This window comes from Streptococcus sp. Marseille-Q5619 (assembly GCF_946901205.1).
Lineage (GTDB): Bacteria > Bacillota > Bacilli > Lactobacillales > Streptococcaceae > Streptococcus.
Map to the genome: position 1 here is coordinate 115,343 of NZ_CAMPPO010000001.1, position 115,343 is coordinate 230,685.

At 38.9% G+C, this 115,343-nt stretch carries 101 protein-coding genes, 1 tRNA gene, 3 pseudogenes, 1 riboswitch and 2 other annotated features (1 of these 108 cut by a window edge); of the genes and pseudogenes, 22 read left to right on the forward strand and 83 right to left on the reverse strand.

Annotated features, from left to right (window positions below; genetic code table 11):
* The 6 genes from OC530_RS00545 to OC530_RS00570 all read right to left on the reverse strand — a co-directional run.
* A protein-coding gene (locus OC530_RS00545; protein WP_262078593.1) for a ZmpA/ZmpB/ZmpC family metallo-endopeptidase crosses the window boundary here: on the reverse strand, positions 1-5,522 show its 5' portion. 1,069 nt of this gene lie to the left of the window's left edge; 5,522 of the gene's 6,591 nt are visible here — the first part of the coding sequence; the start codon lies at positions 5,520-5,522; its stop codon lies beyond the left edge, outside the window.
* Between the two features lie 200 nt (positions 5,523-5,722).
* Positions 5,723-6,901: a hypothetical protein gene (locus OC530_RS00550; RefSeq protein WP_262078595.1), complete on the reverse strand. Its 1,179-nt coding sequence runs from the start codon at positions 6,899-6,901 to the stop codon at positions 5,723-5,725.
* Positions 6,902-6,918: 17 nt separating this feature from the next.
* Positions 6,919-10,569 carry a helicase-exonuclease AddAB subunit AddA gene (gene addA, locus OC530_RS00555; RefSeq protein ID WP_262078597.1) on the reverse strand — a complete coding sequence of 1,217 codons (3,651 nt, stop codon included), beginning with the start codon at positions 10,567-10,569 and terminating at the stop codon, positions 6,919-6,921.
* Complete coding sequence (gene rexB, locus OC530_RS00560; RefSeq protein WP_262078599.1) at positions 10,566-13,841, reverse strand: ATP-dependent nuclease subunit B; 3,276 nt, start codon at positions 13,839-13,841, stop codon at positions 10,566-10,568. Before rexB ends, addA begins: the two co-directional genes overlap by 4 nt.
* Positions 13,842-14,038: 197 nt before the next feature.
* Positions 14,039-14,926 carry a diacylglycerol kinase family protein gene (locus tag OC530_RS00565; RefSeq protein WP_262078601.1) on the reverse strand — a complete coding sequence of 296 codons (888 nt, stop codon included), beginning with the start codon at positions 14,924-14,926 and terminating at the stop codon, positions 14,039-14,041.
* 804 nt (positions 14,927-15,730) lie between these two features.
* Entirely contained in the window at positions 15,731-16,996 is a 1,266-nt protein-coding gene (locus OC530_RS00570; protein WP_262078603.1) for a hypothetical protein, read from the reverse strand.
* Between the two features lie 357 nt (positions 16,997-17,353).
* Between OC530_RS00570 and OC530_RS00575 the strand changes: the two are divergent.
* Positions 17,354-17,695, forward strand: a pseudogene (locus OC530_RS00575) (tyrosine-type recombinase/integrase); the annotation flags it as partial.
* A 90-nt stretch (positions 17,696-17,785) separates the two neighbouring features.
* On the opposite strand, the gene eno reads toward OC530_RS00575, so the two are convergent.
* Positions 17,786-19,090: a surface-displayed alpha-enolase gene (gene eno / locus OC530_RS00580; protein WP_050200935.1), complete on the reverse strand. Its 1,305-nt coding sequence runs from the start codon at positions 19,088-19,090 to the stop codon at positions 17,786-17,788.
* A gap of 163 nt (positions 19,091-19,253) precedes the next feature.
* On the opposite strand from eno, the gene OC530_RS00585 reads away from it, so the two are divergent.
* Positions 19,254-19,700: a DUF1694 domain-containing protein gene (locus OC530_RS00585; RefSeq protein ID WP_173278689.1), complete on the forward strand. Its 447-nt coding sequence runs from the start codon at positions 19,254-19,256 to the stop codon at positions 19,698-19,700.
* Here the strand turns inward: OC530_RS00585 and OC530_RS00590 are convergent.
* The 13 genes from OC530_RS00590 to OC530_RS00650 all read right to left on the reverse strand — a co-directional run bounded on the left by OC530_RS00590 (position 19,697) and on the right by OC530_RS00650 (position 37,639).
* Positions 19,697-20,812 (reverse strand): glycerate kinase, encoded by a 1,116-nt coding sequence (locus OC530_RS00590; protein WP_173278690.1) that lies wholly within the window; start codon positions 20,810-20,812, stop codon positions 19,697-19,699. The genes OC530_RS00585 and OC530_RS00590 overlap by 4 nt on opposite strands.
* Before the next feature lie 8 nt (positions 20,813-20,820).
* Entirely contained in the window at positions 20,821-21,465 is a 645-nt protein-coding gene (serB, locus tag OC530_RS00595) for a phosphoserine phosphatase SerB (protein WP_023936809.1), read from the reverse strand.
* 58 nt (positions 21,466-21,523) lie between these two features.
* The gene (glgA, locus tag OC530_RS00600; RefSeq protein ID WP_262078608.1) at positions 21,524-22,957 is read right to left on the reverse strand and encodes a glycogen synthase GlgA; all 1,434 of its coding nucleotides are present in this window, start codon (positions 22,955-22,957) and stop codon (positions 21,524-21,526) included.
* Positions 22,954-24,093, reverse strand: a complete 1,140-nt coding sequence (gene glgD / locus OC530_RS00605; protein ID WP_261085783.1) for a glucose-1-phosphate adenylyltransferase subunit GlgD — start codon at positions 24,091-24,093, stop codon at positions 22,954-22,956. The genes glgA and glgD overlap by 4 nt, the downstream gene beginning before the upstream one ends.
* Positions 24,083-25,225 (reverse strand): glucose-1-phosphate adenylyltransferase, encoded by a 1,143-nt coding sequence (locus OC530_RS00610; protein ID WP_023936814.1) that lies wholly within the window; start codon positions 25,223-25,225, stop codon positions 24,083-24,085. Before OC530_RS00610 ends, glgD begins: the two co-directional genes overlap by 11 nt.
* On the reverse strand, positions 25,215-27,143 hold the full coding sequence (gene glgB, locus OC530_RS00615; protein ID WP_262078611.1) for a 1,4-alpha-glucan branching protein GlgB: 1,929 nt from the start codon (positions 27,141-27,143) through the stop codon (positions 25,215-25,217). The genes OC530_RS00610 and glgB overlap by 11 nt, the downstream gene beginning before the upstream one ends.
* Positions 27,144-27,525: 382 nt before the next feature.
* Positions 27,526-29,805 carry a type I pullulanase gene (gene pulA, locus OC530_RS00620; protein WP_050971579.1) on the reverse strand — a complete coding sequence of 760 codons (2,280 nt, stop codon included), beginning with the start codon at positions 29,803-29,805 and terminating at the stop codon, positions 27,526-27,528.
* A gap of 115 nt (positions 29,806-29,920) precedes the next feature.
* Positions 29,921-31,879 (reverse strand): NAD-dependent DNA ligase LigA, encoded by a 1,959-nt coding sequence (gene ligA / locus OC530_RS00625; protein WP_262078614.1) that lies wholly within the window; start codon positions 31,877-31,879, stop codon positions 29,921-29,923.
* 92 nt (positions 31,880-31,971) lie between these two features.
* Entirely contained in the window at positions 31,972-33,150 is a 1,179-nt protein-coding gene (locus OC530_RS00630; protein ID WP_262078616.1) for an MFS transporter, read from the reverse strand.
* Positions 33,151-33,229: 79 nt separating this feature from the next.
* Positions 33,230-34,093 (reverse strand): MutR family transcriptional regulator, encoded by an 864-nt coding sequence (locus OC530_RS00635; protein WP_262078618.1) that lies wholly within the window; start codon positions 34,091-34,093, stop codon positions 33,230-33,232.
* A gap of 1 nt (position 34,094) precedes the next feature.
* Positions 34,095-35,996: an ABC-F family ATP-binding cassette domain-containing protein gene (locus OC530_RS00640; RefSeq protein WP_262078621.1), complete on the reverse strand. Its 1,902-nt coding sequence runs from the start codon at positions 35,994-35,996 to the stop codon at positions 34,095-34,097.
* Between the two features lie 421 nt (positions 35,997-36,417).
* On the reverse strand, positions 36,418-36,693 hold the full coding sequence (locus tag OC530_RS00645) for an HU family DNA-binding protein (RefSeq protein ID WP_001284639.1): 276 nt from the start codon (positions 36,691-36,693) through the stop codon (positions 36,418-36,420).
* 106 nt (positions 36,694-36,799) lie between these two features.
* Complete coding sequence (locus OC530_RS00650) at positions 36,800-37,639, reverse strand: DegV family protein (protein WP_173234047.1); 840 nt, start codon at positions 37,637-37,639, stop codon at positions 36,800-36,802.
* A gap of 141 nt (positions 37,640-37,780) precedes the next feature.
* Between OC530_RS00650 and OC530_RS00655 the strand changes: the two genes are divergently transcribed.
* Entirely contained in the window at positions 37,781-38,629 is an 849-nt protein-coding gene (locus OC530_RS00655; RefSeq protein ID WP_050243034.1) for a YitT family protein, read from the forward strand.
* 87 nt (positions 38,630-38,716) lie between these two features.
* Here the strand turns inward: OC530_RS00655 and OC530_RS00660 are convergent, their stop codons facing one another.
* Complete coding sequence (locus OC530_RS00660) at positions 38,717-39,634, reverse strand: bifunctional riboflavin kinase/FAD synthetase (protein WP_000587434.1); 918 nt, start codon at positions 39,632-39,634, stop codon at positions 38,717-38,719.
* Between the two features lie 307 nt (positions 39,635-39,941).
* Here OC530_RS00660 and OC530_RS00665 point away from each other — a divergent pair, with 307 nt between their 5' ends.
* Together OC530_RS00665 and OC530_RS10190 are read left to right on the forward strand one after the other, a co-directional pair.
* Positions 39,942-40,079 carry an SPJ_0845 family protein gene (locus tag OC530_RS00665; RefSeq protein WP_000268693.1) on the forward strand — a complete coding sequence of 46 codons (138 nt, stop codon included), beginning with the start codon at positions 39,942-39,944 and terminating at the stop codon, positions 40,077-40,079.
* Positions 40,080-40,129: 50 nt separating this feature from the next.
* A pseudogene (locus tag OC530_RS10190) lies at positions 40,130-40,219 on the forward strand (TIGR03943 family protein); the annotation flags it as partial.
* 266 nt (positions 40,220-40,485) lie between these two features.
* On the opposite strand, the gene rpmA reads toward OC530_RS10190, so the two are convergent.
* The 4 genes from rpmA to OC530_RS00685 all read right to left on the reverse strand — a co-directional run bounded on the left by rpmA (position 40,486) and on the right by OC530_RS00685 (position 42,357).
* Positions 40,486-40,779, reverse strand: a complete 294-nt coding sequence (gene rpmA, locus OC530_RS00670; RefSeq protein WP_000916509.1) for a 50S ribosomal protein L27 — start codon at positions 40,777-40,779, stop codon at positions 40,486-40,488.
* A gap of 16 nt (positions 40,780-40,795) precedes the next feature.
* Positions 40,796-41,140, reverse strand: a complete 345-nt coding sequence (locus OC530_RS00675; protein ID WP_000613699.1) for a ribosomal-processing cysteine protease Prp — start codon at positions 41,138-41,140, stop codon at positions 40,796-40,798.
* 15 nt (positions 41,141-41,155) lie between these two features.
* On the reverse strand, positions 41,156-41,470 hold the full coding sequence (gene rplU / locus OC530_RS00680) for a 50S ribosomal protein L21 (RefSeq protein ID WP_000109141.1): 315 nt from the start codon (positions 41,468-41,470) through the stop codon (positions 41,156-41,158).
* 36 nt (positions 41,471-41,506) lie between these two features.
* Positions 41,507-41,594, reverse strand: a sequence feature (ribosomal protein L21 leader region).
* A gap of 58 nt (positions 41,595-41,652) precedes the next feature.
* On the reverse strand, positions 41,653-42,357 hold the full coding sequence (locus tag OC530_RS00685; RefSeq protein ID WP_218764752.1) for a YoaK family protein: 705 nt from the start codon (positions 42,355-42,357) through the stop codon (positions 41,653-41,655).
* 395 nt (positions 42,358-42,752) lie between these two features.
* On the opposite strand from OC530_RS00685, the gene OC530_RS00690 reads away from it, so the two are divergent.
* Complete coding sequence (locus tag OC530_RS00690; protein ID WP_057488267.1) at positions 42,753-43,052, forward strand: YbaB/EbfC family nucleoid-associated protein; 300 nt, start codon at positions 42,753-42,755, stop codon at positions 43,050-43,052.
* Between the two features lie 148 nt (positions 43,053-43,200).
* Here OC530_RS00690 and OC530_RS00695 read toward each other — a convergent pair whose 3' ends face one another.
* Genes OC530_RS00695 through OC530_RS00715 form a run of 5 tightly spaced genes read right to left on the reverse strand, consistent with a single transcriptional unit; the run spans position 43,201 to position 46,764 of the window.
* Positions 43,201-43,338: a hypothetical protein gene (locus tag OC530_RS00695; RefSeq protein WP_218764737.1), complete on the reverse strand. Its 138-nt coding sequence runs from the start codon at positions 43,336-43,338 to the stop codon at positions 43,201-43,203.
* Positions 43,339-43,380: 42 nt separating this feature from the next.
* Positions 43,381-44,355, reverse strand: coding sequence for a phosphate acetyltransferase (gene pta, locus OC530_RS00700; RefSeq protein WP_173217834.1), 975 nt, complete (start codon positions 44,353-44,355; stop codon positions 43,381-43,383).
* A gap of 42 nt (positions 44,356-44,397) precedes the next feature.
* Entirely contained in the window at positions 44,398-45,294 is an 897-nt protein-coding gene (locus OC530_RS00705) for an RluA family pseudouridine synthase (protein ID WP_173234045.1), read from the reverse strand.
* Positions 45,291-46,109: an NAD kinase gene (locus OC530_RS00710; protein WP_000799049.1), complete on the reverse strand. Its 819-nt coding sequence runs from the start codon at positions 46,107-46,109 to the stop codon at positions 45,291-45,293. The genes OC530_RS00705 and OC530_RS00710 overlap by 4 nt, the downstream gene beginning before the upstream one ends.
* A complete protein-coding gene (locus OC530_RS00715) occupies positions 46,093-46,764 on the reverse strand; it encodes a GTP pyrophosphokinase family protein (protein WP_173261746.1) in 672 nt (223 codons plus the stop codon). Before OC530_RS00715 ends, OC530_RS00710 begins: the two co-directional genes overlap by 17 nt.
* A gap of 127 nt (positions 46,765-46,891) precedes the next feature.
* On the opposite strand from OC530_RS00715, the gene OC530_RS00720 reads away from it, so the two are divergent.
* The 7 genes from OC530_RS00720 (at position 46,892) to OC530_RS00750 (ending at position 51,664) form a co-directional block, all read left to right on the forward strand.
* On the forward strand, positions 46,892-47,461 hold the full coding sequence (locus OC530_RS00720) for a CYTH domain-containing protein (protein WP_173212809.1): 570 nt from the start codon (positions 46,892-46,894) through the stop codon (positions 47,459-47,461).
* 112 nt (positions 47,462-47,573) lie between these two features.
* Positions 47,574-48,533 (forward strand): ribose-phosphate diphosphokinase, encoded by a 960-nt coding sequence (locus OC530_RS00725; protein ID WP_049524085.1) that lies wholly within the window; start codon positions 47,574-47,576, stop codon positions 48,531-48,533.
* Between the two features lie 9 nt (positions 48,534-48,542).
* The gene (locus OC530_RS00730; RefSeq protein WP_173212811.1) at positions 48,543-49,658 is read left to right on the forward strand and encodes a cysteine desulfurase family protein; all 1,116 of its coding nucleotides are present in this window, start codon (positions 48,543-48,545) and stop codon (positions 49,656-49,658) included.
* 4 nt (positions 49,659-49,662) lie between these two features.
* Entirely contained in the window at positions 49,663-50,010 is a 348-nt protein-coding gene (locus OC530_RS00735) for a DUF1831 domain-containing protein (RefSeq protein ID WP_000863540.1), read from the forward strand.
* A gap of 7 nt (positions 50,011-50,017) precedes the next feature.
* Positions 50,018-50,233 carry a DUF4649 family protein gene (locus OC530_RS00740; protein ID WP_173276443.1) on the forward strand — a complete coding sequence of 72 codons (216 nt, stop codon included), beginning with the start codon at positions 50,018-50,020 and terminating at the stop codon, positions 50,231-50,233.
* A gap of 82 nt (positions 50,234-50,315) precedes the next feature.
* On the forward strand, positions 50,316-50,957 hold the full coding sequence (locus OC530_RS00745) for a redox-sensing transcriptional repressor Rex (protein ID WP_000653417.1): 642 nt from the start codon (positions 50,316-50,318) through the stop codon (positions 50,955-50,957).
* 17 nt (positions 50,958-50,974) lie between these two features.
* On the forward strand, positions 50,975-51,664 hold the full coding sequence (locus OC530_RS00750) for a gamma-glutamyl-gamma-aminobutyrate hydrolase family protein (RefSeq protein ID WP_262078671.1): 690 nt from the start codon (positions 50,975-50,977) through the stop codon (positions 51,662-51,664).
* Here OC530_RS00750 and radC read toward each other — a convergent pair.
* The 31 genes and pseudogenes from radC to OC530_RS00905 form a co-directional block, all read right to left on the reverse strand.
* Complete coding sequence (gene radC / locus OC530_RS00755) at positions 51,661-52,341, reverse strand: DNA repair protein RadC (protein WP_262078672.1); 681 nt, start codon at positions 52,339-52,341, stop codon at positions 51,661-51,663. The two genes, OC530_RS00750 and radC, sit on opposite strands and share 4 nt — an antisense overlap.
* Positions 52,342-52,383: 42 nt before the next feature.
* The gene (gene pcrA, locus OC530_RS00760; RefSeq protein WP_173225869.1) at positions 52,384-54,675 is read right to left on the reverse strand and encodes a DNA helicase PcrA; all 2,292 of its coding nucleotides are present in this window, start codon (positions 54,673-54,675) and stop codon (positions 52,384-52,386) included.
* A 517-nt stretch (positions 54,676-55,192) separates the two neighbouring features.
* Entirely contained in the window at positions 55,193-56,053 is an 861-nt protein-coding gene (locus OC530_RS00765) for a methionyl aminopeptidase (protein ID WP_262078673.1), read from the reverse strand.
* A 15-nt stretch (positions 56,054-56,068) separates the two neighbouring features.
* Positions 56,069-57,346, reverse strand: coding sequence for a CBS-HotDog domain-containing transcription factor SpxR (gene spxR / locus OC530_RS00770; protein WP_262078674.1), 1,278 nt, complete (start codon positions 57,344-57,346; stop codon positions 56,069-56,071).
* The gene (locus OC530_RS00775; RefSeq protein ID WP_262078675.1) at positions 57,339-57,890 is read right to left on the reverse strand and encodes a GNAT family N-acetyltransferase; all 552 of its coding nucleotides are present in this window, start codon (positions 57,888-57,890) and stop codon (positions 57,339-57,341) included. The genes spxR and OC530_RS00775 overlap by 8 nt, the downstream gene beginning before the upstream one ends.
* Positions 57,891-57,905: 15 nt before the next feature.
* A complete protein-coding gene (locus tag OC530_RS00780; protein ID WP_262078676.1) occupies positions 57,906-59,165 on the reverse strand; it encodes a UDP-N-acetylglucosamine 1-carboxyvinyltransferase in 1,260 nt (419 codons plus the stop codon).
* Positions 59,166-60,228: 1,063 nt separating this feature from the next.
* A complete protein-coding gene (locus tag OC530_RS00785) occupies positions 60,229-60,387 on the reverse strand; it encodes a hypothetical protein (protein WP_007284777.1) in 159 nt (52 codons plus the stop codon).
* Between the two features lie 9 nt (positions 60,388-60,396).
* Positions 60,397-61,707, reverse strand: coding sequence for a GTPase ObgE (obgE, locus tag OC530_RS00790; RefSeq protein ID WP_000061642.1), 1,311 nt, complete (start codon positions 61,705-61,707; stop codon positions 60,397-60,399).
* A 63-nt stretch (positions 61,708-61,770) separates the two neighbouring features.
* Positions 61,771-61,905: a DUF4044 domain-containing protein gene (locus OC530_RS00795; RefSeq protein ID WP_000863859.1), complete on the reverse strand. Its 135-nt coding sequence runs from the start codon at positions 61,903-61,905 to the stop codon at positions 61,771-61,773.
* Between the two features lie 58 nt (positions 61,906-61,963).
* Positions 61,964-62,140: a PspC domain-containing protein gene (locus OC530_RS00800; RefSeq protein WP_173218387.1), complete on the reverse strand. Its 177-nt coding sequence runs from the start codon at positions 62,138-62,140 to the stop codon at positions 61,964-61,966.
* Positions 62,141-62,169: 29 nt separating this feature from the next.
* Positions 62,170-63,495: a glycosyltransferase family 4 protein gene (locus tag OC530_RS00805; RefSeq protein ID WP_262078683.1), complete on the reverse strand. Its 1,326-nt coding sequence runs from the start codon at positions 63,493-63,495 to the stop codon at positions 62,170-62,172.
* A gap of 15 nt (positions 63,496-63,510) precedes the next feature.
* Positions 63,511-64,554 carry an alpha-galactosylglucosyldiacylglycerol synthase gene (cpoA, locus tag OC530_RS00810; RefSeq protein ID WP_173218383.1) on the reverse strand — a complete coding sequence of 348 codons (1,044 nt, stop codon included), beginning with the start codon at positions 64,552-64,554 and terminating at the stop codon, positions 63,511-63,513.
* 115 nt (positions 64,555-64,669) lie between these two features.
* Complete coding sequence (locus OC530_RS00815; RefSeq protein ID WP_000331929.1) at positions 64,670-64,999, reverse strand: metal-sulfur cluster assembly factor; 330 nt, start codon at positions 64,997-64,999, stop codon at positions 64,670-64,672.
* A gap of 14 nt (positions 65,000-65,013) precedes the next feature.
* Positions 65,014-66,123 (reverse strand): RNA polymerase sigma factor RpoD, encoded by a 1,110-nt coding sequence (gene rpoD, locus OC530_RS00820; protein WP_000201906.1) that lies wholly within the window; start codon positions 66,121-66,123, stop codon positions 65,014-65,016.
* A 2-nt stretch (positions 66,124-66,125) separates the two neighbouring features.
* Complete coding sequence (gene dnaG, locus OC530_RS00825; protein ID WP_164226978.1) at positions 66,126-67,886, reverse strand: DNA primase; 1,761 nt, start codon at positions 67,884-67,886, stop codon at positions 66,126-66,128.
* An 89-nt stretch (positions 67,887-67,975) separates the two neighbouring features.
* A complete protein-coding gene (locus OC530_RS00830) occupies positions 67,976-68,734 on the reverse strand; it encodes an ABC transporter ATP-binding protein (protein ID WP_120770133.1) in 759 nt (252 codons plus the stop codon).
* Positions 68,731-69,597, reverse strand: a complete 867-nt coding sequence (locus OC530_RS00835) for an ABC transporter permease (RefSeq protein WP_025171903.1) — start codon at positions 69,595-69,597, stop codon at positions 68,731-68,733. The genes OC530_RS00830 and OC530_RS00835 overlap by 4 nt, the downstream gene beginning before the upstream one ends.
* A 75-nt stretch (positions 69,598-69,672) precedes the next feature.
* Positions 69,673-70,677 (reverse strand): tryptophan ABC transporter substrate-binding protein, encoded by a 1,005-nt coding sequence (gene trpX, locus OC530_RS00840; RefSeq protein ID WP_262078697.1) that lies wholly within the window; start codon positions 70,675-70,677, stop codon positions 69,673-69,675.
* 39 nt (positions 70,678-70,716) lie between these two features.
* Positions 70,717-70,863 carry a hypothetical protein gene (locus OC530_RS00845; RefSeq protein ID WP_000694301.1) on the reverse strand — a complete coding sequence of 49 codons (147 nt, stop codon included), beginning with the start codon at positions 70,861-70,863 and terminating at the stop codon, positions 70,717-70,719.
* Between the two features lie 76 nt (positions 70,864-70,939).
* Positions 70,940-71,157, reverse strand: a binding site (T-box leader).
* Between the two features lie 69 nt (positions 71,158-71,226).
* On the reverse strand, positions 71,227-73,923 hold the full coding sequence (gene ppc, locus OC530_RS00850) for a phosphoenolpyruvate carboxylase (protein ID WP_262078700.1): 2,697 nt from the start codon (positions 73,921-73,923) through the stop codon (positions 71,227-71,229).
* 24 nt (positions 73,924-73,947) lie between these two features.
* Positions 73,948-75,171 (reverse strand): cell division peptidoglycan polymerase FtsW, encoded by a 1,224-nt coding sequence (ftsW, locus tag OC530_RS00855; RefSeq protein ID WP_061439109.1) that lies wholly within the window; start codon positions 75,169-75,171, stop codon positions 73,948-73,950.
* A 143-nt stretch (positions 75,172-75,314) separates the two neighbouring features.
* Positions 75,315-75,629 (reverse strand): annotated as a pseudogene (locus OC530_RS00860) (transposase family protein); the annotation flags it as partial.
* 182 nt (positions 75,630-75,811) lie between these two features.
* Positions 75,812-76,981, reverse strand: a complete 1,170-nt coding sequence (locus OC530_RS00865; RefSeq protein ID WP_173218370.1) for a hypothetical protein — start codon at positions 76,979-76,981, stop codon at positions 75,812-75,814.
* A 23-nt stretch (positions 76,982-77,004) separates the two neighbouring features.
* Positions 77,005-78,075: a hypothetical protein gene (locus OC530_RS00870; RefSeq protein WP_262078705.1), complete on the reverse strand. Its 1,071-nt coding sequence runs from the start codon at positions 78,073-78,075 to the stop codon at positions 77,005-77,007.
* A 346-nt stretch (positions 78,076-78,421) separates the two neighbouring features.
* Positions 78,422-79,705 (reverse strand): cellulose synthase, encoded by a 1,284-nt coding sequence (locus OC530_RS00875; protein ID WP_262078707.1) that lies wholly within the window; start codon positions 79,703-79,705, stop codon positions 78,422-78,424.
* A 75-nt stretch (positions 79,706-79,780) separates the two neighbouring features.
* On the reverse strand, positions 79,781-80,125 hold the full coding sequence (locus OC530_RS00880; RefSeq protein WP_001127480.1) for a hypothetical protein: 345 nt from the start codon (positions 80,123-80,125) through the stop codon (positions 79,781-79,783).
* Between the two features lie 186 nt (positions 80,126-80,311).
* Complete coding sequence (locus tag OC530_RS00885) at positions 80,312-81,076, reverse strand: ATP-grasp domain-containing protein (protein ID WP_261032919.1); 765 nt, start codon at positions 81,074-81,076, stop codon at positions 80,312-80,314.
* 62 nt (positions 81,077-81,138) lie between these two features.
* On the reverse strand, positions 81,139-81,327 hold the full coding sequence (locus OC530_RS00890) for a hypothetical protein (protein WP_000179769.1): 189 nt from the start codon (positions 81,325-81,327) through the stop codon (positions 81,139-81,141).
* A gap of 321 nt (positions 81,328-81,648) precedes the next feature.
* Entirely contained in the window at positions 81,649-82,215 is a 567-nt protein-coding gene (locus OC530_RS00895; protein WP_262078718.1) for a hypothetical protein, read from the reverse strand.
* Positions 82,216-82,767: 552 nt separating this feature from the next.
* Complete coding sequence (locus tag OC530_RS00900) at positions 82,768-83,259, reverse strand: phosphoribosylanthranilate isomerase (RefSeq protein ID WP_262078720.1); 492 nt, start codon at positions 83,257-83,259, stop codon at positions 82,768-82,770.
* Between the two features lie 93 nt (positions 83,260-83,352).
* A complete protein-coding gene (locus tag OC530_RS00905) occupies positions 83,353-84,105 on the reverse strand; it encodes a CPBP family intramembrane glutamic endopeptidase (RefSeq protein WP_262078722.1) in 753 nt (250 codons plus the stop codon).
* Between the two features lie 422 nt (positions 84,106-84,527).
* Between OC530_RS00905 and OC530_RS00910 the strand changes: the two genes are divergently transcribed.
* Genes OC530_RS00910 through OC530_RS00925 form a run of 4 tightly spaced genes read left to right on the forward strand, consistent with a single transcriptional unit; the run spans position 84,528 to position 85,772 of the window.
* Entirely contained in the window at positions 84,528-84,773 is a 246-nt protein-coding gene (locus OC530_RS00910) for a hypothetical protein (protein ID WP_001813542.1), read from the forward strand.
* The gene (locus tag OC530_RS00915) at positions 84,770-85,105 is read left to right on the forward strand and encodes a hypothetical protein (RefSeq protein ID WP_000806926.1); all 336 of its coding nucleotides are present in this window, start codon (positions 84,770-84,772) and stop codon (positions 85,103-85,105) included. Before OC530_RS00910 ends, OC530_RS00915 begins: the two co-directional genes overlap by 4 nt.
* 12 nt (positions 85,106-85,117) lie before the next feature.
* Entirely contained in the window at positions 85,118-85,486 is a 369-nt protein-coding gene (locus OC530_RS00920; protein ID WP_262078725.1) for a hypothetical protein, read from the forward strand.
* Positions 85,473-85,772: a DUF5960 family protein gene (locus OC530_RS00925; protein WP_070697132.1), complete on the forward strand. Its 300-nt coding sequence runs from the start codon at positions 85,473-85,475 to the stop codon at positions 85,770-85,772. Before OC530_RS00920 ends, OC530_RS00925 begins: the two co-directional genes overlap by 14 nt.
* A 117-nt stretch (positions 85,773-85,889) precedes the next feature.
* On the opposite strand, the gene msr(D) is transcribed toward OC530_RS00925, so the two are convergent.
* The 13 genes from msr(D) to OC530_RS00990 all read right to left on the reverse strand — a co-directional run bounded on the left by msr(D) (position 85,890) and on the right by OC530_RS00990 (position 98,675).
* A complete protein-coding gene (gene msr(D) / locus OC530_RS00930; protein WP_000420313.1) occupies positions 85,890-87,353 on the reverse strand; it encodes an ABC-F type ribosomal protection protein Msr(D) in 1,464 nt (487 codons plus the stop codon).
* 119 nt (positions 87,354-87,472) lie between these two features.
* Positions 87,473-88,690, reverse strand: a complete 1,218-nt coding sequence (mef(A), locus tag OC530_RS00935; RefSeq protein WP_000417519.1) for a macrolide efflux MFS transporter Mef(A) — start codon at positions 88,688-88,690, stop codon at positions 87,473-87,475.
* 385 nt (positions 88,691-89,075) lie between these two features.
* On the reverse strand, positions 89,076-89,246 hold the full coding sequence (locus tag OC530_RS00940) for a hypothetical protein (RefSeq protein WP_000873143.1): 171 nt from the start codon (positions 89,244-89,246) through the stop codon (positions 89,076-89,078).
* Between the two features lie 515 nt (positions 89,247-89,761).
* On the reverse strand, positions 89,762-91,117 hold the full coding sequence (rlmD, locus tag OC530_RS00945; protein ID WP_262078733.1) for a 23S rRNA (uracil(1939)-C(5))-methyltransferase RlmD: 1,356 nt from the start codon (positions 91,115-91,117) through the stop codon (positions 89,762-89,764).
* Positions 91,118-91,190: 73 nt separating this feature from the next.
* Entirely contained in the window at positions 91,191-92,165 is a 975-nt protein-coding gene (locus OC530_RS00950; RefSeq protein ID WP_262078735.1) for a DUF1002 domain-containing protein, read from the reverse strand.
* A gap of 73 nt (positions 92,166-92,238) precedes the next feature.
* Complete coding sequence (gene pmp23, locus OC530_RS00955; protein ID WP_262078737.1) at positions 92,239-92,853, reverse strand: cell wall hydrolase Pmp23; 615 nt, start codon at positions 92,851-92,853, stop codon at positions 92,239-92,241.
* Complete coding sequence (locus OC530_RS00960; protein WP_185755675.1) at positions 92,853-93,827, reverse strand: nucleoid-associated protein; 975 nt, start codon at positions 93,825-93,827, stop codon at positions 92,853-92,855. The genes pmp23 and OC530_RS00960 overlap by 1 nt, the downstream gene beginning before the upstream one ends.
* A 7-nt stretch (positions 93,828-93,834) precedes the next feature.
* Entirely contained in the window at positions 93,835-95,091 is a 1,257-nt protein-coding gene (gene glyA, locus OC530_RS00965) for a serine hydroxymethyltransferase (RefSeq protein WP_125456459.1), read from the reverse strand.
* A 62-nt stretch (positions 95,092-95,153) separates the two neighbouring features.
* Positions 95,154-95,585 (reverse strand): GNAT family N-acetyltransferase, encoded by a 432-nt coding sequence (locus OC530_RS00970; RefSeq protein ID WP_262078741.1) that lies wholly within the window; start codon positions 95,583-95,585, stop codon positions 95,154-95,156.
* Position 95,586: 1 nt separating this feature from the next.
* Entirely contained in the window at positions 95,587-96,189 is a 603-nt protein-coding gene (locus OC530_RS00975) for an L-threonylcarbamoyladenylate synthase (RefSeq protein ID WP_262078743.1), read from the reverse strand.
* The gene (prmC, locus tag OC530_RS00980) at positions 96,173-97,009 is read right to left on the reverse strand and encodes a peptide chain release factor N(5)-glutamine methyltransferase (RefSeq protein ID WP_050974111.1); all 837 of its coding nucleotides are present in this window, start codon (positions 97,007-97,009) and stop codon (positions 96,173-96,175) included. Before prmC ends, OC530_RS00975 begins: the two co-directional genes overlap by 17 nt.
* On the reverse strand, positions 97,009-98,088 hold the full coding sequence (gene prfA / locus OC530_RS00985; RefSeq protein WP_262078746.1) for a peptide chain release factor 1: 1,080 nt from the start codon (positions 98,086-98,088) through the stop codon (positions 97,009-97,011). Before prfA ends, prmC begins: the two co-directional genes overlap by 1 nt.
* The gene (locus tag OC530_RS00990) at positions 98,085-98,675 is read right to left on the reverse strand and encodes a thymidine kinase (RefSeq protein WP_262078748.1); all 591 of its coding nucleotides are present in this window, start codon (positions 98,673-98,675) and stop codon (positions 98,085-98,087) included. Before OC530_RS00990 ends, prfA begins: the two co-directional genes overlap by 4 nt.
* A gap of 123 nt (positions 98,676-98,798) precedes the next feature.
* Between OC530_RS00990 and OC530_RS00995 the strand changes: the two genes are divergently transcribed.
* Together OC530_RS00995 and mnmE are read left to right on the forward strand one after the other, a co-directional pair.
* Entirely contained in the window at positions 98,799-98,981 is a 183-nt protein-coding gene (locus tag OC530_RS00995) for a 4-oxalocrotonate tautomerase (protein WP_001117395.1), read from the forward strand.
* 137 nt (positions 98,982-99,118) lie between these two features.
* Positions 99,119-100,492, forward strand: a complete 1,374-nt coding sequence (mnmE, locus tag OC530_RS01000; protein ID WP_173254359.1) for a tRNA uridine-5-carboxymethylaminomethyl(34) synthesis GTPase MnmE — start codon at positions 99,119-99,121, stop codon at positions 100,490-100,492.
* Positions 100,493-100,537: 45 nt separating this feature from the next.
* On the opposite strand, the gene dapA is transcribed toward mnmE, so the two are convergent.
* The 5 genes from dapA to OC530_RS01025 form a co-directional block, all read right to left on the reverse strand.
* Positions 100,538-101,473 (reverse strand): 4-hydroxy-tetrahydrodipicolinate synthase, encoded by a 936-nt coding sequence (gene dapA, locus OC530_RS01005; RefSeq protein WP_000121606.1) that lies wholly within the window; start codon positions 101,471-101,473, stop codon positions 100,538-100,540.
* A gap of 55 nt (positions 101,474-101,528) precedes the next feature.
* A complete protein-coding gene (locus tag OC530_RS01010; protein ID WP_262078752.1) occupies positions 101,529-102,605 on the reverse strand; it encodes an aspartate-semialdehyde dehydrogenase in 1,077 nt (358 codons plus the stop codon).
* A gap of 225 nt (positions 102,606-102,830) precedes the next feature.
* Positions 102,831-103,085, reverse strand: a complete 255-nt coding sequence (locus tag OC530_RS01015; RefSeq protein ID WP_262078754.1) for a hypothetical protein — start codon at positions 103,083-103,085, stop codon at positions 102,831-102,833.
* A 105-nt stretch (positions 103,086-103,190) separates the two neighbouring features.
* A tRNA-Thr gene (locus tag OC530_RS01020) sits at positions 103,191-103,263 on the reverse strand.
* Between the two features lie 99 nt (positions 103,264-103,362).
* The gene (locus OC530_RS01025; protein WP_000737071.1) at positions 103,363-103,872 is read right to left on the reverse strand and encodes a QueT transporter family protein; all 510 of its coding nucleotides are present in this window, start codon (positions 103,870-103,872) and stop codon (positions 103,363-103,365) included.
* Positions 103,870-103,966, reverse strand: a riboswitch (PreQ1 riboswitch). (Overlaps the previous gene by 3 nt.)
* A 28-nt stretch (positions 103,967-103,994) precedes the next feature.
* Between OC530_RS01025 and OC530_RS01030 the strand changes: the two genes are divergently transcribed.
* Both OC530_RS01030 and mscL read left to right on the forward strand, forming a co-directional pair.
* Positions 103,995-104,426 carry a GtrA family protein gene (locus tag OC530_RS01030; protein WP_262078757.1) on the forward strand — a complete coding sequence of 144 codons (432 nt, stop codon included), beginning with the start codon at positions 103,995-103,997 and terminating at the stop codon, positions 104,424-104,426.
* 81 nt (positions 104,427-104,507) lie between these two features.
* Positions 104,508-104,885, forward strand: a complete 378-nt coding sequence (gene mscL / locus OC530_RS01035) for a large conductance mechanosensitive channel protein MscL (RefSeq protein WP_000916792.1) — start codon at positions 104,508-104,510, stop codon at positions 104,883-104,885.
* A gap of 40 nt (positions 104,886-104,925) precedes the next feature.
* Here the strand turns inward: mscL and hemH are convergent, their stop codons facing one another.
* Complete coding sequence (hemH, locus tag OC530_RS01040; protein WP_262078759.1) at positions 104,926-106,020, reverse strand: ferrochelatase; 1,095 nt, start codon at positions 106,018-106,020, stop codon at positions 104,926-104,928.
* 153 nt (positions 106,021-106,173) lie between these two features.
* Between hemH and pepT the strand changes: the two genes are divergently transcribed.
* Positions 106,174-107,397, forward strand: coding sequence for a peptidase T (pepT, locus tag OC530_RS01045; RefSeq protein WP_262078761.1), 1,224 nt, complete (start codon positions 106,174-106,176; stop codon positions 107,395-107,397).
* Positions 107,398-107,435: 38 nt separating this feature from the next.
* On the opposite strand, the gene OC530_RS01050 is transcribed toward pepT, so the two are convergent.
* The 3 genes from OC530_RS01050 to adcAII form a co-directional block, all read right to left on the reverse strand.
* Entirely contained in the window at positions 107,436-111,002 is a 3,567-nt protein-coding gene (locus OC530_RS01050; protein WP_262078764.1) for a pneumococcal-type histidine triad protein, read from the reverse strand.
* Positions 111,003-111,213: 211 nt separating this feature from the next.
* Positions 111,214-114,306 carry a pneumococcal-type histidine triad protein gene (locus OC530_RS01055; RefSeq protein WP_262078766.1) on the reverse strand — a complete coding sequence of 1,031 codons (3,093 nt, stop codon included), beginning with the start codon at positions 114,304-114,306 and terminating at the stop codon, positions 111,214-111,216.
* A gap of 7 nt (positions 114,307-114,313) precedes the next feature.
* Positions 114,314-115,231 (reverse strand): zinc-binding lipoprotein AdcAII, encoded by a 918-nt coding sequence (adcAII, locus tag OC530_RS01060; RefSeq protein WP_173252964.1) that lies wholly within the window; start codon positions 115,229-115,231, stop codon positions 114,314-114,316.
* Between the last annotated feature and the right edge of the window lie 112 nt (positions 115,232-115,343).

Here is a 115,343-nt window from a genome sequence, read left to right on the forward strand (position 1 = left end):
TCATGTGTATAAGTTACCGCACCATCTTTATCAAGCATACGATAAGCCATATAATAGAATGCATCCCCTGTAGCGTATGCTCCATTAGAATTATGAACAACATTATTTCCTGCCGGACCGAAGAAATGTTTTATTGCTGGATGATTAGTTTCAAAAGTTGCTTGGTATGTATCTTTTTCGCCTTTATCATCTGTACCAAATCTAAATGCATCATAAACTAGAACACTTCTATATAATTTTTCTTTATTTTCATTATCTAGAATTTTATACCAATAATCATAGTGATCTCTAAATCTAGCAGCCGCTTCTCTTGCTTTTGTTTCAACATAGTCATTTAAATTAGTTCCTGCTGGATGTTCTTTACTTCTATATCTATCATAAGCACCGAAACCTATAGTCGAAATGTTCGCTATGATAAACACAGATTTTTCAGGTAATGTTAATAGCGGCAATACCATACTTGGATATTTCCATGATGGGCTAGTTAATCTGTCATATACTCCAATTGAATATGGACTACCAGCTATTGATTGCTTATCACTTACCTCTTTAATTGCAGATTTTTCTTCTACTATATAAGCTTTAGTTTGTTCTTTAAACCACTCATTATTTGTTTTATCTGGTACAAAAGCTTTTCTATATTTTTCTAATGCATCAAATAAATTATTAGTTTTATAATTTTTTGCTAATAAAACGTTATAAGTTATAACATTATTTTTCGCTAGTAAATTATTAAATCCAGATTTACCTAATTCGATAACATTATCTAACGCTGAACTATTTGATTTACCAAAGAAATCCAAGTGGTACATAACTAAATCTTTCGCTTTTGTTTCACCATATTTGAAATTGTACCAACGCACTAAGTATGTTAATCCTAGAAGTAGAGCTTCTTTATTATTTTTAATTTTTTCAATTACATAATTATCTATTACCTTATTGTTATTTTCTGCTATTGCAGCATCTGCAGTAAGAAGTTTCGTCAAACTATCTTTCAAATTAGTTTTTGTAGTATTGAATTGATCTTCTAAATATAACTCCGTTAAGCTAACATCATTAGAAACATCTAATACTTTTCTAATTGCGTCTGATTTGTATTCTACACTATTTAATGCTGGTAAAACTTCTCCTAAAATATTATTATAATTGCGAAGTAATGTATTCGGTGTGTAAATTAAATTTGTACCGCCTATTCTATACTCTGCTACACTTGAAAAATCACTTTGATATTCTATATTTTTTGTCTCTGATGTATTGTCCGTGTAATATAGTAACAGTTTATTTATACTTTCTTTGTTTTTGTTAATATCACTAATTACTTCATTATCTTTCATAGGAATCACTGACAATAATTCTTTATTATAAAGATTACTACTTGTCTCTACTAAATTCCCGTACTTAACTATCGTTTCTCTATTATAGAATGGTAATAGTTTTTCTATATTTTTATATACTTTTTCTTTTGATGAATCAGCATTCTCAAGACTTCTATAGTCAGTTACATATCTAGAAGAGAAGTTAAAATCTTCTGTTTTAGTAGTATTTTTAGATACAAAAGCAGCTTTTTTCTCTCTAATTTGTGCGTCTTCTAATACTTCTCCTCTTTGAACATCAGAATCCTTAGTTAAGATTTCATCATCTTCTTGTACTACGTTTACAACCTTATTATTTTTGTTGCTATATACATGATTTGCTTTCATGTTAGTGAAATCTTTTCCAGTTATAGCATTACCGTTTGTAACATTAACGTCGCTTAGTACATTAGAAAGTCGACCAGATTTTTCTAATCCTCCAGCTGGATCCCAAAGATTACCAACTACTCCACCAACGTTTGCAAAACGTTGAACATTATTAAGATTTCCTTCAGCATAACTATTACTAATTAGTGCACTATCTTCTACTGCACCAACTATTCCACCAATAGATTGATCACCTTTAGTTGCGTTTGATGCTAAATCAATTGATGCGAACGACTTATCTATTAATCCCCTCGAACCAGAAAGTTTACCTACTAAACCTCCGATTTGATAACTAGCAACTGTTTTATATGTATTAGTTATTCTACCTGTATAGCTACTGTTAGAAATAGTAGAATTATTAACTTGTGATACTAATCCTCCAATTCCATGTTCCCCAGCTATTGCTCCATCAGCATGAACATTATCAATATGGGTATTGCTATTCGCTTCTTTTGCAAGTGTTGCAGCATCTTCTTTTGCTGAAATATTGACATCTTTTAGTGAAAGTTTTTCTACTGTAGCACCATTTAATCCCCCAAATAATGGTTTTTTCAAATTATAAATAGCGTAATATTTCTCATTATTTGTTCCTACTAATGTTCCATGGAATACATTATTCACATAACTTTCTTGACCATCTGGAAGTTCAACTTCACGAGCATCCATAGTTGCACCTAAACGAAACGTACCACGTGGATCATTATTCATGGCATCTACTAGATTTTTAAATGATGTATAGACGCCAGTTTCACTTTGCTGAGTTTTTGGTAAATAGTATGTATAATTTTCTAGTACATTATTATTTTCATGTTGTATCAGATTATTTACACTTGCTACTATTTTATAAACATCTCTATTATCTTTATTATCATTAGTAATGCTTGTAACTGGTAGCATCACATCTTTAAAGTTCTCTGATTTAACTTTCATAAAGTAATTTTCTGCATTACTTGGTAAAGAAGCAAGTGAAGTTACATGTCGATACTTATTACCATCTTTTGAATATAGTTCTACAGAAGATATATTTCTAAGTTCTAATTTCTTAATAACTTCTTTTTCATCTTTAGCGTCATCTTTTTTCTCATCTTTATGACGATAAAGTTTATCGTATACTGGGGTAATCTCATTACCTGCTATAATGCTCTTAATCCAAGCTAATTGTGTAGGAGATAAAATCAATCCGCCTGAGCGATTTTGTGCTCCATTTTGGTGGACACCAATGACTTCACCATTAGCATTAAATATTCCTCCACCACTCATACCAGGATTTCCACCTTGATATTGAACACCGTAGGTGTTATTCGCGTATTCTTGTTCCATTTCTACCGTAGCATCTTTTAAGTGCGTATATTTCCCAGCTGGATATCCATGAACATTTAGTTTGTCATTAAGGTTTACTTTCGAATAATTTTTAACTAATTCTACATGTTCTCTGCCAGTTGTTTCAGGTAGCTTAATCACTGCTAAATCATAGATAAATCCTTTTGGATAATCTTTTTTATTATAAAAATGAATATTGTTAGCAGTAAATGTTCCTTTTTGTCCATCAGGAGTCACCCACTCATATACGTTTTTAGATTTATCACCTCTAAATTCGCCCGTAGTATTATCAGTAGAATTATTAATGAAATTATGTGCTACTGTTAAAAGTACATTTGGTGCAATAAAAGTAGCTGATCCTACTCCAGTAACCTTCGACGAATCTGTAATAAAGTTCATATTAATTAATGCACTAGATTTTTTCTGAATACTCATTTCTTCTGGTGTATTAGTATTTTCATTATTTGGTTTAGTATCTTCTGCACTAGGTTGTTCGATTTTACCAGTATATTCTTTCGGTGCTTCTACTTTCTCTGGCTCGACTATCGCTCCAGACTGTGGACCTGTGTATTCTGGTAGTGGTGCTACCTGCTCTGGTTCAACAATAGCTCCGGCTTGTGGTTCTTTATATTCTGGAAGCGGTGCTACTTGTTCTGGTTCTACTATAGCTCCGGCCTGAACTCCTGTATATTCAGGTAGCGGTGCTATCTGCTCTGGCTCGACTATCGCTCCAGCCTGTGGACCTGTGTATTCTGGTAGTGGTGCCACTTGCTCAGGTTCGACTACAGCTCCAGCCTGTACCCCTGTGTATTCTGGTAGTGGTGCTACTTGCTCTGGTTCAACGATAGCGCCAGCCTGTACTCCTGTGTATTCTGGTAGTGGTGCTACCTGCTCTGGTTCAACAATAGCTCCGGCTTGTGGTCCTTTATATTCTGGAAGCGGTGCCACCTGTTCAGGTTCTCTTTTATCACTTACCACAGTATCTGGCGACTCTGGTTGAACCTCAGTCTCACCTTTGTCGGTCACAACCGCTTCCGGTAGCTCTGGTTGGACTGCTGGTTCGCCTTTTTCAGTTACAACTGCTTCGGGTAACGCTGGTTGGACTTCTGGTACACCTTTATCTGTTACAACTGCTTCTGGCAACTCTGGTTGGACTGCTGGCTCACCTTTGTCGGTTACTACAGCTGCTGGTAGTTCAGGCTGAATTGCGGGTTCAACAATAGCTCCAGACTGTACTTCCTTATGTTCTGCACCAGTCTCAGGTTGTTCCTTTATAACTTGAGCTTTTTTAGTACCTTTTTCGACTATTCTTGTAACAGGCGCACTCATTGAAGTTGAAACAATTTCTCGTGAAACCTCTTCCTTGTTTACAGAGAATATTCTGACGATTTCAACTTTCTTACCTAATTTACCTTCTTGTTTTACTCTTACAGTTCCTTCAGCTAAATCAGGATTTTCTTGAATTTCTTCTTGAAAATCTATTTTTGTCTCTATAGTTTCCTCACGATATAAGAGTTCAGGTTTATTCAACTGGCCTGATAGAACTTCATCCTGTGGATTTAATGTATTTACCCCAGTCTTTTCTTTTGGAGAAACCTTCTCGTCTTTTTTCGTTTCTAGATTCTTATGTTCTGCTAATTGTTCTTGCGAATCTGAAGATTGTTTCTCTTCTTTTCTTGGATTCGTTAATTCTGTAGAAAGAGGTTTTTCAACTACTTGAACTTCTGTCGGCTTAGTTGAAGAAACAGGTGTTTGTTCCTGAATAGCTTGTACTGTTGATGGATTCTCTACAAAATTCGGTGTAACATTATAATCCACCTTTTGTTGTTTTGTAGGAGTGGCAACTGAACTCTTTTGATTACTTACTTCAGAATCAGAAGTAGTTTTTCCCTCTTTGATATATCCAATATATGTGTAACCTGAAATGTCTTTAGGAAGAGGCAATTTTTCTCCAGAGGTCAATTCATAGTCCGTATTGTAATTTAGCAAAAGATGATTTTCTAAAGCATGAGCCGATACAAGAACACCGTTTCCTATTCCTGCAACCAATACTAAATGTAATACCGTTTTATTCTTAACTTTTTTCTTGGAAACAGCAAAAATTAAAATCCCCAGAGCCGCTAAGCTAGCACCAGCAACTAAGGCTTGCACCTCATTCTTGCTTCCAGTATTTGGCAATTCCGCCAGTTGATTTTGAGAATTTAACTTATAAACAAGATAATAAGTCTCATCATCATTCTCCACGTATGTCGGAATATCATAAACGAGCTGATTCTTTTCTTCTGATGATAGCTCTGAATCTGTTACATATTTATAGTGAACACCTTTAGTTTCTTGAGCATCCACAGATGAACTAGCTAATACAGACATAAAAAATAAACTTGAAATCGTTGCAGATACAAGTCCTACTGATAATTTTCTAAATGAAAAACGTTCTTGTTTTTCACCAAAATACTTTCCCATGATTCCTCCTTGAAATACAATTTATAAATGTTACAAAGACCTTTATTATATTAGTGTATTATCTATAAAAAAGGCAGTATACCTTAATTATACTCTTTATTTACCGAAAAGTCTTAAAATTTAGTAGCGTTTTCATACTTTGTTTTATATTTTTTTGGATAAAATAACACCTACCATGAAACTTCCACGGTAGGTGTTACTTATATCACTAATCGTTCTAAAAATGGTTTGAGGCAGTTGAAGAGAATTCCTTCTATCCAGCTTTCCTGTGCTGAGGAGAGATGCTCTGTCTGAAGGCTTTCTTTTAAAAAGTCTCGGACTTGTTCTGGTGCGATTTCAAACTCAAAGGCTTTCATTTTATAGAAAAAGTCTAGCAGATAGTCTGATAAGTATTCAGTTGAAAAAGGCACTTCTCCACTTTTTCGATATTCTAATAAGAGCCGAGCAAATCGGGCTTTTTCTTCAGGAAGCTCACGAAAATAGGAATTGAGGAGCCAGGTCTGCTTCTGCTTTCTTTCAATTGGATCCTGACTAGCAATTCGTTGGTCTTTTTCCAGCTCTTTTTGGTATTGTTTGGCCTTGATAGCCCGTTCTGTCCGATTTTTACCAAAAAGAATTTTCTCCCACTTTCGTTCTTCTTGAGTCAGGGTCTCTGTAAAGCCAAAGTAATCTTGATAGGCACGCTCTGCTGGGCCCATAGCTAGAACCAGATTGTCTGCATATTGCTTGGCGATTTTATCCCTCTTCTTGCGCTCTTTCTCTGCCTGAATACGGAGTTCTTGTTCGTAGTCAATTTTCTCCTTACCTAGCTTGACAAGGTAGAGTTGGTCATCTGGTTTTCCAAGTAAAAAGGGTTTGATATACTTTTCTAGGACTTCTTCCATCCGAGCCTTTTTCTTTGGTTCCGCCTTGGTCCAACTTCCTCCTTGAAAGACTTCTAGGAAGAGCTGGTAGTCTCTATCAGGGGAGAACTGATTGCCACGATTAGGTTTAAAAACACCTTTTTCCCAGAGCCACTTTAGAAGACGCTCGTCAAAGTCACTTTTATTGACCTTGATTTTCTCCTTTTTCTGGGCTTTTCTGGTCAGATTTTCAACCTTTCTGAGCAGTTTTTCTTCCTCTTCCAATTGCTGGTCAAGGGACAATCGATGAAAATGACGAACACAGTCGCTACCAATTGGAAAGAGGCGTTGGCCTGTGACACCGTTAAAGAGTTCATAAGCGTATTTGATGGCATTTCCACAGACACAATTGCTACGGCCAATACCGTTAAAAATCAAGGAAACTTCATTCCATTCCTTGGTAGCTTGTTCCCAAGTATCCGCTTTTGAAGCCTGTAAAACCGCATCATGCAGGGATTTTCTAACTGGAAGTGTCATGAGGTCTCCTTTCTATATTATACTTTTACAACTTGAACATCGTCTTTACCTAGTAAAATCAAGTATTTTTCAATATTTTCAATCGAATAGGCTCGAGATAAAGCCTCTCCGTATAGGGCTAGCTGACCACGATAGCGGTCTATGAGTTGACTTGGTTCATCATAGCGGTCTGTCTTGTAGTCGAACAGAACGATTCTATCCTCATAAAGCAGATAGCCATCAAGGATACCACGGACAACGAAATCTTCCTGACTCTTTTGGTCTCGTTTGAGCATGGAGAAGGGTTGCTCGCGGTATAGATGGTTGGTATGAGCGAGAATTTCCTGACCGAGTGCTGTGTCAAAGAATGCAAGAATTTTAGCAAGATTGATCTTGTCCCTAACAGCTGGGCTGGTTTGAACTTGTTTGAGAGTTTCTGTCAGGCTAGCAAGTGTTGGTCGCTGACTGAGGTCCATTCTCTGCATCAGTTCGTGGGTGGCACTACCAATCTCAGCTCCTGTTACCTTTTCTTTGGTTGAAAAATCTGGCAAATCAAAGCTAATTTTCTTGTCTACTGATTGGCCTTGACCAGCAATCTCGACACCTTCCATATCCATAACTGGTTCGTAGAATTTCTTGATTTGACTTGGGGTTTGAACACTAGGAAGTTCAATGGCTACGCGGTGAAGAGTATTATAAACTTCCACCTCTTTCAGCATTTCAAGGGCTTCTTTGATGGTTTCTGACTGACGGTTATCTGCTTGAGAGCTATCTTGGAGAGGGCTTTTGTTTTCCAACTCTCCGATAGCTTCTCTAGTCAACTGATCTTCACCAACAAAACGATAGCTAAAGTTGAGATGATCCTTGGCAAAAACTTTGCTGATAGCCCAAAGCCAATCTTGGAAATTCCGTGCTTGCAGTCTAGTGTTGCTATTTAGTTTCCCATTTTTAGTTGCTGGGTATTCCTTGGCTTCCAGCTTTTCACGCGAACCCTTGCCGACAAGATAAAGCTTTTTCTCAGCCCGTGTCATGGCAACATACAGCAGACGCATCTGCTCTGAATAGCTTGCCAGCTGCAATTCTTCTTCATTCTGCCTATAGGTCAGGCTAGGAATGGAGAGTTTGATGGTTTTAGGATAGTGATCTTCCACTGCTCCTGTCTCCATTTTGGCAATATATTTGACACCAAGTCCATTTTTACGGCTGAGAATGACCTCTGACATAGAGTCTTGCTTGTTGAAATCTTGATCCATATTGAGGATAAAGACGTAAGGAAACTCCAGTCCTTTACTCTTGTGGATGGTCATGAGTTCTACAGCATCCTTGGGCGGTGCGACTGCCACACTTGCAAGATCGTGCTGGGCTTCTAGGACCTTGTCAATCATGCTAATAAAACGTGACAAGCCCTTGAAATTGCTCTTTTCAAACTGGTCAGCTCGCAGTGCTAGGGCATAGAGATTAGCTTGTCTAGCAGGCCCATTTGGCAAAGCCCCAACGTAATCATAATAAAAACGGTCGTTATAAATTTTCCAAATCAAGTCATAGAGAGAGTGCGTTTTGGCATACAGGCGCCAAGAAGCCAAGATTTCCATGAATTGGTTTAGTTTCTCAGCTAGAGCTGTGTGGATCAATTTTTTCTGGCTTGTTACCATTTTTTGAGCATTGACCAGTTTCTCATAGAGATTTTCTTGGATTTTATCCTCTGCTTTCTGAAGGGACAAACGTGCTAACTCATCCTCATCAAAACCAAACATTGGAGACTTCATAAGGGCAACCAAAGCGTAGTCTTGCAGGGGATTGTGAATGACACGAAGGGTGTCTAGCATGACTTGTACTTCTAGGGATTGGAGATAATTGTTTTGCTCTCCGTCAGTTTTAACAGGAATCCCGTACTCAGACAGGGCGAGAAGAATCTGGTCATTACGACTGCGGCTGGAGGTCAAAAGGGCAATTTCTTTAAAGGAAACACCTTTCTCCTGATGAAGTTTCAGAATCTCCTTGATAACTAAGCGCATTTCACCTGTTAGTTTCGTTCCTGCCGGGCTTTCTTCTTCCTCATTTGTGTCGTCCTTGTCGTAGAGGAGAAATTCTGCCTTGTTCTCAGGGTTAGGAGTTAGTTTGGTATTGGCAAAAACAAGCTGGTGCATGTTATCATAGTTGATTTCACCGACCTCTTGATCCATAAGGCATTCAAAAACATCATTGGTTGCTGATAGCACTTCGGAACTACTACGGAAATTTTCCTTGAGGAGAATGAGCTTGCCCTCTTTTGGATTTTGCGCATAGCGTTGGAACTTTTCATTGAAAATCTGCGGGTCTGCCTGACGGAAACGATAGATAGATTGCTTGATATCTCCCACCATAAAGCGGTTGTGGCCATTAGAAAGTAATTCCAGCATCCGTTCTTGAATATGGTTGGTATCTTGATACTCGTCTACCATGACTTCATGGAAGCGCTCCTGATAAGCCTCACGGACTTGCGGAAAATTCTCCAAAATCTCAATGGTATAATGGCTAATATCAGCGAATTCAAAGGCGTTTTCCTGGCGCTTACGCTGACGATAAGCTTCCACAAAATCACTCATGAAAGTTTGGAAAGTCTTAGCTAGTTCCCAGGTCTCTCCATGATAACGTTCTTGATAGTCGAGAATGGTTATCTGGTCTGACAGTTGTCCTAGTTTAGCAAACTGGGTCTTTCTCTCTTCGTTGTAGGCATCGGCCAGTGGCTTCAGATCAGTCTTACGACTCGCATTGGTCAGAGCTCGGCCGTTTTTCTCTTTCGAAATTGCGACAACACGCGAAAGCACCGCTTGATAATCCTGACTATCGGACTCCTGATTCAAGGAACCAATTTCATCCAGAATAAACTGGACATTTTCTAAATAGGCAGCCTTTGCAAATTCCTTGGCATCATTATCCAGATGATAACGGAAAAAGCTTTCCAAATCCCAAAGGGCTTGCTGGATTTGTGTGGTCAGTTTTTCTTTTTCACTGCTAAAATCAGCTTTTTCAAAGCCTTTTAAGAAAGATTCACTCAGCCACCTTTGAGGATTACTGGTGGATTGGAGGAAGTCATAAATTTTATAGACTTGCTGGCGCAGTCCCCGTTCATCTTTTCCACGTCCAGCAAAGTTTTTCAGCAAATGACTAAAGGTCTCTTTCTGTTTACCTTGGTAATGGGCTTCAAAGACCTCATGAAAGACTTCGTTTTTTAGAAGGAGTTGCTCGCTTTGGTTTTGTAAAATACGGAAATTAGGCGCAATATCAAGTAGATAACCGTGTTTGCCAAGGAACTTTTGTGTGAAAGAGTCCATGGTTCCGATGGCAGCGTTGGGTAGGTCTGCCAACTGGCGGCCCAAGTGTTGTTTGAGGTTAACATCACTACTTTTTTGAATTTGTTGGCTGATTTTTTTCTCCAAACGTTCCTTAAGCTCTGTAGCAGCCTTGACGGTAAAGGTTGAGATAAAGAGTTGAGAAATTTCCACACCACGCGCTAATTGATCCAGAATACGCTCGGCCATGACAAAGGTCTTCCCAGAACCAGCCGATGCTGAGACTAGAATATTCTGGCCAGAAGTGTAGATGGCTTCAATTTGCTCGGCAGTTTTCTTCTGTTCCTTGCTCGAATGCGCTTCTGCTTCTTGCAATTTTTGAATTTCTTTCTCAGTTAAAAAGGGAATGGGCTTCATCGATTCAACTCCTCTCTAATTTTTTCAAACCAAGGTTGCTTGAGCTTTTCTCCGACCAGACGCTTACCGTCAGCCAAGTCCAACTTCTCTAGGAAACGGGCTTGACCTAAGTGGTAATTGGCTTCAAATCCTGTGATGGCTTGATGTTGCTGAACGTATGGGGCAATGCTTCTGCCATTTTCAGTATAAGGATTGATGGCGAATTGGCCTTCTAAAATCTTCTCAGCTGCTTTCTTGTAAAGATGGGCATTGTAGTCCAGTAGGAGCTGGAATTCCTCATCTGTCAGTTGATTGGCCTTGTTTTTGTTATAAAATTCGCCCAAATGACTGCTTTCTTTTTCCAAAAAGAGGCCTTGGTATTTCATAGATTTGCTGGCTTCTACCACTGCTCCTGCTAGACTTTTAACGGCCACCAGAGATTGGACTGGTTCAGCCATTTCCAAGTACATGGCACCGAAAAAGTTCTGCTCCCCTTCTCTTTTTAGGGAAGCTAAGTAGGTTGGCAGTTGGGAATTGAGGCCATTAAAGAAATGAGGAAACTGGAACTGAGTTAGACTCGACTTGTAGTCTACTACTCCTATCGCTCCATCAGCTTTCAATCGGTCAATGCGGTCAACCTTGCCTCGCACAAAGAGACTGCGACCATTATCCAATTGAATAAAGGCCTGCTCTTTCCCACCAAAATTTGCCTCTTCTTTAATAGTCTCGATGGCTGGATTGTGACGAAGAATGTGGCCAGTCGTCCGTGCAACATCAAGCAGAACTTCCTTGGTGAACTGGGCTTCCAAACTTTCTTGATAAATTGCTTCAAATTCCCGTTCCTGACTGGTTTCTTGAATAGCTTGTTCCAAACGTTGGTCAAAGGAATCTTCGTCAGGCAACTGCAAGGCACGTTCAAAGATACGGTGCAAGAAATTTCCGTGACTGCGGGCATCAGGACGCAGACGTAATTCTTCTTGCAAGCCTAGAACATAACGGAGGAAATAACTGTATTGGTTACGGTAAAATTCCGTCAAACCAGAGGTAGACAGGAAAAACTCCTGATCAGCAGGATAGAGCGCTTGTAAGGTGTCCTTAGCCAACTGCTTACTGCTTGGACTGGTTGGGAGGGCTGGATTTTCCAGACCTTGCTGGTCTAGTTTTTTACCTATCACACGCGCCAATACCTTGACAAAGGTCAAATCTTGCTCCCTATCACTCGTCTCGCCCTGCTGGTGATAGGCAACCAGACTGGACAAAAGACTGTGATATGACCCCATATCCTCCTTAGACAGCACTTTGTGATTCATCCTCTTCTCTCTCCGACTAAATCCAAAATGGACCAGCTCTTGAAGATAGGTAGATTCCTTACTTTCACTTTCGTTAAAAAGACTTGGAGCCGACAAGACCAACTGCTTACGGGCAGAATTGACCAAGGAAAGCATAGTGTAGCGATTTTTCTTGAGGTTCTCACTGCTGGCAATCAGTAATTGCGCTCCCTCTTCAGTCGATTGGTTTAAGTTTTGTCTTTCTTCGTCTGTCAATAGACTAGTGTTTTGCGCAATTTTTGGTAAATTGTCTTGAGTTAGCCCAATAGCATAGACAAAGTCAGCTGTAAGTGGCGCAATCAAATCATAGCTTTGCACCAGAACGGTATCTACGGTTGCTGGAATAGTACGGTACTGAGATAGGCTCATCCCAGAATGGAGCAAGGCTAGGAAATCCTCCAGACTAACCTGTGAACCAGCAAAAACAGTCGCAAATTGTTCTAAAATATGGCAGAAGGCTTTCCAAACTTCGGCTTGCCTTTCCTGTTCAAAAGCTTCCATAGTGGCTGTCAAATCTTGCAACTGCTTGGTCACCGCTCCTTCTTTTAGAAAGCTATTCCACTTTTGCAAGAGATTTTCAGCCTTCTGTTTTCGACTGGCAAACAAGGCCTCAAGAGGTCCTAAAATACGTAGACGAAGAGCATTTAATCGCTCTAAATCAAATTTTCCATGGTGGGATTTGGTGAAGGTTTGCTGAAAGGCTGGCAAGCCATTGATACCAAGATAGCGGATATATTGCTCAAATGCGTCAATATCAGCCTGACTAAGGTTGGTATACAGACCAGTTCTGAGGATATTAATTAAATCCTCCTGACGGAAACGATAGCGTTTTAAAGCTAAAATAGACTCGACAAACTGTGTCAAGGGATGATGTGCCATAGCTTCGCTTCTACCAAGATAAAAAGGAATCTGGTACTGGTCAAAAATGGTTTTTAGAGATAACTGGTAAGAAGCCACATCACCTAAGAGAATACGAAAATGCTTGTAGCTCAGGTCTGAGTTCTCATGTAATTTCTGACGAATGCTACGGGCTACTAGCTCCAACTCCTCCTTTTGCGTCAAGCAAGACCAGATTTGTAAGTTTTCACGGTCTTTCTCATCGACATCCAAAGCGAGTTCTGAAAAGTCATAAGAAGACTCCAGTAAACGAGAGGCCTTGTCAAAACTATCCATCTGCTCATGAGTTTGAGAACAATCCAGAGCAGGAGTTTGGTATTTAGAGGCTAGATGATGGAGAAACTCCACACTAGCTTGATAAAGATTACCTTCGCTAAAAGGGCTGGTATAGGCTTTTTTACTAGCATAAGCCCCAATAACAATATCAACACCATTGCCGTGAAGTAAGTCCACAATTCGTTCTTCCTCAGCAGAAAAACGAGTAAATCCATCAATGACCAAGGCGATTTGAGTAAAATCACTACTTACCTTATTATTCTCAATAGCTTCAATCAAATGGGACAACTGACTTCCCTGAGCTAACTGGCCTTGATTGAGATAGGCCGTTACTTTCTCAAAAATCAAGAGTAAATCGGCTCTCTTGTCCTCATCCGTCAAACTTTCCAAGTCCAAAAAACTCATCTGAGCAGTCGTCATCTCGTGATAAAGCTCAATCAACTGCTGTATAAAGTGAGGATCCTGCTTAATCGCACCATAAACACGTAAGTCCTTAGGATCGAGTTCTGCAAGGCACTTATAAAAGGCCATCCCAAGACCGATGTCATCAAGACTGGTTTTAGCAGGCAAATCGTTCAAAACCAGATAACGAGCCATCTGAGCAAAGCGCGTGACGGTAATCGCAAAAGAAGCCTGCTGGGACAAGCATTCCAGCACGGCGCGTTCTTTTTCAAAAGAAAGAGAGTTAGGAGCGATATAGAAGACTCGCTTGCCAGCAGCAACTAACTCCTCCGCCTCTCTGGTTAGAATTTCTGTCAAAGAAGTCCGAATATCAGTATAAAGTAATTTCATCTCAGCCTCGTTGGAATTTTTCATTACCTTTTATTATACCATTATTAGCCTCGTAAATCTGTTAAAATATTTAGGCCATCCTTTCTTTTCTTCATCATCTGCTAAATATTAAATACTTAGCTTTACTTGTATATAGAATAAATCTGGCTACTGAAAATCACATAATAAAAAAAGCCTCGGTAACAAGGCTTTGAGTTTTATGATTGTTTCTTAGGTCCAGAGTAGACTTCAATGTGTTGTCCTAGTACCTTGATGTCGACTGGTAGATTATCTGATTTATCACCATCGACATCGGACTCTAATTCGATATCAGAAGAAATTTTAATAGTACGCGCTTTTATATATTCAATATTTTCATTCTCTACAAGATCTCCTTTTAACAAATCCGGAATCAGAGATAATTTAGAGAATATAGAAGCATCTTTCAAAATTAGAATATTTGCATACCCATCCTTGTTTTCTTCAAAGATTTTTTTATCGGCAAAATAATTTGTTAGAAGTACTAAAACATGACTTGCTTCCCCAAGGTAATTTCCATTTTCGGTTTCGACTTTAATGTCAAAGACTTGATCTGTCATGACAGACTTCATGGTATTAACTGCATAAGCCAAGATACCAAATTTTGTTTTATCTTCAATTTCAACATTATGAATGGCTTCAGGGAGAGACCCGATACTAAAAATATATCCAAAATAGTGACCATTTGCTTTTCCGATATCAATCTTATCAGTTAAATTGAAATCTAGCTCTTCAATAGCTCCGTCAATATCTTGATTGATTTCTAAAAGTTTTGTAATAAGGTTACCAGTACCACCTGGTATAATTCCCAGTTTAGGAATATAGTCCCTTTCAGCAATCCCTGAAATAACTTCATTGACTGTACCATCTCCACCAAAAACTAGAATTGATTCATATCTTTCTCTAGCAGCTTCTTCTGCGAAATTTGTCGCATCTTTGGCTTTTTGAGTAATTTTAGTTTCCACATCATCAAAATACTCTCTTGCTTTATTCTCCAGCTTCTCTTTGTAATCTAAAGCTTTTTCTCCTCCAGAAGTTGGATTGATAATTAGCATTATTTTTTTCACTCTGTATTTTCTCCTTAAAATTGAAATATAAAGGTTATTCTCGATGAAAATCAAAGCGTAAACTAGGGAACTAGCCGTAGGCTACTCACGACACTGTTTTGAGTCTGTATATTAGCCTGACGTGATTTAAAAAGATTTTCTAAGAGTATTAACCTGATGACACATGATATTTGCGTATATTGCTATTATACAATGAAATGTTAAAAAATAGAAATAAATTGCTTTTAATATCGGTTTTTATCTCATATTAAAAAATGATCTATTTTTTACTAGTAGGTTGTTCTTAATCATCCAAATTAGTCTCTCTCCTCCACACGATGGAATATAGTTCGTAGATATAATTGCTATTTTCTAGTTCCGGATAAAGATAAAACTCACTTGAAAGAGGATTTCCCTCATATATAAGTCTATAAGTCAGTCTTTGTCTGACTAGCTACTAGCAAATAGATGAGTTAATGTTTATTGTCTATTTATGAAGATGAAAATACTTCAGAGGCAGGCACAGCTAAGGATGGAAAAAACTCAATTTTTAAGAGAATATGAAATAATACTCAATCAAAATCAAATAGCAAACTAAAAAGCTAGCCACAGCTTGCTTAAAGCAGGACTTTGAGGTTACAGATCAAACTAACGCGGTCAGCTCAAGACACTGTTTTGAATTTGTAGATTAGACTGACATGGTTTGAAGAAATTTTTGAAGAAGATGAATATCTCTATAATAAAAGGCATCTTATCAAGTGTTTGGAGTACTTGATAAGATGCGCTTTCCTCTTTGTTAAGATTTTTCTCCAACTTTATTATCATTTAAGATAAGACGCTTCCATCATGTTTTGTATCATCATCAACAAACTGTTCTTTTACCAAATCCTTGATATCACTTTTGATACTTTTAGTATCTATAATAGAATCTTCACCGAGTTGGTGAAATGTCGCTTTATCTCTAATAGTATATTCTTGGTCATCGTCATATTTTTTGGTTATCAATCGAATCATCTTTCGTCGTAAAGATTTTTCCCCTTTGATGTTTCCTCTTTCTTTTATCCATGCCACTGCTAAAATGACCAGCATTAGACAACCGACATAACCTAAAAGAGGATACATAATAGATACCAATTCTTTAAACCCCATAAAAGATAAACCATATCCTATAGCGACCGTAGCGATTAGAATAGGGTAAAATCGCTTAGGTTTGTTTGAAGAGAAACGTTTTGCCAAGGCATAAAATAAACTGAAAGCTGTATTAAAAATAAGTCCAAAAATAATTAGAGCATACAGCAAAGAAAATAGAGGATGAATCTGCTCCGCAATTGTTAACATAGGAATATCAACAGTTGAAACAAGTTTTATATTGGCGTATAAAATACCAGTTGCTACGGTAATAATCAAACTAACTACAAGTCCACCTAAGAGACCACTTTTTTCCGCAACACCAATTCTCATGACAGAACCTCCTAGGACAAATGCCATGGATACACCAGTCATAACAGTTAGTGCGAAATAATTTAGTAAAGAAACCCATACATTGGGCATTGGAGAAGAAAGTGTAGCTGTGATTGCTTCTAACTCTTCAAAATCAAAACTTTTCCCTACGAACGTATGGACTGCCATAATGATAATCATGACAAAGACCAAAGGAGTAAATATCCCAAGAACGCTGGTAATCTTTTCAAAATTAAGAAAACTGACAATAATGACCAAGATAGCACAAATCAATCCTCCCAACCAAAATGGCAAACCAAATTGTTGGTTAAGATTTGAACCAGCCCCAGCAATCATAACAAAACCAATTACAAAGCAGGAAACAATTAAAGCAAAATCAAGAATCTTATTAGTAATAGGCCCGGCAATTTGGGAAAGAACTTCAAAATGATCATTTGAACGGAAATAACTTCCTAAAGTAATGATAATTTTACCAAAAATAATACTTATGATTCCAAGAACAATCGTTCCAATGATACCCCATTTACCAAAACTAACAAAGTATTGCATTAAATCTTGGCCTGAAGATAGTCCAGCACCAATAACAACACCGACATAAGCTAATGCTATATTTAAAATACGTTTTAACACTATTTTCTCCTAACCGTTATCACTACAATAAATGACTGTCTATTTAGTATACTATTTTCTTATATTATTGTCAAAAATATAGGTATTAGAACCCTGTACATAGAAATATTTCTGCACGATATAGCAAGATAACACAAGGACTAGTCAGCTACTAATTAAAATTCTATCCTCCTCAATTGTTTGGAGATATTGGCTAGTCTTATGTTAGATAAATATCACAAAGATAGGCAGACATTGGATATCCATACTACATTCAATCGATACATTCCAGATGATGACGGTACTAAGACTTTTGCAAGCTTTCGAACTACCCACTTAACTAAAAGAGAAATTGAGATACTAGACAAAATGATTGAACTGAACCAGCTCAGTGAAAATACTGACCCAAATTGGTACAAGAGCACTCGTATATTCGTCACAAACATTGGTAGGCCAATCCATAGTTCTATTCTAAGTAAATCTCTCCATCAAACAAACGAACGCCTTAAAAAACCAATCCCCAAACATCTGTCCCCTCACATCTTCAGACATACAACTATTAGCATTTTAGCTGAAAATAAAATTCCGCTAAAAACAATCATGGACAGGGTTGGTCATTCCGACTCTGAAGTCACTACTTCCATCTACACCCACGTCACAAAGAACATGAAAGATGAAGCAATCAATGTACTACTGGATAAAGTTATGAAAAAGATTTTTTCAAAAGTTTTGCCCCTTTTTTGCCCCCTAAATACAAAAATAGCCCTTCGGATAAATTCCGAGGGGCTAGAAACGTTGTTAAATCAACGATTATTTCTTAAGATTGTAGAATGATTTCAATCCACGGTATTCAGCTACTTCACCAAGTTGGTCTTCGATGCGAAGCAATTGGTTGTATTTAGCGATACGGTCTGTACGTGAAAGTGAACCAGTTTTGATTTGTCCTGCGTTAGTTGCAACTGCGATGTCAGCGATTGTTGAATCTTCAGTTTCACCTGAACGGTGTGATACAACGGCAGTGTAACCAGCTTCTTTAGCCATTTCGATAGCTTCAAAAGTTTCAGTAAGAGTACCGATTTGGTTAACTTTGATAAGGATTGAGTTAGCAGCACCTTCTTGGATACCACGTGCAAGGTAGTCAGTGTTTGTTACGAAGAAGTCGTCACCAACAAGTTGTACTTTCTTACCAAGACGTTCAGTAAGAGCTTTCCAACCATCCCAGTCATTTTCATCCATACCATCTTCGATAGTGATGATTGGGTATTTGTTTACCAATTCTTCAAGGTAGTCGATTTGTTCTGCAGCAGTACGTACAGCTGCTCCTTCACCTTCGAATTTAGTGTAGTCGTAAACTTTACGTTCTTTATCGTAGAATTCTGATGAAGCACAGTCAAATCCGATAAATACGTCTTTACCAGGAACATATCCAGCAGCTTCGATAGCAGCAAGGATAGTTTCAACTCCGTCTTCAGTTCCTTCGAAACGAGGAGCGAATCCACCTTCGTCACCTACGGCTGTTTCCAAACCACGAGATTTAAGGATTTTCTTAAGAGCATGGAAGATTTCAGCACCCCAACGAAGAGCTTCTTTGAATGATGGCGCACCAGCAGGTACAATCATGAATTCTTGGAAAGCGATTGGAGCGTCAGAGTGAGAACCACCGTTGATGATGTTCATCATTGGAGTTGGAAGAACTTTAGTGTTGAATCCACCAAGGTAGCTGTAAAGTGGGATTTCAAGGTAGTCAGCGGCAGCACGAGCTACAGCGATAGACACACCAAGGATTGCATTCGCACCCAATTTACCTTTGTTAGGAGTACCGTCAAGAGCGATCATAGCACGGTCGATAGCTTGTTGATCACGTACATCGTAGCCAATAATAGCTTCAGCAATGATGTTGTTTACGTTGTCAACAGCTTTTTGTGTACCAAGACCACCGTAACGAGATTTGTCACCGTCGCGAAGTTCAACTGCTTCGTGTTCACCAGTAGAAGCTCCTGATGGAACCATACCACGTCCGAAAGCACCTGATTCAGTGTAAACTTCTACTTCAAGTGTTGGGTTACCGCGTGAGTCTAGGACTTCGCGAGCGTAAACATCAGTAATAATTGACATTTTTTACTCTCCTTATGAGTTAAATTTTTTACACCTCTATAATACCTTAAAAGCCCTCCTTTTTCAAGAAAAAACGTTATCTTTGTGCAAATTTTCCTTAACTTTATAAAGTAATCGCTTTCTTTTGTCTGTTTTATTCTAACTTTTATGATATACTGTTTTCATGACAGATTTATCAAAACAATTACTTGAAAAAGCTCATGGTGGGCCAAAACTAAATCCTGATGAGCAAAGACGCTATCTTGGTACCTTTGAGGAAAGAGTTCTTGGATATGCAGATATTGACACAGCAAATAGCCCTCAGTTAGAAAAAGGTTTTTTATCTATTTTAGAAAATCTTCAGGAAAAAGCAGAGCCACTATTTATAAAGATTTCACCAACTATCGAATTTGACAAACAAGTTTTCTACTTGAAAGAAGCAAAAGAAACTGATAGTCAAGCCACCATAGTATCTGAGGAACATACTTCTTCTCCTTTCGGTCTGATTATCCATAGCAATGCACCAGTACAAGTAGAAGAAAAGAACCTTCGACTTGCTTTTCCAAAGCTTTGGGAAGTTAAAAAGGAAGAACCAACCAAAACATCCTTCTGGAAGAAATGGTTTGGCTAAATCTTGTGCATATTTAATAAGTACCCGATATTGGCTGCCGTGCGCTCCAGATAGAGGCGGGCATTTTTCAAACTATCTTCTAAAGGTTCACTTTTCTCCAAAATAGAAAAGGCAGCTTGGATATTTTCAAATGGTAAGGGAGGTAAATCTTCAGCAAGACTACCACAAATAGCAATGACAGGAACTCCGACAGGGGTTCTTTTTGCTACGCCTATCGGCGCTTTCCCAGCAAAGCTTTGACTGTCCAGTCTACCTTCGCCGACGATAACCAAGTCAGCATATGCAACTTTCTTATCAAAATCAATCAAATCTAAACAGGTATCAATTCCAGACACGATATTTGCCTGAGCAAAGGCACACAAACCAGCAGCAAGGCCTCCACCAGCTCCTGCTCCTTTAATTTCTAATGTTGCAGGTGAGACTTTTTCATAAAAATCTTGGATCGCTTGATCTACGACTGCAAACATAGCAGGATCTAGGCCTTTTTGTTTGCCAAAAATGTAGGTCGCACCTTGATGACCACATAAGGGACTCACAACATCTGCTAAAATATGAATTTGCACATCTTCAGGAAGTTCATAGCGATTTTCTGTTGAAACAGAAGCTAATTTTAGTAAGGATTGACCGCATGCAGGCAAGACATTTCCATCCTTATCATAAAATCGATAACCTAAACCAGCAGCGATCCCAATTCCTCCGTCATTACTGGCCGTGCCACCAACGCCGATATAGATTTCTTTAATCCCTTGAGCAATGAGATGGCGAATCAACTCTCCGATACCACGAGTTTGGATTTGAAGTGGATTTCGTTTCTCTATCGGAATTTTTCCAAGGCCAACCAAATCAGCAACTTCAAATAGTGCCAGTTTCCCTTTTTGAAAATAGCGCATGGCTTCTTTTTGGCCAAAAGGGCCTGTCACTTGGATCCATTTTTCTTCTAGGTCAAGAGAATGTCGGATAGCATCTACAGTACCTTCTCCCCCATCACCAACAGGGCAGAGGAGATATTCTACATCTGCTATCGATTGTTGGAAACCTCTTTTAATAGCTTCAGCCACCTGTTGAGCAGACAAGCTTTCCTTAAACGAATCTGGTGCAATTACAATCTTCATATTTTCCCTCATTCTAAACAGTCAATCAAAGGTAGAACTTCTAAAAAATCCCTCTTGTCAACATGATTTGGTATTTCTTTTTTGAGTACTTCTTTTGCACAAAAGGCGATTCCTAGTCCCGCTGACTTCAACATCAATAAATCATTGGCCCCATCACCGATTGCAATCGTTCTTTCTTTAGAAAGTTTTAGTTCCTCTCTCCATTGTTCCATAGTCTCTTTTTTAACCTCGGGACTAATAATTTGTCCAACTAATTTCCCTGTTAGAAAGCCACCTTTGACTTCAAGTTGGTTGGCAGAGAAATAGGCAATTCCAAGAGATTTTGCCAATCTTTCAACTATTGGTGTAAAGCCACCGGACACCAGACCAACTAGGATACCATTCTTTTGGAGAATGGAGATGAATTCTTGGGCATTTGGCGATAGATGAATAGTGTTGAAGACTTTATCAAAAACCGAAACAGGAAGACCTTCCAAGAAGGACACTCTGTCTCGTAAACTGCTTTCAAAGTCCAACTCTCCTCGCATTGCCTGACTTGTAAGCTGCGCAATTTCCTCCTCACAAGCTGCCTCTCTTCCCAATAAATCAATCACTTCTTCTAGGATTAAGGTTCCATCCACATCCATAACACACAAGCCTTTTACTTGAGACATCAGTTCTCCTCTCTAAACAGCCTAAAAATCGTATGAAGTCATCATACGATTTTATCTATTAATTAACTAAACTATGGTACAAGTCAAGGTATGACCTGCAGGCTGTATCCCATGAGAAATCACACGCCATAGCTTGTTTTTGTAGGTTTCTCCAAACATCAGGATGGTTTCTATACAAGTCCAATGCTGTTTGGAAAGTCCAATTTAACCAGTAAGGAGATAGATTGTCGAAGCTAAAGCCAGTACCGCTTCCTTCGATTGGATTGAAAGCACGAACGGTATCTCGCAAGCCACCAACTTCATGAACCAATGGCAAGGTTCCGTAACGCATCGCCATCATTTGAGACAAGCCACACGGTTCAAAACGACTTGGCATGAGGAAGAGATCACAAGCGGCGTAGATTTCTTGAGCTAGTTTGACATCAAAAGTGATATTTGCTGATAGCTTGTCTGGGTAGATTTGAGCAAACCATGAGAAAGCTCCTTCAAAGGCTGGATCTCCAGTTCCCAAAAGAACAATCTGGACATCATTTTGCAAGATATGGTGAAGACTTTCGACCACCACATCAAAACCTTTTTGACGTGTCAAACGAGAAACAATTCCCACCAGCGGAACGTCAGCTCTAACTGGCAAGCCAACTCTTTCTTGCAATTTTACCTTGTTTTGGGCTTTCCCAGACAAATCTTCCTGATTAAAATGATAGTCTAAAAGGGCATCCGTCTGAGGATTATAAAGATCAGCATCAATCCCGTTCACGATACCAGACACCTTGCCAGACTCCATTCGAAGAATTTGATCCAAGTTACATCCGAACTGACTGGTCATAATTTCATGAGCATAACTAGGTGAAACGGTTGAAACACGATCCGCATAGAGAATACCTGCCTTCATCCAGTTCAGACAGTTGTTCCAGCGAAGGGTACCATCAGCATAACGTTCAAAACCAACTCCAAACAAATCCCATAACATTCCTTCTGAAAATTGTCCTTGGAATTCCAAATTATGAATGGTTAAAACAGTTTTAATACCTTGATAGGCTTGAATCCAACGGTATTTTTCCTTTAACAAGAAAGGTATCATGGCTGTATGGTAGTCATGAACATGGAGAAGGTCAGGAATAAAGTCAATCCTTTCCATAGCCTCAATGGCAGCCAGTTGGAAAAAGGCAAAGCGCTCTCCGTCATCAAAATCACCGTAAACATGACCACGGAAGAAATAATATTGGCTGTCAATAAAGTAGAAGGTTACACCGTTTAAGACGGTTTTCTTAATCCCACAGTACTGTCTGCGCCAACCAACACTCACCTCAAAATGAAGCACATCTTCAATCTGATTTCCAAATTTAGCCTCTACCATGTCATAGTAGGGTAAAATCACTGCAACTTCGTGCCCAGCTTTTACCAGTGATTTAGGAAGAGCGCCAATGACGTCTCCCAGACCACCTGTTTTTGAAAAGGGTGCACCCTCTGCTGCTACAAATAAAATTTTCATGAATGAATATCCTCTGTTACTTTGCTACCTTTCTTAACGACAACTGGATGTTCTGCAGTTCCTCGAATCACAATACCAGGCTCAACTTCAACACCCTTGTCCAAGATAGCATATTCAACCTGAGCTCCTTCTCCAATAACAACACGAGGGAAGAGCAGGCTATCTTTAACCAAGCTATCCTTATGGACATGAATATTACGTGATAGAACAGAATTAGTCACTTGACCTTCAATGATACTACCAGACGCAAACTGAGAAGTGCTTACCTTAGATGTATTAGCATAATAAGTTGGCTCTTCGTTTTTGACCTTTGTATAAATCTTTTGGTTTGGTGAGAAAAGAGAATAGAATTTTTGCGATTCAAGCATATCTTTATTAGCTTGGTAATAAGACTCTACAGAGTGAATATTTGCAAGGTAGCCTGTATACTCGTAGGCGAAAGCTCCCTCTTTTGCAGCCAAATCCCGTAAAACATAACGCAACTTCTCTGGATGTTCTTTTTTAGCTTCTTCTTCCAAGCGTTCAATCAACCACGGTGTATCAACGACAAAGATATCTGTAGACATATTGAACGTTTCAGCTGTTGACTTGCTATCAAAGAGTTTATGAGAAAGAACATGGTCTGTTTCATCCACTTCTAAGATTGCATTTACTTCTGAAATATCTTTCTTAGCTAGTTTTTTATAAACTACAGTGATAGGCCCTTTTGTTGTACTATGTAGGTGGAAAACTTGGTTCAAATCAATGTTAATCAAAACATCACAGTTGAGGGCAACTGTTTGGTTTGACCCAGAACGTTTCAAATAAGTAAGAAGCTGCTGGTAGTATTCTTTTCCAACTGTGCTACTTTCTACACGGGTATTGTAAATTCCTAGATAGTAATGGCTAAGAAGGGTTGATAAGCCCCACTCGCGTCCTGAACGAATATGATCAAAGACTGAGCTGATATTATCCTGCTGGAAAATACCAAAGACACTACGAACACCTGCATTAGCAAGGCTTGAAAGTGGGAAGTCAATCAAACGATATTTCCCACCAAATGGCAAACTTGCTACTGGACGATGGTCCGTCAATGTCGACATATCATGAAAACCAACTGTATTTCCTAAAATGGCAGAATATTTATCAATCTTCATCTGTTGCTACCCCCACTACTTCATCATATCCTACAACTTGTACTTCTTCTGTTCCATCAATTTCGACACCGTCAGAAATAATCGCACCTTCACCAATAATGGCACGTTTAATCTTAGCTCCTTGACCAATGATAGCTCCACTCATGATAACTGAATCAACAACTTCTGCCCCTTCGCGAACTTGCGCGCCTGTTGAAAGGATAGAATGTTTAACAGTTCCATCAACGAAACATCCGTCTACAACTAATGAGTCTTCCACATCAGCATTTGCCCCAAGGAAGTTTGGTGGTGAAATTAAGTTTCTTGAGTAAATCTTCCATTGACGGTTACGGCTATCCAAGGCATTTTCTGGAGAAATGTACTCCATGTTCGCTTCCCAAAGTGACTCAATCGTACCGACGTCTTTCCAATAACCACTAAATTCGTAAGCATAAACACTTTCACCTGACTCAAGGTAATTTGGAATGACATTTTTACCAAAGTCTGACATATCTACATTGCTCTTTTCAGCAGCGACTAACATATTACGAAGGCGTTGCCAATCAAAAATGTAGATTCCCATAGAAGCTTTTGTAGATTTAGGTTGAGCTGGTTTTTCTTCAAATTCAACAATACGATTGTTGGCATCAGTATTCATGATACCAAAACGGCTTGCTTCTTTAAGAGGGACGTCTAAAACTGCTACTGTCAAGCTGGCATTATTATCCTTATGAGACTGGAGCATATCATCATAGTCCATTTTGTAGATGTGATCCCCAGACAAAATCAAGACATACTCAGGATTGACACTGTCGATATAGTCGATATTTTGGTAAATAGCGTGACTAGTCCCCTCAAACCAACGATTTCCTTCACTGGCAGAATAAGGTTGGAGAATAGAAACACCAGAATTAATACCATCTAGTCCCCAGCTTGAACCATTCCCAATATGATTGTTGAGAGCAAGTGGCTGGTACTGTGTAATGACTCCAACATTGTGAATCCCTGAGTTGGCACAGTTTGAAAGGGCAAAGTCAATGATACGGTAGCGCCCACCAAATTGCACAGCTGGTTTTGCGATGCTTTGAGTGAGTTTACCGAGACGAGTTCCTTGCCCACCAGCAAGAATCAAAGCTAACATTTCATTCTTCATTTTCTACTCCTTTTTGGTTTTTACTTGTGACGGTTTTTGCAGATTTCAAGCGACGTTTGATTTTCCAGACACTAGCCCCCATAGCCGGTAGGGTAAAGGTTAAGGTCTGCTCATAATCTTTCCATAGTCCTTCTTGCGTTTGAACAGTTTGATTATGTTCTTTCCAAACGCCTCCCCACTCTTCTAACTCAGTATTCCAGACTTCTTCATAAATCCCTGCAACAGGCAGACCGATTGTAAAATCTTTTCGTTCAACAGGTGCCATATTAAAGACGCAGACTAGCATGTCGCCCTTCTTACCCTTACGGATGAAGGAAAGAACACTCTGGTCTCGATTATCCGCATCAATGATTTCAATACCATCATAGCTGGTATCAATTTCCCACAAACAGCGGTTGTCTTTGTAAAACTGGTTTAGCTGAGAAGTGAAATACTTCATCTTAGCATTCATTGGGTCTTCTAGGTTAGACCATTCCAACTGTTCTTCAGATTTCCATTCTAGGAATTGACCATATTCGCTACCCATGAAGAGCAATTTCTTACCAGGGTGACAAATTTGGTAAGTGTAGAGATTGCGCAAACCTGCAAATTGATTGTAACGATCTCCCCACATCTTATGCATCATACTCTTCTTGCCATGAACCACTTCATCGTGCGAGAATGGTAAGAGATAGTTTTCATTGAAAACATACATAAAGCTGAAAGTCACCAAATTAAAGTCATACTTACGGTAAATTGGGTCTTCTTCGTAGAAACGGAGGATATCATTCATCCAGCCCATATTCCATTTGTAGTCAAATCCTAGACCACCAAGCTCTTTCATTCCCGTAATCTTGGTTGCAGACGAACTTTCTTCTGCAATCATCATCACATCTGGATATTCTAACTTAATAATGTCATTCAAGCGTTGAAGGAAATAATAACCTTCATAGTTGAGATTTCCCCCATCTTTGTTAGGTGTCCATGGAGCATCATCATAGTCCAAATAGAGCATGTTGCTAACAGCATCCACACGAATACCATCCAAATGATAGACATCGATCCAATGCTTAATACAAGAAATCAAGAAGGACTGGACTTCATTTTTTCCAAGGTCAAAATTGAGAGCGCCCCAACCATAGTTATGAGCCTTATTATGGTCTTGGTACTCAAAAGTCGGTGTCCCATCATAATAGGCTAAGGCATCATCATTGATGGTAAAGTGACCTGGTACCCAGTCTACGATAACCCCAATATTATGGATATGACACTCCTCGACAAAATCTTGAAACTCCTCTGGTCTACCATAAGCATGCTCTAAAGCGAAGTAACCCATAAGCTGATAACCCCAACTCAACCCCAAAGGGTGGGACATCAAGGGCATAAACTCAATATGAGTATAGTTCATTTCAACGAGATAAGGAATGAGTTCATCCTTGAGCTGGGCAAAACTATAAGGACTACCATCAGGATTTCTTTTCCATGAGCCAGCGTGAACTTCATAGATATTGACAGGACGTTCAGCAAAGCCCCAACGTTTTCTTCGTGCCAGCCAAAGTCCATCCCTCCATTTCTTCTCAGGAAGCTCTGTTACGATTGCCCCTGTTCCTGGACGCGCCTCATATCTGACAGCAAAAGGGTCAATCTTCATCAGTTGATGACCATTTTGACGTGTGACATGATATTTGTAAATATGCCCTTCTTGAGCCATATTGGTAAAGACTTCCCAGACCCCAAAGTCATTTCTTACCATTGGAATCTGACCCTCAATCCAGTTGGTAAAATCCCCCACCAAGTGGACAGCCTGAGCATTAGGTGCCCAAACACGGAAAGTATAACCATACTCTCCATTTAGCTCTTCCTTATGTGCTCCTAGATAATGCTGAAGGTGAAAATTCTCTCCTGTCATAAAGGTGCGCAAAGCTTCTCTTTTATCCATAATACCCCCTCTTTTCTGTAAGCGTTTTCTATGTTTTTATTATACTACCTTTTTAGAGAAGATTCAAGTAAATTACTATACTTCTTTAAAATTATTTTGAAAATCTTCAACAAATTCACTGATGTGTCCACTTGTAAAGCAATATTTTTTCAAAAAAATGTGAAAACGCCTTTCTTTTCTCTACTATAATACCAAAAAGTTCGGATTTTTTCTATGATTATTATTGTTTTATAGCAAAAAAATAAAACCAGGAAAACAATTTCCTGATTTTACACATTTGATGAAAATATTTATCAACTTTTCTATACAAGTGAGTTGTTAGCTAAGCTCTTTCTATTCGTTCACTTCCAATAATGTGTTAGAATAGCGAGATAGATGGTCTTTATAAAACACTCAAGACGGCTAGACTAATATCATCTAAAACATTATCTTCTTTTGAACGACTATTGGTTACCAACATGGCTAAATTTCCTGCATTCTCAAACTGATAGGGTTCGGATTTAGCATTCACAACAACCAAGAGGTGTTCTTTCCCATGAACTTCATAGATAAGGCAGCCGCTATGTTCAATCGCAGAATGCACAAAGACATGATGGTAAATTTCATCATAGCTAGAGTAAGAAAAGGCACCAGTTTTTGTCTTCAATCGGATGACTTGACGGATAAACTCAATACTATCTTGACGCTCATTGATCAAATCCCAGTTGACTTGGTTCACACTGTCAGGAGCATTATAGCTATTCATCGCACGCTCTCTATCATCATGGGTCAACTCACCATTCTCACCAGTCGCAACCAGTTTGGTACGACCAAATTCTTGACCGATTTCCATAAAGGCCATTCCTTGCATGAGCAGATTCATGGCTGTGGCTGTCTCAACCTTGCGCATGATTTGTTCTGAACTTTGGTCTGGATGAAGAGTTGCCAATAAATCGTGAAGATTGTAATTGTCATGGGCTTCTACATAGTTAAGCACCTGATTTGGATGTGTATAGGTTCCTAATTCACGACTTCCTAGGATTGCTTTAGCTAGAATTGGCTCTGTCGCAGCACCACTGACAAAACCTGATTTAATTGCACCGTAAACTTCTCCACCTTTGACAGCATCACGCTGATTGTCATTAAAGAAACCAATGTTTGGCATTTCGTAGGCGTTGTCTTTCTTAGCCTTATCATAAGGGGCAAGACCTGTTCCCATATCCCAACCTTCTCCATAGAGGATAATGTTAGGGTCAATTTCATCCAAACTCTGACGAATCATCTGCATGGTCTTGACATCATGAATCCCCATCAAGTCAAAACGGAATCCGTCAATATTGTATTCCTGCACCCAGTATAGAAGAGAATCAATCATATACTTGCGAAACATTTCGTGTTCACTGGCTGTTTCATTTCCAACACCCGTTCCATTCTGGAAGGTACCGTCTGGATTCATACGATAATAGTAATCAGGGACAGTTGTTTGGAAAGGTGCATCAACAACTGAAAAGGTATGGTTATAGACCACATCCATAATGACACCAATACCCGCATCGTGGTAAGCTTGAACCATGGTCTTCAAATCACGAATGACCTGAGCTGGATCATCTGGATTAGTTGAAAAACTAGTTTCTGGTGCGTTATAGTTTTGTGGATCATAACCCCAGTTGTAGGTTACATTCCCGTCCTCATCGTATTCTTTGTGACGGTCTGCAATTGGTTGCAACTGAACATAATTGTAGCCCAACTTCTTGATATGATCAAAAGCAGTTGACTGACCGTACTGGTTAACCGTTCCAGTCTGAGCAGCACCCAAGAACGTTCCTCGAAGATGTTCATCCACACCTGAGGTCGGTGATTGGGTCAAATCACGAATATGCATTTCACAAATAACTGCCTTACATGGATTTTCCAAACGCCAAGCAGCATCAGAACCATGCTTGACCTCGAAATTTTCGACTTGTTTTTCTGCATGGCTCAGAATAGCAGAACGTTTGCCATCAGGGCTGGTCGCTATTGTATAAGGATCACGTGTCAGTGTTTCGTGATGAGGGAATTGGACTTGATACTGATAAGCCTTACCAGTCAAATCTTCCTCAACATCCAAACTCCAGACACCAATAGTATTGTCCTTATGGTTATAAGAGTAGCGATTGCCTCTCTCCATATCAAAAGTCTTCCAAACAGGTGCATCATTAGTAGCTGATTCATAAACCACAACCTGTACTGCTGTCGCTGTTGGTGACCAGAGGGAAAAATGAGCCTGATTGTCCTCTACATGGCAACCCAATTCCCCTTGGTAACCCCAATGATGGTCAAAACTAGCGCTGTTAATGGCCTTATCAAAGGCAAAAGGATTTTGATTTTTATAGAAAGGACTGGCAATAGCAGGATTTTCAGAGTAATAAATCCGATCATCGCCTTCCAAAATCCAGACCTCTGTTAAGAGGGGATAGTGATTAAAACGGATAGCATATTCTTTACTGATTTGGCCGGTATGAACCACAAAATTCAAGCTTTCTAAGGGATGAACACTTGGGTGTTCAAAGCTAAATAAGGCACCAAAATAATCTTCTTGGTAAGTTAGTAAATCAATTCGTTGATCCTGGCTTTTTACAAAAGAGCAAGTGTCATATTCACCATTCTTGCGATGGTAATGAATGCGCATAGGGTAGGTATACATTTTTATTTTTCCTTTTTATTTTATTTTATTTCTGTTTCACTAATAAATTCTTGACCGATTTTGTCCCGATTAACAAATATTGTCATTCTATCTAAACTCTATTTTTAAAAGATCATTACAAACTTTCTAGCCATGCCTCGTCTCTAACCTCAATACCAAGTTCTTGTGCCTTTTGAAGTTTACTTCCAGCATCTGCTCCTGCCACGACGAGGTCGGTCTTTTTAGACACACTGCCTGTTACCTTGGCACCCAGACTTTCGAGTTTACTTTTGGCTTCTGAGCGCTTGAGACGTTCCAATTTTCCAGTCAATACCACGGTCAAACCTGACAAGGCTGCATCCGCTACTACTGTCTGACCTTTATAGTCCAGATTGACCCCAGCTTCTTTTAATTCTCTGAGAAGAATTTCAGAGCCTTCTGTAGCAAAGTAAGTCTGAAGACTCTTGGCAATCACACCACCCAGGCTTTCAATACTAGCCACTTCCTCTGGATCTGCCTGAGCCAGATTTTCGATTGAGAGAAAATGTTGAAGTAAAAGCTGACTGGCCTTACTGCCGACATGACGAATTCCCAAACCAAACAAGAGTTTCTCGGCTGAATTTTCCTTAGATGCTTGGATAGCCTGATATAGTTTAGAAGCGGACTTTTCCTTGACCCCCTCTAAAAGGAGAAAATCTTCTTCTTTCAAACGGTAAATATCTGCCACATCCTTGACTAGATCTGCAGCAAATAATTTCTCAACTACTGATGGTCCAAGGCCTGTAATATTCATGGCATCTCGAGAGGCAAAGTGGATCAAACCTTCCATGATTTGAGCAGGGCAACGCGGATTGATACAACGGAGAGCCACTTCATCTTCAAAGTGCAACAAGTCAGAGTTACAACTTGGACAGTTTGTAGGAATATCTAGTTTCTCTTCAGAAACCCGTTTGGACTCTACCACACGTAAAACGGCAGGGATGATGTCCCCGGCCTTATAGACGATGACCGTGTCGTCTTTGCGAATATCTTTTTCAGCAATATAATCCACATTGTGCAGGGTCGCACGGCTAACAGTTGTACCAGCAAGCTGAACAGGTGTCAGATTTGCAGTTGGGGTTACAACACCGGTACGACCAACTGTCCAATCAACTGATAAGAGTTGAGCTTCTTTTTCTTCAGCAGGAAACTTGTAGGCTACTGCCCACTTTGGAGCCTTGACGGTAAAACCGAGTTCTTCTTGGCTTGCTAGGTCATTGACCTTGATTACAACTCCATCAATATCATAAGGCAGATTTTCCCGTTCCTCTCCTACTTCTTGGATAAAATTCCAAATCTCATCCATGCTTTCAGCCAGAATTCGTTTAGAATTGACTACAAAACCAAGTTGTTCTAGGTGCTTCAAAACCTTTTCTTGGCTGTCACGAGTTGACGGGCTGGCTTCTTGATAGAGAAACGTTGCAAGATTGCGCTTGGCAACTACTGCTGTATCCAGCTGACGTAGTGTGCCTGCCGCCGCATTACGGGGATTGGCAAATTCAGGCTCTCCATTTTCTTGGCGAGCTTGATTAACCTGGTCAAAAGAAGCGCGTGGCATATAACATTCCCCACGAACTGTGATATCTAGTTCTTCTGGCAAAGTTAAAGGAATGTCTTTAACACGCTTAAGATTTTCTGTGATATTTTCCCCAATAGAACCATCACCACGTGTTGCCCCAGCAACTAAAGTCCCCTTTTCATAAGTCAGCGAGATAGATAAGCCATCGATTTTCAGCTCACAAATATAGGTTGGATGAGCCACTTCCTTACGAACACGCGCGTCAAAAGCTTCAAGCTCCTCACGTGAAAAAGCATCCTGCAAACTATAAAGAGGATACTGATGACTGTATTTTTCAAAACCATCTAAAACCTTGCCACCAACACGATGGGTCGGACTGTCTGCTAATACTTGATCTGGATAGGCAGACTCCAACTCGACCAACTCACGGTAAAGGCGGTCATACTCACTGTCTGAAACCGACGGATTATCGCTGGTATAGTACTCAGTCGCATAGCGATTGAGTAAGGTGACTAACTCATTCATTCTTTTATTCATAAGACCATTTTACCATAAAACAAGCCCTCCTCACAAACGAGAAGGGCGGAAAAAACACTTAGTTTGAAATTATTTTTGAAACTCAAGCAGCCTTATATCAATTTTTCAAAATGAGTTCGAACATAAATAAACGATATACAAGACAAGATGATAACACCACTTCCAATTATCAGGAAAGAAGAGAGATGTACACTTGGCAAGACTGTCATAAATCCTTTTGCAATAGGCATAAATAGAATAGCTAAGGTAAAAATTGTACTCAGTACTCTCCCAAGAAATTCGCTCTCAACCTTGGTTTGTACTTGAGTAAAAAAGTGAATATTAAAAATCGTCATAAACAATTCACAAACTAAATTTCCAGAAAAGGAAAGAAAAGTTGGAAGTGGTAATCCCATCATAAAAACTCCGACACCTGTCAAAGCCAGTAAAATCAAAAGATTATAAACATTAGCTTTAATTTTACTAGCTAGAAGAGCCCCAATGATGGAACCAATAGCCCCCATAGTTAAAATACTTGCATAGGCTCCTTCTGACCCGTAAAGCTGATTCGAAAAGGGAAGTAGAAATTCAAAAGCTGCAAAAAAGAAATTAACGCTGGAAGCTACCAGCAAAAGGAAGAAAATTTCTTGCTGATGCCAGATATAGTGTAACCCATCCTTGATATCTACAAAAATATCTCTCCCAGTAAAAGCCTTTTTCTCTTGAACTTTTGCTTCCTCTTTTGGAAGGAAAGCCACTAGAACAAAAGCAATGAAAAAAGTCAGCGAGTCTAGCAGTAGCGTCATATGGAGACTTGCAAACTGTAAAACAAGGAAGGAAAGAACAGGAGAGCTAACACCTACAACCTGCAAAACCAGCTCTAAGCGAGAGTTATAGATCACAATCTCATCTTTCTCCACCACTTCAGTTATAATAGCTTTATTGGCTGTACGAGAAAAGGCAAAAGCAATAGCCTGAACAATGTTGGCAAAAATCAAAGCTCCAATCATCCAGCTGTCATTCCTTATGAAAGAAATAGCCAGACAAAGAATCCCACAAACAAGGTCTGTCGTCATCAAAATCTTACGACGAGAAAAACGGTCTGAAATGACTCCGCCAAAGGGATTTACGAGAATAGATGTGACGAGTTCAGAAATCTGATACATTCCTAAAACTGTCTGTCCGATAGTTCCCATGGAAGCCAACCAGACACTATTTCCATAATCATAGAGCATATTCCCTATCTTGTTAACAGCTCCGCGACTAATCAACTGTACTGCATAGCGATTCATATAAAAACTCCTCTCAAATTTTGAAACTATTTTATCAAAACTGAAAGGAGCTTTTTATTTTTTCCCTTATTTGGGAAAATTAATCTTTGACAAATTTTTCGTAGTGTTCCTGATAGTAGGCTACTTGCTCTGGAAGACCTAGCATGTCAAAAATATGCATGGCTTCTTGCATTTGGCTACAACCTTCTTTACACTTTCCTTTTTGATATAAGGCAAAACCTTTGAGGTAATGTAAAATATTCCGTTCATACAGACTAATGTTTTTACCAATAATCTTCTCTGTATAAGTCTCAAAATAGTTTGCATTGTCAAAAGAAGAATGCTCTAAACAATGCTGGTAACAATTGAGGGCCAAAATCAACACCAATCTCTTATGGCGACCAATCTCTTGGTAAAATTCTTCCCTCTCCATAACTTCTCTACCAATCCGAGTGACATAATCCACATCGTAGAAACTATAAAGGTTACCGAAAAGAATCAACTCATACATGGTCCATTCTTCTGTTTTGAAGAGATAATCTGCTACCTTATCCAAATCATCCTGCTTCATATCATAACTCGAATCTCTTTGACAAATCAGACCTTGTAGCAAAATCCAGTTCAGCTCAAAATAAAGGGGATTGATCGAACTCTTAGCCTTTTCAAGTTGTTCTCTTTGAAGCTTTTGAAAACCTGCAATATCATTTGAGTAGTAAAGCGGAATAATTTGTCCCATCATGGCAACATGTTCATGATTGTGAAAATTTCTTGCCTTGTCCATGAAATTTTCGATTGTTACATGAATGTTATCCAAAATCTCAAAGAAACGCGAGACTGCTAGGTCAGACTCCCCAAGCTCAAAGCGAGATAACTGAGAGGTAGAGCAAGACCCCCCTGCCGCCTCCTTTAAAGAATAATTTCCACTTGTCCGAAATTCACGAAATACTTTTCCAAGATGTTCCATTTTACACCTGCTCTGATAATTCTTCCCACTCAAGCATGGCTTCTTCCTGACGATGGCTGATTTTGTCCAGTTCAGCCTGCAATTCCATCAGTTTGCTGGCATCATTTGTTTCCAACATTTGTTCAGAAATGGCTTGACTTTGACTTTCTAGCTCTTCAATTTCAGCTTCTAGACTTTCGATTTGTCGCATGAGTTTGCGAACTTCTTTTTGACTTTCTTTCTGAGCTTGATAGTCATTAACTGGGCTTGCTTCTTTTGCTTGATTGCTGGTTGAAGCTTCCTCAGTTTGAATCATTTCTACTTCTGATTTCTTCTCAACATAGTAATCGTAATCTCCAAGATAGAGAGTTGATCCATTCTCAGACAATTCCAGTACATGAGTTGCTACACGATTGATAAAGTAACGGTCGTGGCTGACAAATAGAAGAGTTCCATCAAAGTCGATCAAAGCATTTTCCAACACTTCCTTGCTATCAATATCCAAATGGTTGGTTGGCTCATCCAGAATCAAGAAGTTGTTGTTTTCCATGGACAATTTAGCCAAAAGTAAGCGAGCTTTTTCGCCACCAGACAGCATACCGACTGATTTTTTGACATCATCTCCAGAAAAAAGGAAAGCACCTAGGCGGTTACGGATTTCAACTTCCGGTGTCAATTTGAAATCATTCCAAAGTTCATCTAGGACCGTATTACTTGGTGTTAGCTTGCTTTGAGTCTGATCATAGTAACCAACCTCAACATTAGCGCCAAATCGCTTTTCACCCTTGATAAAAGGAATCTGGTCCACAATAGATTTGATAAAGGTTGACTTGCCAATACCATTGGGACCAACGATGGCAACAGCATTCATCTTACGAAGGTCTAGGTTAATCGGTTGTGACAGGACTTCCCCATCATAGCCAATAGCCGCATTTTCAACAGTCAAAACAACATTGCCCGACGTTTTTTCAGACTGGAAGGTCATATTGGCTGATTTCTTACCCGCTTCAGGCTTGTCCAAACGTTCCATTTTTTCCAGTTGTTTGCGGCGAGATTGGGCACGTTTGGTCGTCGAAGCACGGACTAAATTGCGATTGACAAAATCTTCCAGAGCAGCAATTTCCTTCTGTTGCTTTTCATAGTTTTTTGCCTCAGTAGCTAGTTTTTGCTCCTTCAACTCAACAAAACGAGAGTAATTCCCCACATAGCGATCCAAGGAATGCTTGGTCAAATCTAGCGTAATTGTCGCAACCTTGTCTAAGAAATAACGGTCGTGGCTGACAATAATGAGGGCACCGCTATAGTTTACCAAGTAATTCTCTAGCCAGGCAATGGTTTCAATATCCAAGTGGTTGGTTGGTTCGTCCAATACCAAAAGATTGGGCTTTTCAAGTAGCATTTTGGCTAGAGCCAGACGGGTGTTTTGACCACCAGAAAGCTCAGCAATTTTCATCTGCCACATAGATTCGTCAAACTTGAATCCATTTAAAATCGCTCGTATATCAGCTTCATAGGTAAAGCCACCTGCTTGGCGAAAATTCTCAGATAAGCGGTCGTAATCTGACATCAGTTTATCCAAATCAGCACCAGACTTTTCTCCCATCTCCAACTCCATCTGACGCAGTTGTTTCTCAGTCCGACGCAAATCATCAAAGACATGAAGCATTTCATCGTAGATAGTGTTTTCAGATTCAAAACGGCTATCTTGGGCTAGGTAAGATAGAGAAATATCTTTTTTCTTATTGATTTCTCCACTAGTTGGCTCCTCTTCTCCAACCAAAATCTTCAAAAGAGTAGACTTACCTGCTCCATTTTTCCCAACAAGAGCAATCCGGTCTCGTTCATCAACCTGCAGGTTAATATTATCGAAAAGAACCTCTCCTGCAAAAGAACGTTCAATTTTATTAGCTTGTAAAATAATCATACAAGTAGTATAGCATGTTTCCCTAAGGCATTCAAGATAATGGTAAGTATTTTAGCGAAGGGTTTATAACATAAAATAAATTATGTATATTTTATGTTAGATTCCTTCGCTATCTTGTTGGATTTTCTAACCAGCCAATCTTGCTTCAAATAGTTATCGCACAAGTCTATTATTTAATTCTTTTCATTATATACGTACGTATAGCAGATTGAAATAAGATGAGAACAAATCGATTGAGGAAGTAAAATTAATTTCTATAAATGTTTTAGAAATTGTTTCGTACTATTTTAGATTCAACTACTATATATACAATATTTTCGGAGCATTCAACTTTTTAACTCTATTTATTACTAGATTTCATAATTAAAAAGCCTACTGACCAAGCTAGAAAGCTTGATACAATAGGCTTTTTGAACACCAATTATTTAACAGCGTCTTTAAGAGCTTTACCAGCTTTGAATGCTGGAACTTTAGAAGCTGCAATTGTCATTTCTTTACCAGTTTGTGGGTTGCGACCTTTACGTTCTGCACGCTCACGAACTTCAAAGTTACCAAAACCGATCAATTGAACTTTTTCACCAGCTGCAAGATAGTCAGCTACTGCTGCAAATACAGCTTCAACTGCTGCTGCTGAGTCTTTCTTAGTCAATTCTGTAGCTTCTGCTACTTTAGCGATCAAATCTTGTTTGTTTGCCATGTTAACGATTCCTCCAAATAATTTCTAATTAACAAATATAATCATATCCTAAAATCCCTTTTAGGTCAAGTTAAAAACGCTATTTCTTCCCATTTTCTTTATTTTTTTAGGAGTGGTAACGTACCAAAATAGCCCAAGCGTTCTCACCCGTGTGAGTTTGAATAATGGAACCCGTTTCCAAAACAGAAATTGGCTGTTCAACATAAGCTTGTAAGCTTTCTTTCATCTCTTTTGCCCAATCAGCACTACCAGAATATGAAATTCCAATCTCTGCTACAGAACGTTCAGAAAGCGATGTTATCAACTCATCTAACCATTTTTTAAAAGTTTTAGCTCCACGACCTTTAACCATTGGCTGCAATTCATGGTCTTTCATTTGCATGACAACACGGATATTGAGAAGGGAGCTTAACAATCCAGTTACACGGCCAATTCGTCCACCTTTTACTAGATTTTCTAGAGTAGAAACGCCAATATAGAGCTCCGTATGGTTTTTAACCTCTTCTACATGAGCTAAAATTGTCTCCATGTCTTTGCCTTCTTGAGCTAATCTCGCAGCCTCAACAACTTGGAATTTCAAGGCTTGGTCAGTGAAGGAACTATCAACAACAGTCACATCTGCAGTAGATAAACTAGCACCTTGGCGTGCTGCTTCTACAGTCCCCGAAAGAGCATGAGACATATGAATAGCAAGAATCTGGCTACCATCCTTGCACAGGTCTTCAAAAACTTCAGCAAAGACACCTACAGGCGGCTGACTTGTTTTCGGAAGATTCTTAGCTTCTTGCATCAAGTGAAGAAATTTACCTTCTTCTTTCAAATCAGCATCAGAATAAACAACATTATCAATCATTACAGATAGTGGCACTACCGTAATATCTAATTGCTTTACTAGTTCTGGTTCAATAGTAACAGATGAATCGGTTACAATCTTAATTTTTGTCATAGTATCAATCTTTCTATTTTAGGATTCAGATTGGTTTTCTTACTTTTAATTATATCAAAAAAAGATTAAAAATCCTAATGGAGTCACTCAAATTTTCCGTAAAAATTTGATATAATCAACTTATAAGAAAAGAGGTGTCCTATGATTAAAAAAATTTACCCCATTTTAACCATTTTACTAGGTGCTGCTATTTATGCTTTTGGTCTAACTTATTTTGTAGTTCCTCATCATCTCTTTGAAGGAGGGGCAACAGGTATTACCCTTATCACCTTTTATCTTTTTAAAATCCCTGTTTCGCTCATGAACTTGCTGATTAACATTCCCCTTTTCATCCTAGCTTGGAAAATATTTGGAGCAAAATCCCTCTATTCTAGTTTGCTAGGAACCTTAGCCTTATCCGCCTGGTTAGCCTTTTTTGAGCGTATTCCACTTCATATTGATCTTCAAGGTGATTTACTAATCACTGCTCTTATAGCTGGGATTCTATTGGGAATTGGTCTTGGAATTATCTTTAATGCTGGAGGTACAACTGGCGGAACTGATATTCTAGCTCGTATTCTCAATAAATACACTCATATATCAATGGGAAAACTGCTCTTTATCTTAGATTTTTGTATTCTCATGCTCATTCTCCTTATCTTCAAGGATTTGAGATTGGTTTCCTACACACTCTTATTTGATTTTATCGTTTCTCGTGTCATTGATTTGATTGGCGAAGGAGGCTATGCTGGTAAAGGCTTTATGATTATCACAAAACGTCCTGACCAACTTGCTAAAGCGATTAATGATGACCTAGGAAGAGGCGTTACTTTCATCTCAGGTCAAGGCTACTATAGTCAAAAAGATTTGAAGATTATCTACTGTATTGTCGGTAGAAATGAGATTGTGAAAATGAAGGAAATGATTCATCGAATCGATCCTCAAGCCTTTATCACTATTACAGAAGCCCACGAAATCCTTGGAGAAGGATTTACCTTTGAAAAAGAATAAAAAGAGGTAATGTCGTGACCTCAAAAGTTAGACTAAATCATCTATCTTTTGGGTTACAAACAACCTCTTTTTTGTTTACTCAAGCTCTTAAGACCAATTTCGAGCTACTTCTTCATCAGCCTTTAACTGATCCACTAATTGATCAACAGAATCAAATTTGGTCATATCTCGAATGCGATCAAGCCAATAAACCATGACGGTTTCCCCATAAATATCTTGATTAAAATCAAAAATATTGACTTCAAAACGTGCTTCTTCTCCATCAAAGGTCACGTTTTTCCCGACACTAGCCATAGCACGATACTTCTGTCTTTGAATCTCAACATCAACGACATAAACGCCATCTGCTGGCATATAAGTACGGTCTAAAAGCACCAAATTAGCTGTTGGATAACCAATCGTACGACCACGAGCATTACCATGAACCACCATACCTCTGGATGGAAGCGGTGCCCCCAAAAGTTCTCCTGCTTCTTTCACATTTCCATCTAAAATAGCTTGACGGATACGAGTTGAACTAATCTTTCCTTTCTCATCTTCTATAGGTGGAACAATGATAACTTCTCCATCAAAGTAATCCTTTAAATCTTCTGCTGTTTTTTTGTCAGAACCAAATGTATAATCAAAACCTGCAACAATAATTTTGGCATTCATAGCCTTGATATAAGTTGCAAAAAATTCTTCTGCCGTGAGACTAGCGAATTGACTACTAAAATCAAGGAGATATAATTCTTCTACACCTTCGCGCTTTAATTTTCTTTCACGTTCAGCAGGGTTCAAAATATGCAAAAACAAATCTGGATGATAAGGCTCTAAAGCGATCTTTGGAGATTCATTAAAGGTCATAACGACGATAGGCAATAAATCCTTTCTCGCAGCTTTGTTGGCAACACGAAATAATTCTTGATGCCCCTTATGTATGCCATCAAAATAGCCGAGAACAACGACTGAATCAGATGGTGTGCCAATATCTTTTTGGTTTTTTATAGGAATAGTAATAATCATAAAATAATTATATCATAGCGATAGCTATTTCTGGAACAGAAAATCTGAAATGTCGTTTTTTTCACCTGAAGTGTAGCTGTTTTCAAAAAGCACTTCACTCTATCGTTGCTTAACTATGAACTTTGCAATATTCTTCTCAAAAACTTGTAGGCCATCTTCAAAAGTTTGAAAGGAGTGATTAGACTTGTTCGGTAACCATAAAGTGTCATACTATGCTTATGTATGAAAAAGCAATGCAACTAACTCCTGAGAACTTTAAATTACTAATTGGTGCCGAAAAGGTAGAATTTAGAATCGAGGTACACCTATGGCTGTAAAATTTACAAAACGAGACAACTTGTGCAAGATATTTGAAGAGTTTCCTAAACTCCCTGATTTGAAGCAAGTCACTTTCCCTGATGACAAAGAAAAAAGCCAAAGCAGTAAAGAAAAACTAGATGACTGATTTTCAACAACTCCCATCCAGTGTGCTTCAGATTGGAGCTATTTTTCTCTCCGTCTGTTAGCTTGGATTCTCAGACAGTTTCAGTTAAAGAATATCATTTTCCCTTATCAGAAGGAACGGCTCAAGCCATTCAGACAAGTTAAGGGACGACAAGCCAATATTTGAAACCAGATACCAGTTCTTATAGTCAATTGAAATAAAATCTGAAGAAATCGAGTAGGAAACTCAAATCAATTTTTAGCAGTGTTCTATTCCAGATTCAATCCACTATACATATTAAAAAGTATGGGTACCAAAACAAAAAAACAGGCTCTCCGAAAAACTCGGAAAGCCTTATTTAATGCTACTTCTAGCTTCCTCGCCTTTACATTTCAAGGCTCAGGATAAAAAGGTTCACTGAACCTTTTTATTTAGCGATTGGGTAAACAGAAACTTGTTTTTTATCGCGTCCTTTACGTTCAAAGCGTACTACGCCTTCAACTTTAGCGAACAAAGTATCGTCTCCACCACGTCCAACGTTTACACCTGGGTAGATGTGTGTACCACGTTGACGGTAAAGGATTGATCCACCTGTTACAGTTTGTCCGTCAGCTGCTTTAGCTCCAAGACGTTTTGCTTGTGAATCACGTCCGTTTGATGTAGAACCTCCACCTTTTTTGTGGGCGAAAAGTTGCAAGTTATTAAGAGTCATTTTTAACATAATGTTTTCCTCCGTGTTAGTTTTCTGTGATAACTCTGGTTTGGACGAACTCAGAAGAGTTCTCCGATAAGTTTGCCATACCTAAGAAAAATGATTCAAAGAATAACTGAGTCATTTCTCTCTGGTGTGAAGGAAGATCTTTTGGAATTTCAACCATCAGATAGCCACCTTCATCTTCGTTTAATTCTAGGATTGGTTCATAGCCTGCAAATTTCTCAATAGAATTAATAAAGTTAATGGCAAGCGTAGAAACCGATGCACACACGACATCTAAGCCGTATTCGCCACTTTCGGCGTGTCCAGTAATTTCCGCACTCCTCAGCTCGCCATCTTCGGCTCTCTCAAAGACTGCCTGTATCATGTGTTCTCCTTAAAATTAAGCGTTGATTGCGTTGATGACAACTTTTGTATATGGTTGACGGTGACCTTGTTTACGGTGGCTACCTTTTTTAGGTTTGTACTTGTAAGTAACCACTTTCTTTTGTTTTCCTTGTTTTTCAACAGTTCCAACTACAGTAGCTCCAGCAACAAGTGGAGTTCCGACAACAGTGTTTTCACCACCAACAAGAACAACTTCGTTAAAAGTAACTTCTTGACCAGCTTCAACGTTCAATTTTTCAACGTAAACTGCTTGACCAACTTCAACTTTAACTTGTTTTCCGCCAGTTTTGATAATTGCGTATGTGCTCATTATGCACCTCCTATGATTTTTATGGGTTTCCCCAATTTTTTTGTGAAGACTCGCCTAGCATCGTGGGACGAACCACTTAAACTTGAATAATCAAGCAACGATGTTCGTGCGGTTGCACAGGATCGTGCATAGTCAACTCTTCAAGTATAGCATATCTCCTATTTTCTTACAAGTAATAACACCTAAAATGAAGCTTTTTCTTTTACTTTTTTCTGCCACGAGGCAAAAAGCATGCTGAGGTAAAAAATACTCATCATAATAGGAACACCAAGAATGGTCTTTTCATGATAAAAAATCGTCAAATAGGCTGAAAAGACGACGCCAAGGACAAAACTACTAAGCAGGCTAACAAATATGAACCCTTCACGCAAAAAAGGAGTGTGCTTGGTTCGGAAATAATCTCCAAAAGCCAGCATGGTCCGTTTGATATTCCCTGTCATAAAGGCATTATTGTAAGCAATACCCGACACTTCTCCAAAAGCAGTTGTCACCAGTCCCATGCAGAAGGCCAAGGGCGGTACTAGATAGATATTATCCACAGTCTGAGGCACAAAACCAATAACTATTGATAGGATTGCCAAAGGAATCAGTGACAGAATTGGCTTTTTCACAATTCTCAATTTTTCCTTATAAATCGTTAGTAAAAAAACTCCCAGCATAAACGCTATTAAGGTTAAAAGCTTATCCCTAACATCCGAAACATTATTCTGTATTAGCTCTACCGAAAGAAAGACAACATTTCCAGTTTGTCCAGCTACAAGGGTATTCCCGCGAACAATAAAAGTGTAAGCATCCACATATCCAGCACAAAACGTCAAAAAAAGTGCTAACCTTTTAGACTGACGTGATATTTTTCTTATAGGTAATAACCTCATTTTCCCTCCCATTGTATTTTCTCTTAGAATATTGTACCATTTTCTTTCTAAAAAATCGTAGGCTACCATTTAGATTTTACTATTAGCATAATAATAGATAACTATTTATCCAAAAATAGATAGAGATAACATGTTTGTAAACAAAGCATACGAACCTTTAGTAAAATCATTTCCATGAAACTAGAATAGAGCCCCTCTTAGCAAAAATCATTATTTTAATTTATTTCTAATCACTCCTTGACATAAATAACTCTCACCAATAAAAGACTATGTCTTAAAAAAATGGTATAATAAAATCAATACTTGGGCTTGATGGATATGCTACTAATAACAATTAGGAGAGAAAATCAGGCACTTGTTAACAACAAGGATTATCCCCTTGAGATGAAAGGAACTTTAGAAATCTTATGATGAACATGCAAAACATGATGCGTCAAGCACAAAAACTTCAAAAACAAATGGAACAAAGCCAGGCCGAACTTGCTGCCATGCAATTTGTTGGCAAATCTGCTCAAGACCTTGTCCAAGCGACCTTAACTGGAGATAAGAAAGTTATCAGCATTGATTTCAATCCAGCTATCATTGACCCAGAGGACCTTGAAACTCTTTCTGATATGACCGTTCAAGCCATCAACTCTGCTCTTGAACAAATCGATGAAACTACCAAGAAAAAACTGGGTGCTTTCGCTGGGAAATTGCCATTCTAAAAACAAGGAGCTAGAACAATACTTGTCGATAACAAAGGCTAAGAAAGGTGCAAAAATTATAAAAAACGCATAATAGCAGGTGTCAAAACACTCAATATTATGCGTTTTCTAATGAAAAAATTCTCTTTTCATACTCATTTAATACTCTTCAAAAATCAAATTCAAACCATATCAGCGTCGGCTTGTCGTAGGTATGGTTCCTGACTTCGTCAGTCTTATCTGCAACCTCAAAGCAGTGCTTTGAGCAACCTGCGGCTAGTTTCCTAGTTTGCTCTTTGATTTTCATTGAGTATAAAAAGCCTCTTCCCAAGGGAAAGAGGACTAAATCTTATTGATGAACAGCTTGAGCTGCTGTGATGAGAGTCAAATTGTAAACATCTTCTGCACTACATCCACGTGAAAGGTCATTAACTGGCTTATTCAAACCTTGTAAAACAGGTCCCACAGCTGAGAAACCACCGAGACGTTCTGCAATCTTGTAACCGATATTTCCAGCTTCGATACTTGGGAAAATAAATACAGTTGCTTGTCCAGCAACTTTACTTCCTGGAGCTTTTAAAGCTGCCGTTTCAGGGTGGAAGGCAGCGTCAAATTGCAATTCCCCATCTATTTCAAGATCTGGGCGTAGTTCGTGCGCACGTTGTGTAGCTGCTACTACCTTATCAACGTTATCACCAAAACCAGAACCTTTACTTGAATAGCTCAACATAGCAATTTTTGGTTCTATACCAAACATTTTCGCAGTGATTGCTGAATTAATCGCAATTTCAGCCAAGGCATCTGCATCAGGATTGATATTGATAGCACAGTCACCAAATAGGTAACGTTCTGAACCACGAGTCATTAGGAAGGCACCTGAAGTACGAGTAACATTAGGACGAGTTTTAATGATTTGAAGGGCTGGACGAACTGTTGCAGCAGTTGAGTGAAGTGCACCTGAAACCATACCGTCAACCAAGCCCATATATACTAGCATTACACCAAAGTAGTTAACGTCTTCACGTAAGAGTCTAGTAGCTTCTTCTTCTGATATCTTACCGTTTCGACGTTCAACGAGCGCAGCAACCATTTCGTCAAACTTAGCGTAGTGGTCAGGATCGATGACTTCATAACCCTCGTGAATCCCTTCAATTTCAAGGTAAATTTTAATTTTTTCTGGTTTACCAAGCAAGACTGGAATAACATCTGTTTCTTTTACCAAGCGTTTCGTAGCTTGAAGAATACGAGGTTCTTTTCCTTCAGGTAGAACGATGCGGACATTTTTACCAACTAGGTTGGCTCTTAGACTTTCAAAAACTTCCATGAGTTTTCTCCTTTAAAATAATAAATTATACTCTAATATATTTTATTGAGTATTAGTTGATAACTGTTTAATAAGGTTACTGAAATCATCCGGCAAGAGACTTGATACCTGCAAGTCTTGCTCTAAAAATGGATGATAAAAGGATAGGTAATGGCAATGCAGGGCCTGACGTTGAATGCCGTCGTCCAGACTACCTCCGTACAAATCATCGCCCAACAAAGGGAAACCAATATGAGAAAAATGGACTCGGATTTGGTGGGTACGTCCAGTATGCAGGCGAATGTCGACCAAGTGGATATTTCCATAAGAAGCGACAATCTTGTAGGAAGTATGGGCGTACTTCCCACCTTTAGCTACTCTTCTAGTGATAATAGAGTCTTCATCACGCGCAATCGGAGCAATAATTTCTCCTTCAGGCTCTAAATATCCATCTCCTTTAACCAGAGCAAAGTAGCGTTTTTCAATGGACTTCTTCTGCAACTGCTTGTCTAATCGTGCATGGGCATAGCCGTGCTTGGCAAAGAGCATCAAGCCAGAAGTATCTCTATCAAGCCTGGTTACAATGTGAACCTGCTGATTTTCATAATTTTGCTTGACGTAGTAACCCTTGATAAAATTGGCAATGGTATTGGAGTGGTTAACACTAGGAATAGAAGCAACTCCATAGGATTTATTCAAGACTAGAAAATGGTCATCCTCATAGAGAATATCCAGTGGGCGCTCGATAGCTTCTAGAGTTTCAAAACCTTCCTCAGCAGGAATATCAATGGTAACGCGGTCTCCAATGTCCAATAGATAAGTTGCATTTTGCGGTTGGTCATTGACTAGAATAGCTCCACCTCGAAACTTAATCTTGGCCAAAAGTCCCTTAGAAACCTCGTGCTTTTTTAAGAAGGTCTTAACCTTGACATGCTCATCTGCGATAAATTCAAACCTCATTCGTCCACCTCGCCGATAAAGGCATCTTTAACGCGGTTCCAGAAGCTGGTATGGCTAGGAGTCGCGACAAAGTGAATCTTATGATGATCAATTTGATACTCGATTCGCTCGATACTACGAAAAGAATAGACACTATTGTCAACCGAAATGGTGTGGTAATCATTTCTTGTTGGAATGAGTTCAATCTTATCCTTCTTAGGCACAATAATGGAAGAGCCCAGAGTTCGATAGACACGATTATTAAGGCTGGCAATTTCCGTTAATTGCAAAGCTTCAATGGTAGGGTGTAAAACAGCACCACCAAGAGACTTGTTATAGGCAGTGCTACCAGTCGGTGTCGAAACTGTTAAGCCATCTCCGCGAAAACGTTCAAAGGGAACACCATTGATGACAATATCTGCCACCATGGTTCGATCAGACCTGCGGATGCTGGCTTCGTTGAGGGCACGAAAAATCTTGACCTCTCCATTTCCAAGAAAAACCTTCACATTTAGAACAGGGTAAGAAACCCTTGCTCCGGTATCTAGCTGCAAATTGGTCATTAACTTATCCAACTCAAAATCACGATAATCGGTATAAAAGCCCAGATGTCCTGTATGAAGACCGATGAAGCGTACCTTATCAAGTTGGTCTTCATACTTATGAAAGGCCGACAAGAGCATGCCATCTCCACCAATGGAAATGACAATGTCCGGACTACTATCATTGAGTATAAACTGATTTCTCTTCAAACGATCTCGCAATTCATACAAAACCCTTTGACTCTGCGGTTTTCTATTGGCTATCAAGTCAATTCGTTTACCTGTATTCTTCATCTGTATCGTCACTATTTCCTACACCGTCATTTAATTTTCTACTCAAGGGATCAAAAAGAGCCTGGGCTTCCTGGATGTCATCACGAATTTCACCCATTTCTTCATCCAATTGATGGGCGATTCTAGCTGTAATTTCCAGTCGCTTCTTAATCTCATCTGGGAAATCCCCTTGGTACTTGTAGTTGAGAGAATGTTCTATCGTTGCCCAAAAATTCATGGCCAAGGTACGAATTTGAATTTCCGCCAAAATGGTCTTGGCTCCATTGATGGTATCAACCGTATATTCTACTACCACGTGATAGGAACGGTAGCCTGATGCTTTTCGATGAGTAATGTAATCTCGCTCCTGTATGATCTGCATATCCTGACGTTTGCGCAAAATCTCCACTACTTCCTTAACGTCATCTACAAACTGAACCATCACACGCAAACCAGCAATATCCTGCAAATCGTGTTCCAAGGTCGCATAAGTAATGCCACGACGAGCCATTTTTTCTTTGATACTCTCAATTGGCTTAACTCGACCAGTCACAAACTCAATCGGAGAATGCTTATTTTGCTTACGATATTGCTTACGAATACCACGAAGTTTAATCTTTAACTCACCAACAGCTTGAATGTAAGGATCTAGAAATTCTTCCCATTCTAAGGTCATATATTCTCCCTTGTTCTCATATTATCCTTCAAAAATATCTTTGATTTTTTCTCCAGATTCATATACAATAAATACAATGCTTATTATACCATAATCCGCTTTCAACGATAAAGAAAAGGTAAGAAAAATGAAACATTTAGAAATTGAATTGAAAACACTATTGAAAAAAGATGAATACAATCGTCTAAAAGACCAGTTCACAGACGTCACTCCTGTTCTTCAAAAAAACCACTACATGGACACACCTGATTTTGAACTGCGAGAAAAGAAAATTGCTATGCGCATTCGAACCTTTGAAGACTGGGCAGAATTGACACTCAAAGTCCCGCAGAGTGTTGGAAACATGGAATACAACCAAAAATTGCAACTAAAAGATGCTGAAAACTATCTGTCTAAGGAAGAACTTCCTCAAGGGCTAGTACTGGATGAATTGGCGAAACATGGCATCCAAAGCAAGAACTGGCAGGTACTTGGTTGTCTAACAACACTTCGCTATGAAATGCAAACAGCTATCGGTCTCATGGCTCTGGATGAAAGTCAATACTTTGATATGACGGATTACGAATTGGAGCTTGAAGTGGAAAATCACGAGCAAGGCAAACAAGATTTCCAAAAATTTTTAGAGGAAAATCAGATTTCTTATCAAAAAGCTCCTTCAAAATTGGTTCGATTTGTCAAAAGTATGAAAAATAGCTGAAATAATCTCCATTTTTTGGTAAAATAGAAAAGATAAAAATACACAAATCCCAGTTCATATAGGTAAGGCAAATATCACTAGGATTTAAAAAGTTTACAGAGGACGGTCTATAATGTCAGATAGAAAAAACATGAAACTTTTCGCACTCAACTCTAACCAAGAGATTGCACAGAAAATTGCTCAAGCTGTTGGTGTCCCACTTGGAAAACTATCGTCACGTCAATTTTCAGACGGAGAAATCCAAGTGAATATCGAAGAAAGTGTCCGTGGTTATGATGTTTACATCATCCAATCAACAAGTTTCCCTGTTAACAACCACCTAATGGAATTGTTGATCATGGTCGACGCTTGTGTGCGCGCAAGTGCCCACAGTATCAACGTTGTCCTTCCATATTTTGGCTATGCACGTCAAGACCGCATTGCTTGTCCTCGTGAGCCACTTACAGCTAAACTAGTTGCCAATATGCTGGTTAAGGCTGGTGTTGACCGTATCCTGACTCTTGATTTGCATGCCGTTCAGGTTCAAGGTTTCTTTGATATTCCAGTGGATAATCTTTTCACTGTTCCCCTATTTGCAAAACATTACTGCGATAAGGGACTACTCGGTTCAGATGTTGTTGTCGTTAGCCCTAAAAATTCAGGTGTCAAACGTGCGCGTAGCTTGGCTGAATATCTTGATGCTCCTATCGCCATTATCGACTATCCTCAAGACGATGCAACTCGCAACGAAGGTTATATCATTGGTGATGTTGAAGGTAAGAAAGCCATCTTGATTGACGATATTTTAAATACAGGACGCACCTTCTCTGAAGCTGCTAAAATCGTTGAACGTGAAGGGGCTACAGAAATTTATGCTGTTTCTAGCCACGGTCTCTTCGTCGAGGGAGCTGCTGAACTTCTTGACAATACTAAGATTAAAGAAATTCTTGTGACTGATTCAGTAGCAACAAAAGAAAAAACTCCTAAAAACGTATGCTACATCACTGCTAGTGAGTTAATTGGTGACGCCATCGTCCGTATCCACGAAAGAAAACCAGTCAGCCCACTCTTTGCCTACAACAAAAAGAAATAAGGTGATTCTTTGATTTATTTGGACAATGCTGCGACAACTCCTATGTCAGCAGTTGCTATTTCAGCTATGACCAAGGTGATGCAAGAAACCTACGGCAACCCTTCTAGTATTCATGGTCATGGTCGTCAAGCTGGTAAACTCTTACGAGAAGCCCGTCAGGAACTAGCTCAGTTACTGGGGACAAAACCTCAACATATCTTTTTCACTTCTGGTGGGACAGAAGGCAACAATACTGCTATCATTGGTTACTGCCTTCGTCACCAAGAACAAGGAAAACATATTATCACAACTGCTATTGAGCACCATGCTGTCCTTGAAACAATTGATTACTTGGTTCAACACTTTGGGTTTGAAGCAACCATTATCCAGCCAGAAAATCAAGAAATCACCGCCCAGCAAATTCAAGAGGCCTTACGTGACGATACGATTTTGGTTTCTACCATGTTTGCCAATAATGAGACTGGAAACCTACTGCCCATTGCTGAAATTGGCCAAATACTCAAGCAACACCCAGCCGCCTATCATGTCGATGCAGTTCAGGCTATTGGTAAAATCCCTATACACCCAGAAGAATTGGGCATTGATTTTCTCACTGCTTCTGCCCACAAGTTCCATGGTCCTAAGGGAATCGGTTTTCTCTACGCATCTAGCATGGATTTTGATTCCTATCTTCATGGCGGAGACCAAGAACAGAAAAAACGAGCCGGAACTGAAAATCTAGCTGCCATCGTGGGTATGGTTGCAGCCCTAAAAGAAGACCTAGAAAAACAGGAAGAACATTTCCAACATGTACAAAATCTAGAAACTGCCTTTCTTGCAGAGCTAGAAGGAATTCAGTATTACGTGAATAGAGGACAACATCATCTCCCTTATGTTCTCAATATTGGATTTCCTGGTCAGAAAAACGACCTCTTACTCCTTCGGCTAGATTTGGCTGGAATTTCAATCTCTACTGGCTCAGCCTGTACGGCAGGCATTGTCCAATCCAGCCATGTTCTTGAAGCCATGTACGGGGCAAATTCAGAACGCTTGAAGGAATCCGTTCGTATCAGTCTCTCGCCAGAAAATACTGTTGAAGACCTACATACCCTCGCAAAGACCTTAAAAGAAATTATCGGAGGTTAGCCATATGGCATTTGAAAAAACCATTCAGTTAAAAAATTGTCGTTACGACTACACTCTTAGCCCTTCTGTTAAAAAATTCACCCTTAAGGACAACACCTTTTTTGAGACTAAGGTTGGTAACTATGAATTGACTCGCCTACTTGAAAAAGTGCCAAACAGCGGTGAAGGCTTCCAACTCAAAATCATCATTAACAAGGAACTTACAGGTGCTAAAATCAATATCACTGACAAGTTTGGGCTACGTCTAGTTGATATTTTCAAATCAGAAGACCACCACATTCATCAGGAAAAATTCTATTTCCTCATGGATAGCTTGGTAGAACGTGGTGTCTTTACAAAATCGGAAAGATAGAGCCAAAATGTTTGAACTGACCTATAAGGACAGCTATCGGGTAGAGCGTACACTCAAGTATGAGGATTATGAAGCTCTCATGCTGGCTTTGTCAGGATGTGTGACCCTACCAGATACACTTTATGTGACTTCTTTGACTTTTGAGGGGCAGGAAGTTTACCAAGGATTGGTTGGAGACCTCTACCGTTTTCTATCACATGCAGAATTTTTACATCAAAACTAAGATTTTTCTTAGTTTTTTCTTGTTTTTGTTGATTTTTTCACAATGTTTCTATAAAATAGAAGAATAGAAAGGTTGTGATTTTGTGAAAGATAAACAGTCTGCTATTCCAAAAGCTACAGCGAAAAGACTCTCTCTCTACTATCGAATTTTTAAGAGATTTCATGCAGAAAAGATTGAACGTGCCAACTCTAAACAAATTGCAGAGGCTATCGGTATTGATTCAGCGACAGTTCGTCGTGATTTTTCCTATTTTGGTGAACTAGGTCGTCGTGGTTTTGGCTATGATGTCAAAAAACTGATGACGTTTTTTGCCGATTTGCTCAATGATAACTCCATTACCAATGTCATGCTAGTAGGTATTGGAAATATGGGTCATGCCCTTCTCCACTACCGCTTCCACGAGCGTAACAAGATGAAGATTATCATGGCCTTTGACCTAGATGACCATCCTGAAGTCGGTACCCAAACTCCTGACGGGATTCCCATTTACGGAATTTCTCAAATCAAGGATAAAATCAAGGATGCTGATGTCAAGACTGCTATCCTGACCGTTCCCAGCGTCAAGTCACAAGAGGTCGCTAATCTCTTGGTTGATGCTGGCGTAAAAGGAATTCTTAGTTTTTCACCAGTTCATCTGCATTTACCAAAAGATGTGGTCGTTCAGTATGTCGATTTGACAAGTGAACTCCAAACCCTCCTCTATTTCATGCGAAAAGAGGATTAGAAAGCGAAAATCATTTTATGAAAAAACCAGTTATAGGGATTACAGGAAACGAAAAAACTCATCCTGATGATGACATCATGATGAGCTACGCAGCAAAAGGCTTTGTTGAAGGCGTTAAAGACGCTGGAGGGATTCCCATCATCCTACCGATTGGTGATCAAGAAATGGCCTGCCACTATATCAGTATGATTGACAAGCTCATCTTGACAGGTGGGCAAAATGTTGATCCAAAATTCTATGGTGAACCAAAAACCATTGATAGCGATGACTACCACCTTCAAAGAGATATCTTCGAACTAGCCCTCATCAAGGAAGCTATCAAACAGCAAAAGCCGATTTTCTCTGTCTGTCGTGGGACTCAGCTTTTTAACGTTGCCATGGGCGGAACTCTGTACCAAGATATCGAAGACCATTGGCAGGATTGTTCTGCCGAGTACACAACTCAACGCTTGGTGACAGAGCCTGATACAGTTCTTCGAGAAATCTATGGAGAAATTTCCCATATCAACTCCTTCCACCACCAGAGCATCAAGGATTTAGCACCAAATTTAAAGATTGCAGCTCATGATCCTAAAGATGGTATCATTGAGGCTGTCATGAGTACGGATGATGTCCCCTTTCTCGGTGTCCAATGGCACCCAGAATTTCTATTTGAAAATCGTCCCAAAGATAAAAACCTCTTTGACTATGTTGTTAATGAACTTTAGATTAAATCCGTCTTTTCACGATAACTAAAGTAATTAGAATGTGAGACAATCAAATGGTCCAAGAGGACAATCCCCATCAGGTCGCAGGCTTCTTTGACAAGTTTAGTGACATGATCATCATTACGGCTAGGCGATACCGCTCCTGAAGGATGATTGTGAACCAAGATGAGAGAGGTCGCCATATGCTTGATGGCATAGTGAAGAATCTCTCGCGGTTCAGCGATACTACGAGTTGCAGAACCGATAAAAATGGTCTGTTGATGGATGATTTGATTTTGAGTATTGAGATAGAGCGCCACCAGGTGCTCTTGTTTTTTATGTCCCAATTCCTGCTGCATCTTCTTGGCCAACTTTTGACTGCTGAGAATACTTTCCATTTCAAGGGTCTCATGTTTATGAATACGATGCCCCAATTCAATCATAGCTTGCAACTCTATAGCCTTAACACGACCGATACCAGACAGACTCTGCAATTCCTGCAGGGTCATTTTTTTCAAATCCGTTAGGCTTGAAAGGTTGTTCAAGACTTTCTGGGCAATTTCAAAAACGCTGGCTTGACGTGTTCCTGTCCTAAGTAAAATAGCTAGCAACTCTTGGTTACTGAGCGCTTCTACTCCTTCCTTGGCTAGTCTTTCTCTTGGCAATAGTGAATCTTCTTGGAATGAAATACTGTACATAAAAATCCTCCTCACTTTATTATTCGTGAGAAGGATGGAAAATTAGATTTTTTTCTCAATTGGGGCTACACTAGCTAAAAGTTTTTTCAAACCTACTTCTGGGAAATTGATTTTTAATTCCTGAGTAGCTCCGTTACCTGAAACTTCCAGAACAGTTCCCTCTCCCCATTTCTTGTGGAGGGCAATATCACCAATAGACCAATTTGCCTCGCTAGACGCTGATTTTGTGCCAGCTATAAATTGACCAAATGGGAGACCGCTTGACTGGATAGTTTTTGGAGCAGCACTGCGTTTACGGTCTTGGAGGGCCTGCGCCAAACTCATACCTTGACCGAAGGCAAGGCCACCACTACTATATGATGCTTTAAAGCTTGTATTTGCTGGACGAGCCAACCCTTGATACTCAAGTAAGTCTGAACTGATTTCGTTAATAAAACGAGTCGGACGATTGTAGTTGGTACGACCAAAAAGCAGGCGCGAGTTGGCATTGGTCAGATAGAGAATTTTCTCTGCACGCGTAATTCCTACATAGGCCAGACGGCGTTCTTCTTCTAATTCATCTTGATCTTCAGCTGCACGGCTAAGCGGAAAGACATTTTCTTCCATCCCAATCAAAAAGACAACTGGAAACTCAAGACCTTTGGCAGCATGCAGGGTCATCAAGGTCACTTCTGATGTCTCCTGACTGCCTGAATCTGTGTCTGCAATCAAGGCCAAATCATTTAGGAAACGACTCAGTTTATCCAGACCAGTTTCCTCTTCTGGCCCATCAGAGATGTCATCAAAGTTTTTCGTCACAGAAAGGAACTCTTCAATATTTTCAACCCTAGCCTTGCTTTCTAAGGTCGCTTGAGCATTTAGAATATCGACGTAACCTGTTTTTTCTAGGACGGCCTCAACCAACTCTGTAATATTTAATTGATCTAGCTGCTCTCGTAAATCTAGAATCATATTGGCAAAATCCCAGATAGACTGGACTGCTTTACCCTTGATACCAGATAACATGATATTAGCTGAAGCATCTAGCATGGACATATCTTGCATATTCGCAAAGTCACGGATTTTCTCAACTGTACCTGGCCCAATTCCACGTTTAGGCTCGTTGATAATACGCTCAAAACTGATATTGTCACTCAAATTGGCAATAAGATTAAGATAAGCGATAATATCGCGGATTTCCTTACGGCTGTAGAACTTGGTTCCTCCGACCATTGTATAAGGAATATTGGACTTAAGCAAGGCTTCCTCAATAGTACGGGACTGGGCATTAGTCCGATAGAGAACTGCAAAATCCTTGTGAAGGAAGTTTTGACTCCGACCAAGTTCATCGATGGTTTTGGCTACAAATACAGCCTCATCCAGCTCATCATTGGCACGATAGTAAACGATTTGCTCCCCATCAGCATTTTGAGTCCAGAGATTCTTAGGACGGCGGTTTTTATTGTTTTTAATGACCTCGTTGGCCGCTTGGAGAATGATTTTGGTGGAACGGTAATTCTCCTCCAACAAAACAACCTTGGCTTGGGGATAATCTTTCTCGAAATCCAAGATATTCTGCATGTCAGCACCACGCCAACCGTAGATGGACTGGTCAGCATCCCCAACCACACAGATATTTTTAAAACGGGAAGCCAAGAGTTTAACCAATTGGTACTGTGCGTGGTTGGTATCTTGGTACTCATCAACATGGATGTACTGAAATTTTTGCTGGTAGTAGGTCAAGACATCAGGATTTTGATCAAAGAGACGCAGAGTCAGCATAATCAAATCATCAAAGTCAACCGACTCCGACTGACGAAGCTCTTTCTGATAGGCTGTATAACACTGGGCCACGATTTGCGTGTACATATCTCCAGCTTGGGCAGCATAAGCCACATCATCAATCAAATCATTCTTAGCATTGGAAATAGTTCCTAAAATGCTCCGTTCATTCCATTTTTTCGGATCCAAGTTTAACTGCTTAAGAATGCGTTTCATAAGAGTTCGCTGTTCACCAGGATCCACAATAGTAAAATTACGATTGTAGCCAATATGGTCCGCATCGCGACGCAGAATACGCACACACATGGAGTGAAAGGTCGCTATCAAACAGTCCTGAGTGGCTGGATTGAGGCTATAAGCACGCTCTTTCATCTCACGCGCAGCCTTATTAGTAAAGGTAATAGCCAAGATATTCCACGGATTGACCAGCTTTTCATCAATCAAATAAGCGATACGGTGGGTCAAAACTCGGGTCTTTCCAGAACCAGCCCCCGCCATGATCAACAAGGGACCTTCTGTCGTTTGCACCGCCTCAGCCTGACGGTCATTCATTCCATTTAATAATGCGTTCATCTTCTCTTCCTTACTCTTGAAGTCAATATTTCTATTATATCAGAATTCAGGGAAAATAGAAACTTTACGGGGAGTAGCAAAATATAGTGGATTGAAACTAGAATACTACACTGTAGGTTTCTAAAACACTCAACTCTTTCATTCAATTTTTTCATAAACTAGCTCAATACTTCAATATGAAAAAGGTAAATTTAAGATTGGCAATACGAACGTTAAACAGAATTTCATTGCTCTTTTTAGAATCAAAACGACAATATTGTGGAACCTCTACAGAAACAATAGATTGCGACACTAAAATATTCTCCCCTAGTTTTGCTTTACTAATAGTATATAGGAGGAGAGCCCTGAATCCTAGATCCTCTGTTATAATGTCGTTACAAACAAAGTTGAAGAAAATCTTAAAATCAGAAAAACGCATTATACCAGGCATTAAAAGCTTGATACAATACGTTTTATTATAAAAAGATCTACTGGATTTTTTATCAAAATAAACTTCCAGTAGTCTTTTCACTTTTTATTAATAAGTTCCTTCTTCACCTTGACTAGTCAAGATAACAGGACCATCTTTCGTAATGACAAATTGGTGTTCATATTGACAAGATAGTCCACCGTCAATGGTCTTATGCGCCCAGCCGGTCTTCATATCTGTATCAATTTCCCAGTCACCTGTATTGATCATTGGTTCAATAGTCAAGACCATTCCTTCACGAAGACGGAGTCCTCGACCTGCAATACCATAGTTAGGAACCATTGGTTCTTCGTGCATAGTTGGGCCAACACCATGACCAACCAAATCACGCACTACACCGTAACCACGACTTTCAGCATATTCTTGAATAGCCGCTCCAATATCACCGATACGGTTTCCAACAACAGCTTGCTCAATCCCCTTGTACATAGCTTCTTTGGTTACATCCATCAAATTTTTGACTTCTTCGGACGGTGTACCTACAGCATAAGCCCAACAAGAGTCTGCCAGACCACCAGAATAGCTCTGAGTGTATTTTTTCATTTGCTCAACATTGTTGAAGTTTAATTTTGAGACATTCAAATCAGATTTAGCAATTGGGCCTCCCAAAACCATATCAACTTTGAGCAAATCACCATCTTTCAAGATATAGTGACGAGGGAAAGCATGAGCCACTTCATCATTAAGAGAGCAACAGGTAGCATAAGGATAGTCCATCATTGCACCGTCAACTCCAATCTGAAGCGGAAGGAAATTTTCTTCCTTACAACGATGGCGAACGTATTCTTCAACTTCCCACATATCTACGCCAGGCTTAATCAAATCACGCAAGCCGATATGAATACTTGCTAGAAAATCACCGGCCTTATCCATAGCTTCGATTTCACGAGCTGATTTTAATGTTATCATTATTTCTCCTAGTTTCTAATTAATTTTAACGGTTACATTTGCCTTTGAAACAATCTGATGACCATGATAAATATCGTAATCAATAATGGCTGATCGTCTCGTATGATGGATAATGCGTGCTTGAATGCGCAGTATATCATCTATCTGAACCGCCTGCAAAAAGTAGATCAGCATTTGCTCTATGATGAGATTGCGACCACTATTCACAACTAAATCTTGAGTCATGTGAGTCAGTATCTCCGCCAATACACCGTTAGCTAAAACACCGTTTTTCTCAAGCATAAAGGGCTCAACTGTAATGACTACTTCATCATGGTGATAAGAAAGTTTTTGACCAATCTGCTCAGAAAAAGTTGGTAGAGCCGAAACTTGGGAACGACTCATCTTCTCCATGACATCTCGTCTTGTCACAACTCCAAGCAAGGTTTGATTATTCCGAACAACCGGTACCATTTCAAAGTCTTCAGCAATCATCCGTTGACTGACATTGGCAATATTTGTCGATAATCCAACCAAAAATAGACTACGAGACATGACTTTATCAATTGTCGTGTTTGGTGATTTATCGCCAGCATCTCTCATGGTTACAACCCCAACAACAACCTGATGTTGATTGATAACTGGGAAACGACTGCTACGATTCTTGCGTACCAAGTCCAAATAATCTTTAACAGTGTCTGTCTCTCTCAGAAAACCATATTCATGACTTGGACGATAAAGCTTCTCAACTGTCAAAATATCAGTCTTGATTTGGACATTTGACAAGGCTTTATTGATCATGGTCGCGACAGTGAAAGTGTCATGCTTGCTTCTCAGAACAGGAATTCCTTTTTGATTGGCCAGTTTAAGAACATCATCATGAACCTGAAATCCCCCTGTAACCAGAACGGCATTTTCATTTTCAAGTGCTAACAGTTGGATACGGGTACGGTCTCCGACAATCAAGAGTCCCCCATCATGAAGGTAAGACAAAATATTTTGTTCGGTCATGGCACCGATTGAAAACTTACTAAATTCTCTCTCTAAACCTTCTTGCCCAGCCAGAACCTCAGAAGAAGTCACTTCTGCTATCTCAGCAAATGTTAATCTTTCGATAGCAACTTTCTGAGATTTAACACGGATAGTACCACTTCTTGGGCGAGTCTCTACAATTCCACGGTTTTCAGCTTCCTTGATAGCCCGATAGGCCGTTCCATCACTGACTCCCAGATGATTGGAAATACTACGAACACTGACCCTTTTACCTACTGGTAATTCCTCCAAATAACTTAGAATTTCTTGGTGTTTACTCATTAACTTCTCCCTTTACAAAGCGAAACTCAAGATAATCTCGCATTTTCCTTGTATAGCGATCACTTCCTTTAAACTGACGAATCAACCGAAATCCAGACTTAAGGGCAACCTTTTGACTTGCTTCATTTTCGAGGTGGGTAATAATGGACAATTGTTTTAAACCAAATTCCTCAAAAGAAAGCTGACAAATTTTTCTAACAACCTCTGTCATAAATCCTTGCGACCAAGCATCTTTTCTCAAAAAATAGCCAATCTCAGCTTCTTTTTTAATTTCATCTAACTTTTCAAACTTAACAGAACCAATCACTTTTTCAGTTTTCTGGTCACAAATTGCCCACACTCCCAAAGGGGACTTCATAAAGTAATTGGCCAGTGCATATTGACTTTCTTCCAGACTTGCCTGAGTTGGGAAAATAAATTGTAAATTTTCAGGATTTGAAGCTATCTCATGGAAGTCCTGACTATCACTAAAAAAGAAAGGACGCAAATACAAGCGATCCGTTTCAAAAAAAGAAAACATTGCTAATTTGGTCCAAATATTCATAAACACCTCTACGGTTTAATCCTCAACAAGTGTAATATCCGCTCCTAGATTACGTAATTTTTCAATAATATCAGAATAACCACGTAAGATAAACTCGATATTGGTAATTTCAGTTTTACCTTCAGCCATAAGCCCAGCAATGACTAGTGCAGCCCCAGCTCGTAGGTCAGTCGCTTTAACACTTGCCCCACGTAAATCACGTCCACCTGTGTACAAAATATGACCATTTGTTGTCGAAATGTCCGCATCCATCTTTGCTAGTTCAAAAACATGATTTACACGCTTTTCGTAAATCGTATCGACAATTGTACCACGACCATTCGCTCTTAGTAAAAGTGGGGTAATCGGTTGTTGCAAATCAGTTGCAAAGCCTGGGTAAGGAGCTGTCTTAATATTGATTGCTTTCAAATTAGACTGCTCTTCGACAAAAATGCTGTCTTCAGATACAGTCATTCTCACTCCCATTTCTTCCAGCTTAGCAATAAATCCTTCTAGGTGTTCGTAAAGAACATTATTTATACGAATCCCCTTGCCGACTGCAGCAGCTAAAGAAATATATGTTCCAGCTTCGATACGGTCTGGAATCACCTGATGACGCGTTCCATGTAATCTTTCAACACCATCAATAATGATGATATTAGTTCCTGCCCCACGGATGTGGGCACCCATATTATTCAAGAGAGTTGCAACATCAATAATCTCAGGTTCACGGGCTGCATTTTCAATAATAGTACGACCATTCGCTTTAACCGCAGCAATCATCGTATTGATCGTTGCCCCTACACTAACCGTATCCATGTAAATACTTGCACCATGAAGTCCTGTATCTTTAGCAGATAACTTCATGTTATCTCCCTCGTAACTAACAGTGGCACCCATAGCTTCAAAAGCCTTAAGGTGTAGGTCAATCGGACGAGGACCAAGATCACATCCTCCCGGTAGACCAACTGTCGCTTCACCAAAACGGCCTAAGAGGCTCCCATAAAAATAGTAAGATGCACGAAGACTGTTAATTTTACCATAAGGCATTGGAATATTTTGAACACCTCTTGGATCAATCTCCAAGACATCATCATAACGCTTAACAGTAGCTCCCATCAATTCCATAATTTCGACAAGACTCGCTACATCCGAAATATCTGGAACACAATCCAAAGTCACCTCATCATCAGCCAAGATAATAGCCGGAATTAAGGCCACAACACTATTTTTAGCACCACTAATAGTGATTTCACCTTGTAGTGGTAATCCACCATTGATAACAATTTTTCTCATTCTAAGTTTTCAATACTCTTTCAAGATTTCTAATAAGGTCTTTAAAATAAATTATATCATAAATGCAACCTTTTTTCCATCCTTTTCAATTTTATTGGATAAATCAGAGTTGATGATTTAGTCACTGATACTCAATGAAAATCAAAGAGCAAACTAGGAAGCTAGCCGCAGGCTGCTCAAAACACTGTTTTGAGGTTGTAGATAAGACTGACGAAGTCAGTCACATATATACGGCAAGGCGATATTGACGTGATTTGAAGAGATTTTCGAAGAGTATAATCTTTCTCGAATCGCTATTGCCCCTTTTTTGCCCCCTGAAATCGAGTAGGAGCTAAGACTAACCCCCTTATCTAAGTATCGGAATACGGCTGTTCAACTAAACTTTAGAAAGAACTTCTCCCCCTTCTCTCAGTTCACAGAAGCGTTTTATACATAGCGTCCTATATTTCATGAACAAGACGTTTTCAGGCTAGCATCCTATCAGACAATCTATTTTAAAGATAACCGTGACTCAGGATCACCTCTATCTGTCGTTTTCTCTTTATAGTGATAGACCTCACGGGATAAGTCATACATCTTTCCTCGTGTATACAAGATATGAGGACGTTAAAAGGTTACAGTGAAAATAGAAAATCTTAGTCCGAATTCAATTACTCTCGTGCTTTATGTATATAGGTTACGACTACCTTTTTGGACTTTAGAGTTTTGAGCCCCCTTATCCACTATATACGCCTTACTATCACGTTCCTGTTCGTAGAGCCACGATTTCGCTATCCCTTCTTATTTCCAGCATCAGACTTAAAACGATCTATCCCCAGACCGTTTTAATCCGCTACCTCACGATAGTCAGGCTTGGGAATCGCTATTTGACTCGCCGAGAATTTTGACATCAGATATACTATAACAAAGTGAAATAAGAATCAAACAATTTAATTTTGAAATTCAAATCAATTGATAACAATATTTTAGAAGATATGCTGTGCTATTCCAGATTCAGTTTGCTATACATCCCGTCGTACCACAAAATCCCGTATCTGATGAGGCACGGGATTTTTTAGCTTCTTTACTGAGATGGATTGTCTTTTTTAGTTCGTGCCAATCTCAGAGCACGATTTGGATTGAGACGATTAAACAGTTCTTCCAATTTCTTTTCATTCCAAACGTCTGCAGCGGAAACAAAATTACCATCCGCATCTCGGAAAGATATCGGTTTATCTCCCATATCAGTCTCCTAGTCTACAAATTCAAACTCAAATTTACCAATTCGGACCAAGTCACCATCTTTAGCACCACGCGCACGAAGGGCTTCATCAACCCCCATACCACGAAGTTGGCGGGCAAATTTCATGACAGATTCATCACGATCAAAGTTGGTCATATTAAAGAGTTTCATGAGTTTTTCACCAGAAAGTACCCATGTCGCATCGTCATCACGGCTAATTTCAAAGGCTTTCTCTTCCTCGTCAAAGCCGTAGTAGGCTTCTTCTTCCATATCAGACTCGTCATAGAGCAAGAATTCTGGTGTCTTGTCTAACAATTCAGCTGTAGCATCCAAAAGCGTAGCCAGACCTTGCTTGGTCAAACCAGATATTGGGAAGATAGCTGGTAACTCTTCAAATTCATCGTAGTTTTCAGCCAATTTTTTCTTGAATTCTTCAAGATTTTCCTGACTCTCAGGCATATCCATCTTATTGGCTACAATAATCTGCGGACGCTCCATGAGGCGAAGATTGTATGACTCCAACTCTTTATTGATTGCTAGGTAGTCCTCATAAGGATCACGGCCTTCGCTAGCTGACATATCAATGATGTGAAGGATGACACGGGTACGCTCAATGTGACGGAGGAACTGAGTTCCCAAACCAACACCTTGACTAGCCCCTTCAATCAAACCTGGTAAATCAGCTACTGCAAAGGATTCACCTGATTGGGTGCGAACCATACCTAGATTTGGCACAATGGTCGTAAAGTGGTAGGCACCAATTTTAGGTTTAGCTGAGGTAATAACACTTAAAAGTGTTGATTTTCCTACTGATGGGAATCCTACCAAACCTACGTCTGCCAAAATTTTTAGTTCTAATTGTAATTCACGCTCCTGACCTGGTTCTCCATTTTCAGAGATTTCCGGTGCAGGATTTTTTGGTGTCGCAAAGCGGATATTTCCACGACCACCACGACCACCGTGGGCAACGATAAATTCTTGACCATGTTCAATCAAATCTGTCAAGACCTTGCCAGTCTCTGCATCACGAACGGTCGTACCTTGTGGTACACGAACTCTAAGGTCCTCAGCACCACGACCATGCATCCCTTTGGTCATCCCTTTTTCACCAGAATCAGCCTTGAAATGGCGATTGTAGCGAAAATCCATCAAAGTCCGTAGTCCTTCGTCTACAACGAAGACCACATTGCCTCCACGACCACCGTCACCACCCCAAGGTCCACCATTAGGGACATATTTTTCACGGCGAAAGGCAACCATGCCATCGCCACCATTACCAGCCTTGACCTTGATCTTGGCTGTATCTAAAAACATACTCATTTTTTCTTCTCACTTTAAAAAATGGCTGGGAAATCCCAGTCACAAAATTTTCTTAAATCTATTTTATAGATTACTGAGGGCACCAATTGCAGTTGCAAAAATTCCCAATAAACTTGCTACTAGCATGATAATCACGATAAACAAGGTTATTTTCTCAAACATAGTTTTTTTACGATTTCCATTATCTCCAAATGCCATTTTTTTCTCCTTCGTTACATTCTATTTTCTATTATCTTAGCATGAATTTAGCTAGTTTTCAATAGTCAGTTGCTACAGGTGCGATAATCCATAAAATGATATAAGCTACAATTCCCGCTCCGTAACAGCAAGCAAAAACACCCCATATTACGCGAACGATAGTTGGATCCATATCAAGATAATGGGCCACTCCGGCACAAACACCCGCAATCTTTTTGTCATGCCCACTTCTCATTAATTGTTTTTTCATAGCTGTTCCTCTTTCTATTCTTCATGGTCTTTCCAATAATCTCTTATGCTGATTAACTGTGTTTTTGAAGCCTTCAGCATGCGTCTAGAGCCTTTTACCGGTACAGCGACCACCTTTTGCGGTAGATACAAAACTGTCTTAAAGATACGCTGACTAACCGTATCATCTTTAGCCAAATCTTTCTGGAAGTTATTTGAAATAATGGCATCCAGATAAAACTCATGCACTCGTTTTCCAAAGTTCTCAGCTGAAATCTCATACAATTTCTCTGATAAGGTATGCTCATTCATATCTGGCGTTGCAATCAAGGCCTCTAAAATAGCTCCAGCCAAATCATGTTCACCGTAATACAAGGTTCCAAACATTTTGTCACTGATCAGATTGTCCAGATAAGAATTTCCATGAGCAATGACAGGCGTCCCACTGGCTAAGCTTTCCAAGTAGGTCAAGCCTTGGGTTTCACTTGTCGATGCCGAGATGAAGAAATCCGCCGCCTTATAATAAAGAGCCGTCTCACTAGGAGCAATCATCCCTGTAAAGATGACCGAGTCTTGAATCTCTAGTTTCTGGGCTTGCCCTTTGAGGTCATCTAAATAAGGCCCGTCCCCAGCTACTACCAGTTTGACCTTGTCTTCTTCTTTCAGAACTTCTGCAAAGGCTGCTAGTACTGCTTGAATATTTTTTTCATAGGAAATTCTCGAAAGACTCAGCAACATCTTTTCACCATCTTGAATCCCTAGTTTACTACGCAGTTCTTTCAAATTTTCCTGCTTGATTTCTGGACGCTCAAACTTGGCTAATTCAATCCCAGTAGGAATGACCCGTTTTTCAACCTTAACCTTATAGTTCGATAGCAAGTCTCGGACAATCTCACTCGGGCAAATGACTCCATCCACATCATGCAAAAAACCTCTAACCAGATACTTGACCATGCTAGGACGAATCAACATTCCCTTGGCAATATAATGCACATAGTCTTCGTACTGAGTGTGATAGGTATGGATGACTGGAATCTTCAATTCACGCGCAATCCAAATCCCCAACAAACCAAGAGAAAATTCTGTCTGAGTGTGGATAATATCCAGTTGATATTGTTTAGCAATTTCAAGCGCCTTGCTGAAACCTCGATAGGCAAAGCGACGATCTTTAAAAGCAAAGAAAGGAACACTTGGAATGCGGATAATTTGCCAATCTTCATAACGATTGACATCCTTATCTGTCGTCGTAAAGATAAAAACAGCATGTCCCTGTTTTTCAAGTTCTGTTTTCAAGGTTCGAATACTGGTCGCAACACCTGAAACCTGAGGAAAATAGGTATCTGTAAATAAACCAATTCGCATAGATTACCTCACTTTTTACTTTCTCCCTAAAGCGGCTTGTTTCTCATAAAAGTTCAACCAGATTTGCAACAGATGCTCTTCAGAATACTCTCTAGAGATATTCTTAGCCTTTTCTTTAAGATCGTTTAAGGTAGCAGGATTTGCTTGATATTCCAGAATAGCTTCTTTCATCTCTTCTCTATCTGCTGTCGCCCGATAATTTCCCTCTAAAATTACCTTATAAAGATCTAAATCACGCAACATAATAGGAGCTTCACAACTAGCAGCCTCTAAAATCGTCATCGGAAAGAGCTCATTGTAACTAGGAAGCAAGAAAAGATCCGCTAGGGCATATAATTCGCGCATCCGCTCTGGTGAGACAATTCCTGGAAAAATCAAATTTTTAGGGGGATTCTCCATGATTTTCTTGTAACGTTCATAACCATCTGTCATACCACCAAAAGAGAAACCACCTGCCCAGATAAAGGTAATTTGCGGCAATTCCTCAGCCAGACGGATAAAATCGTCAATCCCTTTGCGCTTCTGAACTTGACCAGCACCTACTACGATAAACTGATTGTCACTAAGACCTAGCTCTGTACGCAGTATCGCTACCTCTTCCTGTGGAAGAGGATGCCATTTTTCCTTGTTTACAAAGTTAGGAATATAAGTCACTTTTTCACGTGGAATACCAGCTGCCACCAAATCCTCGATAAACATAGGATTGACCACCACCAAGTGCTCCATCCGGTTGTAAAAAGAAAATACATAGCGTTTCACAATTCCCTTTAAGAAAAATGGAATTTTCAAACTCCCCTCAAGTGTATCAGGCAAGAAATGTACATAGCCAATTTTCCTTCCTGAGCGTTTCTTTTGGAATGTTGATAAATAATAGGGGAAATCAATTGTATGAAAGTGAGTCACATCTGCCTCGATTGGAAGATTTTCTGTAACAATCAATTGGTCCTTGGCATCACGGTGAAGAAGACGAACTAATTCACGGTAGGCACCTGAAACTCCTTGTCCTGCTACTTTCTCACTTGAACTCAACATATTGATGCGTAATTTCTTTTTTTCCATAACTACTATTATATCATTTTCTTTGAATAAAATCAGCAAAAGAAAGGAGAGACTAAAGGAAAAGAAGAGGAAATTTCCTCACTTTTCCAATAATCTCTCACATGCTTTTATTTGTTTACTTAATGCCTAGGGCAATGCGTGCATAGCGACTCATTTTTTCAACAGTCCAGGCTGGATACCAAACCAATTTGACCTCAGTATCCGTTACTTCTGGAACCTCGGTCATGGCATCATAAATCTGGTCCGTCAAAAGGTCTGCTAGGGGACAACCCATAGTTGTCAACGTCATATCAATCTCTGTTTGCCCTGTGTCGCCGTCAAAACGAATCTCATAAATCAAACCAAGATTGACAATATCGATTCCCAACTCAGGGTCAATAACTTCTTCCAAGGCTGTTAAAATCCGTGTTTTGATGTTTTCAATTTGCTCTTCTGTATAAGCCATATTTATCCTCACTCTTAGTCTTCAATAAAATCACGAAGCGGTTTGCTGCGACTTGGTTGGCGTAGTTTTCTCAAAGCTTTAGCTTCAATCTGACGGATACGCTCGCGAGTCACGTTAAAGACTTTACCCACATCTTCAAGGGTGCGCATTTTCCCATCATCAAGCCCAAAACGTAGACGCAGAACATTTTCTTCACGATCTGTAAGAGTATCCAAGACCTCATCCAACTGCTCTCGTAAAACGATACGAGTTGTATAGTCCACTGGATTTTCAATCACTTCATCTTCGATAAAGTCCCCAAGGTGGCTATCATCCTCTTCACCGATAGGAGTTTCAAGGGATACCGGTTCTTGGGCAATCTTCAAGATTTCACGAACCTTGTCAGGGGTCATATCCATACGTTCAGCAATTTGCTCAGGTGTTGGATCTTGACCCAATTCTTGAAGAAGATTACGCTGTTCACGAACCAATTTATTGATGGTTTCAACCATGTGAACTGGGATACGGATGGTACGAGCTTGATCCGCAATAGCACGAGTGATAGCCTGACGAATCCACCAAGTTGCGTAAGTTGAGAACTTGAACCCTTTAGAATAGTCAAACTTGTCAACCGCCTTCATCAAGCCCATATTTCCTTCTTGAATCAAGTCAAGGAACTGCATACCACGACCGACATAGCGTTTGGCGATGGAAACAACCAAACGAAGGTTGGCTTCCGCAAGACGTTGTTTGGCTTCGATATCACCAGCTTCAACAGCCAGTGCCAATTCTTTTTCCTCTTCATTGGTCAAGAGAGGAACGACTCCGATTTCTTTCAAGTACATACGGACAGGGTCATTAACCTTAGCAGAAGTTGACCCAATCAAGTCCTCATCGCTGAGTTCTGGTTCTTCTTCATTGCTAAGAACACGCGCACTCGGATTTCCTTCGTTATCTGTGATCGAAATTCCTGCATCCTGAATCCGTTGCAAGAGATCTTCAATCCCATCAGCGTCCAAGGTAAAAGGAACGACAAGACTAGCATTGATTTCATCATCTGTTGCTGTCCCTTTTTGCTTATGATTACGGATAAATTCTGCTACTTGTACGTCAAATGTTGTTACTTCTTTTTGTTTTGTTGCCATTATTACTCCATTCTTCTCTTTTGGGAAATTAAACGTTCCAATTCTTCTAGGGCTGTATCTGTATCTCCTACATGGCTAGCTTCCTGCACCTTCTTTTTGATTCTCATATTGTCCTGATTCAAGAGAGCCTTGTTTCGAGTCAACTCTACTTCACTAAGTTCCTGCGGTGACATCTCAACAGGCAAATCCTGAGCTAAGACTTGGTACCAAGCTCTTTCAACTTCCTCTGTCTGTTCTGCTAAAACTTCTGGAGGAAGATTGCCATACTGGCCAAGCAAGTCATATAAGACCTGAAATTCAGGTGTGTCAAATGCAAAGTCTTCTCGCAAACGGTAATCGTTCAAAACAAGAGGAAATTCCATCATCCGATAAAGTAGATGGGCTTCTGCCCTCATAATAGCCGATAACTGCTTGGTGACAGGCATGGTGATTGGCGTCGGTCTGGAAATCCCTTCCATGCGATTCTGCCTTTGCGCCTGGCGGCTTTCATTAACAATCTGCTCAATCTGAGCATAATCAAAGGACGCCAGACTGTCAGCTAAAATATGAATATAGCTGTTTTGAGCAGTAATAGACTTTTCTCGAACAATCAAGGGAGCTATTTTTTCAATAAACTCAATCTGAGCCTGCAGATTTTCACTATTTTCAGGCTTGTACTGATGAATGTAAAACTCAATCGGACTAATACGAGTTTTCGTTAATAGATAGGCCAAGTCTTCTGGTCCATTTTTTTGTAGATACTCATCTGGATCCAAGTTATCAGGCATGCTGACAATTTGCACAGGCATCTCACCAATTTCGTCCAGCGCTTTTAAAGTCGCGGCTTGCCCAGCCTTGTCGCCATCGTAAACAAGAACCAACTTCTTGGTTAACCTTTTCAGATGCTCAACATGCTCACGACTCAAGGCCGTTCCCATAGATGCCACAGCGTTTTCGATTCCAGCCCTATAGGCTGCGATGACATCCATGAACCCTTCCATGAGGTAAATCTCACTAGCTTTTCCAGAAGATTTTTTTGCCCTATCCATATGATATAATTCGTAACTTTTGTTAAAAATTGCAGTCGATCTGCTATTTTTATACTTAGAAGTTTGTGAATCCGTTTTCTGCCAGATACGACCTGAGAAGGCAATAACCTTTCCCTGATCATTGGTCAGGGGAAACATAATCCGATTGTGAAAGGTGTCTACAAATTGATTGGCATCTGAGAGGTAAAATAGTCCCGAATCCAAGAAATCCTCTTCACGATACTGACCAGCCAAACGTTGATAGAGATAGTTTCGTTCTGGAGGTGCTAAACCAATCCGAAAATGCTTGAGCACTTCATCTGTCAAACCACGCTGATAAAGGTAGTTTCTGGCCTCTTCCCCCATAGTCGTTGTCATGAGAATAGCATGATAAAATTTGGCTGCATCTTCGTGCATATCATAAAGAGCTTGGTGAGGAGAAACTGGCTTTTGTTCACTATAAAGCGGTTTTTCCACCTCTATCCCAACACGCTGACCTAAGATTTGGACAGCCTCCATAAAGGGAACCCCTTGGTACTCCTCGATGAACTTAAAGACATCACCTGAGCGACCACAACCAAAACAGTGGTAAAACTGCTTATCCTCAACAACGTTAAAAGAAGGTGTTTTTTCACCATGAAAAGGACAGAGCCCTAGATAGTTCCGTCCTGCCTTTTGTAAAGAAATCACATCTCCTATGACTTCCACAATGTTGGCATTGTTTTTGATTTCTTCAATGACTTGTTTGTCAACCATACACAATACCTCCATGTTATCATAGTTTACTTTATATAGTATACTTTATTTCAGAAAAAAAGTAAACCATTTCACTCATTTTCCCTACTTTATTCAAAGAGTTGATAATAATCAGAGATTTTCATTTTTGCTTTTTCTTCTTGGGTCAAATCTTGGATGATCCGTCCTTCTTTCATGACAATTAAGCGATTGCCATACTTAAGAGCATCTTCCATGTGATGAGTAATCATAAGCGCTGTCAGCTGGTCTTTCTTGACAAATTCATCCGTCAATTCCATCAAGGCCACACTGGTCTTTGGATCAAGGGCTGCAGTATGCTCGTCTAACAAGAGTAATTCAGGTCGCTTCAAGGTTGCCATCAAGAGACTCAAAGCCTGTCTTTGTCCACCAGATAAGAACTCAATCGGTGTATTCAAGTGTTTCTCAAGACCGTTTCCCACTTTTTCAATAGTTGCCTGAAACTCATCCTTATAGCTAGCCAGACGTCTCGGAAACAGTCCACGCTTTTCACCACGAAACTTGGCAATTAAGAGATTTTCAGCCACCGTCATACGAGGAGCTGTCCCCATCTTTGGATCTTGGAAAACACGAGACAGATACTTAGCGCGCTTCTCTGGTGAAAACTTGGTAACATCCTCACCCAAAATACGGATAGTTCCACTGGTTAGTGATAGGGTTCCTGCTATAGTGTTAAAGAGGGTCGATTTACCAGCACCATTTCCACCTAAAATCGTGATGAAATCCTGTTCAAAAATTTCTAATGAAACATCATTTAAAATAATCTTTTCTTCATCAAAGCCATTTTTAACGACTTTGGTTGCATTTTTTAATTCTACAATGGCTGTCATTTGCTTAATTTGGCTCCTTTCAAGATGGTTTGCTTAAATGTTGGAATCATGAGGCAGACTGCTAAAATCACGGCGCTGTACAAACGAAGGTAACTTGTATTAAAGCCAAGCGCAATAACTGCCCACACTAAGAATTGATAGGCAATAGAACCGACAACAATGGTAACCAGACGTTCTGCCAAGCTCAAACTCTTGAAGATAACTTCTCCAATAATCAAACTTGCAAGCCCCACAACGATCACCCCGATTCCTCGAGATACATCAGCATAGCCTTCTTGCTGGGCAATGAGAGCGCCTGCAAGGGCAATCACACCATTTGATAAGACCAAGCCCATGAGCTCCATGCGTCCAGTATGAATCCCGAAACTTCTAGCCATATCAGGATTGTCACCTGTAGCAATATAGGCTTGTCCGAGTTTGGTGTCCAAGAAAAAGAGCATGAGAGCAATGACAAGGCTGACAAAGATGAGACCTGTCAAGAGTTGGTTCAAATCCGAATCAAAAGGTAAAACATCCTGAATTTGCTTTGTTCCAAGCAAACCTAAATTCGCACGTCCCATAATCAAGAGCATGATAGAGTGACAGGAAGTCATCACCAAAATCCCTGAGAGCAAGGTTGGGATCTTCCCTTTTGTATAAAGAAGTCCTGCTGCCATTCCAGCCAAACAACCTGCTCCTACAGCAAGCAGTGTCGCTAAAAATGGGTTCACTCCTTTGGTTATCAAAGTGACAGCAACAGCTCCCCCAAGAGGGAAAGAACCTTCTGTCGTCATATCTGGAAAGTTTAAAATCCTAAATGTCATAAAGATTCCCAGACCTAAAATAGCCCAGACAAATCCTTGAGAAATAATAGATAATATCATCTGTTTCTTAACCTTTTCTATATGATTTCTATTGTAAAAAATTGGAGGAGATGTCCCCAACTCCTCCATTACAGATTATTCAATTACTTGTCCTGCTTCTTTAAGAACAGATTCAGGAATCGTAATACCTAGTTCTTGTGCCAATTTTTTGTTGATCACTGATTTACCAGTTGAAAAGACATTGACTGGGGTATCGGCTGGTTTTGCACCTTTCAAGACTTGCGCAATCATTTTTCCAGTTGCCACACCAAGGTCATGTTGGTCAACTACAACGGATGCCAAACCACCTACTTCTACCATAGCTGTCGCACTTGGATAAATTGGTTTCTTAGAACTTTGATTGCTAGAGACAACCGTTGGAAATCCTGATGCAATGGTGTTATCAATTGGAACCCAAATAGCATCTACCTTGCTAGTCATAACAGTGACAGTTGAGGCAATTTCATTTGTTGAAGGAACTGCAAATGTTTCCACTGTCAGACCTGCTTTTTCAGCATAAGCCTTAAATTCTTCGACCTGTGTTTTTGAATTGTCTTCGCTACTTGAGTAAAGAGCTCCGATTGTTTTCACATTCGGTGTCAGAGCCTTGATGAGTTCAACTTGTTGTTGAGCTGGATTGTGGTCAGATACCCCTGTAATGTTGCCACCTGGTTTTTTCAAATCTTTGACCAAGTTAGCACCAATTGGGTCTGTAATAGCGGCCATGATAACCGGTAGGTCTTTTGTGGCACTAGCCAAACCTTGAGCAGCTGGTGTTGCAATACCAACCACAAGATCATTACCATTTGCAACCAATTGTTTACTCATTGTCGCAACCTTACTTTGGTCGCCTTCTGAGTTCATAAAGTCGATTTTCAACTGATCATCTTTATATCCTTCTTCTGCAAGTCCATCTTGGATCCCTTTATAAATCAAATCAAGAGATGGATGACTCACAAATTGAAGCACACCAATCTTGGCTATTTTCTTCTCATCCTTATTATTCTGAGCTTCTGATTTATTCATTGAAGAATAAATCAAGCTTCCTGCTACTAAGACCGCTAATGCAGCAATAATTCCAATTAAACGTTTATTTTTCATTCTATTTCTCCTTTTATTCCTTTAAAATACTTCACTTATCTAATACTCTTCGAAAATCTCTTCAAACCACGTCAGCGTCGCCTTGCCGTAGCTATGGTTACTGACTTCGTCAGTTCTATCCACAACCTCAAAGCAGTGCTTTGAGCAACCTGCGGCTAGCTTCCTAGTTTGCTTTTTGATTTTCATTGAGTATAAACAAGCGACGCCATCGTTTTCTTTCCATACTAACCTCCATCAAAAAAATCCTCACACAAAAAATTTGTGTGAGGACGTCGATGCGCGGTACCACCTCAATTATAGGGAATTTCCCTATCGCTCTGTCTCGCAATAACGAGATGCACTGTAAGGTGTGCTCACCGAATTCTTATGATTTCAAATTCTAAATAGCATTCAGCCCAATTTTCATCATCGCCACTTATCTGTTTTCAGCTACCACAGACTCTCTTTAAAGTTTGTACGATTACTTTTCTGAATGGTTAAATTATATCATTTTTAAACTACTTGTCAATAGTCTATTAGAATTTTTTTGATATTCACTCTTGAAAATTATCAACCTGAATTACGCAATCCTGTCGCAATTCCGTTGATGGTGATATGAATCAATCGTTCTTGATCACTGGACAATTCTCCACGACGTTGGCGTTTGATCAACTCCAACTGAATATAGTTGAGAATATTAAAGTAAGGCATACGGTAATCCAGACTAGCTTTTAGATATGGATTGTCAGCTAAGAGTTCGTCATGTCCTTCAATAGCCAAGATAACGTTCTTAGTAACTTGCCATTCATTTAAAATAGTCTCATAGATGGTCTTAACTTGCTCGTCTTCACAAAGTTTAGCATATTCAAAAGCAATATTCATATTTGATTTTGATAAAACCATATCAACATTTGAAAGAAGCGATTGGAAGAAAGGCCAATTTTGGTACATATCTCGTAGGATAGCGATATTTTCTGGATTTTTATCGATAAATTCCTTGAAGCTTGAACCAACCCCGTACCATCCAGGGAACATAACACGACTCTGTGACCATGAGAATACCCAAGGGATGGCACGCAAACCACCGATTTCAGTAATCGTCTTACGAGCGGCTGGACGAGAACCAATATTAAAACTTGAAATAGCCTTGATTGGACTTGACTCAAAGAAATAATCATAGAAATGCTCATTACCAAAGACCAAATCACGGTAGATATCATAACTACGGTCCACTACTTGATCCATAATAGCTTCATAACGATTTGAGGTATTGGTATCGCTCTTCTTCTGAGTAATCATACGGTTAATAGCTGCCGATACTAGCATTTCAAGGTTATAGTAAGCGGCGTCTTTGTTACCGTATTTATTGCCAATTACTTCACCCTGCTCCGTCAAGCGGATACGATCCTTGATAGACTTGAGCGGTTGAGATGTGATGGCTTCATAGGTTGGCCCACCACCACGACCGACAGTACCACCACGACCATGGAAGAAGGTAACCTTAACGCCAAATTCATCTCCAATAGCAGTCAATTGTTGTTGAGCCTTGTAAAGGGTCCAACATGATGACAAGTAACCACCATCTTTATTACTGTCAGAGTAGCCAAGCATGATTTCTTGGTAGTTATTTCGTGAGGCAATCCATTTTTTGGCAAGAGGAAGAGAAAGATATTGTCTCATTGTTTCCTCTGAGTAATCCAAGTCTTCAATTGTTTCAAAAAGAGGAACAATCTGAACACGCGCCCTTTCCGTATCCACCAGTCCTACTTCTTTTAATAGAATAGCTAATTCTAGCATATCAGAAAGGCTGGTTGCATGTGAAATGATGGTCTGACGGATGACATCATCTCCCAACTTATCTTTCAAAACACGAGCCGTCTTAAAAATAGCTAGTTCTTTTGCTAATAATTCTGATTTCTCTGCGTGAGTCGCAGAAAGAATTCGGGGATCTTCTTCTAATTCTTTCAAGAGAAGGTCACATTTTTCTTCTTCACTCAACTCACTATAGCGAGAATGAATTCCTGCTGATTTCAAGAGTTCTGCCACACAGGCTTCATAGACGCTAGAGTCTTGTCGCATATCAATTGATGCTAGGTAAAAACCAAATATCTCTACTGCCTGCAGTAATTCAACAAAATCACCTGAAATCAAGGACTCGCCCTTATTTTCTAGTAGAGAATCTCGAATGGCAATCAAATCCTTGTAGAAATCATTGGCGGTTTCATAACGAGTCCCAACTTCCTTATCCTCAATCAGATAGGTTTTAGTTGCCTGAATTTTTGATTGAATATCAAACAAGGCACGACGGTAAAGCTCTTTTTCACGGTAAATCGAGTTATCCTTGGATTGACGAGCCATTTCTCTGACTTGCTTACTGACATTGACAATACTAGTTGAAAGAGAAAATTCACGATAAAGTTGGTAAATCTTTTCATCATAGTAGTTCATGATGACTTCACACTGAGTGAGTGCAGACTGCTTCAAGGTCTCTGCTGTAACAAATGGATTTCCATCACGGTCACCACCTATCCACATACCCATGGTGATTGGTTTAGCCTGTTTTAAATTCAGACCATGCGCTTGCGCTAAGCGCTTATACTCCGTCGTCAAGTGAGGTACAGCTTTCAAAAAGGAGCTGTTGTAATATTCCATAGCATTCGTGATTTCGTTAGTCACTTTTAATTTTTTCTCACGAATCATGTCTGTCTGCATGATAATTTCGATATAACGGCGCAAATCATTGTGCCATTTTTCTTTATTGATCAACCCCAACTTAACATCACGGTATTTACGCAAAAGACTATGAATATGATTTGTTAAATCCAACATACTTTTGCGTTGCACTTGTGTTGGATGGGCTGTCAAAACAGGGACAACATTCAAGTGTTCAAGAATTTCAACGGCATTTTCTTTTTCAGCAACCATTTTGATCGTTGTAGATAATTTACCTAAATAATCCTGATCAATATTATTTTGATGATTGATTTCATAAGCTAAATCCACATCCTCTGAAATATTAATCAAAAGAGGTAAGATTGAAAAATAGCGTGAAATATAGACCATTTCATCATTTGATAAGCTAGTCACTAGACGGTTTAGACCTTGATAATCTTCCTGCGTTGATAATTCTTTCAACTGCATGATTTTTTTAAAGGTCTCTGGGGCAAGCATATTTTTAGTAATATCTTCCAGCAATTCTGTTAGAATCAATACTTCTTCTTGCACAACACTTTTATTACTATAATTTTCTAATTTTTGAAGAGACATAGACTATCCTTTCTTTATTCTACTTCACAGAAGGTTCATTGGTTGATTTTCCAATTCTCGGTACAACTTAGCGCGTTTTTCACTGGCATCAATATTTAAGACAAAGGCCACTGCCACTGACAAGACTAGAAGACTATTTCCACCCTGGGATAAGAAGGGGAAAGTCACTCCTGTAGATGGAATCAAGCCCGAAATCCCTCCGATATTAACAAATACCTGAACCAACATCATCCCTCCGACACCGAGTGCAACCATGGCATTGAAAGGATTCTCCGCTCGGATACCGACCAAGATAATCCGCAAAATCATGAAAAACAAGAGAGCTAAAATAAGACTGGCACCAACAAAGCCAAATTCTTCAATCACGATAGAAAAGACAAAGTCTGTATGAGCTTCTGGTAAATAACCTCGTTTTTCAATCGAGTTTCCAAGACCTAGACCAAACCAACCGCCATTGACCATGGCAAAATAAGAATTAGATAACTGGTGACCCGCATCAGCACGATCGGCAAAAGGATTAAAAAAGGCACTAAAGCGCTTGGCTACATAGCCAAATACTGGGATTTTTGAAAAGGTCTCAACACCGATTAGGCTGATAGTGGTTAAGACAAAGACAGAAGCGGCAGATACGAGCGCCAGAATGGTTGAAAACCAGCGATAAGCGATTCCACTAACTGTATACATAATCAAGGAAACCAAGACTAAAATAGTCGCATTCCCTAAATCAGGGAAAATTCCCAAACTTCCAATCAGAACTAGGAGAACGAATCGCCAATCATTAAAAGCACGGGGAAGCCATTGATTTTGAGTCAAAACTTGAAAATCATAAATAGCTATTTCTTCTTGCTGTTTGGAGAATCGGTGAGCCAAATACCAAATAATAATGATTTTCAAGTACTCAGCTGGCTGAATAGTTACTCCTGCAACCGAAATCCAACCGTATGCCCCGTTTACGGAAATACCAATAAAACGAGCTAAGAACAATAAAACCATTTCTATCAATATAACTAAAATAATTAGTCGCTCATTTCTCAAAAAATCTAGTCTCAATTTATAAATTAAGGCAATCAGTATCAAACTAACAATCCAAAAGATTCCTTGGTTTCGAACCAATTGCAAGGCGCTCTTGCCTTCTTCAATTAAAATAGCACTGGTGGTCGAATAGACCACAATCAAGCCCAAAATAGATAAAAGCAAGTAGGGAATCAAGATGGAATAATTTAATAAGTGCCTCTTACTAATCTTCATAGTATCACCACTCTACTAGGATACAGACAAATCTGTTCCAAATTCCGTTTTATTTTCTAGTTTTGATTGCTATTATACCATTTTTTCAGAAAGAAAAAAACTCTTACCTTACAATCCTTCGAATTTTACTGTTTTTACAGAATTAAGGCAGAATTTGAAATCGTAAAACCATTTTGAATAAGAGTTGCTTCAATCCATTGACTCCGACTAATTATGTTGCTTTCGTGAATGCCAAAATCAGCCGAAATTTGTTCATAAGTGCGCTATTCTCGCATGTATTGAATAGTTACCTTGAGGAGATCGTCTAGGCTTAATTTGGATTTTCGTCCACCTTTTGCGCGTTTACGTTGATAAGCTGTTTTTAACACAGATAACATCTCTTCAAAAGTCGTGCGCTGAACACCTACAAGGCTCTTGAAACGGATATCGCTTAATTGTTTACTTGCTTCATCATCCATAGTTTTATTGTCTTGTATTTTTGTTTCGCAGAAAGTCTATTATCCCTTTCGTTCCAAGGTTTTTACGCTTTTTCAAGCAATCCTACACACTCCACGTGTGGTGCTAGCAAACTTCTATATTATAGAACGAAAGTATGTAAAAGTGATTTTGGAATAATACTATAGAACGGAACTATTAAAATTTATTTAGTAAGGAAATCCCCTAACTCACTGACCAATCCTTGCTTTATAGAACAGAAATCAATACTCTGAACTTTCGTCTCACGTAATGTAATTTTTTCTGCAGTAGTATAAAAATCTAATTCATCTTGAGTGAAGAAATCTAGTGCATCATATCGACGTATAGGTATAAGTTTTTCATTATAATAAACCAGCATTTTAATCGGATTGACTCGTAATACCTCAGCCACTCCAGAATCCGCAGTTGCGAAATAATGGAGATAAATCACATCTGAATTTTCAATACAATTGAATAAAGTACTTTGTTCCAATAGTCTTATATGAAAAATATCCCATGCTGTATTATGTATTTTATCAATTAACTTCTTAGCCCCTAGCTGTAACTTTTTAAATATTTCTTGAACAGCACTATCATTTTTCAAAAAAAGTATTAATAAAGTCATTTCCAATTCTAAAAATACGCATAAATCCTCAAAACAATAGCGTTTAAACTCAGCTACTTTAGCTTTTGTAGAAAGATTTTTTGTATTTTTCAAAACGAATGCTTTCAATATATAGCAACATACTGCCTCATACTGTTGTATCACCTCATCATTGCTTAGGTAGTTTTCTGCATCTTCCCAGATTTCTTTCATCCAAATATATTTATCTGGTTTTAGAGTCTGAGGCACATTAGATTGAAATACTTCAAAATTAGTGCTATCAAAATAAACATAACTTTCAATCATTTTGGCTAATAATTCACGATTTATTGGGGTGGTATATCTTTCCATTAAAGCATTTGAAATATTATTTGTTAGACGCAACGATTTAATTTCGTGTAAAAATTTAATTAAATTCTCCTTATCTGGGACATTTCTTCCTCTATATAAATCATGTATGTAGGTAAAAATGTTTAAGTCATAATTGATAATTCTGGCAACGGGTAAGAAATTATCCTTAGCATTCACAGTATTTTTATCAATAACCCAAATTTTTTGGTAATCTCCCAAACCAATCAGATTAAACTTTCCATAGCTAAATGATTTGCCTATATTACCAAAATTTGACTTTTCTTCATCAAATAGAAAAACTCTACACTCATGAAGGTTCCATCTATTGAAAACTTCTATTTTCTGTATGGTCGTTTCACACTTAACTAGCTCCTGAATAAAAGGATATATTTCAAGCATAGGTGTTTAACCTCCAAAAATATTTAGTTGTCTTGTTCATAACGAATAACTTCTTCCCAATAATCATACTCATCACAAATATACAACATTGCATTAAATAACTTCAAAAACTCTTGTTCTTCGATTTCTTTCTCCCACCGACCATGACTAATCATATGTCGATTTGGTTCATCAAGTGTAAATCTATTAGTATCTTTGAAGAAACTATACAGCCAGTGCATCAGTCCTACATCGCTAAACGACTTATCAATAAATATATTATCAATTTCTTTAATCGCTCGGTGACCTACTGGTATTTTTTTCTCTAATGAAGTCATTTCTGAAATTCTATTTAGTGCACCATCAATTGCCAAACTTCCCAGAGTGTATGCTGCATAAAAGTTTCGATTAAAGTAGCAATCAACCATTGATTTTACAAGAGGAGCTGAATAACACGCTGAATTTTGTAAGTCAATAATAAAATCCTCATTTTTTAGTTTATCCCTAAGCAGCTCTAACCATTCGTCCTCCAAGGTATTCCATTCCTCAGCAAGTAAACGTTGATAAACATTTCTATCACGAAAATAAATAACCCATCCATTTTCTGCCAGCAGTTGAACTCGAGAAATAATCTGCTCAATTTCTTCTTGTGTGTAAATCGAAGGCAGTGACTTTAAAAGTTCATTAATGCCACTAAAAGTCTTTGAATAATCAATTTGATAGCTAGCAATTAAATTTTTAGCAGACTCTGCAATGTTTTGAATTGCTTGCAAGTGTGTGCTTGACAACATCTTATTGTACGAATCAATCACTTCTAACATAACATTAATAACGCTTTTGTCCACTTGAATTGATGAAGGCAGACTTAGTAAAGAAGTTGTCAAATTAGTAATATTCACTAATTTAGCTGAACTTAATACATTTGAAGTTGCAGTTAATTCTGAAATAATGTTAGCATTTACAGTTGCTTGAAAGCTACTAAAGGTATCAGCCAAAACAGAAATAGGTGTAGTATTTTGTCCCAATTTTATCTTTTCAGAGAGGTTTGTTGAGCTGTCTAAGGGAATTTTTTTAGAGTCTATTTCAACTTTCTTCACTTTAATACTATCAATCATTTTGTCCCCCAAAAACAGCTTATTCATATTGTTTATTATACCACTAAAACTATAAAAAGACCTTAGCCATTAAGAAGTTCAACTTGAACAACCACTTTGATACAAATTGTTCCTGAACAATAAAAATTTTGTTTTCAAAAAATCTTACTATTTTAATTTATAGAAATAACAAGCAGTGATAGTGACTAAACATAGTGCAAGAAAACTTCTAAATTATAGAACGAAAGTATATACTATCTTGTATTAAAGACCTATTTATAATAAATGTGTAAAATGATTTATTATTAGTTTAGTTAATCATTTACTCTAATAACACTACACTCTGTGAAAAACTAAAAACACAAATTTACCAGTAGTACCTTTTCTCACTTAGATATTGTTCTTTTTCTTCTCTAGAATTTTCATGATTTCTGATTCCTAATAATTCATCTGATGAAGAAACTATTGGGTCGATCCAGTCAGCCTTGGATCTAATCCAATCAATTTCCTCTTTACTAAGTTTCCCTACTATCTCCAGTTTATCAGCCATCAGTCTTAAATCATTTGCTGTTTGAAAATCTTCTAGCATATTCAGAAGAGACATTGTCCGCTTCTTCTCTTCTTCGATTCTATTTTGTAATTTTCTTTTTCGCTCTTGCTCCTCTTCGTATAGTCTTGCTTTCTCTTCACGTTCAAGGCGTAAGTTCTTAACTTTATAATGCTCTTGGTAAATTAAAACAATTATTTCTGGGATTGATTGTTCAAGTGTGAATTCTTTAGTATCTTTAATGTATTTACCATCTATTATCTTAAATCGGAATTTTCCATTTGGTATATAGTCATACTTCTTTATTCTTGGTTTAAAAGCATATCCATTAAACTTAACGCTATCATTGTACTCTGCTAGTTCTTTAGCTTCTTCTTTTGTTAATTCATGACTTACTTTGTCTGTTGATTCTATAACTTCAAAACGAACAATATCCTTATCAATTTGAATATCCCAATTTGGAGTTACATTATCACCGATTCTTTCAATAATAGTAACGAGTGTATCTAAAAAGCGATATAAACGTGGAAGAGAATTTAGTGAAATATTTTTTACAAATTTAGGTTCTTTTAAATCATTATATCTGTGCCTAGAATCAAAGTAAGGATAAGAAGCTGCTTTTTCCCTCTTATTCCACTCTGTAATTTTATCTCTTAGATTAGCTACAGATTTATGTAATCTCTTATTTGGAGCCTGGTTTAGATTTGAAACTGCTTCAATAATACGCTCTATTTTATCGTCCTCTATAAATGATAATGAACTTCTTATACTAGTTGTATCAAGTTTAACAGTATCTTTATTTTTATCTTCCGAAGTCTCATCTTTATGTTTAGCAGGCTTTATTCTATTGTTCTTTAGACTTTTTCTATCAATATTAACTTCATTTACGTCATTTTGTGGTAATGGAACAATAAGCTCACTTAAATCTTGTCCAGTATTCTTACGATACCAATAACTACCATTTGGAATTGGGATTTCAAATTCTTTGCATTTCTTAAGTAAGTCTGAATAGCTTAAATCATATTTCAATGAAACTTGTTTTGCACTTATCTCCCAGATTTCTTCATAGAGTTCTTCTCTAGAAAAGGTCTTTATCATCTTCATTTGAAACACCTTTACCCTTATATTTTACATCACCGTTTTTATATTTACCAAGCGAAAACGCAAATTCAAAAACTTCTAATTCTTCACTTCTGCATTTTCGCTTAATATAAAAAGTAGATCTTGTTTTAAAACGTTAAATTCCTCTATAATTTTTTCTAAACTAGTTTCAATATTTTCAACACGGATCTCTGAGAGCTTACCGTGATTGTATGAAATCATTCTTTCAGCAATAATATGATAAGACCAACTCTCAGTGAAACGTCTATCTCTTTCTTCGTTATGAATAGCAAAACCAATTGGAAGAAGATTATTTCTAAGACCTATAGCAACTGCCTGTGAACTTATACCTAAATAATCACCAGCAATTTTTAATGTGATTTTATTTAATTTTCTAATATCTTCGTCGGTATATTTCGGCATGTCAGTACTCCTTTTTTTATAATTCAAGTTGATGATTTAATAATCATGTCAATTGTTTTCATACTTTCTAAACAATTTTCAAATATATAGCGTTTTCATTATTTTCTTATCCTATTATATCATTATTCAAAATAAAAAACTGCAACTTACTCGTTGCAGTTAAACACAGATTTACTTCTGTTCCTTTTAGAAACTTATATTTCCATTTTCAGGCATAGTAAAAACATCGTTTTTTTCAAAATAAGGTTTTACAATTTCTTTCCATCTAGCTTTATGAAAATTGATTGAGTTTAAAGGAGATAGGCCATAATTTCCTAATGCATAACCATCATTTACTTCAACAACAAGTGTCTTGCCATCACTAGTAACACCGATATCTACTCCATAAGCTATTGGCGCATCTTTCCAACATGATATGGCTTCATCAATTACACTAGGATCAAATAATGCATGATAATCACCTGTATAGGGTCGAACATCTAATACGCGACCATCTAACACAAAACAACGCCATTCAGCTATGAATTCTACAACCTCACTAATCCATATAGGATAATCGAAAGGTAGACCAATACCTATTAAATCATGGGTTCCATTAACAACTCTTCCAGTAAAGACTTTTGATCCAGCTTTAGGTTTAATAAATTTCCCCCAATTATCAGGTATATTTACAATCTCTCCTAACACACCTTCATAAATATTTCGACCATAAAACTCTTTAAGCTCAATAGGATAGTCATAAACCGGAACGTTTAAGCCCATCATTTTTAGTAATGCTCTAGTCTCCGTTATATAATCTACAACTGTATCATCACTTGTTAACTGTTTTATTTCAGAAAAAGATTGATATAAAATAACTTCTTCTCCTTGTAAGTAGGCACCTACTTGAGCATTGTACTTATTAATTGAAACTTCACTTGGTAGTTTGCTTTGTCTAATATAAACAACCATTTCATCGCTCCTACATCACTAGTGTTACACCTATTTGTAAAAAAATAATAGCATTTATGCTGTTATTTTTTTGAGTAAATAGCTCCCATAATATCATCGAAATAATCAACGGTATTTAGGAGTAATTCTATAACTTGGGATTTTGTTAAACGCATTCCTCTTCTATCTCTAGCATCTTCTACTAAATTTTCAAGTTTCTCTAGATTTTTATCATCCAAGCTAATCATTATTCTATTTTTATCAGTTGCCATTTTCTTCACCTCAAGTTAATTCTATCACAGGTGTAACACTTGTGTCAACTGGCTTTTATAATACATTAGTTTAAAAGTGGAGAGGATTTTTAACACAGTAACTTTAAATCTTTGGTATTAAAAAATTTTCACAGTATTTATAGAAATAAAATCTGTCTCAAATAAGTTATCAAATCTAGTATAAATTATGAGTGACTACTCTAATACCTACACTCTAAACAAGAAAAAGGCTTACACTCAATGGTTTTCTTAACCCCCTTTGTTACAAGGATTTGACGATTTTACTAGCAAAGGTACATACTCACAAGGAACTGTGGTTGACTATTGAATCTCTCCCACCTCTTCTTTAACATATCCTTCTACATCTTCAATCTCTACAAACATTGGGTCTAAGTGACACAAGAAATGCCAATCTTCGCTCCCTTTTTTTCTGTAAAGAATCGCTTCACCGTCTTCACTTCCGAAAAAGCTTCTGTCGATTTCATATCCGCAGCTTTCTAAGAAGTCTTTTGCTTTACGATAGTTCGTTTCTCTTGTTTCGACATAGGCTTTAACTTCACGGTTGTTAACGACATATGCATCAATTTTTGAATATCCTTCGATCACTCTATCGTTTTTGAGGGATAAATTTGAAATCTCTTTCCAAATAATGTCTACATTTTCCTCAGGATCGAACATAAATTTAGATAAAGGAACAATATTTCCGTTAAAAATAATTTCCATATAATCCTGTATGTTCTTAGGATTAAAATACTCCACTTCAAAACCATCTTCTGTTTCCAGAGTGTATCCCGGGATTTGAGCTACAAAGGCTTTCCCATCTTCTATGGAATCAAATGCGACTAAATCTTTAGAATAATCATTTTGGTACAATTCCAATATAACCATCGATAATCTCTCCATTTTCATTATCTGTCTAATGTAAATAAGCACGTCACCTGACCAATTCAGGCTCTCTGTATCATCTCATCATATTTCCTACTTACTTTACGAGTCCTATACCCAGAATACATCTTATCGACCTTCGGTCTTACCTCGTCACATTGGCTGAACATCTACTTTTACTTCGCTGATGCTTCAACTCGTACAAGCAGTGATACCGCCTCCACATGTAGTAATATTCTGCTTTTATACTAATAAACAAAAGGCAATAAAAATCATTTTAAAATGATACTGTGGAGCGGAAAGAATATCACCACTTCCAAAAGAAACGACATCCATAACTCCAATTAAAATTACAATTGAAAATTCTCTAACATTAATCATCTAATTAACAAATCGTTACTTTCAATGATGGATATCCTGATCTAAATTTTAAAATGTTGTTTTCTTACTAATTCTTTTACTAGCCAATATAGTATAAATTAAATAATCAATAAAAATGATGATAAAAATAACATAGCAGCCCGTCTTACAACTTACTACTTTTCATATGATAATTTACAAATGACTTTCCAGCCACTCGATCTTTTTAAAATCCTTATTGTTATTGTGATCATTTCGATAGGAGTCTTGAGAAGAAGCTTTGTAAATACTTAGATACTGCTCCAGACTTGGAAGACGAAAAGTGATGCCTTCAATGTGAATAAGCTCTATATCCGATTCCGAGACTCCTGCAAAATCAGGTAAGGAATCGATACTTCCAAATTCAACACTCACTCTATCCTTTTGGAATTCATGCTCATGAATATCTATTAAGACGTAGCCTAAGTCTTTCATCACTTTCATTATCTTGTCCCGGTCATAAATTCTGAGATGATCAGGTGCTTCCCAACCTCTAGGGTCACCAGGCACATGAATGTCAATGTCAGAGGGCTCCCAATTTTCTTTCGTTCTAAACTCCAATCCCAAAGACCCCATCAGTGTCGGTGTAATTCCGACTCGATTTAAATGGAAACAAATGGTTTTAAATTCTTCAAATAAGAGACTCATGTTTACTCTAAACCTTTCATATAAATGTTCGTTATTTCTACTTTATTACATTACCTTGAACAAAATCATCTTCATTTTCTAGACTATACCCAGTTATTTTGGATACAAATTCTTTTCCTTACTAATTCTATTACTCGCCAATATTGTATAAATCAAATAACCAATAAAAATGATGATAAAAATAACATTAATTTTTAACACAAAATAGAGATTTAACAAATTTGCGAACGCATGAAATAATAGACAGTACCCCACAGATTTCGTTTGACGATAAAGAAGCCCTAAAACAAAACTTAAAAATAATGTATATATAAAAAATAAAATAAAAGGAAATCCTTGATGGCTTTCTCCAACTATAAACCATAAAGGCAGATGCCAAATTCCCCAAATTGATCCTACAATCAAATTAGATTGCCAATAAGTATATTTTTTATCAAGTAACGGTTGTAATATACCTCTCCATCCTAATTCTTCATGTCCACCACCAAAAAAAATTAATTGTATAAAGAATAGCGGCATCAGATAAATTGATACTCCGTTTAATTCTAAGGAAGATACAGAGAATAGTATCAAAATTGCTAACAAATGAATAATGAAGTAAATACTACTTTTTCCTTTCTTACTAAATAGAAAATGTTGAAATTTTATATTATTCCTTTTCAAATAAAAGCCACTTGCAATAGCTGGACCAAGTGCACCTACTATATGTAACATTCTCCCTATAAATGTTTCTAATCCCAAAATATGAGATTGAGTAAATATGGCAAGAAGTCCCCAAGCTATATAAGTAATTCCAAATGTACAATAAAGATAATTTTTAAAATTCTTTTTGTCAATTTCTGTCATTTTATCGCCCTTATCTTGATTATTTTAAGAATAATATTTTTACTGCTTCTTAGTTGCTGTCGATTATAACTACCTATATTCTATCACAAAAATGCAAAAAAAGCCTTACAATCAAGGCTTTTTATTATTGATTCATACCAAGCTTTCTAGGCTTTTACCAGCAAAGCTACACACTCGACATGTGCTGAGAGCTTTCTTCTATACTAATAGACGAAAGGGTGTGAAAATGATTTTTAAATGATACTGTGGAACGGAACAGTAGCCCTAGTATTGACTACTGTCGTTTCTATTCATATTGGCTATTCTAGGACTGAGATGAAAAAATCTATAAATGCTCAGAATAAAATTGAACCCGCAAATCTCCCCAAAACAATGGTGAGTCATGTACTTGTATTATTCCGAAAAAATACACCTCTGGTGCAGTGAGACAAATTGGTGTATCTTATAGTGGCTTCGTAGATGAAAGCTATACTCTACTATCACTCTTTGATGATGTAGAACAAATTGAAAAAGATAATAGACTTCAGACAGCTATTGATGTTGTCAGAGAACAGTTTGGTTTTTTAGCCATACAAAAAGGAACCGTCCTAACTGAAGGTTCCAGAAATATTGAACGCAGTAAACTTATCGGTGGTCATTCCGCGGGTGGATTGGAGGGATTAAAATGAAACAAGAAAAAAATACAGTACAATTTTCAGAAATCCGTAGCAAAGGATGTAATGATATTGAAATGCTTGAAAGATTTTTACATGGAATCGTTGAAACAGCAACTTCAAAACTTCGTCAGAGAAAACTCAAAACAACTGAAATATCGATACGACTAGTACATGCTAAATCTGAAAACCGATTACCATTGGAATTTACATTTAGCATTAAGCCAACAAGCTCATCTGTGATAATCTATACTGAGGTAATCAATCGCTTTAAAGAATGTTACACAGGTGGGGGAATTCAAGGTTTTACGATTCAATTTGATAAAAATACCCTTGCCTCTGCATAGAAAGGATTTGATATGATTGACCGTTCATATTTACCATTTCAATCAGCAAGAGAGTACCAGGATACAAAGATGCAAAAATGGATGGGCTTTTTCCTATCTGAACATGCATCAGCACTCTCTGATGATACAAACAAAGTAACGTACATGTCTGACTTATCACTAGAGAAGAAATTATTACTCCTCAGTCAAGTATACGCCGGGCAGCTACGCACACGCATTCAAGTGATTGAAAAAAACAAGCGTGTTTCCCACACTGGAACAATACCAAGTCTGAATAAGGATTTCATTTTGATAAAAACTACAACAGGTCACATCAATTTGAAATTGAAAGACATTATTAGTATTGAACTTGTTGAGGAGGTGCTTTATGAATCAGCTTAAGTTTCAGCGTAACCAACTGCAAATGGACTACTACAGCGAGAGCTACCAAGATTTTGAATGTGACTTCTACCGCTATTCCAACATGAATATTCCATTGACCTTCCTAACTGATGATATCCTAAAAACAATGGCGACTTCACGTAAGAATTACTTTGTCCTCAATAAGGAAAAGTCCAGAGATAACCGCGATCACTTCTTCATATTTGAAGTAAGTACCGTAGATGAGAATCCGCTAATCTATCATTATACATATAAGAAAACTACAATATATTTAGCAGAAAAATAGGAGCAGTTCAATTGACTGTTCCTATTTTTAATATTCATAAAATCTAAAGTCTTTATACTCTTTAACAATGGAGTCGCCAACCAGAACAGACTATACTGACCAGCGACTACCTTAAATTTAATGTTTCAGATTTATTTTCTTATCTCTAATTTCATAAACTACATCTGCTACATTTTCGAGTAATCGTTTATCGTGGGTGATAAACACGATAGTTCCGGTGTACTCCTTCATTAGTATTTCCAAAGCCTCTAAACTTGGTATGTCAAGGAAGTTACTGGGTTCATCCATTATTAGGATGTTATATCTACCCATGAGCATTTTAGCAAGCAACAATTTTATAATTTCTCCACCGCTTAAAACAGATAAACTTTTTCCAATATCGTTCTGTTTGAACCCCATAGATGCTAGCACTGAACGAATTTCTGATATATTGTAGTCACAATCCTTCTGCATAAACTCCATAACATTCTGATTACTGTTGTACTTGTAACCATTCTGTGCAAAGTAACCTATTTTTGCCTTAGGCGAAATAGAAATTCCTTCTTCATGGTTTAAGATCATTTGGATTAAAGTTGTTTTTCCGATTCCATTACCACCAGTTAACGCCACTTTTGCTCCTAACGGAATTTGAAAAGATGCATTTTCAAACAGAGCCTTATCCCCAAATACTTTATTAATTTCTGCACCGACTATAGGGTATGGATTATGGAGCTCCAATGCTTTACTTTGCCTGAAACGAATTCTGCGAATGCCTTCCGGAGCTTCTACTTTTCCTAAGGCCGCAATCCTGTGCTCTAGGGTTTTAGCAGCATTATACATCTTTTTTTCCTTACTTCCTATTGATTTTTGATGAGCTAAACGCCCTCCGTCTTCAGTACTTTTTTTCTTTGAAGAACCTTTTGCCTTCTGTTCTATTTTACGAGCCTGTTTTCGCTTTTCCTCCGCAGCCCTTTCCAATCGGGCACGTTCCGCAATAAATTGTTCGTATTCTGCAGCTTGGCTCTTACGTTCTTCCTCTTTCTGACGAAGATAATCAGAATAGTTTCCCCAATACTCAGTGATTTTGCCATCTTTCAGTTCCCATATTTTATCTACTATTTCATCAAGAAAATAGCGGTCATGGCTAATAACTAACAGTGCACCTGTAAAATATTTTAGCTGTCCTATTAGAAAATCAATTCCTTCACGGTCTAAATGGCTCGTAGGTTCATCCGCTAAAATACCATGAACCTGTGCCGATAAGGCCTGTGCTATTTTAAGCCTTGTTTCTTCACCACCGCTCATAGTCTGTATATTTAATTGCTCAACACCTAGCTTGCCTACAAGTGCAAAATCTTTTTCCTCCTGCAGAGTTACTTCGTCCAACTGGGGAATATAGGCAAGTTCACCCAGACGATTCATTTTACATCCTGGGGGAGTTAATTCTCCTAAAAGTACCCTGAGTAAAGTGCTTTTTCCAGCACCATTTGCTCCTACTAAACCAATACGGTCATAATCATATACTTCTAATTCATTTATATCTAAAACATCGCGTCCTTTGAATTCCACACGAATGTCTTTTGCTTTTAATATTAATTCCATAACATTTCCTCCTGTCTATAATCGCATGCTTTCATTTGCTTGTATGCAGGGAAAACCCTGCGATTTTAGCAGGAAGAGTTACATGAAAATAAGATACATAAATATTCCTCCAATATTGTTTATTTTAAATCTAATTTTCTAACCTCAGTTATCATTTGGCAAACTATAGCAATGCCAATAATTAAAATACCTGATAGTAAAAACCAATGATTTACACCGATTTTATCAGCAAAGAATCCAGAAAGAATTAACCCAATTGGCATAGCAAGTGACATGATACTTCCGATCAAAGAAAATACACGTCCTAAATATTCAGGCTTAATTTTCTCCTGAAAAAGAGCTGTTTGCACACCGCTATAAAATGGCACCGAAAGCCCCATTATTGCACAGCAAACTACGAATATTACAAATCCATTTGGAGGAAGTATTCCCGAAACGGCTAAACTGGTCCCCATTATAAAAAATGAACTTGTTATTAGTAATACATGCTTTTCGAAGCCCCCTAATCTTCCTAATAATAAGCCTCCTGCTAGCATCCCAAATGCAAAGGAAATTTCCGTAATAGAAATATGCACAGGTGTTCCATTAAAGTGTTCCATGCTTATTAAAGGAAATAGTGCATTGATTGGCATATAAACAAAAGTATATAGTGTTCCTAAGAGTAATAAGGCAAACAATCCTTTGTTTTGTCTCAGAACCACAACTCCTTCTTTCATCTCCCTTATGAAATTTGGTTCTAAACTTTGCACTTGATTACCCAGCTTAGGTATACGTACAATTGCTACCGTAATAGATGCAATCACAGCACCCAATACGTCGATGGCAATAATAGCATTTAAATCCCAAACGGAGTATAAGAGTGCTGCAACTGCCGGACTAACAATATAGCTTATAGACTGCAAAGACTGACTATAGCCTGCGCATTTCGTTAGCTGTTCTTCTGGTACTAAAAGTGGTGTAACCGCATTGAGTGCTGGGGTATGAAAAGCTGTTCCAATGCTACGGATAAACAATACTATCATAATCATCCAGACAGGTAGCTCCATACAGAATGCAACAATAGCAAGCACTGCACCAGCTGCTGCGATAATTAAATCGGCACCAATCATTATCTTCTTCCTATCATGACGATCCACTAGCACACCAATGGCAGGTCCCAAAATCGCATAGGGTAAAAAACCTACTAATGAAGCCATAGACAAGACCATCGCAGATCCTGTTTTTTCTGTAAGGTAAAAAATAATCGCCATTTGCAGGATGGCACTAGTGATTAATGATACTGCTTGCCCTGCCCATATTGCATAAAATTTTCGTTTCCAATTGTTGTATTTTTCCATTTATATTATCTCCTGCATATTATTTTGCTTGAATTTCTATTTTGAATAGCATTCTAGGCAATAAAAAATGCAGGCCAAACCCCACAATGTGGCTTTTGGTCTGCATACATACAATTTGGAAACATTCATATTAAAGACATAGTTAAATAAAGGTATAGTTAAATAACCAATATCCTCACCGTAACTAATGAATGCTCAATATCGTATAAATAAGCACAACAAAAAAGCCTATCATCGGGTATAGATTCTGCTTTTTTTATTGCCAGCTTATCTTAAACGCATTGAGGCTGTCATAGTTTCGGTTCCTCCTACATCTTTGTTTATATCAATTTATAGTATAACACAACAAGATGATATGTTCAATATAAAAGTTATGGAATGAGACTCATACTTCCAATTCGATGCCAGATTTAAAGGATATCACGAAGTTTTCTTCATAGACTGTAACGCTCTGGATTATCTTCCTTAGTAGCAAGCGATTAGCTTTCACAAAATCTTCTGTTTGTAGTTTTAAAAATTCATCAGGATTTTCTAACTCAACCTCAAAATATTTCATTTTACATTCCCTCATTTCATTTATTGATAAATTGAGTTTGCAAAAAAGAGTGGACAATTTTTGTCTACTCTTAACTTTTAAAATAGTTTTTTTTAATCGATTTGAAGTTGCCTAAATTATTACTTATTCGGTAAAATGAAGTATTGCTTTCAACAGATTTCCTTCAACTACACTTCACTTGATTCAAACAAGGTGGGTACATTTCTATTCCCACAAACTCCTTGTCAATGGAAACAAACACGTACCCACAGGGTAAATGGAAATAGAAACTGATAATTTCTAGCTATCACTTCTACTCATTCCAAAAATTTTCTCACTCTGATACTTACCCACCATAAAGCAAAAAGCCTTGCAATCAAGGCTTTTCGTTATCCCTTTCATTCAAAGGTTTCTATGTTTTTACGAGCAGAGCAACACACTCAGCGGTTCGCTATCTCCGTTCTGTCTGCGTGCTAGCACTTGTCAATCACGGACAGCTATCGCATGGGCGGAAGTAAATGCTAATCTTCGTCGTTTTACTCCTTGACTAGCAAACTTACCGCCTCAACATGATGCGTTTGAGGAAAAAGATCAACCGGCTGTACTTTATTCAACTCGTATCCCAATTCTCGGTAGAGTTTGATATCACGCGCCATGGTTGCGACATTACAAGAGATATAGGCGATGCGGTCAGCTCCTGTTTGGCTACTTGCCTTGATAAAGCTTTCTGTGAGTCCTTTTCTTGGTGGATCCACTAGGATAAGGCTTGGTTGAATTCCATCTTTGAGCCAATTCTTCATAGCATTTTCAGCTGTATCACAGACATAGTGGGCGTTTGAAATATTGTTCAGTTGGGCATTCTTCTTGCTATTCTCAACTGCTTCTGGAATAACTTCAACACCATAAACTTCTTTGACATGTTTGGCAACAGAGAGGCCAATCGTTCCGATACCAGAATAGGCATCAATAACCACATCATCTTCTCTTAACTCTGCAAAGTCAATGGCTGTTTGATAGAGCTTTTCAGCCATTTCAGTATTGACCTGGTAAAAAGCTGGTCCAGCGATTTGGTAGTCATTTCCCAACATCTGGTCAGTGATAAAGTCTTGTCCATAAAAGGTGCGCCATTCCTTACCAAAAATCGCATTGGTGTTCTGGTCGTTGATATTTTGCATGACAGAAACAATCTCTGGGAACTGCTTGATTAGTTGTTCAATCAATTGCTCCACTCGGAAAATCTTCGGACGAGTTGTCACCAAAATGACCATGATTTGTCCTGAGTAGTGACCTCTACGCACCACAATGTTTCGAATCAAGCCAGCTTGTTCCTTTTCATCATAAGGCTTCAAATCATAACGGCGGAGCAAGTCGCGTAGGGTTACTACTAGCTCGTCAATCACAGGATCTTGGATAAAGAAATCTTCCAAAGGCATGAGGTCGTGGGAATTCTTACGGAAAAATCCTGTTTCCAAGATACCATTCACTCTACGGACAGGGACCTGTGCCTTGTTACGGTACTTGACTGGATTTTCCATACCTAAAGTTTCAGCAACCTCTACATCAGCAATTCCAGCAATCTTATATAGACTGTCCTTGACTTGCTTGGTCTTAAACTTGAGCTGTTCTGGATAGTCAAGATGACCCAAATCAGCAATTCCTGAACGCAGGTAAGCCAAATCTAGATCTTGATTACGGTGTGGTGATTGGACAAGATATTCTTCAACCTTCCCAAAACCAATCTTTTTATTAACCTTGAGGACACGCATGAGGATTTTTTCACTCGGTAAAGCATTCTCTACAAAAAAGACCAAACCATCCACCTTGGCAACTCCTGCACCTTCATGGGTCAAGTCAACAATTTCAACTTCTACAATATCATTTTTCTTTAACATTCTCTTCTCTTTCTATTGGCCGACAAAAAAGACGGCAACGTTACGGTTACCATCTATTATACCATGAAATTTCTTAAGAACCAAAACTCTTGAAGAAGTTGACAATGGCTTGCCAGAGGGAGCTTAGGAAATTACCGCCGTTCTCTAGCACCTTATCAGCATCAAAGTTAAGGTTAATATTTTTAAAGCTATCGCCAGCTTGTGATACGATACTTTGTTTAAGGTCATTTAGGGTTTTAGTGAAGTCTGCATTGCTGAGGATATCACTTTTTGAGAGATTTAAAGCAAAATTGATGATGATATTGATCTGGTTTCCTGTTATAACCTGATCAAGTTTGTAATTTTTTAAGGTATCTTCAACAATCTTGCGGACATCTTCTTCTGTCAGATTTCCCTTGCTTTCTTTTGCTTTGGCGAGTCCTGACTTGATATCGGCTAGGGCAACGTTCAATTTATTAGCATCATAGCCTGACTTGTCCTTGTTTTCAGTATTGATATCTGACAAAGCCTTTAGTTCTTCTTGAGCCAACTCTTTGTTGGCTTGTGGCACCTTTGCTCCATTAGCTTCTAGCGAATAATAAATCCCTGCTAAAGCACTCTCACCTGTAACTGGAATAGGGGCTGCTACAGTAATTTTGGCATGTTCCACTCCCAAGGTTACTGCTGCGTTTCGGTACATATCCTGCGTCACTTTAGTGATGTTTTCTGGTGTTTCAATCTTGACCTCAAGTGGCGACTTGTCACCCAGTTTTTGAATCTTGGCTGATGAATACAACTGTAAACTAGAGTCATTGGCCACATTCATAATCTTAGAATAGACATCAGGTGTCATGGTCTTGAGTTCTTTGGTGTCTGTTGAGGCATTGTAGCCTAGTTTTTTTAGGGTTTGATTTTTTTGGTCTTCCGATAGGGATGAACCTAGGACATATTCAGGTTGGACATAGGTTTCATCAATGACTTTTTGAACATCTGTTGCTGCATGGGCGCTATTCATAGCTGTTACTGCCCACAAGACCGCAGCACTAGTCAGAAAGAGTTTCTTTCTCATGGGGAATTTCCTCCTTTACCTTTCTAGAGTAATATATCTATCTTAAAGAAAACTTATAACAAAAACACCTGGACTAGCCAGATGTCGAAAAGAGAGTGAAACATTTGATGATGTAAAGGTTGAGTTGCACCTGTCTAGAATAGTAATAATTTCCTCCATTTACATAGAGTTCGGCTCCATGGAAAATGGAAATGGGGTGAATATAACTATAAGTCTTTCCAGTGGTATTGCCAAGCAAGGGAGCAACAGTCTCACGAGAGTACTGTTTGGCCAGAGCCAAGGTGTTTTCCTTACCATTTTGGGCGATAAAATCGATATAGGCAGGTCCAAAATTATAGGCTTGAACAGCCGTCCAGGCATCAACACCCTTCTTCTGAGCCAGATAGAGATTATCTGTCAGAGTTTGAACGCCTTGCCGAATGCTAGAGGCATTATCATTGATGGTGTTGGTGGAACCACTTGCAGACTCACTAGACTGCATAACATCGCCTTCTTTTCCTTTTGTTTCGGTATAAATCATAGCGAGCACAAGCTCTTCGTTTGCTGGGGTGTCTTTTTCACTCAAGATTTCTCGTACCATGGGTTGATAGGTCATGACTTGCTTGACATCTTGGTTAACGCGATAAGCTTTATAGCCAGCAAAAAGGAAGACTGCTAGTACAAGCACTCTTCGAATTCGTTTAAACATTATTTACTTTGGATATCCTCGATATTTTTGATTAAGATAGAGTAGGTTCCATTATCATTTTGGATAAACTCAACAGACTCGGCGTCTTGATAGACGTTATTGGGAACGATGAGCTCAATTCCATTTGACAAGGAGAGTTTTTGGTTTTCAAATTTTTTAAGCTGGCGACTGGCATCAATTTCATCAAATTGAACTGGTTCTGGTACGGCTTCTTTGACTTGGTCAATAAAGCTCAAACGAGCAGTCAGATTGTTATCAAAAAGGTCGTTAGCCAATTTCTCAGGCGACAATCCATTGCTTTCTTCCAGATTGTTAAAAATCGCTGATTTGACCTTAGATTGAAATTGAAAATCATCTGTATTAAAAGTCTCAGCAATTCGCTGTGCCGTTTTTTCTAGTTCTTTGATAGATTTTTTAGGAGAAATCTTAGGAGCGACAGCAAGAAGATTTTCTGAAAAATAGTTCAAGAAAGCCCCATTGTACTTGATACGTTTTTCAATCAGATGGTACTTGCGACTCTGAAGATTGACCACCAAGGCTTCGTCAGCACCCGTTCCAAATCCAGGCAGGTTATTCTGAGTCAGCTTGATTGGATTATCAACTTCTCCACCGAGGTGGGTCAAGGTCTCCCGCAGAGCAATTCGTAAGAAAGCAAAATGTTCCACGCCTTCTTTAGAAAATTGCACAAAAATCAAGTCATTGGTCTTGAGATTTTCAGAAATACTGAACTCTTCTTTCCAGAGATTAGCAAGCTTTACTGATGTCTCCAACAAATCGTCAGTGATGTGATTGAAGAAGGGATTTTCTTCCTCGAAAATCCCAGTCTTGGCTTCATCTGAATACACACGTTCAATTTTTTTACGCAGGTATTCTTCGATTTTTGGAGTAATATTGAGAAACTTATCCGCTAGGAACAGCTCGGTATCATCCGGACTGAACTGGTGAATAATGGCTTTCTTAATATAAATGTCCATAAAAGTTTTAGTCCTCGTATAATGGGAAGGCATCTGTCAATGATTTGACTTCACTTCTCACTTCTTCTAAGACAGCTTCATTTTCTGCATTCTTGAGAGTTTTAATGATGAGTTCAGCCACTTTGCGACTTTCTTCTTCACCAAATCCACGCGCAGTAATGGCTGCAGATCCGATACGAATCCCACTTGTCTTGAATGGTGACAAGGTTTCGTAAGGAATTGAGTTTTTATTTAGGGTAATATTGACTTCATCCAGCAAGTTTTGAGCAACTTTTCCGTTTTCTACAACCTTAGTCACATCCACTAGGAAGAGATGGTTTTCAGTCCCGCCAGAAATAATACGGAAATCAGGGTCTTGCAAGAAGACATCTGCCATAGCCTTGCTGTTCTTGATAACATTAGCAGCATATTCCTTGAAGGCTGGATCCAAAACTTCTTTGAAGGAAACAGCTTTAGCCGCCACAACGTGCTCCAAAGGACCACCCTGAATACCAGGGAAAATAGCTGAATTGATTTTCTTAGCTAAGTCTTCATCATTGGTCAAAATCAAACCACCACGTGGTCCACGAAGGGTTTTGTGGGTCGTTGTTGTAGTGATATGAGCGTATGGCACTGGACTTGGGTGAAGACCAGCCGCAACCAAACCAGCTATATGGGCCATATCAACCATGAGCTTAGCACCAACGGCATCTGCAATTTCACGGAATTTTGAAAAGTCGATAATTTGAGAATAGGCTGAAGCACCTGCTACGATCAATTTTGGTTTTACTTCTTGGGCTTGTTTCAAGATAGCATCAAAATCCAAGAGTTCCGTTTCAGGATCTACACTATAAGAAACAAAGTTGTAGGTTTGACCTGAGAAGCTAACTGGAGCTCCGTGGGTCAAGTGTCCACCTGCTGCCAAATCCATCCCCATCACCGTATCACCTGGCTCAATCAAGGCCATGTAAGCTGCACAGTTGGCTTGGCTTCCTGAGTGTGGTTGGACATTGGCAAATTTTGCACCGAAAATTTCTTTTGCACGTTCAATGGCTAGAGATTCTACCACGTCTACTACATCTGTTCCACCATAATAACGGCGTCCTGGGTAACCTTCGGCGTATTTATTCGTCAAGATAGACCCTTGAGCTGCCATAACAGCCTTGGAAACTACGTTTTCCGAAGCAATCAACTCAATGTTGTTTTGTTGTCGTTCTTCTTCTTTGGCAATAGCATTCCAGAGATCAGCATCATATGCTTTAAAATCATCTTTGTCAAAAATCATAGGTCTTCTCCTTTTATTGTGTGACTAGTCCATTAGTTTAATTTTCTTATTAGAAAATCAAACTAAAAGATGCGAATAAACCGTTTCTGCATTTTATCACAAGTATAACCAACTTTTTCATAAAATGCATGAGCACCCAGACGATGTTCGGCAGAGTTTAAGCGGATAAACCCATAGCCGCGTCTTTTTGCTTCTTGCTCCAACCCTTGCAGTAAGCTTTTACCGATACCTTGACCTTGCTCTTGAGATAAAACTGCTAAGGCTAAAATATTAAATCCTGCTTTAGAATAAAGTGATTCATAGACCTCAGCGTGGACATATCCAAGTAAGACATGACTGGCTACATCCTCATAGCCAAGTAGGAAATGATGTTGATCTTGAGATAATCTAGTTAGTTGACTAGCTGTCTCCTCTGGACTAAAAGAATAGCCCAAAGCTTCTTGGTTGATGTCACAAATAGCTTTCACATCTGTTTCTCTTAAATCTCTTAACATCTCATTCCTCCTCAAAAGAAATCTCTGGCAACTGAGCAAGAATATCATCTCGCTCAATGGCCCCTTGGCGTAAGATTTTCACCTTGTCTCCAGAAAAGTCCAAAATAGTTGAATCCTGTCCAGTTAGAAAAGCATCGTCTTCCAGCCCCAGAACCTCTTGGTCAAAATCCTCTAGAATTTGATTAAAGGTCACTCCACTTGCCTGACCTGAAATATTGGCAGACGGCCCAATCAAGGGACCTGTCTCTCGAATCAAATCAAGGGTAATAGGATGACTCGGCATCCGAAATCCCACCGTTTCAAGGCCAGAATTAACCCAATAGGGAACTCGGTCATTGGCTTCGAGTATAATGGTCAAGGGACCTGGTAAAAAGGTCTCTACAAGTTTTTGAAGATAAGTTGGCTGATTCTTTGAAAAATACAAGATGTCCTCTAGAGAGGCGATATTGAGATTGAGCGCCTTGTCTCTAGGACGATGTTTGAGCTGGTAAACATGGTCAACTGCTTTTTCATCTAGCGCCTTGGCAAAAAGACCGTAAACCGTCTCTGTAGGTAGAACGACAGCTCCACCATTTTCCAACTCTTGTCTAATCCTGTCCATCATCAACCACGACCATCCTATCTTGACCAAATTGGTCCTTGAGTGTTCGTACTCTTTTTTCAGGAAGATGCTTCCTAAAAAGTTCAGGAACACTTTGACCTTGCTTGTATCCAATTTCAAGGTAAATCTTACCACCATCTTTGAGATAGTCTTTTGCATCTTCCGCAATTCTACGGTAGATAGCTAGGCCATCCTCGTCTGCAAAGAGAGCTAGATGAGGCTCCGAATGCAAAACATTCAAGCCGACCTCTGACGCATCTTCACGAGAGATATAGGGTGGATTGGAAACAATTATATCATATTTTTCAGAAATTTCTGTAAAACAGTCAGATTTTTTTAAAAATATTTGAAGATTTTGATTTTTAGCATTTTCGCTAGCTACATCTAAAGCATCTTGGGAAATATCTGCTGCTGTCACTGACCAATCTGGTCTGTTTTTTGCTAGAGCGAGAGCAATAGCTCCACTACCTGTCCCAATATCTAGGACCTTAAGATTTTCTTCAGAATTTTCAGCCAGGATAAGCTCGACTAATTCCTCTGTCTCTGGACGGGGAATCAAAACCCGCTCATCAACTTTTAACTGCATTCCATAAAAATCTGCCTGTCCGATGATATACTGTGCTGGTTTATGAGCTGCTAACTGTTGGAAAATTCCTTTTACAAATACTTCTTCCCCTTCCGTCACTTCCTGCTGGAGGGCAAAAACAAAGTCTGTAAAAGAGAGATTTTTCAGGCTACGATAGACAAAAGAGAGGCTTTCAGCTTCCTCTCCTTGTCTTATCAACTCTTCTTCAAAATCTGAAAATAATTGAGCTAATTTCATTATTTGTTTAATTCTTCTAGTTTTTGCGTTTGGTCATAGAGCACCAAGGCATCCACAACTTCATCCAATTTACCAGACAGAATGGTATCTAGTTTTTGGAGAGTCAAGCCAATACGGTGGTCTGTGACACGGTTTTGTGGGAAGTTATAAGTACGAATACGTTCTGAGCGGTCACCAGTACCGATTGTTGATTTACGCTCAGCGTCTTGTTCATCCTGAGCAATTTGTGCAAAGTGGTCAGCAACACGCGCACGGATGATTTTCATGGCCTTCTCACGGTTCTTCTGCTGGGTACGTTCTTCCTGCATCTCAACCTTGATATTGGTTGGCAAGTGAACGATACGAACGGCAGTCGCAACCTTATTGACGTTCTGTCCACCAGCACCAGAGGCGTGATAGATGTCGACACGAAGGTCTTTTGGATCAATGTCGTATTCAACCTCTTCAACTTCTGGCATAACAAGAACTGTCGCTGTCGAAGTATGAACACGGCCTTGACTTTCTGTCACAGGGACACGTTGCACACGGTGAGCACCTGATTCGTACTTAAGCTTAGAGTATACAGACTGACCTGAAACCATAGCAACCACTTCTTTAAAACCACCGACACCATTCATAGAAGCTTCCATAACTTCAAAGCGCCATCCCTGAGCTTCCGCATACTTTTGGTACATGGTTAGCAAATCCCCAGCGAAAAGTGCTGCTTCATCTCCACCAGCTGCTCCACGGATTTCAAGGATGATGTTCTTGTCATCGTTTGGATCCTTTGGAAGGAGCAAAATTTTGAGTTTTTCTTCGTATGCTTCTTTTTCAGCCTTGGCATCTTTGAGCTCTTGCTTAGCCATTTCTTCCAAGTCCGCATCTCCGCCTGATTCCTTAATCATCTCTTCGGCATCAACGATGTTTTGAAGGACTTGTTTGTACTCACGGTAAGCTGTTACTGTATCACGGCTTGAAGCCTCTTCTTTGGAAAGATCCATGAAACGCTTGGTGTCCGAAACCACATCTGGGTCACTCAGCAATTCTCCTAATTCTTCATAACGGTCTTCTACAGCTTGTAGTTGATCATAGATGTTCATTTTTCTTTATTCTCCTTATTGATTTCAGGCGCAAAATAATGTTTACGGCAAACTGAGATATAGGTTTCATTACCACCAATCTGGATCTGTTCTCCATCGTAAACGGGCAGTCCATCCTGTGTTCGCAAAACCATGGTCGCCTTTTTCTTACAATACTGGCAAATGGTCTTAATCTCATCAATCTTGTCTGCTAAGAGCAAGAGATACTTGGAACCTTCGAACAGTTCATTGCGAAAGTCATTTTTCAAACCAAAAGCCATGACGGGTATATCTAACTCGTCCACAACACGAGCTAGATCGTAAACATGATGACGTTTGAGAAACTGGGCTTCATCGACCAAAACACAGTATGGTTTCTCAGGTAAATCTCGGATATAGCCGAAGATATCCGTTGACTCCTCAATCGCAATGGCAGGGCGTTTCATGCCAATTCGACTCGATACATAGCCAACACCGTCACGCGTATCCAGAGCCGAGGTCATAATCACAACACCTTTTCCTTGCTCCTCATAGTTATAGGCCACCTTGAGAATCTCAATCGTCTTACCAGAGTTCATGGTCCCATAACGATAATACAACTGTGCCATGTTTCTTGCTTCACGTCCATTTCTAAATTTTTGCTACATTCTAGTATATCATAATTTTCTTAAGCTTTAAACGGCAAAATGTGGTAAAATAGAAGAAATCAAAAACTAGTGGAGGAAGCTATTATGCCATTTGTACGCATCGATTTATTTGAAGGACGCACGCTCGAGCAAAAGAAAGCTCTTGCTAAGGAAATAACAGAAGCTGTTGTTCGCAACACTGGAGCACCTCAATCTGCTGTCCATGTCATCATCAACGACATGCCAGAAGGAACTTACTTCCCACAAGGGGAAATGCGCACCAAATAAGCTAGCTTAAGCAGAATTGCTTAGGCTTTTTCAATCTCCAAGTAGCATCCATTGAAGAAATAGTTCAAATTTGTTACAATTTGAAAAGAGACTTGGAAAAATTTCCAAGAAAAGAGCTATTTATTAAAGGAAACATTATGATTACACGTGAATTTGATACCATCGCTGCCATCTCTACTCCACTAGGTGAAGGGGCTATTGGTATTGTCCGCCTGAGCGGAACAGAAAGTTTTGCTATTGCGCAAAAGATTTTTAAAGGAAAAGACTTGAGACAGGTTGTTAGCCACACTCTCAACTACGGTCACATCGTTGACCCTCTAACTGGTAAAGTCATGGACGAGGTCATGGTGGGAGCCATGAAATCTCCAAAAACCTTCACTCGTGAGGATATTATCGAGATTAACACCCACGGTGGGATTGCGGTAACCAATGAAATTCTCCAACTAGCGATCCGTGAAGGAGCTCGGTTGGCAGAACCTGGTGAATTTACCAAACGTGCCTTTTTAAACGGTCGCGTAGATTTGACACAGGCTGAGGCAGTGATGGACATCATCCGTGCAAAGACTGACAAGGCCATGAACATTGCAGTTAAGCAATTAGACGGTTCCCTTTCTGACCTCATTAACAATACCCGTCAAGAAATCCTTAACACACTTGCCCAAGTCGAGGTTAATATCGACTATCCTGAGTATGACGATGTTGAAGAAGCGACTACTGCTGTGGTCCGTGAGAAGACTATGGAGTTTGAGCAATTGCTAACTAATCTCCTTAGGACAGCCCGTCGTGGTAAAATCCTTCGCGAAGGAATTTCAACAGCTATCATCGGACGCCCCAACGTTGGGAAATCAAGCCTTCTCAACAACCTCTTGCGTGAAGACAAGGCAATCGTCACAGATATTGCTGGTACAACCCGTGATGTCATCGAAGAATACGTCAACATCAACGGTGTTCCTCTCAAATTGATTGATACAGCTGGTATCCGTGAAACGGATGACATCGTGGAACAAATAGGTGTTGAGCGTTCGAAAAAAGCCCTCAAGGAAGCTGACTTGGTTCTGCTAGTACTAAACGCTAGCGAGCCCTTAACTGCCCAAGACCGACAACTTCTTGGGATTAGCCAAGATACAAACCGTATTATTCTTCTTAATAAAACCGACTTGCCTGAAGCGATTGAAACATCGGAACTACCTGAAGACGTTATTCGTATTTCAGTCCTTAAAAACCAAAACATTGATAAGATTGAAGAACGCATTAATGACCTCTTCTTTGAAAATGCTGGTCTAGTCGAGCAAGATGCAACCTACTTGTCCAACGCCCGTCATATTTCCTTGATTGAGAAGGCTATTGAAAGTTTGCAGGCTGTTAATGAAGGTCTTGAACTGGGGATGCCAGTTGACTTGCTTCAAGTTGATTTGACTCGTACTTGGGAAATCCTCGGAGAAATCACTGGAGATGCTGCTCCAGATGAACTCATTACCCAACTTTTTAGCCAATTCTGTTTAGGAAAATAAGAAAAATCCATGCTCGTTATTGCGGTCATGGATTTTATTGTCTTATTAGTAATCTGGTCTTAAGACACCTGTTACAGTTGCCTTGGTCGCTTCGTAGTCACCATCTACGACAACCTTGATAATGCGTTTAGCATCTTCTTCTGGTGCTGGAACAAGAGGTAGACGAGTTGGTCCAGCTTCAAATCCCATATAGTTCAGAACTGCCTTAACAGGAGCAGGACTTGGATAAGAGAAGAGGGCATTGACCTTAGGAATGAATTTACGTTGAATAGCCGCTGCTTTCTTCATATCGCTTTCTGCAATGGCCGTAAACATCTCATGCATTTCATCCCCATTTGTATGAGAGGCAACAGAAATAACCCCATCCGCCCCAAGGTTCATGGCATGGAAAGCATCTCCATCCTCACCTGTATAAATCAAGAATTCTTCAGGCTTGTGCTCAATTAAGTAAGCCATATTGGCCAAGCTAGTACATTCTTTGACACCAATAATATTTGGATGGTCAGCCAAACGAAGCATGGTTTCTGGAGTCAATTCGACAACTACACGCCCTGGAATGTTATAGATAATAATTGGTAGGTCCGAAGCATCTGCAATGGCTTTAAAATGCTGATACATTCCTTCTTGAGAAGGTTTGTTGTAGTAAGGAACAATAGCAAGCCCAGCAGCAAAACCGCCAAATTCCGCTACTTCTTTGACAAACTCGATCGAGTCTCGCGTATCATTGGTACCTACACCCGCAATCAAAGGTACACGTCCATTGACAATCTTTTGTACAGCCGCAAAGAGTTCCAACTCCTCATCGTGGGTCAAAGTTGGACTCTCAGCAGTCGTTCCAGCTAGAAGAATTCCGTCTGTATGATGCGCTAACAAATGCTCAATCAAGGCTGGAATGGCATCAAAATTGATGGAACCATCCTCATGGAAGGGGGTAATAAAAGCTGTGATGATTTTACACTCTTTTAAATCTTGATAAGACATGAAAACACCTCTCTATTTCAAAGAAGGAGTTCATCTGAACTCCTAAACGATATGACTATTTTAATTCAAATTTCAATTCGGCTGTTGGACGAACCAATCCACGTTCATGAAGAGTTTCAGCAATCTGAACTGAGTTCCAAGCAGCACCTTTGAGAAGGTTATCTGAAACAACCCACATATGGATTCCTTTTTCAGCATCCAAGTCTTTACGAATACGACCAACAAAGGTATCACGCGAACCAACTGCATTGATAGCTTGAGGATAGATTTGATGAGCTACATCATCTTCAAGAACAGCACCCGGGAAGGCTGCGATAGCTGCTTTTACTTCTTCTATTGGAGCCACTTCTTTTGTTTCGATATAAACAGACTCAGAGTGAGCTGACAAGACTGGAATACGCACACATGTTGCAGATACTGCAATGCTATCATCTTCCATGATTTTCTTAGTTTCCTTGGTCATCTTCATCTCTTCATATGTGTAATCATTGTCAGTGAAGACATCGATTTGTGGAAGAGCATTGAAGGCGATAGGATAATGTTTCTTGTCACCACCTGAAGGCAAGATTTCGGCATGCAAATCACGTGGGGTTACACCATCATTCAAGACCTCACGAAGTTCACGTTGTGTCTCAAGAATTGCTCCCATACCAGCACCTGAAACGGCTTGGTAAGTTGAAACAATGATACGGTCCAAGCCCCATTTTTGGCGAACTGGCTCAAGAGCTACCATCATTTGGATTGTTGAACAGTTAGGGCAAGCAATAATCCCGTTGTGGGCATCAAGTGCATGAGCATTGACCTCTGGAACAACCAAAGGAACATCTGGATTTTGACGGAAGTAAGATGTATTATCTACTACTACCGCTCCAGCTTTAACTGCGTATGGTGCATACTTAGCTGATGTAGAACCACCTGCTGAAAAGAGAGCAATATCAACTCCTTCAAAAGCTGTTTCAGTCGTTTCTTCAATCGTAATATCTTGGTCTTTAAATTTTAAAGTCTTGCCTGCTGAACGTGAAGAAGCAAGTAAACGAATTTTATCGATTGGAAGTGTTGATTCTTCCAACATTTTTATCATCTGAGCACCGACAGCACCTGTCGCGCCGACTACAGCAACTGTATATCCCATAAATAACCTCTTTCGGAATTTTCTAAAAATTTCTATAATAGAAGTATTATACTACTTTTTCCATGAATTGCAAAGCTTTTTCATCATTTTTTGAAAAATAAAAATCCCCAGTCGCTAGACCAAGGACTAAGAGGCATCTTCATGTGATGAGCAGGTTCACACAACTCATCAAGGTCCGCTCCTGCGTTATGACCTCCTTATGCTCAATAGTAGTCCGAAGACTACCTATCGACTCATCGCATCTTCTATTCTACTAAAGAGAATGACTTTTGTCAACAGACGAAACGCTTTATACTCTTCAAAAATCTCTTCAAACTTCGTCAGCGTCGTCTTACCGTATGTATGGTTACTGACTTCGTCAGTTTCATCTACAACCTCAAAAACATGTTTTGAGCTGACTTCGTCAGTCTTATCTACAACCTCAAAACAGTGCTTTGAGCAACCTGCGGCTAGCTTCCTAGTTTGCTCTTTGATTTTCATTGAGTATGAGTTTTATTTACATAGGTGCATAAGAAATATCTTTGAAAAATTTGGGGCATACATAACAAAAACCCTTGTAAATAAAGGGTTTTGCTGTCTATATCATGCTAATTGCCGGGATTGAACCGGCGACCTCATCCTTACCATGGATGCGCTCTGCCAACTGAGCTAAATCAGCTTACTTAAAAAGTATACTATAGTTAGAAAATCTTGTCAAGTTTCCTTAGACATTTTCCATAAGAAAAAGCCTGGTAAGAGCTACCTAGCTTGTCCTGTTCTATTTGCTTAAATCGATTCGACGACCAATTTTACCGATAATAATCGCTCCAATAATCAATGAGGCAAATTCACCAATCCCTGTTGTAAACCAAGTAAGGAAGAATGGTAATTCTGCTACAATATTTAACTCTGCAGCGATAGTAAACATGGAAATTGAAAAGAGGATTGAAAAGAAGAAATGATCTTTTCGAATCAATCCGTTAAAGAGGTAATCCTTGCTGTATTTTGCAAAAAGCCAAACACCTAAACTGAGGAATACCAAGGTTGATCCACCACCAACAAAGACATCTAGGAGTCCGAAGCTAAAGAAATTAGCAATCATACAACCGATAGTAACTCCGATGATGTACTTGGGATTGTAAAAAGCCATAAAGTTCATCATTTCTGAAATACGGAACTGATAAGCACCATAGCTAATGGCATTTAGAGGCGGTGTGACAGTCAAAACGACATAGATAGCAGCGACGATTGCAATATCTGCAACATCACGAATAGTTAATTTTTTCATCTTTTCTCCTTTAGCGGTTATCCGCGTGTAATATGCTTGGTGAAAGAAGCTAAGCACCAAGGGTTGCTTTATTCAACCTTACTAGTATAGCACAATAGCCTGCTTTATGCTATACTTAAAGCATGAAAAAACCTATTCAAAATTTTTTTAACAATGAAATCTTAGCCTATCTCTTTTTTGGCCTTGCAACAACTCTAGTTTCGATTCTCTCACGACTAGTCATTTATCAACTAAGTCATCAGGAACTCCTTGCTACCGCCCTAGCAAATAGTATTGGTATCCTATTTGCCTTTATCACAAATGATACGATTGTATTTAAGCAAAAAAAGAAAAATAGACTTATCCGTTTAGTGAAATTTTTTCTTGCCCGCCTTTCTACTTTTCTATTAGATTTGCTCTTTACTTTTCTGTTTGTGACTCAATTCCCTCATATCATAGGGCAATTCGTAAATGAAAATCTTGATAAAGTAAATGCAATTGAAACGATTATTGCACAAATACTCATTATTATCATCAATTATATCTTGAGCAAGGTCTATATTTTTAGAAAATAATATTCCATTTATGAGCCTTTTAATTGCCTTCTATAATGATTTAGGATACAATGAAACACGAAACGTTGAAAGGAAAACAGTATGTTAAAAAATCTAAAATCATTCTTGCTTAGAGGAAATGTTATTGACCTTGCTGTCGGTGTTGTCATTGCCTCTGCTTTTGGTGCTATCGTCACTTCGCTTGTAAATGACATTATCACTCCTCTTATTTTAAATCCCGCTTTGAAAGCTGCTAAAGTCGAACGTATCGCTCAACTGTCTTGGCATGGAGTCGGCTATGGTAACTTTTTAAGTGCTATTATCAATTTTATCTTTGTCGGTACCGCCCTCTTCTTTATTATCAAGGGTATTGAAAAAGCACAGAAACTGACTGGCATAAAGGAAGAAAAAACTGACGAAAAAAAACCAACCGAATTGGAAGTACTTCAAGAAATCAAAGCTCTCCTTGAGAAAAAATAATCGTTTAAAAGGATCTAGCGCAAAGCTAAATCCTTTTTCTTTACTCTTTGGGTAACTTGCCTGCTTTTTCTAGCATCTTCTTGATAAGATAAGGCATCTTGACATTCTCCCGACCTTTTTTCTCAATCAGTTTTTTCACAAATTCTGGCATTTGTAAATCTTCAGATTCAGCCAAAATGTTTTTCGTCTCGTCTGAAGGAACTAACTCATCAAAGGTCTCTTCTTCTGGGAGAAATTCCTTAAACTCTTGATGTTCATTGGCTCTAACTGTATTGACCAAGGCATCAATTAAGCGAGAATCCGTATTTGGCATTAGTGGACGATGGTAGTTCACACCCAATTCCTGACACAAGTCATAACATTCCACATCATTATCAAACAAGACTTCAATATGCTCGCTAATGAAGCTGATAGGAACAAAAATATAATGGTCTGGATGTTCTGTCTGTTCTCTGAGATATTCTAATACATCTGGCTTAATCCATGGAATCCCAATATCACTCTCACTTTGCCAGGTATTTGTATATTGCTCGGAACTCAAACCTAGTTTTTCAGCGACTAACTTGCTATTTTCAAAAATTTGGTCGATATAAGGATCACCAAAGTCCAAGGCAAAAATGGGCACACTGTGAGCTGAAAAGATGACTTTAAAGCTATCCTGCTTTACTTCTTCTTTTAAAATTTTACCAATTTCATCTGCCCAATAGTTTAACAGTGCTTCTTCTTGATACCAGTCCTTAATGACCAAAAATTGAATTTGCTTGCTTTCTAAAAATTTCTCATAACCCATGACAGAGTAAAAAGAATAATGAGGCTCCAAAATCAAGCAAATACACTGCTCAATGCCGTCTGCTTCCATCTGACCAATCACATCTGGAATAAAAGGGCTGGAAAACTTATTGGCAAAATAGACACTATATTCATTTCCTAGCCTAGCTTCTACCAAGGCAACCTCTTCACGGGTAATTTTTTGCAGAGGCGTGCCTCCAATTCGTACATAATTATCATAGAGAGTCTGAATCTCGTGGTCTTGGGGTCTCACTCCACGACGAATATTTGTGAAAAAATCAGCTACACCTTCAAAGGTAATCTCTTCCGGTGAACCGAAGGTCATCATTAAAATTGCTTTTTTCATAATCGCTTCCTTGTGATATTTTTATCAAGTTTATTTTATCATGAATCCACTGATAAGTAAACGCTAACATAGCAGATTGCCCTAACTTCTGTCTTTTGTTTTTCTCTTCTTTCTATGATACAATGGAAAAAATGAATTCAAAAGGAGTTTTTTATGACTTATCCAAATCTCTTGGACCGCTTCTTGACCTACGTTAAGGTCAACACGCGCTCTGATGAACACTCTACTACTACTCCAAGTACACAGAGTCAGGTAGATTTTGCTACAAATGTTCTTATCCCTGAAATGAAACGTGTTGGACTGCAAAACGTCTACTACCTTCCAAATGGTTTTGCGATTGGTACCTTGCCAGCCAATGATCCATCTTTAACACGTAAAATTGGCTTCATCTCCCACATGGATACTGCTGATTTTAATGCCGAAGGAGTCAGTCCCCAGGTAATTGAAAACTACGATGGTGGTGTGATTGAACTTGGAAATTCTGGTTTTAAACTGGATCCAGCTGACTTCAAGAGTCTTGAAAAATATCCAGGACAAACACTCATCACAACAGATGGAACAACCTTGCTAGGAGCTGATGACAAGTCAGGCATTGCTGAAATTATGACATCTATTGAATATCTAACTGCTCACCCTGAAATCAAACACTGTGAGATTCGTGTTGGTTTTGGTCCAGATGAGGAAATCGGTGTTGGTGCTAATCAATTTGATGCAGAAGATTTTGATGTTGATTTTGCTTACACAGTTGATGGTGGCCCACTAGGTGAGCTTCAGTACGAGACCTTTTCAGCAGCGGGTGCTGAATTGCATTTCCAAGGACGCAATGTCCACCCTGGTACTGCAAAGGGACAGATGGTAAATGCTCTGCAATTAGCAATTGATTTTCATAATCAACTTCCAGAAAAGGACAGACCTGAGTTAACAGAAGGTTACCAAGGTTTCTATCATCTTATGGATGTGACAGGTAGTGTCGAGGAGGCGCGTGCAAGCTACATCATTCGTGATTTTGAAAAAGATGCCTTTGAAGCGCGTAAAGTAGCTATGCAGTCAATCGCCGATAAGATGAATCAAGAACTTGGTAGCGACCGTGTCACCCTAAACTTGACAGACCAGTACTACAATATGAAAGAAGTCATTGAAAAAGATATGACTCCAATTACCATTGCTAAAGCCGTTATGGAAGATCTAGGTATCACTCCTATTATCGAACCAATCAGGGGTGGAACAGACGGCTCTAAGATTTCCTTTATGGGAATCCCAACCCCTAATATCTTTGCTGGTGGCGAGAATATGCACGGACGTTTTGAATACGTTAGCCTTCAGACTATGGAACGTGCAGTTGATACCATCATTGGTATCGTAGCTTATAAAGACTAAAAAGACGAGGTAGCTCAGCTACTTCGCCTTTCTTTTTATTATGCTGGTTTTTCTTGATTTCCAGCACTTGTTGTAGATTCTGCTGTTTCCTTTTCTGAAGTTGATTCAACAGGTTTAGAATCTCTTGTATTGCTTGGTTTGCTTTCGTCGCTTGCGGTATCACTGTTAGATTCAGATGCTACTGGTGCTTCGGTTGCTGTACTTGCGTTTGGTTGGTTCTCAGCACTGGTGTTAGCACCGTTTGCTTCAGCATTTCTTGCTGGACTTTCTTCTTCACTTGCGCTAGCTTTTGACTGGATTTCTTGATTCAAGATCAGAATAGCTTTTGTCAATTCAAGTAAAGCTGCTTTGTCTTTACTCTTAGCAGAAAGTTGATCTAGTAATGCATCCACCTTATCAAAGTCCTCATCAGAACCATTATTACTTTCTAAATAAGAGTGAAGCGATATGAGAATATTGTAGAGTTTTTGATAGAGTACAAGTGTCTGAGGATCTTGTTCAGCATTTTCCTTTTCTTGTTGAAGGGCGCTAGCGATACGAGTCAAGACATCTTTTACCTGACTGTTTACTTCATCCAAGTCTGCATCAGCCTTGTTTGTGGCAGCTTTGAGATTTTCTACTTCTTCTGCCAAGGATTGTCTGATTCCTTCTTCTTGGAGTTGTTCCAAGAGTTGATTTGCCTTGCTCAAAAGACTTTCTACTTCTTCCTTGCTAACATGATTGACATGCTCTTCTTTTTTAAGATCAGGATAAAGATCTTTCAAAAATTCATAAATCGCTTGCTTAGCAGATTGGTTATCAACTGTTTCTTTATCTAAAACTGTTTCATTTACTTTTGTAGAAGCCGGCTGATTTTTCAAAGCCTCTTCTACTTCTTGTTTTGTTTGATAAATGCTTGGGAACAGTTTATTCAAGTCCACAGCCTTACGGAAGGATTGGGATTGATATAAAGTAAAAGTCAAATTAGCTACTTTATTACGAAGCTCATCACTTAAACGACCATCAGTTACATGCTCATAGAAGTACTTGATGTATTCCACTGTTGTATCACCAGTACGGTCATTAAAGTCTTGAAGAGCTTGAAGTTGTGATTCAACCGCTGCTAAACCAGCCTCATCTTTAGCCAATTTAGCTTCTTGGAGTCGAACGAGAAGGTCTTTCTTAGGAAGTCCATAAGTGTCTGTATCCAAGGTATTGATTTTATCAATCAAGGATTGATATTTCTTATCTAAAGCACTTGTTTCAACAGGTTTGACACTTTCATCAATATGGATATATTGCTTATCAAAGAGATCTAGTGTCGCAAGATAACCTGCTGTAGAGTTAGTTGCTAGTTTCTTCATATTTTCAGTAAACTGACCTAAGGCTAACTCAATCTGTCTTTGTTCGATAGGCTTGTCTTTGTAGATACTTCTGCTGTCAGCTAGAAGTTGATCTACTTTTTCCAAGACTGCCTTCTCATCAAAAGCTCCAGGTTGGTAGTTGGATTGTAGGGCTGGAATCTTGTTTTTCAAAGCCACTTCATATCCCTTAGTTTGCACCTTGATGTAGTGATTGTGGTCTCCATGAGGGATCACAAAACTACCATTTTCTACCTGCAAACTATAAGGAGACACACCATCACGTAAGGCAGTCGTATAAAGTTCATTTAGGAAATCAAGCTCTGGATTGCCAGTCTGGAGTGGAAGTCGAACGTGTTCCTTACGAACAGCATATGGGTGGATATGAGTTGGATCGTAGGCTTGGTCTGGATTTCCAAAGACAAAGAATCCGTTTGAAATTCTAATAGCTTCAAGTGGAACCCCATAGGTCTTAGAAATGTAAGCAATCTTTTCTTCATCACTAGCATCTCTTGAGAAAGACTCTACCGTTTTAGCAAGAGGTTTTACAGGCTCTGCATCATGATGTGTTTTCAAATGATCCTGAGCTGCCTTAATTTGTTCAGCTGTCAAATCCTTTTTGAAGAAGTAATGATTGTGGTCACCATGACTCATGACAAAACCTTGATCATCTTCACTAATGACACGATCGGCATCAAAACCGTGATCGTGATCTTCACCATGATGGTGGTCATGCTCATCGCTATCGTGATCGTCATCATGAGCTGGATTTGATGTAGCTGTATTTGCCCCTTTCAAGTGGTCTTGCGCTGCCTTAATTTGTTCTGCTGTCAAATCTTTCTTGAAGAAGTAATGATTGTGGTTACCATGAGTCATGACAAAGCCTGCCGAATCTTCCGCAATAATACGATTAGCATCAAAGCCGTGACCATCTTCTTCATGTTCCTCATGTGAAGTTCCTGGATTGATTGGAAGAGATGGCGAAGGTGTTGTTAGACTATTACTTGGAAGAGTCGGTTGTCCAATTTGATTCAACTTAGGAATGTAATGGAAATGATCACCATGTCTGACGATATAAGCTGTTGCTGTTTCCTCAACAATATCTTTTGGATTAAAAATATAGCCATCAGATGTTGAAGAGATAGGCTTATTTGTAAGTAATGAGGCACTATTCAAAGTAGATGGACTACTTGAAAGACTTCCTATACTAGACGCTACTTCATGAGGTTTTTCATTTGTAGAGACCGTAGAACCAGTTCCACCGATAGGCACCATTCTGGCAATCTTTTCTTCTAAAGCAGAAAGCTTGCTGTAAGGAATAAAGTGGTAATGGTCGCCATGTGGAATCGCAACTCCATTTGCCGTACGACTGATAATCTTAGCAGGGTCAAAGACCAAGCCATCTGATTCACTGTAACGTTGGTCGCTAGGTAAATCATAGAGTTCTTTCAATAGACTTTGGAGATTTTCAGCTTTATTTGCTGGCTTGCTAGTTGAGCCTTGTGCTACAGATTGCGTGTTATTGTCACTAGCTGTTGAAGAATAGCTTAGCTGACTTGGTTGCGTATTTTTCCCAGCCAGATGAGCTTTTGCTGCTGCTAATTCACTAGCAGATAAATCACTTTTTGGAATGTAGTGATAGTGACCTCCGTGGGGAACGATATAAGCATCACCCGTATCTTCGATAATATCAGCTGGATTAAAGACATAACCATCATCTGTCGTATAACGTCCCTGAGACCTTGCTACAGCAACATCAGAGCTGACCTTATCATTATCTTTGACGTGTTCTTGTTTTTGACGATTGATTTCATCCTTAGTTCGAACATTATCAGCATGAGCTGCATCTTTCAGGTAGACATAATATTTTCCATCGACCTTGATGATATAACCACCCTTGACCTCATTGACAATATCGGCATCTTTAAGTTGATAGTTTGGATCCTTCATCAAGAGTTCTTCACTAAAGAGGGCATCATAAGGAACTTTCCCATTATAGTAGTGATAGTGGTCACCGTGTGACGTCACATAGCCCTGATCTGTAATTTTGATGACAATTTGCTCAGCCTGAATTCCTTCTTTCTGGCTAACCTGGTCTGGTGTCAGGTTTTCAGTTTTCTGACTTGACTGGCTACCATCCACATAAGAAACACGATTATTGTCCTTATTTTCCTGCGAACGATGCTGGTTTAGTGCATATGCACATAGACTCAAGGATACGATAACAGCTGATCCAGCTGCTATATACTTTTTACTGAATTTCATAAATCCCTCATTTCAATAAATGATGAAGCTTTTTCTTAACTTCTTTTTCTCGGTTAAACAATTTTTTCTAAACTGGTTATTTAACCATTTAATTAACCAGTAAATAGTTTACCTTTTTTAAACTTATCTGTCAAGATTTTTATATCATTTAAAAAAATAAAAGCCAGTATTACTACTGACTCTTACATTATATCGATTTAATAGGATAAACTTATGCTTCTGGCTTCGTCTCAATTGACTCACTACCTTTTAACAAAGCAAGTAATTTTTCTGCCTCTGTCATGATGTCATTATTATCCATGGTTTGCAGGCTCAAGTTACCTCGTAAACTAGCCAGGGTTTCAGTCGCAGTAGCTTTCAGACTAGCATCCGTTACTGTATCAAGTAGAGCTTCTACTTCTTTGAGTTTAGCTTCTACTTTTGCAGTCTCTACTTGATGGACTTCTGGCTCTTCTGTAGTATCTTCAGCTTCTTCCTCTGTCTCGTCTTCATCAGTGCTCGGTCTATAAAGATTATCTGCTGAAGGATTTAAACCAGCGTGATTCTCTTTTTCATCAGATTCAGAGCGAGTTGGCTCACTTACTTCATCATGTTCCTTATTTTCATCAGGTTTACCGTCTTGGTCTGCCTTATTTTTACGAACATGGTCGCTAGCATTACCCCAACCATTATCTGAATGAGGACGTTGGTCCGGATGTTCAACGTAGTATTTTACAGTCGCAAATAAATCTTCTAAGGTATAACCCTCAGGTGCCTTATAGAGTCCTTCGTCAAACCATGCAAACTTAAGATTATGATAGTGATCAAAGTGAGGAATTATAAAGTAACCATTCTGTACAGCTACAGTATACTGTAAATGATTTGGTATTTTTTCTAATGGTACCTTGTTCTCAGCTGTTACGCGGTTATAGATAGCTTCTGTCCCTGTTGCCTCTGGTTTTGCTTCAGTAGAATTTGGAGCTTGTAAGCCTTTTTCTTTAGCATAAGCCTGAGCTGCTGCCCTTTCAGCTTCAGATAAGCTGTCTTTTTTAATCCAGTGGCTATGGTTCAAGTGTGGAGTGACGTAGGCATTTCCTGCATCACTTTCAATATCATGTTCGTCAAAAATGTAGCCATCTGAGGTTGTATATTTACCTGCTAATTTCGCTAATTTAATTTCATCGTTTGTATAGGCAATTTGAGCATTTGGTTTGCCAAGGCGTTCTGGGTGGGTAATCGGTGCTAGAAATGCCAATAAATCATCTACCAATTTTACTTTATTATTAGAAGATTCATTATTCAAGCGTTCTGCTAATTTGTCTAAGGCTTGAAAATCAACAGCACGCCCCTTATTTTCAGACAAGGCTTTATGAGCCTGGGTTAACAGATTATAAGCTTTATCATAAAATTCTTTGTCACGAGAAGAGACGTTTTCTTTCTTCGCAACTAGAGCATGTGTCTCTTGAGTTTTCTTAGACAAGAGATTTTCAATAGCATCAATCTTATCCTTAGCCAAGTCTTTAGCAAAAACATAGTGACTGACACCAGCAATTTCCACAACATATCCTTTTCCAACTTTTCTAACAACCTGTTCTACTGCAAAATTAGTTTGTTTTTTCTCAGTTGACGGTTGAGCTTGCGGTTTTGGTGCTGGTTTCAAATAATGCATTCCTGGCACGACTGCACCATTTTGCCCTTTTAACAGAATCATTCTTGCAATCTTCTGCTCTAAATCAGACATTTGTGAATAAGGGATAAAGTGATAATGATTTCCGTGAGGCACAGCAACACCATTTGCTGTACGATCTGTTATTTGTGCTGGGTCGAATACCAAGCCATCCGATTCCACATGTCGTTCTGACAAAGGTTTGGCATACAATTCACGTAAAAGGCTTGAAATATCTTCCTCTTGATTTTGATGATAAGTTGGAGTGACAGTTAGATTGTGGTTCTCTGACAAGCTTGGTTGAGCTGGATTTGCATTATGACTAAAACTTGAAGAAGGACGAGACCCTTGCTTCCCATTCCAATAGGCTTGGGCTGCAGCCAATTCTCCTGCAGACAAAGCGCCTTTTGGTATATAGTGGAAATGATTGCCATGCGGTACAATAAAAGCGTCTCCTGTATCTTCAATCACATCTGTCGGACTAAAGACATACCCATCATCCGTTGTATAGGCGCCTCCAGTTGCTCGATTCGGTGCTTGCGTATTGAGATTAAAGTTTGGTTTAATGGTTGAACTTAGTTTATCTGTACTGCTTGGTTTCGTATTATCAGAATGCTTTTGAACTGGCTGACCTCCAATTGGTAGATTTCGAGCCAATTTTTCTTCCAAGGCAGACATTTGCGAATAAGGGATGAAATGGAAATGATCCCCGTGAGGAACTGCCACACCATTTGCTGTACGTTTTATAATCTGTGCTGGGTCAAATACTAATCCATCAGACTCCACATGACGTTGGCTAAGTGGCAAAGCGTACAATTCTTGAAGGAGACTAGCTAAATCCTCACTTTGACTTTCAGAATCTGTTGCAGGATTTTGAGGAGTTCCAGATTGACTCGTTCTCACACTAGATCTTGTTTCTCCCCTGCTAGAACGATATTCAACCGTACTTAATTGGCCACCTTTTCCAGATAAGAAGGCTTGAGCGGCAGCTAATTCACTGGCAGACAAATCACTCTTAGGAATATAGTGGAAGTGATTGCCGTGAGGGACAATATAAGCATCACCCGTATCTTCTATAATATCAGAGGCATTAAAGATATAACCATCATCCGTTGTATAGCGTCCTTGGGCTCTGGCTGCAGCAACAGCATTATCTGTGCTTGCATTATGATTATGACTGTGTTCCTGCTTCTGACGTTTAATCTCTTCTTTTGTCCGAATATTATCCGCGTGAGCAGCATCCTTGAGGTAAACATAGTATTTCCCGTCTACCTTAATCACATAGCCACCCTTGATTTCATTGACAATGTCTGCATCCTTCAACTGATAATTCGGATCTTTCATCAGCAGTTCTTCACTGATGATAGCATCATAAGGAACCTTGCCATTATAGTAATGATAATGGTCTCCATGAGAGGTTACATAACCTTGATCAGTGATCTTGATAACAATTTGTTCGGCGTTGATTCCCTCTCTTTTACTGACTTCATCTGGTGTCAAGTTCTCTGCCTTTTGACCAGCCTGATCACCATCTATATAAGCAACTCGATTAGACTCTTTCTTAGCCTGACCAGCTTGGTAACGACCAAGTTCATAGGAACAAACACTTAGGGCAAGAACTGCCACTGAACCTGCTACATATTTTTTATTGATTTTCATTCTTTCCTCACTTTAATTCTTCTGCTAAAACACTTATATTTTCTTCAAGATTTTCTAAATAAGTCTTGTCATTTTGTGGGTCTGCCTCTAAAGGATTCAGAGTTTTAAGACCCACACCTGTTGATTTGACAAGAGTTTCAGCTACTTTTGAAGAAGCATTACTTTCTGTAAAAATCGTTTTAACCTTATAGGTCTTAACAAATTCCTGAATTTCTGTTAGTTGTCGTGGACTTGGTTCTTGTTCAGGAGAGATACCTGCAATACCGAGTTGATTGAGTCCAAATCTCTTCGCTAGATAAGAAAAGGCTGTATGTTGTGTTACAAATGTTTTCTGAGTCGCTTTTTCAAATTTAGGCTGGAATTTCTTAGTTAGTTCTTGAGCTTTTTTGATAAAGGCTTGCGCATTTTTTTGATAAGTCTCTTTATGCTCACTATCTACCTCTGAAAGTTTATCAGCGATAATCTGAGCTTCTTCACCAGCTTTTTCAGGATCTAGCCAAGTGTGAGGGTCATAGAGCGTTTTTTCATCAACTCCATCCCCTGCTTCCACTTCCTCTAGTCCAGGGACACGTTCCAAGGTCATTCCCTCAGAAGCCTCTAAAACCTTCACTTTAGATTTTTTTAGATTGGGATCTAAACTTCCTGCCCAAGATTCTAGCGTATGCGAATGGTAAACAAAGACATCCGCGTCATAGATGGCTGCGATGTCATTCGCTGAAGGTTCAAAGGAGTGAATCCCACTACTTGACTGAATCATCCGAACATCATTCAAGTCACCAGATACTTCCTTAACCATAGCGTAGATAGGATAAAAACTGGTCACAATTTTCATCCCCTTTCCTGTCTGGCTTTCCTTCTGACTACAGGCTCCTAGCAATAAAAGAAAAACACTTAACAAGACTAAAAATAAATTTTGTTTCTTCATGAACAACTCCTTAACCATTTAATTAACTAGTAAACATTCTACTCCTAAAAATTTAATCTGTCAAGATATTTTTAGAAAAAATTTGAAATTTCTTTCACATATAAAAATCTGC

What these genes read in the sequence shown, in the direction of transcription:
- OC530_RS01030 (WP_262078757.1), top strand. Translation starts at nt 103,995, where the DNA reads ATGAAAAAACCTATTCAAAATTTTTTTAACAATGAAATCTTAGCCTAT.
- glgB (WP_262078611.1), bottom strand. Translation starts at nt 27,143, where the DNA reads ATGGATAAAAGAGAAGCTTTGCGCACCTTTATGACAGGAGAGAATTTT.
- glgA (WP_262078608.1), bottom strand. Translation starts at nt 22,957, where the DNA reads ATGAAAATTTTATTTGTAGCAGCAGAGGGTGCACCCTTTTCAAAAACA.
- OC530_RS00720 (WP_173212809.1), top strand. Translation starts at nt 46,892, where the DNA reads ATGAAACATTTAGAAATTGAATTGAAAACACTATTGAAAAAAGATGAA.
- OC530_RS01025 (WP_000737071.1), bottom strand. Translation starts at nt 103,872, where the DNA reads ATGAAAAAATTAACTATTCGTGATGTTGCAGATATTGCAATCGTCGCT.
- pepT (WP_262078761.1), top strand. Translation starts at nt 106,174, where the DNA reads ATGACTTATCCAAATCTCTTGGACCGCTTCTTGACCTACGTTAAGGTC.
- OC530_RS01055 (WP_262078766.1), bottom strand. Translation starts at nt 114,306, where the DNA reads ATGAAAATCAATAAAAAATATGTAGCAGGTTCAGTGGCAGTTCTTGCC.
- OC530_RS00780 (WP_262078676.1), bottom strand. Translation starts at nt 59,165, where the DNA reads ATGAGAAAAATTGTTATCAATGGTGGATTACCACTACAAGGTGAAATC.
- rpmA (WP_000916509.1), bottom strand. Translation starts at nt 40,779, where the DNA reads ATGTTAAAAATGACTCTTAATAACTTGCAACTTTTCGCCCACAAAAAA.
- rlmD (WP_262078733.1), bottom strand. Translation starts at nt 91,117, where the DNA reads ATGTTAAAGAAAAATGATATTGTAGAAGTTGAAATTGTTGACTTGACC.
- radC (WP_262078672.1), bottom strand. Translation starts at nt 52,341, where the DNA reads ATGTACAGTATTTCATTCCAAGAAGATTCACTATTGCCAAGAGAAAGA.
- OC530_RS00890 (WP_000179769.1), bottom strand. Translation starts at nt 81,327, where the DNA reads ATGGCAACTGATAAAAATAGAATAATGATTAGCTTGGATGATAAAAAT.
- OC530_RS00800 (WP_173218387.1), bottom strand. Translation starts at nt 62,140, where the DNA reads ATGAGAAGTGGGCATGACAAAAAGATTGCGGGTGTTTGTGCCGGAGTG.
- OC530_RS00915 (WP_000806926.1), top strand. Translation starts at nt 84,770, where the DNA reads ATGAAACAAGAAAAAAATACAGTACAATTTTCAGAAATCCGTAGCAAA.
- OC530_RS00845 (WP_000694301.1), bottom strand. Translation starts at nt 70,863, where the DNA reads ATGAAAATCAAAAAGCAAACTAGGAAGCTAGCCGCAGGTTGCTCAAAG.
- OC530_RS00995 (WP_001117395.1), top strand. Translation starts at nt 98,799, where the DNA reads ATGCCATTTGTACGCATCGATTTATTTGAAGGACGCACGCTCGAGCAA.
- OC530_RS01015 (WP_262078754.1), bottom strand. Translation starts at nt 103,085, where the DNA reads ATGAAAATCAAAGAGCAAACTAGGAAGCTAGCCGCAGGTTGCTCAAAG.
- OC530_RS00795 (WP_000863859.1), bottom strand. Translation starts at nt 61,905, where the DNA reads ATGGCATTTGGAGATAATGGAAATCGTAAAAAAACTATGTTTGAGAAA.
- OC530_RS00685 (WP_218764752.1), bottom strand. Translation starts at nt 42,357, where the DNA reads ATGGGAGGGAAAATGAGGTTATTACCTATAAGAAAAATATCACGTCAG.
- OC530_RS00725 (WP_049524085.1), top strand. Translation starts at nt 47,574, where the DNA reads ATGTCAGATAGAAAAAACATGAAACTTTTCGCACTCAACTCTAACCAA.
- OC530_RS00650 (WP_173234047.1), bottom strand. Translation starts at nt 37,639, where the DNA reads ATGACAAAAATTAAGATTGTAACCGATTCATCTGTTACTATTGAACCA.
- pulA (WP_050971579.1), bottom strand. Translation starts at nt 29,805, where the DNA reads ATGTATACCTACCCTATGCGCATTCATTACCATCGCAAGAATGGTGAA.
- OC530_RS00940 (WP_000873143.1), bottom strand. Translation starts at nt 89,246, where the DNA reads ATGAAATATTTTGAGGTTGAGTTAGAAAATCCTGATGAATTTTTAAAA.
- prmC (WP_050974111.1), bottom strand. Translation starts at nt 97,009, where the DNA reads ATGAAATTAGCTCAATTATTTTCAGATTTTGAAGAAGAGTTGATAAGA.
- trpX (WP_262078697.1), bottom strand. Translation starts at nt 70,677, where the DNA reads ATGAAAAATAAACGTTTAATTGGAATTATTGCTGCATTAGCGGTCTTA.
- serB (WP_023936809.1), bottom strand. Translation starts at nt 21,465, where the DNA reads ATGTCTCAAGTAAAAGGCTTGTGTGTTATGGATGTGGATGGAACCTTA.
- OC530_RS00835 (WP_025171903.1), bottom strand. Translation starts at nt 69,597, where the DNA reads ATGATATTATCTATTATTTCTCAAGGATTTGTCTGGGCTATTTTAGGT.
- OC530_RS00970 (WP_262078741.1), bottom strand. Translation starts at nt 95,585, where the DNA reads ATGTTAAGAGATTTAAGAGAAACAGATGTGAAAGCTATTTGTGACATC.
- OC530_RS00880 (WP_001127480.1), bottom strand. Translation starts at nt 80,125, where the DNA reads ATGCCGAAATATACCGACGAAGATATTAGAAAATTAAATAAAATCACA.
- OC530_RS00775 (WP_262078675.1), bottom strand. Translation starts at nt 57,890, where the DNA reads ATGAATATTTGGACCAAATTAGCAATGTTTTCTTTTTTTGAAACGGAT.
- OC530_RS00875 (WP_262078707.1), bottom strand. Translation starts at nt 79,705, where the DNA reads ATGAAGATGATAAAGACCTTTTCTAGAGAAGAACTCTATGAAGAAATC.
- OC530_RS00635 (WP_262078618.1), bottom strand. Translation starts at nt 34,093, where the DNA reads ATGGAACATCTTGGAAAAGTATTTCGTGAATTTCGGACAAGTGGAAAT.
- OC530_RS00905 (WP_262078722.1), bottom strand. Translation starts at nt 84,105, where the DNA reads ATGACAGAAATTGACAAAAAGAATTTTAAAAATTATCTTTATTGTACA.
- OC530_RS00705 (WP_173234045.1), bottom strand. Translation starts at nt 45,294, where the DNA reads ATGAGGTTTGAATTTATCGCAGATGAGCATGTCAAGGTTAAGACCTTC.
- OC530_RS00645 (WP_001284639.1), bottom strand. Translation starts at nt 36,693, where the DNA reads ATGGCAAACAAACAAGATTTGATCGCTAAAGTAGCAGAAGCTACAGAA.
- OC530_RS00665 (WP_000268693.1), top strand. Translation starts at nt 39,942, where the DNA reads ATGGCTGTAAAATTTACAAAACGAGACAACTTGTGCAAGATATTTGAA.
- dapA (WP_000121606.1), bottom strand. Translation starts at nt 101,473, where the DNA reads ATGTCTTATCAAGATTTAAAAGAGTGTAAAATCATCACAGCTTTTATT.
- OC530_RS00735 (WP_000863540.1), top strand. Translation starts at nt 49,663, where the DNA reads ATGGCATTTGAAAAAACCATTCAGTTAAAAAATTGTCGTTACGACTAC.
- OC530_RS00585 (WP_173278689.1), top strand. Translation starts at nt 19,254, where the DNA reads ATGACAGATTTATCAAAACAATTACTTGAAAAAGCTCATGGTGGGCCA.
- OC530_RS00715 (WP_173261746.1), bottom strand. Translation starts at nt 46,764, where the DNA reads ATGACCTTAGAATGGGAAGAATTTCTAGATCCTTACATTCAAGCTGTT.
- OC530_RS00710 (WP_000799049.1), bottom strand. Translation starts at nt 46,109, where the DNA reads ATGAAGAATACAGGTAAACGAATTGACTTGATAGCCAATAGAAAACCG.
- obgE (WP_000061642.1), bottom strand. Translation starts at nt 61,707, where the DNA reads ATGAGTATGTTTTTAGATACAGCCAAGATCAAGGTCAAGGCTGGTAAT.
- spxR (WP_262078674.1), bottom strand. Translation starts at nt 57,346, where the DNA reads ATGAGTAAACACCAAGAAATTCTAAGTTATTTGGAGGAATTACCAGTA.
- OC530_RS00610 (WP_023936814.1), bottom strand. Translation starts at nt 25,225, where the DNA reads ATGAAGAATGAAATGTTAGCTTTGATTCTTGCTGGTGGGCAAGGAACT.
- OC530_RS00630 (WP_262078616.1), bottom strand. Translation starts at nt 33,150, where the DNA reads ATGAATCGCTATGCAGTACAGTTGATTAGTCGCGGAGCTGTTAACAAG.
- adcAII (WP_173252964.1), bottom strand. Translation starts at nt 115,231, where the DNA reads ATGAAGAAACAAAATTTATTTTTAGTCTTGTTAAGTGTTTTTCTTTTA.
- OC530_RS00920 (WP_262078725.1), top strand. Translation starts at nt 85,118, where the DNA reads ATGATTGACCGTTCATATTTACCATTTCAATCAGCAAGAGAGTACCAG.
- OC530_RS00865 (WP_173218370.1), bottom strand. Translation starts at nt 76,981, where the DNA reads ATGCTTGAAATATATCCTTTTATTCAGGAGCTAGTTAAGTGTGAAACG.
- OC530_RS00765 (WP_262078673.1), bottom strand. Translation starts at nt 56,053, where the DNA reads ATGATAACATTAAAATCAGCTCGTGAAATCGAAGCTATGGATAAGGCC.
- eno (WP_050200935.1), bottom strand. Translation starts at nt 19,090, where the DNA reads ATGTCAATTATTACTGATGTTTACGCTCGCGAAGTCCTAGACTCACGC.
- OC530_RS00805 (WP_262078683.1), bottom strand. Translation starts at nt 63,495, where the DNA reads ATGCGAATTGGTTTATTTACAGATACCTATTTTCCTCAGGTTTCAGGT.
- OC530_RS00660 (WP_000587434.1), bottom strand. Translation starts at nt 39,634, where the DNA reads ATGATTATTACTATTCCTATAAAAAACCAAAAAGATATTGGCACACCA.
- OC530_RS00695 (WP_218764737.1), bottom strand. Translation starts at nt 43,338, where the DNA reads ATGAAAATCAAAGAGCAAACTAGGAAACTAGCCGCAGGTTGCTCAAAG.
- glyA (WP_125456459.1), bottom strand. Translation starts at nt 95,091, where the DNA reads ATGATTTTTGACAAAGATGATTTTAAAGCATATGATGCTGATCTCTGG.
- cpoA (WP_173218383.1), bottom strand. Translation starts at nt 64,554, where the DNA reads ATGGAAAAAAAGAAATTACGCATCAATATGTTGAGTTCAAGTGAGAAA.
- OC530_RS00830 (WP_120770133.1), bottom strand. Translation starts at nt 68,734, where the DNA reads ATGACAGCCATTGTAGAATTAAAAAATGCAACCAAAGTCGTTAAAAAT.
- OC530_RS00960 (WP_185755675.1), bottom strand. Translation starts at nt 93,827, where the DNA reads ATGGACATTTATATTAAGAAAGCCATTATTCACCAGTTCAGTCCGGAT.
- mnmE (WP_173254359.1), top strand. Translation starts at nt 99,119, where the DNA reads ATGATTACACGTGAATTTGATACCATCGCTGCCATCTCTACTCCACTA.
- OC530_RS00750 (WP_262078671.1), top strand. Translation starts at nt 50,975, where the DNA reads ATGAAAAAACCAGTTATAGGGATTACAGGAAACGAAAAAACTCATCCT.
- OC530_RS00690 (WP_057488267.1), top strand. Translation starts at nt 42,753, where the DNA reads ATGATGAACATGCAAAACATGATGCGTCAAGCACAAAAACTTCAAAAA.
- pmp23 (WP_262078737.1), bottom strand. Translation starts at nt 92,853, where the DNA reads ATGTTTAAACGAATTCGAAGAGTGCTTGTACTAGCAGTCTTCCTTTTT.
- ftsW (WP_061439109.1), bottom strand. Translation starts at nt 75,171, where the DNA reads ATGAAGATTAGTAAGAGGCACTTATTAAATTATTCCATCTTGATTCCC.
- OC530_RS00885 (WP_261032919.1), bottom strand. Translation starts at nt 81,076, where the DNA reads ATGGTTGTTTATATTAGACAAAGCAAACTACCAAGTGAAGTTTCAATT.
- OC530_RS00740 (WP_173276443.1), top strand. Translation starts at nt 50,018, where the DNA reads ATGTTTGAACTGACCTATAAGGACAGCTATCGGGTAGAGCGTACACTC.
- OC530_RS00870 (WP_262078705.1), bottom strand. Translation starts at nt 78,075, where the DNA reads ATGATTGATAGTATTAAAGTGAAGAAAGTTGAAATAGACTCTAAAAAA.
- OC530_RS01010 (WP_262078752.1), bottom strand. Translation starts at nt 102,605, where the DNA reads ATGGGATATACAGTTGCTGTAGTCGGCGCGACAGGTGCTGTCGGTGCT.
- mscL (WP_000916792.1), top strand. Translation starts at nt 104,508, where the DNA reads ATGTTAAAAAATCTAAAATCATTCTTGCTTAGAGGAAATGTTATTGAC.
- rexB (WP_262078599.1), bottom strand. Translation starts at nt 13,841, where the DNA reads ATGAAATTACTTTATACTGATATTCGGACTTCTTTGACAGAAATTCTA.
- OC530_RS00655 (WP_050243034.1), top strand. Translation starts at nt 37,781, where the DNA reads ATGATTAAAAAAATTTACCCCATTTTAACCATTTTACTAGGTGCTGCT.
- ligA (WP_262078614.1), bottom strand. Translation starts at nt 31,879, where the DNA reads ATGAATAAAAGAATGAATGAGTTAGTCACCTTACTCAATCGCTATGCG.
- prfA (WP_262078746.1), bottom strand. Translation starts at nt 98,088, where the DNA reads ATGAACATCTATGATCAACTACAAGCTGTAGAAGACCGTTATGAAGAA.
- OC530_RS00975 (WP_262078743.1), bottom strand. Translation starts at nt 96,189, where the DNA reads ATGATGGACAGGATTAGACAAGAGTTGGAAAATGGTGGAGCTGTCGTT.
- OC530_RS00925 (WP_070697132.1), top strand. Translation starts at nt 85,473, where the DNA reads ATGAATCAGCTTAAGTTTCAGCGTAACCAACTGCAAATGGACTACTAC.
- hemH (WP_262078759.1), bottom strand. Translation starts at nt 106,020, where the DNA reads ATGAAAAAAGCAATTTTAATGATGACCTTCGGTTCACCGGAAGAGATT.
- OC530_RS00785 (WP_007284777.1), bottom strand. Translation starts at nt 60,387, where the DNA reads ATGGGAGATAAACCGATATCTTTCCGAGATGCGGATGGTAATTTTGTT.
- OC530_RS00990 (WP_262078748.1), bottom strand. Translation starts at nt 98,675, where the DNA reads ATGGCACAGTTGTATTATCGTTATGGGACCATGAACTCTGGTAAGACG.
- pta (WP_173217834.1), bottom strand. Translation starts at nt 44,355, where the DNA reads ATGGAAGTTTTTGAAAGTCTAAGAGCCAACCTAGTTGGTAAAAATGTC.
- OC530_RS00895 (WP_262078718.1), bottom strand. Translation starts at nt 82,215, where the DNA reads ATGGTTATATTGGAATTGTACCAAAATGATTATTCTAAAGATTTAGTC.
- OC530_RS01050 (WP_262078764.1), bottom strand. Translation starts at nt 111,002, where the DNA reads ATGAAATTCAGTAAAAAGTATATAGCAGCTGGATCAGCTGTTATCGTA.
- rpoD (WP_000201906.1), bottom strand. Translation starts at nt 66,123, where the DNA reads ATGGCAACAAAACAAAAAGAAGTAACAACATTTGACGTACAAGTAGCA.
- addA (WP_262078597.1), bottom strand. Translation starts at nt 10,569, where the DNA reads ATGAAGCCCATTCCCTTTTTAACTGAGAAAGAAATTCAAAAATTGCAA.
- OC530_RS00900 (WP_262078720.1), bottom strand. Translation starts at nt 83,259, where the DNA reads ATGAGTCTCTTATTTGAAGAATTTAAAACCATTTGTTTCCATTTAAAT.
- OC530_RS00675 (WP_000613699.1), bottom strand. Translation starts at nt 41,140, where the DNA reads ATGATACAGGCAGTCTTTGAGAGAGCCGAAGATGGCGAGCTGAGGAGT.
- rplU (WP_000109141.1), bottom strand. Translation starts at nt 41,470, where the DNA reads ATGAGCACATACGCAATTATCAAAACTGGCGGAAAACAAGTTAAAGTT.
- OC530_RS00590 (WP_173278690.1), bottom strand. Translation starts at nt 20,812, where the DNA reads ATGAAGATTGTAATTGCACCAGATTCGTTTAAGGAAAGCTTGTCTGCT.
- OC530_RS00640 (WP_262078621.1), bottom strand. Translation starts at nt 35,996, where the DNA reads ATGATTATTTTACAAGCTAATAAAATTGAACGTTCTTTTGCAGGAGAG.
- OC530_RS00950 (WP_262078735.1), bottom strand. Translation starts at nt 92,165, where the DNA reads ATGAGAAAGAAACTCTTTCTGACTAGTGCTGCGGTCTTGTGGGCAGTA.
- dnaG (WP_164226978.1), bottom strand. Translation starts at nt 67,886, where the DNA reads ATGGTTGACAAACAAGTCATTGAAGAAATCAAAAACAATGCCAACATT.
- glgD (WP_261085783.1), bottom strand. Translation starts at nt 24,093, where the DNA reads ATGAAGATTGATAAATATTCTGCCATTTTAGGAAATACAGTTGGTTTT.
- pcrA (WP_173225869.1), bottom strand. Translation starts at nt 54,675, where the DNA reads ATGAACGCATTATTAAATGGAATGAATGACCGTCAGGCTGAGGCGGTG.
- ppc (WP_262078700.1), bottom strand. Translation starts at nt 73,923, where the DNA reads ATGTCTCTTCAAAAATTAGAAAATTATAGTAATAAAAGTGTTGTGCAA.
- OC530_RS00815 (WP_000331929.1), bottom strand. Translation starts at nt 64,999, where the DNA reads ATGGCTTATACAGAAGAGCAAATTGAAAACATCAAAACACGGATTTTA.
- OC530_RS00550 (WP_262078595.1), bottom strand. Translation starts at nt 6,901, where the DNA reads ATGACACTTCCAGTTAGAAAATCCCTGCATGATGCGGTTTTACAGGCT.